We start from the raw sequence: 115,063 nt of genomic DNA, 5'->3' as shown, positions 1-115,063 counted from the left end.
CAGCGCGGCCGATCAATACCGATGTCACCACCCCCGGCACGCGCTCGGCGCTGCACTATTCCACCGCCGCCAGCACGTCGGCGGGCGCGGCCGCCGCATCCGTGACCGCAGCCGGCGGCTGGGCGCAGCGCGCGGCAGATTGGGCGGAAAAGCCGAACGGCGAGGATGTCTTCGGAGCCGGCACCCACTCGGCCAAGCACTGGGCGGGCATTGCCGGCGGCCATGCCCAGACGGTAGCGAGCGACAAGGCGATCGTCGCCGACGACAAGGCGACCGTCGCCGGCTACCGAACGCAGACCTTCGACGCTCGCGACATCGCGATCGACAAGTCTGCGCTTGCCCAGGAATGGGCCGAAAAGCCGAGGGGCCAGGCCGTGACCGGCACGGTCACGGGGCGTTCGGCCAAGCACTATGCCGCGGAGGCGTCCGATTCCGCCGCCGCTGCTGCGGCCATCGTCTTCGCCGCCGGCAACCTGATCGACTACGGCATGATCACGGATCTGCCGACCGACTATGCCGATTACGGCACCGTTCCATGAACGACGAGATGAGCGGGGTCGTCGTCGACGTCGACGGCGCGGCGGAGTCGATCGCCGCCGAGCTCTGCGTCGCGGAAGTCGATGCGAGCGTCGTCCTGCTCGTGATCCATTCCGGACGCGACCAGATCAGGATCTCGGGCCTGCAGCCGTCGCATGCGCGACTGATCCAGCTCGCCTTCAACGCCATCCACGAGGATTAAAAAATGGCCATTCAGGTCCAACTCCGGCGCGGCACGGCGCTGGCTCATTCGGGTTTTGTCGGCGCCGCGGGTGAAGTTACCTGGATTACCGATGAGAAGCGCCTAGTGGGCCACGACGCTGCGACTGTCGGTGGCATCAAGATGGCGCGCCTCGACGAGGTTTCGAGCGAAGTGCTGCGCGCCGTAGGCAATACCAGCTTCAGCTTCCAGATTACCGACCGGCTCGTCGTGTCCAACACGGCGTTCACCGCGCCGCGCACCGGCACGCTGCCGGCCGCCAACGCTGTCTCGGCCGGCCGCACCATCAGCTTCTTCGACACGCTGCCCGCCATCAACGGCGCCAACACTCTCACGATTGCTCGCGCCGGCAGTGACACGATCAACGGCGCGGCCTCGTTCGTCTGTGCGGTGCCGGGAGCTCGCTGGGATCTGGTCTCCGATGGCGTCTCGCGCTGGAGCGTGACGTCTTTCATTGTCGACGGCGACAGGGGGGATGTCATCGTCTCCGGATCGGGCGCGACGTTGACCGTCGACAGCAATGTCATCACCAACGCCAAGCTGGCGGACATGGCCACGGCGAGGATCAAGGGGCGGGCAACGGCGGGCGACGGCGACCCTGAAGACCTCCTGCCGGCGCAGGTTCGCGCCGTTGCCCAGATCGATACCTGGAACGGTGGTCGCAACCTGATCATCAATGGCGATTTCAGATTGAACCAACGCGCATTTGCGGGCGGGGCGCTTAGCGCGGGGGTGTATGGGCACGATCGGTGGAAGGCGGACACCGGCGGCGCCAACTACAGCGTGTCTGGGCGTGTTGCGACGATCGCTTCGGGCTCTCTCGTCCAGGCGATCGAGGGCGCTTCGATCACTTCCGGCACCTATGTCGTCAGCTGGGAGGGTTCAGCGACATGCACTGTGGACGGGGTCGCGAAGACCTCCGGCCAGTCCTTTGCGCTGACTGCCGGCACTAACTGCGTCGTGAAGTTTGGTGCCGGCACGCTCGGCAAGGTGCAGATTGAGCCTGGCGTGATTCCGACGGCCTTTGAGGTTCGGCCCTACGATACCGAGCTGATGCTTTGCCAGCGCTATTACGTGCGCTTCGGCGAGACGACGGCGATCACGATCGGAACCGGTTTCGCTGCCGATACCTTGAACGTCGTCGCATGCGTGGTGCCTCCGCGGCCTATGCGTGTCGCACCGGTGTCTTCGGTGTCGGCCGCGGTCAATATCTTGGCTGTCTCGGCTGGCGGAACGGCTGGCACCACGTCTGTCTCGGTCAACTCTGTTGGTTCGCCGGGAGGGCGCGCAGCGATCGATCTGCTGGTCGTGACCTCTGGTAGTTACACGGCTGGGACTCCGGTCTCTCTCCGTGTGGCAGCGAACAACTGGCTGGCTCTGGACGCGGAGATCTAAGATGGAACTGCGCTATATTTCCGACGCGTCGATCGCCGTGATCCTGGTCGAAGGTGAAAGCTTGCATGCCACCGCCGGGCCTTGCGAGGTCGCCTTCTCGGCAGAGCCAGGCGATGCCTATTTCGAGGCCGCGCTCGCGACAGGATTGGCGATCGCGCCCTATGCAGCACCGCCTGCGCCGGTTTTCACCCGCATCCCCAAGGCGGAGGTCTGGCGCCGGCTGACCGACGAAGAGGCCGAGGCGGTGGATGCCGCGCTGCAGGCCGCGCCGCTGCGCCTGCGCCGGGTCTTCGAAGCCGCGCAGTTTCTCGATACCGCCGATGCGGACTATCCCGCCCTGCGCGCCGGTGTCGAAGCCGCGCTTGGCGCGACCCGCGCCGACGAGGTGCTGGCGCCGACCTACTAGGCCGCCAAGCCTAGCCGGTTTGCCGTCAGATCGATACGGCGCCGAAGACTCGCAGGATGCCGAGAAACAAGGCGGCGGCGCCAAAGGTTTGTAGCAAAACCCACGCATATCCGACGATAGCGAGTGCGGTTGAAATAATGGCGAGGATGAGCGCCGGCCAGAATCGTCCAGTCGCCATCCAAACGCCAAGCATGGTGCAGGCGAAGTTCATTGCCCTGGCAAGCCAATGCCGCAAATCGTCGTCCATGCCGCCTCGATCTACTGCCTAGGTTAATCAGGCGCCCTTTCTACACGCAAAAGATGCGCACGCAATGCGCGACTGAAAGTCGCGCACTCGCCATCTGCGCACAATTCTCTAATCCGGAGCAATCTCATGACTGCGCAGAACTACGCGCGGGCGCTGTCGCGCGTCCTCGTCCATGAAGGCGGCTACGCCGATCACCCCAAGGACCCGGGCGGCGCCACCATGAAGGGCGTGACGCAGGGCGTCTATGACGCCTATCGCAAGCGCCGCGGCGAGGCCAAGCGCTCGGTTCGCCAGATCACCGAGGCCGAGCTGCAGGCGGTCTATCGCCGGCAGTATTGGGATGTCGTCAAGGGCGACAGCCTGCCGGAGGGTGTCGACTATGCCGTCTTTGACGGTGCCGTGAACTCCGGCCCGTCGCAGGCGGTGAAGTGGCTTCAGCGGGCGCTCGGCTCGGTCAAGGTCGACGGCGTGATCGGCGAAGCGACGCTGGCGGCGGTCGAGGCCTATCCCGATCATGACCGGCTCATCGCTCTGATGCTCGGCCGGCGGCTCGCCTTCCTGCATGCGCTGAGGACCTGGTCGACCTTCGGGCGCGGCTGGAGCGGCCGCGTGGCGCAGGTCAAGCAGATCGGACAGGCCTGGGCGACCGGCTCGGTCGGGCCCGATCCTGTCTTCGCCGCCGGCGGCAACGCCAGGGCGTCGATCGACCAGGCCAAGCCGCTCCCGGCCAAGGCGGCAGCCGATGCGACCACCGGCGCGGGCATCGGCTCCGGCGGTCTTGCCGGCCTGCTCGACCAGGCCCGCCAGCAGCTCGACCCGCTGGCGGCGAGCTCGCAGCTGATCGGCAACGTGGTTGCGGCGCTGGTCATCACCGGCGTGCTGCTCACCGCCGGCGGCTTCGCCTATCGCTGGTGGGCCGCGCGCAAGGGCAAGGCACTCGCCGATGCGCTCGACCTGCCGGAAGGCGTCGCGGCATGAGCGCCCTCTGGGCAGGCGCACGCCTGGTCGCGGGCGCGCTGCCCTGGCAGGCCTGGGCCGCCGTCGCGCTGGTCATCGGCGCCGGCGCCTATGGCTGCCAGGAGTATCGCCGCGGCGAGCGGGCGGCCTCGATCACGCAGGAACGCAAGCAACAGGAGGCAGCCGATGCGGCGCGCAAGGAAGTGGATCGCCTGCACGGTGGCGCTGACCGCAGCCGGGTGCAGCAGTTCGACCGTGACTGACGGCTGCCGGATCTTCGCGCCGATCTACGGCTCGACGCGCGACACGACCGAGACGCGGGCGCAGGTCGACCAGCACAATGCCAAGGGCGTCGGCGCCTGCGGCTGGAGGGCTGGCCGGTGATCATCGTCAGGGTCGCGCGCGGCATCACCGACCATTTCCCGGCGCGGGCCAGCGAATGGGGCTTCGCGGCGCTGCTGATCTGGCTCGGCTCGCTCTTCCTGCAATACCCGGCGCTCTTCGACGTGTCGCTGAGCTATGGCGGGCTTGCGAGCATTGCAGACGAACTCGTCTGGGGCTGGACCTGTATCGTGATCGGCTCGCTCCGGCTCATCGCTCTCGTCGTCAACGGCACGTTCGCCGGCAGCTGGTACGGGCGCTGGTCGCCGCATGTGCGCGGCGCCTGCGCCTTTCTGTCCTGTGGCATCTGGTTCCCGGTCTTCGCCGGCTTCCTCGCAACCGATCGCCCGCTGCTGATCGTCTGCTATGCCGGCGTGGTTCTCGGGCTCGATGCCTACAATATCCGGCGCGTCTGGACGGACGCCGGCCGGGCCGAGAAAGCACATGCCGATGCCGCCGGGCTTTGAATGGATCGCCGCCCTCCCGCCCGGCCTGCAGATGCTGGTCATGCTCGGCGTCGGCATCGGTTTCGTCTTCCTCGGCTGTAGCGGCTATGTCGCCGGCAAGCGCGAGCCTCCCGTCAGCGGCAAGGACGTCGTGCTGCAGGCGGCCAGCATCGCCGACCTGACTGTCGTCAAGGAGATCGCGACCGCCGTCACCCGCCTCGCGCTGGCGCAGGAAAAGGAAGCGGCGGAAACGGGCCGCTGCGCCGACGAACTGGGGACGATCCGCCAGATCCTCGCGGAGGATGCCGAGGACCGCCAGGACTATCGGCAATGGCGCAAGGGGTTCGAAGCGGGCCAGAAGCGCGACCCGCCGCCGCGTCGTCGGACCTAATCGAATTCGGCTCCGCCGATCCGCGCCGGCGGCCTCCGGTATCAATCATCAGGAGTTCTCGAATGACCACGACCGTGATCGTGAAGGCCAACCATGGCTGGCCTGTCGATGTCAGCGCCAAGGACCCGAAGAGCGGCGAAGTCGCATGGACCCAGCGCGTCGAGCCCAACACCGAGCGCAGCTTCGCCGCGCACAGTTCGGCGGACCTGCATGTCCATGAGGTTCAGCCCGACGAGAACAAGCCGGCTGGCTGATCTGCCATTGCCGTCCTTCGGCGGTTCCTCCCAAACGACTTGGCCCCGCCGGTTTGCGCCGGCGGGGCCTTTTTGCGTCGTATTCGGCGTCACATCTTACGAAGGATAGCGCTCAACATGTGCGCCGTGTCGTCGGTCTTCTTCTCATTCGAGACGAGCATGCCGCTCTCCTCGTGAGGCACCACGTAGCGCTTGGTTACAACCACCGAATGATGAACCAGACGCGTGGTCGCGGCTAACGCTTGATCAAAAGCTGCTAGCGCAGCCTCGATTGTCGGGAAGTTGCCGACCAATGTCGTGTTCGGCAACTTGAGCGGTGCGCCGGACTGCATATTCATCCAACGAGACCATCCGTGGGTTTCTGCCTGCCGCAAGAATGGAGTGTGCGGGTCCGGCAGCCGTGACTGCAAATCGTAGCAAACAAGATATCGGTTCATTTTTCGTGCTTTCTATTTTTCACCACGAAAAATGGTTGACAAAAAAACTGTGATGCCCATTTACAGAGCCTGCAGATTATACACAGCCTTCGTGGCCACCCTTCGTGGTCGCGCTTAAAGCCGGGGCTTCGCCTCGGCTTTGCTTTGCGGGATGCAAAGCCTTGTGGAAGTAGGTACCCCTTTCGGCTTACGCAAGGGGAGCGTTAACGATTTATTCACGAAATGTTCTAGTTGGCCCGGCGCTGGGTTACCCGGCCTGCCTGTATCGCTCGATCTCGCTGACGAGCTGTGCCACCGCGGCGTCGCCGCGATGCTGCTTGATGCCCCTCGCACTCTCGTCCTGGGCGCCTTGTACGCCGTAGAGCATCGCCTTTAGCTTGTCCGGCTTCAGCCCAGCGAGATAGGCGATTTCGCACTCATCCTTCCACTCCTCCGACCGGGTCGAGACCTCACGTCCGGCGAGGCGGGAATAGGCCATGGGTGGGTTGTCGGGCGGGTACTGCATCGGCTGGGCTCCTTAGATTGAGCCTCTACCGGCAGGGAGCGGTGAGTCGCCAGCCGCGGCCTTCAGTATTTTCGCCCTGCTTCAGCGCGCGCGCTGACCATCGCCATGTGCTCACAGTGGTGCTGCCAGCCTTCGGCGCCGCTATACTCTCGGCACCGTTCGAAGCCCTTGCGAAACGCTGCCATCGCCAGTTCCCGCGTTTCCGCAGACCCCTCTTGGATCGGCAATCCGTTGCCGAAGCGGCCGTCATGCAGGTGCACAACCCACTGCCAGACCGGGAGGCTGTCTGAGCGGCCTTGGTGGAGCGCAATCGAGCCGACGTAGACGCCGTCACAATCCACCGCCCAAATGCGGTCGCGCTCCTTCGCGTCGTGATGGCCTGGGCAGCTCCGCCGTAGCCGCAGCTCGATCACTGGGCGCGCGGGTTTGGCGCCGGCGTCATTGATCACTGCTGCGGCTGGCTCGGGCGCAGCGTCTCCTCGATCAGCATGGTGAACTGCTCGACGGCACGCTCGCGAATCTCCGCCTCGCCGATATCGTTGACGGCGCGTTTCTCGCGGGCCTCCTTGAGGAGCATTTCGGCGATCATCCCAGCGGCTCTCCGGGTCAGGGCTGCTCCGTCGAGATCCTCGCTTGTGATCGTCACGCTGACCAGCTGAACCGTTCGGGCGAACCCCTGCATGACGTGCTGCATCAGGTGAAGCAGGTCCACCAGCTGTGACTTGTGCATGTCCGCCAATTCCGTCGTGTCCATCTGGCCTCTCCCTCGATGGCTTGACTCCGTCGCCGTTGGTACGTTCTACTTATGTTCTCGTTCGAGGGCAAGAACGATGTCAGCGCTGCCGGCCGACCAGCGGGTCGAAGACACGTCCATTGATGCGGAAATCACGGGCATGGTCGCCATATTGTTGGAGGAGCACGGGTCGGAAGCGGCGGCGCTGCGCGCCCTGGCACATGACTTCCTCGTCCTCCTCGACGATGCCGATCGGTCGGTTTCGCGCGGCTTCCTGCGCGGGCTGTTCTCGGAGGGAGCTCGGCCGCTTCCGAGCGATGACTAGGCGTGAGCGCCGGCCGGTGACGCTGGCAACGACGATCGGGCACTATCCCTGGGTGGCGCTGCACCTGCGCTGTCACTACTGCGCGCGGGAGGCCAAGGTTCGCCTGGCGGTTCTGGCCATCGAGTACGGCTTGAGCGCGCCGCTTGGCCGTGTGCTCCGCACCTTCGTTTCGGAGTGCCCATATGACCCGCTCAATCCGAGCTGGAAGCCCCGGAAGTATGGTCGCAAATGCGGCGCCTATTGCCCCGATGTGATGAGCCCTCGACCTCCCGATCTTCCGCCCAGTCTATCCGGCTTGACCTTGATCGAAGGCGGCAAGGCGGACATGCTCCCGGCCGAGCCGAGCGAGCCAGGTCGCCGCCGGCGTGTCGGCGAGGGCGATGATGTGTAATCTCTACAGCCACACCCGGAACGTCGAGGCGATGCGCAAGCTATTCGCCCCGTTCAACGACGGCGGCCCGAACCTCGCCAACCTGCCGCCGCAGCCCGGCATTTTTCCCGACTATCAAGCGCCGATCATCCGCAATGAGGATGGCGAGGCGCGCCTGGCGCTGACGCGCTGGGGCATGCCGTCGCCGGTCTTCGCGCTCGAGGGCAAGAAAACGGACCCGGGCGTGACGAACGTCCGCAACACCAAGAGCCCGCACTGGCGCCGCTGGCTCGGCGTCGAGAGCCGGTGCCTGGTGCCGTTCACGTCGTTCAGCGAGTTCAACAAGGCCGAGGGCGGCGATATCTGGTTCGCCTTCGGCGAGGAGCGCCCGACGGCCTTCTTCGCCGGCATCTGGACGCCGCAATGGAAGAGCGTGCGCAAGGTCAAGGAAGGCGAGGTTCACGCGGACCTGTTCGCCTTCCTGACGACGGATCCGAATGCCGAGGTCAAGGCGATCCATCCAAAGGCCATGCCGGTGATCCTGACGACGCCGGAGGAATGCGCCGGCTGGATGACGGCGCCATGGGATCAGGCGGCCTCGCTGCAGCGCCCGCTGCCGGACGGATCGCTGCACATCGTGGCGCGCGGTGCGAAGAAGGATGGGCCGGCGGATATGCTCGCCGCCCTGGCCGAAAAGTCGACGCAGGCGACGCTGCTCTGATGGCCGATGACGGCCGTTGTGATAGCCGGGTATAATACCGGATATAATCGAATCTTGCGGTGAAAATTATTTCATTCTATCAATAAGATAGAACTATCTATGTGACAGACGCCCTGTCCGCCAGCTAGTCTTCAGACCCCAGCTCTCAGCGCAGCCCCTCTCGAAATATCCGGTATTTCCGCGCCTTGAAGGCGCCGCGCCGTTCTCTGTTTCGCGCTGACCGAGAAAATTTGGACACCTTGAAGGGCCGATTCTCCGCTGGGTCTCCCGCTACTGCGGTTCCGCGCGACAACCGCAGTGGCCAATTTTCTGTCGGGAGTTGGCCCCTTGCCGACATCTGGGGCGTCTGCTTCGGGACCGTTCAATCTCGCGACTAATCGGGTTTGGATTCCAGTCTCTTCGATCCAGCCAGGGACGACTGCTGTATGGCGCTTCAGGAGTTCGGCGACTTGTCATCTTGATGGCGACTGGCATCAGTTCTCGATCGCCACCATCGATACGTATCTGACCTCGGCTCACTCCGCCCCTGGTTCCTCAGAACCGCCATTCACGATATCTGTGAGCTCCCTCGCCACGACGAGGCCCGCTCCGTGCATGTCACCCAGATCCTTCAAGAACGGCTCGTACTCGCTCGAAACCATCAGTTCGATGCTTCGGAAATCGACCTGCGTGCAGGCGAACGCAGCAGGATTGCCAGTCGAGCGTTCGAATACGACGTCCGCAGTCCAGACCATCAATCCTTCCCTAAACCGCAGGTGGTCGACGTACACCCCATTCATCGACGAAGGCGTGGAAGGCGGGAGCTCGCCGTTGACCGTGAAACCGAGGGTGACGTCAGCCTCGCCGGTCATGATCGCGTACGCTGATGCGATGCGATCTTCTTGCGACGTCAACAACTCCATGCTCAAGGTCGGCTGTTCCGTCGTTCCCGCCTTCGTAACGAGCCCGTCGAGCCTACCGGCCACCGTGAGCCAATGCGTGAGACTCCGGACATCGAGTCCGGCTGCGCCCGGTAATTCCTGACGAATTCGAGGATGACGTGGATTCCGAGGTCGAATTTCCAGGATTGCTCCCTTGGTCCCGAGAGCGGTGAGAAGCAACAGATGGTTTCGCCAGCTTCCCACTGTCATCAGAGGGCTTTCGGAAATGATCACGCCTGTCTGAAACTTCATCTTTCCGCCGCGAAACTCAATTTCCAATTGATCCGCGGAGATCAGCATCCCGAATTCGACGCCGGCAACCTTGGGGGTGGTATAGACTGATGCCTTCACCGTCGCCGGCTCGGAGTATCGATCCCGTCTGACGATCACGTCGCATGTATCGATGGGAACCGGCTTGATATGGATCCGAGTACCCGGTTCGAATTCCTGGAGCGCCAGCTTCACGCCGAAACGAGTCTCGAACATCCGCAGATCGTCGGCGATGGCCGGGGTGCGGCCGAGCCAAACGTTAAAGAGGTCTCCGCGATCGCCGACCGAGAAACAGACGTTCATCTCCATTGCCAACGGCTCGTAACCGAGCGTCTTGATCTCGGTGAGTTTGGCCGCTTCGTAGGCGGCCTGGTTGCCGACCGTCGACTGGAGTGCCGATCGAAAGGCATCCCCGTTGAACGCGATCGGCACGCCGACTTTGCTCGCGTACATGTAGTGATAGGCGCGGTTCACGGCGAAGCGATTTGCCGCCTGCTCCGTCCTGAGGGCTTGCAACACCCCGGCAAGGACCTCGCCGCGGAGAGGGATGAGAAAGGCTCCGCTGGGCTCCCGCCGCTCGTCGACCTTGATGACGAAGACGAAGGAGGGGCGGGGGTCCTTGGCGAGTCGCTCCAGGGACGACAGCCTGAAACGAATGCGGTCATTGCGATGCCACATCGTCTTCTGCTGGAAAATGCAAGAGATGGGGTTCGGCCGCTTGTCTAAATCGCCGTCCCGCAACGGATCCATAGGGAACTCGACGATGAAATCCCAACCGCTCCTGTCCCGCGTCGCCTTGTTGCAAAACAAGCCGGCCTTCTCGCAGAGCGCGGCGAAGAGGCTTTCCCCATAGGCGCCAAGCTGGTCGGAATCGAGATCGATGTCCGGCTCCTCAGCCTCGGTCGTTACCTGTTCGATTTCCGCCATCCGCGCGCTCCGATCCGATTGTGCCCATACGACCGATTCGTCGCATGGGTTGTCGCCTCGCCTCCAAAATCGTGTTCGAAGCGGCGACAGCCGACGACCGGGGGGCCGGGGCCCTCATTCGCCCGCTATGCTCGTCAAGAGCGCATCCCAACCGTGCTGGAACTGAAACCCCACCGCCGGGGCCGCTTCGAGAATGAAGGCAGCCGAACCGGACAAGGATTGCCCGGTCATTCGCGCGAGCCTCGTCCGTAACGCCGGAACGGCGCCTGCCGGGTCCCGTAGTAGAAACGTCTGCTGGTTGATGACCAAACTCCAGCCATCGATCATTCGCCGATTAAGCAACGGTGCGAGAATGGCTTTGGCCGGCGATGTGGCGACCTGTCGGACAAGCAGCATGTCGCGATAGAGGCGCAGATTCGGATCCTCGAGGATGGCTCGCTCCGGCAGCGAGATGGCGTAAGCCGAGACGAAGGCGATCGGATGATGTGGTTCCGGCTTCGCCTCGCCGAACAGGATCCTCACGACAGTCGGGAAATCTCCGCCGAGCTCGAAAGCGCTTTCGCTCAATTCCGATAGGGACGTCCGGATTTCGTCGTCCGGGGATTTGCCGCTCGCCAGCGTCCGATGCAGCACCACGTCGAGAAGCCCCGAGTATGCGGCATCGTCCGCCATGGCGTCCGGGCCAAGCGGTGTCGCGCCGGATTCTTGGAAATCGAACGGCGGAACGCGTTTCGGTCCGATGCCTCCGCCGGCGTCCTGGATCGCGCGTTGAACGCCGACGAGGGCAAAGCGGCAGCGAATGGCGCTTGCGAGATCGCCGGCGATCAACGCATTTCGATATCTGGCTTCGATCAACATGATCTCCGCTCCGGCAAGAACGGGACCTGCCAGCTTGGCCCAGGACCGTCGCTCCAATCCGAGATAGATCCCCGACTGCGCCTCCAAGGCAGCTAGTAGTCTCCAGACGTCCGGCAAAGAACTGAGAACGGCTCCCACGAGTGCCTCCTCATCCGACTCGAGCACCGAGGCGTCGCCGGGGAAAAAGGACTGCCGCGGACGGAGGTCCTCGAAACGATCGCCCAGGAATAGGTTGATCAGAGCGCGTGCATACTGATGCGTGCGCTCGGCTTGCCTCGACCCAGCGGCATCGAGGGCTTCGATGGCGTCCAGAGCATCGGCTGTCTCAGCGAGAGCGTCGGCAGTCCGATCCGCCCGCCAGAGCACTAGGGCTCGCTCGATTTTGAAGGCGGCGAACCAAGCCGGTCTGCTTGACATTTGCGACTGCTGCTCCGCCGCCTTACCCCACAGGCGCAGGGCGTCCTCGTACCGTTCGGCCTTGGCGGCGCTTACCGCTCCGTCCCGAAGCGCCAAGGCTCGCCCGAACGGCGATTCGGCCCCGACCACGTCCTCGATCTCCAACAGGAGTTTTGCCGCGGCGGCGTGGTCGCCGGCATGACCCAGAACCTTGGATTTCTGGCGCAGCAAGCCGACCTGGTTTCCGTACCGTCCGATGGCGTCGTCGAGGACGGCGATGGCCCGATCCCGGTCGCCGAGACCCTCGTCGAGAATGATCGCCTGGGCGCAGACGACTTCTGCCTCGATGTCGAGGCGCTCCCAAAGCCCGACGATCTCCGCGATCTTCCAATAATCCGCCAGGGCCGCGGCCATGTCGCCGCCGTCGAGCTGCACGCGGGTCCAGCCGCTATGCACCAGCACGTCGTTACCTTCGTATATGGCGCTGGCCGCATCGAGGAAGCGATTGCGCTCCGCCGGCGGCAATGACCCCAGTGTTTCCATCAACTCGACGGCATCGGCAGAGCCTCGGATCCGCCGCATGATAGTCGAGAAGAACAAGGCGTCGGCAGCGTCGACTTTGCCGCGCAGCTTCGGCGGCAGAAGATCGTCTGCGCCGGGTTCCGTCTCCAGCTTCACGGCAAGAAGGGAGACGCGCAGCAGAATCGTCAGCCGGATACGCTCCGCGATGGTGACCCCGGCAAAGTCCGCTCTCAGGACCGCCATCGCTGCCGGCACCGTCATTGCTATCGAGAGTTCGCTAGAATCGGCCCCGAGCGCATCGATCTCTTCGAAAAGGCGCCCCGCGATACGTCCTGCGGCCTTCTCGTCCTGGATGGCATTGGCGGTCTCGAACTGAAGCAACCGCAGTTGTGCTGCCACGGCCGGATTCGACCGCAGCAGGGATTGATCCGTCTTGAAGGCCGCGAATGGCGAGAGCAGCGCGGCCGCACCCTGAAGTTTCTCCGGCGGCATCGTCGCCAAGGTCGTGCAGAGCACCATCAAGATATACGGATGGTCGCCGAGGTATGCGTTCCAGAAGCAGAGCGGCAGCGTTCGGGCATCCAGCCTTCGACCCTTCATCCATCGTTCCGCCGCTACACGACGCCATTGGTTGGCTTCGGCTGGTGGGACCTCTCCCACCATATCGGTCAGTAGCGGCGACAGCCGATAGTCGCGTCCCGGCAGGCCTTCCAGCCATGTGCCTCGCAGCACCGCCAGCGCGTCTCCTGCGTTCGGGAGGGCGGGGGCCGCTTGCGCCAGCGCTCGAACCAGATCCTCGTCGACACGATCGAAGACGCATCCGATCCTGCGGAGGAGTTGCCCAGCTTCGAGCGACCTCGTCTGATCGAGTGCCCTCAAGTCCTTCATGAGGGATCGCCGCGCGTCGTCGCGCGAGATCCGAAGCGCCTCGCTGGTGTTGCTCATGAGGTCCTCGACCAGCGCCTCCCTCGGCCAGCCTCGGGCTCGCAGGCTGGCTATCTTGGCCGCTGCCAGCAGCGGATGGCCGCCCCCGGTGGACATGCGGATCATGGTCGCCCAGGCACGAACCATCTCCGGCTCCGGTGGATCGGAGAGCCGTACGAGTTCCTCGACGTCTTCCTCGGAGAAGTACGGCGCCTGGACCATCGCGTCGGGCAAGGCACCGCACTCAGCGAGCAAGGCCGGTGATGGCTGATGGTGGGAGGTCACGATCACTCTCGCCCCCCTCGAAGCCGATATTAGGCAGAGAGCGATCAGCCGGGAACGGAGACCGCGCGCCGCTTCGTCGTCGAAGTCGTCGACGATGATACCGTCCAGAGGACCGGAGCGGGCGATCGAGCTCACGAGCTCCCGCCAGGCGGCCACCGAACCGCTTGGCTCCTTCTGGACGGGTCGGAGATCGAGCGCGAGCCAGCGCCCCTGGCGCCGCTTCGCCAGCAATCGGGCGAACGTCGACTTTCCGACGCCGTTCGTCCCGTGGATCCAGATGAGCGGCGAGGCGGCTAGGCCTCGGGCGGCGGTCTCGATGGCCGAGGTTCGCAAAGCGACGCCGGGCACGTCAAATTCCGGCTCGGTCACGAGAACGCCGGGGACGCTCTCCGATGGGGGAGGCACATGCCCGTGGCCGGCCAGAAATGCAGGTCCTGCCACGCTCTCCAGCGCTAGAGCCAAATCCATTGCCGTAAGCCGGCGATCGGAGGCCGCCGGCTTGGCCGCCGTTTCGAACGCCAGATCCACCAGGGCCTTTACTGCAGACTTCGCGGCGCTCAGCGGCCATCCGCGTTGGTGGAAATTCTCCCTAACCTGCATTTCGAGGTCTTGCGCAAGCTCCACCTCGGACCGCGAGGCAAGTTGCCATTGAACCCGTCGCAGTAACCTGCCGCGCAATTCGCCGTCGCTCGGTTCGGTTGCAAGCCACCGACCGAGTTCTGTTCCTCGCATGATGTCGCAGAGCGTGGTCCGCAATGGACCTGTATCCGCCTCCAATGAAGCTGCGCCCCAATAAACAAGACCCGGTGAGTCGCCCGGGAACAAGTGATCGCGTTCACGCGAGGCCCCGCCGCGGGCCAGGAAGATCAGATGGCGATCGAGATCGCCGCCTGCACTCGTGACCCAGTAACGATCGAGCGCCCCGCGAACTTCGCTGGATTGAAGACTGTATGGCCGGGGTCCATCCGACGCCTGGGAGTTCTTGACCTGGACGTTGGTCGCGCTCGCTCCAGCGGCAATCGAGTAGTCCTCCTCGATCTCCAATAAGAGTTCCTCGCCATCGCGAATGGCGAGCAGTGCGGCCACCGAGTGCAGAAGCTGATAGCGAAAGCCCGCCATGACATGGGCGGCGCTGGAGGTTGCCGACCTCGACCCCTGACTACGATAGGATGGCGCTTTCGAAGACATGGAATCACCCGAACGATCCGTTCTCGCATTCCATTCTATCGATCTCGGGAACTCTATTCGCTTGCCGGCCATATGAAGAATCGTGGTTGCGGGAGATTGTCAAATGTTAGCCAGCCCAGGGCCTGAGCTCGATGCGAGCTTGGAATTCGCGCGCTCATTCCTCCGCTAGCGCGGCAGCCTGCTTTCAGTGCAAAAACACTTGATGCGCGATTTCAAAGCGCTCGGCGATGTTAGATTGGGCAGCGTGAGCACTCTACTATCCTCCCACCTTCAAGCCCTACGGCAAGCCCTGCTAAGTCTGAAGCCGACGGGACGGCTCGGCTTTGAAGGGCTGATCGGTCTGGCTCTGCAGGAAATCGTGGGTACACCGTTCAGCCTTGCCGTGAGCGGTACCCAAGGTGGCATCGATGGGGCCTCGTCATTGGAACGCCTTGGGGTCGTTTTCGAAGGGAAGCTGTACGCCGACGCCATCCCCCGGGAAAAAATCGTGACCAAGGTCGCGGACTTCGCGCGCAATGTCCACGACGCGGATCTCGTCTGGGTGCTCGGTGCGACGATCGAGGTACCTTCGCAGCTCGTTGGCCAACTACGTCATGACGGGAGGAGATCAGGAATATCGATCCTGGTCCTGGACTGGATAGAGACGCCGCTTCCCAAACTTGCGCTGGCACTCGCCATGGGAGGTTCCTCCGTCGAGACCTTCCTCGCGGCGAATGTGATCGAACCGGCCTTGGTCACTCTAGCGGCCCAAGCGCTCTCAGCGATAAAGGACTTGCCGTCATTTCCGGAGCAAGCCGCCCGCCTCGAGTCTGAGCTGAACGCGACATCGATGGGCTTCGATATGGCCCGCCGATCGAACGCCGATCGCTTGAAGCTGATTCTTTCCGATGGGCGAAGGGCGCGCTCGAACCTCGGCCAAGCGCTATGCCCGCTTGACGCCTCGCAGGCCATATTGCCCCGAGTGGCCCTCCAGTTGGAACTCGCGACCGCATTCGACAGCGCTCCGGACGGATCGGTTACCGCGATCCTTGGGGACGAGGGGTGCGGCAAGTCCTGGTTCTCGGTGCAGGGCTGGCTGTGCGTGGAAGACAAGCCGATGCTGGTTTTCATACCGGCCAACGCATTGGATAGAGCCAAGCTCGCGTCGGACCTCGAACGCCTCCTGGTCGCTCAACTGCTTACGCAGGCGGGCGACGAACCAGACGAGCGCAACCGCAACCGGTGGACCCGGAGACTGGCGACTTGGCGTCGGCAGCCTCCTCCGATTAAGCCGCGCATCGTCGTGATCTTGGACGGCATTAACCAGCGGCCCGACGTCGACTGGAGGCAAATCGTCGACGCCATGAGCCTAGTACTCCAGGAGATCGGCGGCACGTTGATCGCGACCTCTCGGCCCTCATTCTTTCAGGATCGCGTAAAGGGCCGGCTTTCCGTCCCTGTCAGGGAGATCCGCGTCCCCGAGTGGACTGTAGCCGAGAGGGACGAAATCCTTCTGCATGGTGGCATACCGCCCAAGTCGTTGCGGGCTCGCGTCGCCGAGAGGCTGCGGAACCCTCGATTGCTGGGCATCGCTCTCCGGCTGCTTAACCACGATGCCATCGCGTCTGTGGCCGAGCTCGACGTCAGCCGACTCCTTTTCGAACATATTCGACTTAGCGAGCCGAGCGCGTTTGGCCCGAGCTCGCCGGCCGACTTCGCGAGGCGCCTTAGCAATGACGCGCAAACGATCCTCGACCGCGTCGTCGAACGACGAACGGAGGACCTTCGGATCTTCGACGTGGAGCTACCGTGGGTCGCCGACGGTAGGTTCTTCCACGAGGTGGAGGGCGACTCAGGAAAGTACGAGATCAGGGAAGACGGACTTACCGTTGCGCTCGGTCTGGCGGTGATCGCCCGATTGCAGAAGGCGAAGCGAAACGGCGTGGATCTGGACGCCGCACTGGCGACGCTGCTGGATCCGGTCGCGGCGCTGGACGACACGGCCGACGTCATCCTCGCGAGCCTCACAGCGACCTTATCGACAGACATTGACACAGAAGGCTCCGTCGCCCAGGCCCTCGTTCGGGGTTTCGCCGGTTTGCAGAATCCGGACCAGGCTAAGTATCCAACCTTCAGCAGGTTGGCGCGGGAAAAGCCGCGACCGTTCCTGGGCGCCGCGCGCGAGCTTTGCCTAGCGGAGGCGATATCGTCCAACTTGGATTGGCTTCAGGACGCGCTTGCGGCGGCGGCCAAGGGCGGCAGCTCGCAGAGCGTAACGGCGATCCTCGATGAAGCCGCGAGTTGGCTGTCTGTACATACCTTGTCACCTGAGATCGGCCTAAGAGTTCGCCACGACGAAACATCCGCGTCCATCCAGGAGGAACGCGAGAAGCGCCGGCGACAGATATCCGAGCGGATCGACGCACTCAGTGGACCCGAAAGGGACATATTCGGCCGCCTGAAGATCATAGAGCCCAGCCACAATGCGCTGGCGAGGTTCGCCTTGCATCTGCTGGCCGGGCATCCTTTGGCTGGATTCGCTCATCGGCTCTTCGATTGGTGTTTCGGCCAAGCGCTCAACTCTGACCTAGGCTCGCCCTATCGGGAGTTCCTCGATCTCGTCGGAATGAACCCTGTCGATTGGGCCGAAACACGCGACGCCTTACTTCGTCAGACCGCGTCCCTTCCGATCGAGGCCAGTTCGATAACCGGCAAGTGGGCATTGATCGCGGCGATGCGCGCAACCGGGCACCCGGACGATGCGAGCCTAGCGGACAGCCTGCATGACGAACTATTGAGCGAACGTGACAAATTCAGGGATTGGAGGAGAATCGAGGATTACTGCGCAACCGACCCGTGCGATCCCTCCTCCACGGAGCCGGACAATCTTCTAAAGACCGCGTCGGAGTTCAACGAGGTTGATGCTGGGAAGCTCGCTGTCAATGCAGGCTACTCGGAGGAAGACTTCTTCCTGGAAGGGGCCGGGCTGGGAATGGCCCGCTTCCGACTGTCTGAAGCTACCGAGAAGTATCGTGCATTCGCCGACGAACTGCTACGTCGGCGAGGCTTCCCCCTGCGCCAAGGCCTCATGTGGTTCCGCAGCCACGTGTCGCTCCTAACTGCGGATCAAGGTCGTCTGCTCGCGAACCAGGAGTTCGATGCCGGACCGAATGGCAATCTGAATGGCCTGTCCGACCAGGATAGCTGGCTTGTTCGCCAGTATCATCTCCTGCTGTCGTTCCCATCGTTGTCGAGTTCCGAACAGCTCGATGCGCTTCTCCGCATCCCGCCCGAAGACCTTGTGCTGCTCGACGTTTACGCTGCCCTGAAGGCGCCCGATTCCCACGAGTTTTTTCAACGCCTCCTAGACGCCCGCGTTGAAGGCGATACGCGGAAACAGGAGTTGCTGATTGCCGTGGCGAAGCAGTTCGCGTTTCCGCTGGATCGTGATGAGCTGGCCTCCGCAATCTCGTCTTCATCGCAGCGGTTGCGTTGCCAGGCGCTGGCGTACATCGCGGAGCATGGCGATCGACGATCCCTTCGTGAGATCGTGGAAACGTGGACGCTCCCCCTCGAAGAGACCGAAAGCGGCTTCGAGGAGTGGTATGGTTCGATCGCTTTGCTTCGCGCAGTGCAGCTGGGCCTCGCGCGCCCAAATGATGTCCTCGATCGAATTTCACCCCGCGTCCTTGGGCGGGCGGCGCGAATGCTCGGCGGCGACGCTGTTCGCGCGATCGCGAGGCGCATCGACGCCTCGATCCAGCGTGCAGCCCTGCTCGACTCAGATCCGATGGTCCATGCGGTGGAATTGCGTGTGCGCCAGCAAGAGGACAATGAACCCCACCTGATCAGTATACGGGAACCGGAGCGCCTCGCGATACCGTCGCTGTTGTCGCGCCGGCTCGGCAACGAGACAATGCAGGACTTCGAGGCGACACAGCGCCTCAACTACGAGGCATATCTCGCGTTCAAGAAGCGCCTGACCCAGGCCGAGGCGCGTATCGTGCTCGACTATCTTGCCCTGGACGAATTCGCGGCGATCGTGGCCGCTGACAAGGAGTTAGCGGAGAGCTGGTGGGTTCGATTGTCCGCGCAGCCGACCGAACGTCTGCGTAGCGTGCATAACTTGCTCGTGCTGTTGGCTTATGCGTTCAGCGAGACCCATCCCGATCGCAGCGAGCGCCTTTTTGAGATCGCAGATAGCGGCACGCCGATCGTGAAGAACTCCTTCGGTTACGCCGGTGTTGATCTGAAAGCGATGGCCGTTTGGAGTTCGCGCGACGGCGGCCAGCTCGACGAGCTCCGTTTCAGCAGGCTGGACCGGGCCGCAACGGATCGAGAGATTGCCGGCGAGGTCATGGCCGCACTACTGAGCGGTCGAGACGAAGCGCTGCGCCGTTACGTCGAAACCCGCGTTGGCACCGGAGAGCCCGCGAAGATGTCGCGCGCACTCATGGTCGTAGGTTTCGCGAACCCTAGCGAGGCCGGCGAAGCACTGCTGTCCCATTTCGAAGCCATGCGCGGACGCCTGGGCGATGCAGCCAAGGCGGCGCGGTACGCATACCAACGCAACTTGTGGTCGCGACATTGGTACGAGCGGATGTGCCAGCGCGACGATCCGGCGGAATACTGGCAAGCGAAACTTCTGCTGAACAAGATCGTCGATCGCCGCTTCGAAAGCTGGTGTGACGCATTCCCCCGAACGGGCACGGCCATTTCACATTTCCGGACCGCCTCGGATAACGACTTGAAGCGGCGCTACGAAAGATGGGATCAGCATCGGAGCAAGAAGCTATGTGGTAGGGACGCCCCCTCTCCAACATTGCTGAACGCATTGTTGAACCCGGCAAGATCGTAGGTTCAGCAGCAATAGGCGCTTAGACCCGATCATCGCGAGACGTGTGCGACCGTGTCGCTTGACCGCACCTCATCGCAAGCCCTCATTGTCAAAAAGCGGTTCGTCCACTCCCGAGCAGCGCTTTGATGTACTTTATGGCATAAGGCTTCAGCCGCCTGCGGTGCTGGGCCTCAGTAGAAGCTCACGATCAATGATTAGCGGGTCAAGATAACGCGGAAACTTCAATATCACCTGGAGAACACTGCGCAGGGTCTCAATGGCCAGATGACGTCCGACTTCAGGGTCTTGAGCCTTGATCGCTTTGGCGGCCTTTTTTCCTGTCACCCCGTGAACGATGGTTGATCGGAGGTCATAGAGCTTGGCAACATCAGCTCGGGTGGTGTCGATCCGCGCTTGGTCGCCGCCGATCCCTGCCAGAGCACCGGCTCGCATACGAAGCTTCCAGCCGATCGCCTGATTGTCGGCATCTCCGAGCAAAATTTCCAGCGCGATGGTCGCATCGAGGATAGCGTCGGACGGGTCATCGCGGGTGGTTGCAGCGTTGAAACGGCGCAGCGCCAAATCAAGTCGCTGCCCAGTGTGGCTATTCATCGCTTGGTAGGCGGTTGCGACCTCTTTCATCTGTGTAGAGGTCACCATAGGGATGCCGTCGCGGTTCCAGCCGAAGTTGTCAAAGGCCTCGGGGTAGCGCCGGGCTCCGACTGCGAAGACCTGCGGCCAGTCCATATGAGACCAAGTGCGCCAACCCCGCGCCAAGTATACTTCCTGAGCATAGCCAGTCTGAACGCCGGTTACCAGTCGGAGGGCCGCAAACAGTACCTCAATCGCTTCGCGCGCGGCGGGGGTGCGAAACGATAGCGTCTGGCTCAGGGCCCAAAAGTTATCATTGGGCACGCTCCAGCCGGTGAGCACGAAGGCGTGAGTCGCTGCAGCCAACACCGCATCGTGGCCGTTAGCGCCATAGGCCTTCTCAGACCAGCGGGCCTTCTGGAGCTGTGGCGACATGCGCATTATAAAGGCGTTAGAGGCCAAACGCAGGCGGTCAAAATCGAAGTGGGTAAGCGCGACTGGGGCGAGGATCGCTAGGTCGAGCGTCGCCTTGAAGAGGCCGTTCATGAAGGGACGCAACACTGCCGCTCGGGAAGCATCCGTTGTCGCTACTGGACCGAACCGGTGGAAATGGAGATCCGCCGCAGCGGCCACTTGAAGCTGAGCGTGGACCTCATTGAGGGTGCTCTGCCCGATCCCGGTCAAGCCAGGTGCGTTGCTGGTGTTTCCTGTGATCATGGCAGTAAGCGTGTGCAGCATCGGAAAGCGATCCGCGGGATAAGCGCCGCGCCGACGCGCTTCTTCGTCGCTATAAGGCGGTTCCAGAACGCTGGAGTATTTTAGTGGGCCAGTGGGCGAGAAGTACGAGCCGTCTGTCAGCCTGGGCATGCCGTTGTCGTGCCGAGACAGTTCGGGTTCGCGATCGGGCGCGGGTTTGCGGCCGTCCGACAAAGCCTGCAGAATCGCACCGACCATTTCTTTGAGCGCACTATCATAAAGCTTCGCCAGATCGGCGTGACCTGCGGGGTCTCGATCGTCATAGGCTCAGTCCCGAGAATGAAGACTCATCCTAGGCGAGGCTGGGCGGAACCGCTCCCGTCGGATGACTGCCTGTGGCCGCATAGCCTGCCGAATGGCTTGGAATGGAAGGGTTGCTGTCAGTGTGTTCTCAAGTGCAGATCTCAGGATGCGGACAGAGGAAACTGTCTTGAAGCCTCGCTAATTCGGCTAAACTCATCGAAGAAAGCCATAGCCCTCGAGTAGAAATCGAACATATTCAGGAGTTATTTCATAAATTTGCCTTGATACAAGCGCGCCGTCAGGGTGGGCTTGGATGTGTTCATCCCTTTCAACGTCGTAATGATTGAGAGCGACTTCTGCAGGCCATTGGAATTTTGTGTCAAACGGCACCTCTGCATACGGATTGAAATAAATCTGAAGCCCATCCAAATGGGTTTCGCGATAAAACGATGAATGCTGAATAAATACATCTGCACCGCCGATCTGATACTCACTCTCTCGTCGTTGCGTGAGGAGGCGATTTAGAGCAGCGAAATGAAACCGGCGCGTCCCGACTTGCCAGAGCTCCGAACCGGGCGCAATCCTGTTCTTGTCGATCACCCTGTAACGGGTCGCTCGGACGAGCCTTTCAATCTTACTTTCAACGACTGCTTTTCCAAAGGTCCCGACTGTAGAAAAGAAAACAGCACTGATCTCTTTGAACGAATCGTTCGTAAAAATACCCATCTCAACTTCGGCACCCGAAGGCTTTAGGAGAGAGCTTATCTTTTCTTGCTTTCCCAGGTTTGGCCCTTCGAGCACGGGCGGCGCCAAGCCATAAAGGACCATGTTGATGAGTTCGTTGTTTTGAGTGAGCGAGAGGTCGCTGTCGAAGGGAGCGATTGCAATGACAAATGGCCGATTGCGCACGTGGCCCATCGTGGAATACGAGTGCTTCTTTCCATTGCTTCCTCGGTAAAGTTCAAGCTTGTCTTTAATCTTCCCGGCAAGCTTCAGCGCACCACGGGTTTTGAAATCTTTCTCATTAAAGTTCTTCTTCTGTTTCGCAGGAAAAGGCTGATCAGAGACAACTGCCTCAATGTTAAATTCATAATTTCCGGGCCCTCGAACGAAGAAATCCGGCGCTGATTTTGAAAAATCGACGCTGCATCCCAAATCCGTCAGTGCTCGGTTCAGATACAGTTCCCACATCGAAGAATTGAACGTCGTCTGAAATTCGTTGATGAATTTTTGGCTCTCTCCCCTGCGATCCAGCAGGCCAGTCGCCCACCTTTGAATAATAATCTGAACCTTTGCGTAATCAGGGGACGCCGCGATGAGGCGAAAGTGATTGTGGAGCTTTTCTTTCCGGATTCGCGGAGTAAATAAGTCCAACATCCCTATATCGTCCGTGTGTTTCTCTCACGCATCGCGCTGGTAATCGGCACTATGGGAGCCGGGCTTTGACGATGCCCCTTCCGCATCTGGAAAGGCAAAAAGCACTACCTTGAAATCACTTAGCGTCTATGAAGCATGGGTACACGAATCCGCAATGGCAGACCCGAAGAACCATCATTGGTTTGCGATGGGGTACGGTAGCTTACATCGTCGATCGAAGAGACTCCCATATCTGCAAAGGGTCGAAAGCCGGCATTACCTCTCAATGCCGCGAGCGTCCGCTTCCGGGCGACAAGCCAATGTCCGATTATGGCGCGAGCCGGACGCCGACGGCTGGCGGCAGATCAATTTCGGGCCTCAGACGACTGAGCTTTGTTGACTTCGCTGATTGGATCCAGCGACATGGACACCGATTGTGTCCCGCGCCTGAATGACACGGCGCGCGCGGCGATATGCTCAACGAGCCAGCCATCTACGGACGTCCCCACTGACACCCGTTGAGCTTCTGCGTTCTGTCCCTTCCGTTCGATCAGAGCGGTCGGCGCTGCGCCTTCTACCATAATGATTCCAGTTACTCGCCATTGAAGCGGCTGCGCTTCGGGGAGGAAGGAAGCCGACGTAGCAATCGCGGTAGGCAGCGCTGACTTCGGCGCCTGCGAAGCGTGTGCAATGAAGTTCCTGGCGAACAGTGGCGATTGAGGAGCGGAGAAGTTTGACTGACTCACTTGAGCAGTAGCGGCTGCAACAGCAGCCGGGCCGAAACCGGCCGTTTCCTCTTTAAACTGTTGAAACGCGACCGCCAGCACTGCGGCTGCGAGAGCCCCGTTCAAGCCGATGAGACCGAGCACCGGGGAACCGGGCCGCTTAAGGCCTGGGATTCTGATCATCGACGATAGCTCGCCCGTTCACCGTGACCTGCAGCATCCTCGACTCGGTCGGGACAGTTTGTGGCGTTGCCAGCCGTATATCAACGCGATCGATCAACATTGCCGGCGGCAGCCGCTCCAGGTTGAACAACCAGCGTTCCAGCTCGCGCGCAGGCAATTGGATAGTCGAGCTAAAGGCGCTGATGTCAGAACGTTCGCCCTGTCTGCGTTCCAGAAGCTGCAGCTGGGTGATTTGAACAGAGCCCGTGCTGGATTGCTCCAGCCGTTGGCGCAAGGCCGCTGCCAGCGGCTTTTGCGGCGACGGCCGAATGAAGGGCACCGTTGTAGGATCGTTTTCGGACTTCAACTGGGTGCGCAGCCTTCTTGCCTGGGTCAGGCGCTGCGTAACTGAGTCGAGATCGGAGCGCTCGGACGCAATTTCCAACGCTTTGAGGCCAATTCCCAGCACGGCAACCAAGATCAGAAGACCGCCGCCGAGCCATGGACCGGCCCGGAGGATCTCTTTCGCCGATGGCAAGGAGAAGCGGTTCATTGCGGCTTCGCCGAAACGAGAACCGCCGTGATCGTTGCTTGGTCTTGCGACACGCGTTCGATGGCGACCTTCTCGATGCCAGCCTTGCCAACGAGCGCGACACGTACGGTCTCCGCTAAATCCGAGGGAACAACCAGGCGCAATGCGCCGCGCTCGACGGTCAGCGCGCGAGGGGCGACGGATGGCGGAAGCGTCTCCGCGAGCAGCAATACGACCTCCCCTACTGTTCGATCGGCCTGATCGGTGACGAAACGGCGAGCATCCTGGAATTTGCGCAGCTGAGCGATCTCGTCGCCAATCTGGCGCAGTTGGGAGATGGTCTGGAATCGGCTCTGCTGAAGGCGCTGCAGCTCGGCCTCCTGGCGCCAGTTGATGACAAGCCAGAGGCAAAAGGATAGAAGCACCGCCGTTAGCGACAGCAGCCGCACGCGCTGTCGCCGCCGGATCAGCGCATCAGTAGTTGCCTTGTCGATCACCGACAGCCAAGCGCGGTCGCCCAGCGCAATTGCCGTCAGCGGGGTGCCACGAGCAGCCAGTGAGTCGATGATCGGTTGCACCTGCGAACGCAGCACATAGCGCAGATCGAGATCGAAGGTTGGGCCGCTAGCCTGCCCCGCACGGCGTGCAACCAGTACCTCATCTGCTGAGAAGGGGCTCCACTGCGACAGGTTATGCTCGATCGCCTGATCAAGATGTCGTCGCAGCCGTTCCGGCAGGCTCAAGGTCTGTGTGAGCACATCGTGCATTGGCAGTTCGAGCACGTTGAGCGCCGGCTTGGCCGGTACAGCGCGGGAGGCGTTGGCGGCGGTCGAGGCTATATCTTGAGGGCCGATGAACGAGAGTTCTTCGCTCGAGAGTGCTGCTTCAGGGGACGGGCGCAACCAGCCTCGCAGCGAATACCAAGCCGCGGCAGCCATCTGGCGCGGCTGCCACTGCGCCGCCATCCGCAAGACCGTGCTGATGGAGCCTGCCGGCATTACTGACCCGCCATCCTGAGGCATTGTTCCGTTAGGCAGAAGGCGAGTGGTTGCGGGCTCAAACGATAAACGAGCTCTACCTCAGACGGCCGAGCTGCGAACTTGGCGACCAGCCGCAACGCGCGGGGCATGGCATCTCGTCGCTCCCAACGTTCCAACCAGCGCTCTTCCTCGTCGCGCGACGGCGCTCCAAAATACGAAAAGCGCAGCGCTGCATGAGCGGATGCAAAGCCGTCGCGACGGCTCGCGTCCGATCGTTCGAGCGACAACGTAGAGGCGCTGCCACTGCTGTCGATGCGGACGCTGATAGGTCTGATGGAGTCCGCCAAAAGTGCCTCCGGTCCCGCGGAAACGAGGGTAAATCCCGCCGCTGTGCCCGAGAAGCTCGGTTGGTATCGCTCGGTCGAAGACACCGCCAACCTATCGAGGAGTGATCGCAAGGTGCGGTCGGTGTCCAGCAGGAATGTTGTTCGAGCCGCGGTATCGCGCACGCCCTCATATGTCCGCATCGCCAGGAATATCGCAGCTGTTGCTGCCACTCCGACAAAAGCGGTCACAACGAGCGCGACCAGAGTGTCGAGCAACGAAAAGCCGGACTCTTTGCAATGATCAAGGTCGCTCATCGCGCGATGGCCGGGGCGATCGGCACCTCAAGCGTGACAAATGGCGCTGCGGATTCGCGCTCCCGTGCGACAAAGCGAGCCTGCAATCGCTGCCCGGGTGGCTGTGAGGTGCCTGCAAGCCCCACCTCGAACTCCCAGGCAAAGTTAGCCTGGATACCACGGTGCTGTTGAGCCACAGGGCGCAGGTCGAGCCCTATGCGCGCGATCAGTGCTTCGGCCGTCTTGATCGCGAGCAGCCTACGCTCGGTGTTGGCGATCCGATCGGTCCATGCCGAAAAAGCCGTCAACGCAACACCGATCACGCCAGCGCTGATCGCGAGCGCTACGGTCGCTTCGAAGCTGGTAAAGCCATCTCGCCGCGTGATTGCTTTACTGAGCATTCTGGAACCGGCCATTCTGCCAGCCGAGCGCGGCCTTTGCGGAAAGAGGACCTTTGCTCAGCCAGAATTCCGCACCGCTAGATGAGCCATCGGGAAAGAACGCGATGGCAGCTTGCGGGCCCAGCCCCACTTCCTTCGCCGTTACGACGCGCAGCGAGATACCTGCAGGCATTTCCATCCGCCGAGGAAGGGCGCCGATGCTCAAGGCGTTCTGCACCAAATCGATCGTCAGTACGGTGGCATTGCCAGAATTGATCGCTTCCGCACGAGCGAGCGCGGTCATCTGGCGAAGGGTCGAGAGCCCTTGATCCAGGGTCGAACGCTGCGCTGCTGACTGCAACGCGATACCGAGCCCTGCGCTTGTGATCGCCAACAATGCGAGCGTTACGAGGACTTCAAGAATCGTGAAGCCATCCTGCTCAAGGAGCAGCGGAGTTGGTCTCCGGTCTGCGTTGCAGATGCGATGATCGGCAGTTCTCACAGCAGGTCAGCGTTCTCGCCGCTCCCTCCAGGCGCCCCATCGGCTCCGAGCGACCGAACACGAAACTCGCCATTCTCAGCCGCTCGGCCATACTGGTAAGGGCGGCCCCAAGGATCCGTCAGCGCCTTCTCGGTCTTGAGATATGGCCCGCGCCACGCTTCGAGATTTCCCGGCCGCTCGAGCAGCGCCTTCAGCCCTTCCTCCTCGTTCGGGTAGCGGCCGAGATCCAGGCGCAATAGATCGAGCGCGGCCGTCAGCTCGCGAATCTGCAGCTTGGCGGTGTCAGACTTGGCACGGCCGAGCAGCCCGAAGAGCTGGATTGAGCCCAGCGTTGCAAGTAGCCCGACAATGACCAGAGCAACGAGGACCTCCAGAATCGTCATGCCGCGCTCATCGCCAAGCGTGCGCAAAAGCGCCCGTTTGGCCTGCGATCGATCCGACATGCAGCAAGGCCCCCATCTCAACCGCTGCTAGGATTCTGCGTTAGCTGCATCAATACAATGACGACAGCTCAAGCCGTTGTGGATATCCGCGGTTGTGAGCGCAGCATCGTTCCGCCTCGTGCTACTCGTTGGAGCTGAAGAGTCCACCGAGGCAAGCTGGATGGCCATTAATGTCATTGAGCCAGCGTTGCATGCGGTGATCCTTGGATGCCTTGCACGGGCCTCCTGGATCGACATGCACTCGTTGAAGCTGCCGGACATTCTGACGGCCACCATCGCCATCACCGCGCTTCTTCTGGCTGCTTTGTTTTCTCGGACATCTCTGGCATCTGCCGTTCTCGGCATGTTTCTCGCTGGAGGGCTGACGTTCATTTGCGCCATTGCGGCGAGCCGGCGAGTTGGGATGCAGGCCATGGGCGGCGGAGACATTAAGTTCGCCGCTGCCATCGGTGCGTGGGTTGGCGCCTTCGATGTGTCCTGGATGCTGCTCGGCGCGGCCCTGATCGGCCTCATCGTCTTTGCCCTGAGAGCGGCGGCTGGGATCGGCAGCGGGAAGCGGATCATCCCCTTCGGACCTTGCCTTGCCATCGCGGGCTCGGCCGTCGCGATCATCGCGCCAAGCCAAGTGCTGCAACGACTTGTGGCAGGGGCATTCCAACTTTGACTAGCCCGGCCACCTCCCCTGGCGTCACAAGAACAGTCGATCTCCGAAGCGAGGTCGTGTCGCGCTTCACCGAGCGTTCAAGGCTCGACCGTCAGAATCTCGACCGGGCTGCCCGCGTAGCGGAGCGCTCCGGCGAGAAGATCGACGTCGTCTTGAACAAGCTAGGGCTTGTGAGCGACGAGATTTTTGTCGAAGTCTGGTCAGAGGCCGCAGGCGTCACGCCCTTTTCAGGCGATATCTCCGGACTTCGCATCGATACGGTTGGTCTTACGCGCGCCTTCATCGAACGATCCGGCGCCATCCCACTGGGGCGCAAAGCCGATGTTCTAACGCTCGGCGTCACCGACCCGCTCGATGAATTCTCGCCGCGCGCGATCGGCACGAAGCTGAGATGCGAGGTACAGCGCGTCGTCATCAGTCCGACTGCGCTGGTAACCCTTCTTCGCGGCCTGCCCGCTGCGTCTTTCGACGATGGTGGCGAGACCGCCAACACCGACGCCATCGCGACCGACGTCGAACGATTATCCGACATTACCAGCGACGCGCCGATCATCCGCCTGGTCAATCAGATCATCGAAGCCGGCTTGGCGCTCAAAGCCTCGGACATCCATATCAGCGCGACCCGCCACGGCGCTCGACTGCGGTACCGAGTGGACGGCCTCCTGCGGGACCAGCCCGCGCCGCCGGCGAGCGCGATACCGGCCATCCTGTCGCGGCTGAAGATCATGGCAGGCCTGGATATCGCCGAGCGGCGCGTTCCTCAGGACGGCCGGATCAGGACGTCGTGGCAAGGTCGCGAGATCGACCTGCGGCTCGCCACCATGCCGCATGTCGATGCCGAGGGCGCGATCCTCAGGGTTCTCGACCGCACGACCACACTGCTCGAGCTCGACGCGCTCGATTTCACTGCAGCCACTGCGGGTGGCATCAAAAGATTTCTTGGTCAGCCACAGGGCATGCTGCTCGTCACCGGGCCAACGGGCTCGGGAAAGACCACGACCCTCTATGCCGCGCTTAATCATCTCTCTGGGCCCGGCCGCAACATCATTTCGATCGAAGACCCGGTTGAAGTCTTCCTGCGGGGCGTCAATCAGGTCCAGGTAAACCGAGCGGTCGGCCTCGATTTCTCGCGAGCCTTGCGCGCTGCGCTGCGACAGGATCCCGACATCGTCATGGTCGGCGAAATCCGCGATCGAGAGACCGCTACGATCGCGATTCAAGCTGCGCTGACGGGGCATCTCGTGCTGGCCACGCTGCACACCAACGATGCCGTCTCGGCGATAACCCGCCTGGTGGACATGGGCGTCGAACCCTTCCTCGTCGCGGCAACGGTCAGCGCCGTCCTGGCGCAACGGCTGCTGCGAAAAACCTGCCCGGTCTGCCATGGCACAACCACCGCACCGACGTCGGAATCGCCAAAGCGTTTTCAATGCCTGGGCTGCGAGGACACCGGCTTCGCAGGACGAACCACGATCGCCGAACTGCTGGAAGTGACACCGGACATCCGCAACCTCATCGGACGCGGAGCTGCCGAGCGGGACATTCTGGCTGCCGCCGTCACGTCCGGCTTCATCTCGCTGGCGCAAGATGGCTACGTGAAAGCTGAGCGAGGTATCACGACCCGCAGCGAGGTCGTTCGTGTCATCGGGCATGCCGGATGACGGTATACCGGTATGAACTGCTCACCGGCAGCCATGCGGTCGAGACCGGAACGATTGAGGCTTCGTCGCCCGACGAGGCCCGCCGTGCTCTGGCGGTCGGGGGCAAGCTGATCCTCGCTCTTCGGGAGGAATCCGGCAGGAGCAGGCTCTGGGAGCGGCTGAACCAGGACATTTCGGCACATAGGGCAATCGACCTGCCTGTGCGGGCGGCTCTAATGGAAGAATGGGGCCAGCTGTTCGATGCAGGCCTGCCGATTGCCGAGGCCGTATCGATCACTGCGGCAAGCGCGCCGCCAAAGTTGAAGCCGAAGCTGACGATGATCGTCGAAGCGCTGCGCCGCGGCTCTGGTCTTGCGGGTGCGCTCGAGCAACTGGGCCCGGCATTCCCGTCGCGCGAGATCGCGATGATCCGTGCCAGCGAAGCCTCCGGGACGCTCGCGGCGACAGTGCAGAAACTGGCCACCGAATCGAGCGAGCGCGTGCGGTCGCGTCGGGAGGTTCTCAACGCCTTCGCCTATCCCGTTTTCACCGTGCTCGCGGCCATCGTCGTCGTCGTGATCCTGCTGGTGACGATCGTGCCGGCGCTCGAACAGTTCATCGAAGGGCGAGCCACCGCGGAGCTGCCATTGGCCAGCGTCGCCGTCATTGCGCTGAGCCGTCTCCTGCGCGAGCACGGCTGGGCCATCCTGATCATTTTGGTGCTCACAGGCGTCGCCTGCTGGGCTCTCCTCGTCACTTCGCCCGGTGCAAAACGCGCAGTGGAGATGGTAAGCTTGCGCCTGCCCCTTATCGGCCGGGCGAGCCAAGCCTTCGAGTTCGCAGCCTATCTCCGCTCTCTCGGTACGCTGGCTCAGCAAGGCATGCCAACCGGGCCGGCCATGGCGCTCGCCAGCGAAGCCTTCGGACGACGCGGTCTGCGCGAGCGGGCCGAGCAGGCAAGAATGTTGGTGATGCAGGGCAAGCCGATTTCGGAAGCCTTGAAAGCCAGTGGCTGCTGTCCGCCGGAGACCTTGCGGTTCGTGACGGTCGGCGAGCGGACCGGCCGCCTGGCTGCAATGCTACTGCAGGCGGCGGCGGTCGAGGAAAGCCTCGGACGGCGCCGGATGGATGCATTCTCGCGCGCGCTCGGTCCGGCCCTGACCATTGCCGTCGGCCTACTCGTCGGCGTGATCGCCTATACGATGATGTCGACGATCCTCGCGATCAACAATCTCGTCGGAATATGACGCCGCCCGTCCAAACGCCGGGCGCGCGAGACGTGGAGGGCGGCTTCGCGATCCTGCTGGCGTTGGCGCTTCTCGTGATCCTCTCGGGCGTCATCGTCGTGATCCAGTCGATCGGCTTCGCGGCTGCAAGTGACGCAGCTGTCGAGATTCGTCAGGGCTCGGCCCGCCTGGTTCTCGATGGCGCCATGCGCAACCGGATCGAACAGGCCTTCCTGTCGGGAGCCGCCGATCTCAACACCGTCGCGGTCAGCGCCGACGCACCTGCGGGCAGGTTCGACTTCCAAGTCGGTTTCGAGGACGGGAAGGTCGATGTGAACAGCGCTCCGCCGGAGCTGGTCAAACTCGCGCTACAGGCCGCCGGCACCGACCCGGGCACGATCGAGGCCGTGCTGGCTGCCGTGACGGAGTTGCGCCGGCGACGCATGGCGGTGGCGGACCCTGTTCAACTTTTTCCGATCGAGAATCGTGTCACGGGCCGCACAGCCAAAGACCAAAGTCGTTTCCTGACAGCGTTTTCGGGATCGCGGGGCGTCAATCTGACGGTATCCGATCGGACCCTTCTTGATCACGTTGCCCCGAACAGCGCAGCTGCACTTTCACAAGGGGGAGCGGCGCTCGCCAACGTCAGCCCGGGACCGTGGCAGAGCTGGCTGAGCTCGACACGCACGACGATCGCGCTCACCGGGATCTACAGACACCGGGATGGGTGGACGATGCAGCGCAAGGCGGTCTTTCGCATCGATCGCGGGCGCCAGACCGTCCAGTTTCTGGCCTGGCGCACGATCTGACGGTCCGTCGCCAGGGGCCCTGCCCTGCTCCTCTAACGATAGAGCGCCGCCCCCGCGCCGCTCATCCGCGCCTTGATCTCGCGCGTCACGGCTTGCGCGTCGATCGTGTTGGCCATGATCGTCGGGCGGATGATGACGAGAAGTTCGGTACGGTTGCGCTCCAGCGCCGCATTCGAGGTGAAGGCGGCGCCGAGCACCGGGATATCCTTCAGGAACGGCACGCCGCTCTTGCCGGTCTCGCGCCGGCTCGAAATCAAGCCGCCAAGTGCGATCTCGGTGCCGCTCTGCACAGCGACCTGGCTGTTGATCTTGCGCTGGCGAATGGTCGGGGAATCGATCGAGGAGGTCGTGGTGCGCACGACGTCGCTGACCTCTTGCGAGATGTCGAGCACCACGGTGCCGCTGGCGTTCACCCTCGGCGTCACCGCCAGGATGATGCCGGTGTCCTTGAGCTCGATATTGTTGACCACCGGCGCGTCGGAGTTCGTTACGCCCTGCGCCGTGCGCGTCGCGATCGGCACCTGATCGCCGACCTTGAGATTGGCGGTCTGGTTGTCGAGGACAGTCACCGCCGGCGAGGAAATCACCTCGAGATCGGTGATCTGCTCGAGCGCACTGACCACCACCTTGGCGTTGGGAATCTGCCAAGTGTAGTTGAAGCCGGGGAAGGTCTCGCCGGTCGAGCCGGCATTGCTGTCGGTCAGGATCGCGCGATGGTTCCCGCTCTCGAAATACCAGCGCACGCCATGCCTGAGCGCATCGTTCAGGCGCACTTCGGCGATCGTCGCTTCAATCAGCACCTGCGTCAGCGCCACATCGAGGCGCCGGATTGCCGCTTCGACGCGCCGGAACTCGTCCGGCTTGGCCATGACGACGATCGAGTTGGTCGACGCGTCGGCTCGGATCTGGACGTCCTGACGGCCGGTATCCGCCGACGCACCCATCGGGCCCTGCGCAGCGGCAGGGATTTCGGCCTCAGGCAATTGCATCGCGGCAGACTGGGCCGTGGCTGCTGCGCCTGCTGTTGATGCGGAAGAGCCCGCGGCGCTTGTCGAGGCCGAGGTCGGGGTCAGCTTCGGCGCCACTGCAGCGCCGCCCTGTGATCCCCCCGACGAGAACATGCCGCCGAGCACCTGGGCGATCTCGGTCGCACGGCGGTGCTGTACGGGGTAGACGAACATCCGGCGCCCGTCGCTGCGGTCCGGCTGGTCGAGTCGCCGGACCCAGGCGCGGGCCCGGTTGAGGCCTTCGATATTGCGGCTGATCACCATGACCGCATTCATGCGCTGGATCGGCAGCACCCGCACTGAGGAGCCGAAGGCTTGGCTCATCTCGCTGGCGACCGCAGTCGCGCTGCCGTCCTTCAGCGGCAGCAGCACCAGCGACTGCCCTTGCATCTGGTCGACATCGAGCGAGCCCAGGACCTGCTCGACCGCGTCGACATCGGCGGGCGAGCCGGCGACGACGAGGTTGCGGCCCTGGACGCCGATGCTGGAACCGGGGCTGAGGAAGGGCTGCAGCGCGGCGCGCGCCTGCTCGCCATTGATGTGGCGCAGCGGCAAGGTACGCACGCCTTCCGCGCGCGAGCCCTGCCCTGCCCCGTCGCGCCCGCTGGCGCGGCTGACCCGGAAGATGTCGCCATCCTGCAGCAGCACGCCGCCGTTCGCCTGCAGGGCGTTCTTGACCAGGGTCAGAGCGGCGCTGCGCGAGACCGGCTTGGCGGTGCGGATTGTCACCTTGCCGGTGACCTGCGGGTCGATCACCGCCGTCACCTTCAGGATCTCGTCGAAGACGACGCGCACGAACTCCTGGACGTCGGCATTGACGAAATTGAGCGTGACGTCCGGCCCCTCCAGCGCCGCCTCGGCCGAGCGCCCGCGCGGATTGCGGACCGTGCCGGTACTCTGGGCGAGATCGGAGTAGCCGGCGCGGCGGTCGAGGCTGCGGCCGCCATCGGCGACAACGCTGAGATCGCCGCGCTGCGGCAGGCCTGCCGTGACATCGCCGCCGCGATCGCCGAGCAGGCCGAAGCCGGTGCCAGTGGAGTCGGGCTTGCGGGCGCTGTCGCCCGCACAAGCCGACATCATGCTCGCCGCCAGACAGATTGCGACGCTGTGCCTCGACCGCCTCAACTCACGCCACCATGAAAGCCAGAATTGCAACCTGAAGGGACTGTCGGCGACCCGCATGACGGGCACAAGGCGGCCCAGCAAGTTATCCGCAGGGAAGCTCAGCCCGGCGCATGATGTGGGTTTCGGGGCCCGCACCAGAGCCCCGTCCTGGTGATGCTGACGGCATTGCCATTGGCGTCGTAGGCGATCAGATGAGGTGTCAGCCGCGGTCACCGCATGTGGGCGCACCACGCCCGTCCCTTGCGCCGGATAGGTATAGCTGCCGACCCCGGCCATCGCAGTGATGCTGTGGGAGGTGTCGTAAGCGATCGTCCGGCTCAGCCCGCCGACGCCGGCATTGCTCACCTGCCTCAGACGGTCGAGCTCGTCTTAGGCGTAGCTCCAGCCTCGACGACGCTGAGATCGCCGCGCTGCGGCAGCCCGGCGGTGACACCGCCGCCGCGATCGCCCAGCAGGCCGATGCCGATGCCAGCGGAATCGAGCTTGCGGGCGCTATCGCCCGCGCAAGCCGACATCATGCTCGCCGCAAGACAGATTGCGACGCAACGCCCCGACAGCCTCAACTCACACCGCCTGCAAAGCCAGAAATGCAACCTGAGGGACTGTCGGTGACCTGACTGATCGGGACAAGGCGGCTTGGGGAGTTATCCGCAGAGCAATTTATGCTGTCTTCTGTGACGCGCCCACCAAGCATCCTGAAGCCGGCACGCGCTCATGCTTGCGCCATTGGCCGGCGACCGGCGCGCCCGTGGTCGTGCCATCCGCCAACGGCACCTCGAGATCGGCGCCGAGATAGAGCATGGTGCGCAAGGCAGCGCCCGCCCCGCTCGTCTTTTTCAAGCGCCGCCCGTCAGGACCATAGATCAATTGCGTCGTTGCGCCGTTGACCGTGATCGTGACCGGGCGGTTCTCGCCGTCATAGGTGAAGACCCGCGACAGCCCGGGGCTAGTGATGCTGGTGGCATTGCCGTTGGCGTCATAGGCGATCGCATGTGTCCCCGCCGCGGTCGCCGCGTGCGGACGAACCGCACCGACCCCTTGCGCCGGATAACAGATTGCGACGCCGTGCCTCGACCGCCAGAATCGCAACCTAAAGGGACTGTGGGCGACCTAACTAATCGGGATAATGCTGCCCGCAGCTTATTGGCAGCGGCTCACGCTGTTTGTCCAGCGGCGGGGAACGCATAGCTTATTCTTAGAAATTCTCCAACTTTTCAATCTTTATTTCATGAATATTGCAATCTCTGGGAAGATCTTCCCTGTCATCCCATTTCTCAATCTCAATAATTCTATCTGATAGAATCAATAAATTCAAAGGGAAGAACTTGTTATTTATCAGCAATTCAACTCTGAATCTTCCGTGCCTTGTCATAGGAATTCTAATACTTTTTTTAAATTCAATTTTAAGGTAAAACAAACTAAAATCTCCTGTCCTTTTGACAGATTCAATATCATCCTTTTCAATATGATATTGACCTCCAAATACTCCAGTAAGTATTACTGATACAACAAGAATTTCGCAGTTCGTAATCATTATGCCACCTTAAAATGCACGACTACTGACGTTCAGCGTTCCAAAATTAAAGGATCCGCTTTTATCGATAAATCCCTCATAGCCCATCTTACCTGTTCCAATGTCAACATACCCACTCACAACACCACGCTTATCAGCAGATACAATACCTTTATTTACTTGACCCTGAATTTCCTTCCCAATTCTTTCAGCCACTGCTCGCCTATCCCCGTGAGCAGCATCAACTGCAGCCTTTAATTCGGGATTATAACTGCTGAGTCCGCGCGGGTTCTGATTATCCTCATGATTTGGGTCCAGTTTCTTATCGGCAACTACATGGCCAACCTTTTCATCAGTCATCGGGGCCGGCTGAGGGCCCTCCAGCGCTTGATTAAAGGCTTCAGCGATAGACAATCCAGCCCTTAAGCCGTCTTCCACCTTACTCCCGATCTGCGCCCCTCTGGCTGCACCGGAAGCACTCCTTGTAGCAGCGCCACCAATCACACCACCAATAGTCGCACCAACTGGCCCCGCGAACTGGTCGCCCCGCACGCCTGCGTCTTGCTTATTGCCATCGTCTTCTCCTTTAGTGTCGCCATTCGCGTTCTGCGAAGCCTCACCGGTCGTATGCCCCGACGGGTCGCTCTTGTTGATGGGATCGTTGAGGGAATAGCTGTACCGGTTCGTGCCCACACCCGGCAGCCAGGGGTCGAGCGTATCGGGCGTCAGGAAGCGCGCCAGCAGCGGGTCGTAATGGCGCGCGTTGAGATAGAGGAAGCCGGATTCCTCGTCCCGCATCTCGCCGATATAGCCCTTGCTCTCGCCGTCGTTCGCGGCGGGGCCGGTGGGCGCGCCGATCAGGTCGCCATAGGCCTGGTAGTGCTGGCGCTTGGCCAGCGTGCCCGCGGCATCCGAGGTCACCCGCACCGAGGCGAGATGGTCGCGATGCAGCCAGGCATTGGTGGTGCCGACCCGGCGCGCATCCGCATGCACATGCTTGCGCCAGGCGCCCACAACCGGCTGACTGTCCATCGTGTACGGGAACTGGAGCGGCACCTCGACGTCGGGGCCGAGATAGAGCGAGGCCTTGGTCACGCCGCCCGGCCAATTGGTCCTTTTGTAGAGCAACCGCCCATCGGGACCATAGGTCATGGTCGTACCGGGCCCATTGGTCACGGTCGTGTTGTCCAGCCTGAATTCCCCATCAAAACTCACCGTGCGGTTCAACCCCGGCCCGGTGATCCGATAGGGAATGCCCGTCCCGTAGGCAGTGTCGTAGAAAATGGTGTAGGCGCCCGCCGTGTTGGCCGCGTGCGGCCTTTTTACGCCCGGCCCCTGAGCCGGGTAGGTGTAAGCACCGATACCCGTCATGAAGGTGAGGTTGTGCGCCGCATCGTAGGTGAAGGTCTTGCTGAGCGCGCCGGCGCCGGCGTTCGTGGCCGAAGTCAGCCGATCGAGATCGTCGTAAGTATAGGTCCAGCTCTCGGTGGGCTCTCCTGCGGTTGTCGCCGTCAGGACGCGGCCGCGCACATCATGCGTGTAGTCGACCTGCAGCAAGGTACCGGCCGAGGCGAGATGCCGAGCTTGCGCCAGCCATCCCTTGACCCCGCCATAGGCATTGGTCGTCGTGACGCCGTTGGGGTAGGTCGCTTGTTCGACCTGGCCCTTGGCGTTGTAAGTCATCGATGTGATCAGACCCGGGATCGATTTCAATCGCCCCGCCGCGTCATAGCTATAGGGCGTCCCGGAGCCCGCGACCTGTCCGACCACATCATTGTCGGGGTAGCGCTTGCCGATCATCTGACCAAGCGTGTCGCGCTCCGTCCTTGTCATATAAGGCGCACCATTCATGATCTTTTGTGCGCGCTGAACCTCCAGACCGTTCTTGTCGTAATCATACGAGAAGACTGACTTGGTCGAGATCGAGTAAGAGTGCTCGGTCAGCTTGCCGATGTTGTAGAAGCCGGCTCGAACCTGATCGTAGATCGTCGTGGTAGAACGCCCCGTAACCAAGCTAGTTCCAATATAAAAGTCCTTTTGAATCGGGCGATTGATCGCGTCATACGTGAAGCGCCAAGTCTTATTTGCAGCATCTTTACGGCTGAGCAGATTGCCCGCTTTGTCGTAGGTGAACGTCCAGATGCCCATATTCGGATCGTGGCTGACGGTCCGGCGGGAGAGCATGTCGTATTGGTAGTTGAACTGGTTGCCAGCGGGATCGCTCACTTGCGTGATACGGTCGAGCCCGTCCCACACCCGCGAGACGCGCGAGGCAACGCCGCCCAGGAAGCGCTCCTCGACGCCGATGCGCTCATAGGCATCCAGATGCAGATTGCTGGTGCGGCCGAGTTCGTCGGTCGTCGTCACCTTGGCGAAGCGCAAAGGCGAGGAATCATAGCTGCGCGTCACACTGGTCGGGGTCAGCGCCACTCCGCCCTGGGTAGAATTGTTATAGACCAGGATCTCGCGGTCGAGAAGATCGTAGAAATGGATGGTATAATAGAGGTTGCTGCCTGTCGCCTGATAGTCGCCCAAATAAGGTTGGAACGCCGCAGCGACCGATCCGCGTCGATGGTAGATAACACGCTTGCTGTGGATCGACTGCGTCGCATCCTTTCCATTGCTTTCAGCAACGTAGGCACGTCCGAAACCATCGAGATAAGTCCTGATGAAGGATTCGGTGACGCCGTCCTTTGCTGGCCCACGCTCCCAGATATGCTGGGTCGGCGGCGCGCCGAGATCAACATAGGAAAAGGCCTTCCAGCGCCCGCTCGGCTCCGTCACGCTCGCCGGGCGGCAGAGCGAGTCATAACCATAGGTCGTGACCAGGCTGTTGAGATCAGTCGTGCTCGACGGCATGCCACAGCGGTGATCCCAGGCTGTGGTGACGCTCTGGTTGAGCGGATTGGTCCGTGTCACCGGTCGCAACTTGTAGACCGTGTCGAAGACGAAGCTGGTCAGCTTGCCGTTCGGATCGATCTCGCTCGTTCGGTTGCCATAGGCATCATACGCGAAAGTGGTGTCGGCGCCGTCGCTGGCATCGAGCATCATGAGGGACTTGGTCGGCCGCGCCCGATCGGGCACCACCCCATAGCTCGGCCCGTAATAGAAGCGACGGTCCTCCAGGTCGGTCGTGCCGACCGTGACACGCCGGCGATAGGGTTGATCGACGATGTAGGCGCTGGTGTTGGGCGAATAGTCAGTGGTGATGACGCGCTCGTCGCCGCTGACATCGGCATCGCCGTGCTCGCTGAGCACGGTGAGGTTCTTGAAGCCGTCGAAGGCCCTGGTCGTCAGCTTGCGGCGCTGGCCGCTGACGAAATAATCAATCAGCTCGCTCTGCGTGTTGAGCGAGGTGTAGGGCGCAACCGTCGGATTGACGATGTATTGCTCGCGCCGCTCGCGATAGAGCCCGCCGGCGGTATCGCGATACTTCAGGGTCTCGACCAGGCCGGCGGAGGCGCGATCCTGCCTGAAGACATATTCGCGCACCGGGCAGGCGCTGTCGCCATCATTGCAAGGCAACGTCGCCGTCACGTAACGGAAGCCGAGGAAGCGCCGCTCGCGCGCATCCCAGAAGCCGCCGCCATAGCTGAATGTGGTCAGCGCCACCGACGAAGACGCCGAGCCCAACATGTCATTTGTGGCGACCCCGGACACCGCCTGCAGCACTGACGACATATTGCCGTTCGGATAGATCGAGGACGGGGCGTAAGCGATGGCGGTCTGCCCCCCGAAGCTATTGGAAATCCCGGTCAAGAGATCCGCAACACCCCCCTGGACCAGATAGATCGGTCCAATGGCGACTTGCAGTCCGCCGCTGCTCGGAAGCGTCACGGCACCAACCAGATCGGTCTTGCCGTCGCCATTGACGTCCGCCAATTGCACCGGCCCGGAAAAGGGGGATGCATGAGCGACAAAGCTGTTGTTGCCACGCGAGAGCAGGATTTGGCCGCCCACGGCACTGTTCGAACTGGAAAGCAGAAGGTCGGCCCGCCCGTCGCCGTCTATGTCGCCGACCTGGATGCTGTCGGCCATTCCCGACAAGGGGCCGGTCCAGTCCTGCTCGATGAAGCCCTGCCCGGTCGACAGCATGACCACGGCCTTGGGCGCATAGCCACCGCCGGTGAAGACCTGCTGGATATGTGCGATATCGGCCTTGCCATCGCCATTGAAGTCGCCGACGTGCACCCCCTTCTCGGCAATATACGTATAGGCCGTCGTCGACGTGACCGGCGAGGTGGTGAAACTGCTGCCGGTTGACAGGAGCAGCGTGATCGAACCATCGATAAACTGGACGATGTCGCTTTTGCCATCGCCGTTGAAGTCGCCCAGGCGGGTCAGCCGCTGAGTGGCGTTCCCGTTACCGGTATGAGGATATTGGGCGATTCCGCCGAAGCCGGTGGCCGAGGTCGACCAAGTGCCCGTGGCCAGATAAACGAGACCGTCGACGAGAAGATCAGCTTTGCCGTCGCCATCGAAGTCGCCGATCGCGATGGCCTGAGGCTGCCCGTCCTGGCGGACCGTGATCATGCTCAGGCTGGAGAAGGGCCCGCCTCCGCTGGCAGCGATGACCTGGCCCAAGCGGAAGCTGTAGATGAAGGCCCGAACATCGGGCATCCAGTAGCCACCCATATCGCCGCCCTGCTGCTGCCAGATGCTGTAGCGGGCGATGCCGAGGATATCGACTGCGCCATCGCCGTCGAAATCCCCGCTCAGCCATTGCATATCGGCATTGCAGGGCACAGTCAGTGAAGCAATGGCGGTGGTGCTATAGGCGGAGAAGCCCAAGCCATCCGAAGCGGAGAGCCTAGCCGACATCGACGTGAGCGGGAAACCGCTACCGTCCTGAACGCAAGTCCCGAAACCTGCTTCCGAACCGCCGGCGACAACGACGTCGGTGCGCCCATCGCCGTTGAAATCTCCGGTCAGCGTCGTGGTCGTAGGCGGCTGGAGACTTATTCCACCGCTTCCATTCGGCCCGGTGCCGCCCGAATCGGCGAGCGCGAACGGAGCATCGCTATAAGCGAAACTGGTCCCGGGCAGTGCCGTACCGCCAGTGATTTCGTTGTGCGCTCCGAACGTCGCATCGTGGCCGAACTCGCGTACCGACGTCAGCCGCGACAGCGCCGTCGACGCACTCTCGGCATAGATAAGCTGATAGGCGCGAACCCGTTGATCACCGCTCCAGACATCGATCGTCAACAGACGGTTGAAGGAAGTCGCGAAGCTCGCGCCCGTCGCCGAGTTCAACCATTGCTGGGCCGGCCGCTGGTCGTAGTAGAATCGAATTGCGCCACCACCGGCGCTCGAATCCTGGTTGCGGTAGTTGATCAGCGCGATCGAGCAATAGCTGACCGAGGCGCAGTTATATCGATAATCCAGCTTGTTGCCGTAGGTATCGGAGATAGCAAAGAGCAGGTAACGCGTATTGCTGCCGAGATACCCGCCGGTCGGGTCGGTGGTGTCAGCGGGCACCTGCGTGCCGGAGACCGATAGAGCTGGATCGATCGAGGGGCGATACTCGTAGCGCGTGCCGTCTCGCGCTGTTACCTCCCAGGTGTTGCTCGCGGAAACATGGGCGATCCGCTGGTAGTTCTCGATGCGGGTCGCATGCGTGCCACCGCTGATGCAGCTCGGTGCGTTGAACGAGCCATCGCAGACAAGGAGCTCCTCGCCATCCAGCGTGAAGGTGTCACTGCCGTCGAAGCGTGGTGCGCCGCGGCCTGGCGAAACCCGCAAGATCTCCGACAGGCCACCGAGTGACCAGCCAACACCGAACTCGCCTGGATTCGAACCACCAGCCCGCAGGCCACGATTCGAATCATAGGTCAGCCGCAACTTGGGCTCGAGGCCGCGGAAAGGCGGCACCTTGATCGGCAGGCTATAGGTATAGCTGCCATTATAGGCAGCATCCGGCGGGCGGACCATTTTCGGGTCGGTCGCGCCGTCGGCAGTGGCATTGCCGGTCTGAGTTCCGCTCGCTGTTTCAGTCGTCTGGAGCGCGTCGGCGCTCGCCTCCGCGCCCGACGCTTTCGCGGACTTCGCCTCCCGCGCCTGCCCCTGCGAATCGCTGGAGCGAGCCTGCGACGCTGCATTCGGCACGGCGACTGCATCGGTCTGAGACGCTGGTGGCGCCTGACCGGCGAAAGCATCCGGCTTCCACCCTTCCGGAGGCTTTGCCTCGGCCTTGTAGCCAGTCTCCGGCTCCGAGCCGGAACGCTTCTGAGTTTCGGCCGAAGGCGGCGGGAGGATGACAACCTGCGGCAGAGCAGGCGCCCCCTGAGCATAAGCTTGAGCAATCGGCGCAACACCGATCACAAGACTTAAACCGCCTACTACAATTTTACGAACAATTCTTTCAATAAAATCTCTGCCACGTATCAATTTTGCCATGACACCGCCTCGAATATTTAATTCTGTAAATGAGATCTAACGTGTGCAATGATCACCCAGACAAAATCGATGGGCGCCATTACTCGACGGCGCTTTCGTTACAGGCAGCCGACGCGCACCGACCCACGCGAGGCAGTATCGCCGCGCGTAGCATCCGGCATTCGAATGTTCGCTGTTTGAAAGCAGTCTCGACCGCTAGAGATCGGCGATCAGCAATCCATCACTCAGTCCGCATGATCTGCGGACGCGAGCGAAGGTCGGCGCGACCTGTATGGCAAGGAATACGTGATCCAGCTCATCCAGTCCCCCGAGCGCATACCATTCGCCTCAGAATCTCAACTCGCGGTTGAGACAATGCATCGAACTGGGATTGAGCGCGCGTGTCAAGCGCACGCTATGCATGTGGATCGATTTATCCGGCATCGAGTTTCGCTGCCGGATAAATATCGAGACGGCAGCGAAGCGACCGTGTGCCTATAGCCGCTGGGAAGTCAGCTGTTACGTCGCGGTTGATTGCGCACCTAGAGGCACGCCTTGTCGCCTCGTTCCTGGATGTACCGTCTGCCGAGCCGTCCCATGCTGCAGCCGACGGATACGCGCGTTTGATCGAGCGGGAGATTGAAGTCGCAGCGCTTGAGGCTTTTGATCACCAGCGCATACTGGGAGCGTGTGGCGCGAACTGGCCAGTTTCTGATGCAAAGTGGCGGTTATCGAGGCCAAGCAGGCTCTGCACCAGCAAGTTGGCTTTCTGCAGCTCCCACGCTGCGGGCAGCGAAATGCCCTTGGCAAGGTCAGCAGCCGCAATCGACAACTTAATCATACCGGCCACGCTGCCTTCGATTAACTCCGGCTTCAGGAACGTCAGCGGGAGCAGTTGCGCCACATAGCGCTCACTAACTTGTTCGCGCTCGGCGATCTCGCGCATCGACGTAGCGCGTCCGCTGACCAGATCGTCGTACCAGCTCACCGCACGCGCGATCGCCTTGACGATTGCCCCGTCCAGCCGCGCGCCTTGGTCGATGCTCTCCGCCGCTGGGATCACAAGATGCAGATTTTGCCCCTTTTTCGCAAAGCGAACCGGGATCTCGATTTTTCGACATGTCCCCTCACCTACATCGTGTGTATCGCAATTGTTCTGCTGCCCCGTGTAGCCGATCCCATCTGGCCGCAGCTCTATGTGAAGGCCCTCACGACGAACGGTGATGCGCCGAACAATGCGCTGCAACGCCTCGCGCTGCCGCCCTGGGATCGGATGCTGCAGGTCGGCCGCGAATGACGTCGCTTCATCCATCAGGCACCGGATATCATCCGGCGACGTATCTGCCTCGGCCAGCACTGCGGTCAACCAGGCGCAGTCGGCAAGCCGAGCAGCTAGCGTCTGGACGACCAGCGGCTCAATCTCACCGGCTGGTATGCGCATCGGCTCCGCCGCGCCCGCCTTGGTGACGTAGTAGCGATAGCGGCGAGTTTTCTTGACGGCGTGATCCATGCCGAAGGCGCTTCCGACGGCATCGAATAGCAAGCCTGAGAGCAGGCTGACTTCGCCGCGCAGATAGACCGAGCGCTTGTTGACTGCGAGGTCGCTTTGGACGGCATCGAAGGTCTCCCGGCGCACGATCGCCGCATGTTGCGCCTTGAAGCATTCGCCTTTGTGAGCGATCTCGCCGACATAGATTGGGTTGGTCAGGATCAGCCGCAGATGTCCGAGGCTGAAGGGGCGTCCGCCCCAGTCTCGGTTTGAAGCCGATTTGAAGGCTCTCGTGGTGATACGATCGCGGTCGAGCTCTTCCTTGAGACGGCGGATGCTGCCGAGGGCGAGGAAGCGCTCGAAGATGCGGCGGATGACGGCGGCATCCTCATCGACGACAGCGAGGCTTCGACCGTCAGCGGCATAGCCCATCGGCACGAATCCGCCCATCCAGAGGCCCTTCTTCTTTGAGGCGGCGATCTTGTCGCGGATGCGCTCGCCGGTGACCTCCCGTTCGAACTGAGCAAAGGACAGCAGCACGTTGAGCGTCAGCCGCCCCATGCTGCTCGTGGTGTTGAAGGACTGCGTGACTGAGACGAAGGAGACTGCCTTCCCATCGAAGACCTCGACCATCCTGGCGAAGTCAGTGAGCGAACGAGTGAGGCGATCGACCTTGTAGACCACGACGATGTCGATCAGCCCGGCATGGATATCGCCAAGCAACCGCTTAAGCCCTGGCCGGTCCATAGAACCGCCGGAGAAGCCGCCATCGTCATAGGCCGTCGCCAGAGCCTTCCAGCCTTCATGGCGTTGCGAGGCGACATAGGCCTCGCAGGCCTCGCGCTGGGCATGGAGCGAGTTGAAGTCCTGCTCCAGCCCCTCTTCCGAGCTCTTGCGCGTATAGATGGCGCAGCGGATCATTCGCACCTTGCCACTGACCCGATCAAGCACGGTCGTCAGCTCCAGCTTCGGATTTCGCTTTGGCAGCATTCTTGTTGCGGCCATCGCTGCGTTTCAGGCCGAAGAACAACCAGCCGTTCCAGTTCGTGCCGGTGATCGCCTTGGCGATGCTGGAGAGCGAGCGATAGGTCCGGCCGTTCCAGGCGAAGCCATCACTCATAACCATGACGCGATGGGTTTTACCCTGCCAAACCCGGAGAAGCAGTGTTCCCGGCTTGATCGCTGGCGTTCCCAAAGCGTCATCGAAGCGTCCGTCGCGCGCTGCCACCGCAAGATCGCGCAGGCGACGCTTCAGCGCAGCAGACAGGCCGCCATAGGCGGCGACTTGGATCTCGTAGGCCAGTGCCGGGATCAGCAGCTTGCGCCGAAACGCTCGTGGCGCCGGCTTCCCAGTTATCTTGAGCCAGTGCGAGCGCAGGGCGTCGAGGTCAAGGTTCTCAAGCTGTGCCAATTCGGCAGCCAAGGCGAGGGCGCTGCCCTCAGCCTCAACGCGAGCGGGGCGGCCCATTATGATCCCTGCCCGTCCGTCGCCGCCACTGCGCCAGAAGTCAGGTAGTAGGCGGTCGCGCCATCCTCACGCTTGCTCCGAACAACCGCGATGCCGCGCTTGCGCAGTCCAGTCAGCGCGGCACGAGTCGTGTGCGCCAGCCAGCCAGTGGCGCCCGTCAGTTCATCTATGCTGGCGCCTTCCGCGCGCTCTAGCAGCGAGAAGACGCTGGCGAGCTTGGTTCCGGGCCGCGGCGCCGACCGGGCTACGGGTTCGGCAGTGTCTGCGTCCGCCGCCTCGTCACCCTCTGGACCTCCGCCTGACCCAGTCTCCTGCAGCTCTCCCAAGCCCAGACTCGCAAGGCCATGCTGACTGATCCGAAACGCAGTAGCGCCCGGCTCATCAGGTTCGTGAAGCGGGCGCGGCTCCTCCACCGCAGTCATCGCCTCGATCAGCCCTTTGTCGGCGAGCGTCGCCAGAACCTTCTGAGCAGCGCCGCCGCGCAAGCGCTCGGGCAGAATGATGCGCAGATCCTCGCGCTGGGCAGCGGCCGAGAGTAGCACCAGTTGAGTATCGGTAAGGGTATGCGAACTCATGATCAGATCTCCGCTCGGTTGCAACGGAGCGCCTGCCCCGTCACCAGCCGAAGCCCCGGACCGGACAGCGCCGGCGGGGCAGATCTGATCGCGCGCCGCCTTCGCCGCGGCGACGACCATAGCAATGCTTGCCGTGGCGGCGAAGTGAAGCGAATTAGTCGCCGCTCTCCATTCGGCTGCGAGGCGCCTCGGCCTGCAGCTGATCGAAAAAGCGCTCAAGTTCAGATCGCTCGACTTCGAGCCAGACCGCCGGCCCACTCGGCCCGCGGATGCCGCCTGCCCAAGGCCCGCCCGCCTGGACGACCACCAGCACCTCAAAGAAATCTGGCGGCTCGCCGTCCCCGACCTTGCCGCGTCCCAAGATATCGCGACCGATCACCAGCCGGATCGCAGGCTCCAACAAGTCCTCGATATCGGCTGTGCGCCCGGTCGCGAGGACCTCACGCAAGTCGCGCAAGATCTGGCAGTCCTCGCTCTCGCCATAGAAATACCCGTCTCGCAGCGACTGCGCAGGAGCGTCTTCGCGCGCATAGGCGGATCGGTTGAAGAGCGGCACCTCACCCAGGAATAGGCCAATCTCAAAGGCTGAGGACAGGCCGCACGGCAGATCAGGCGTCGGCGTGATCCGGAGCCAGTTTATCAGGAGCCGCAAACGCTGACGCGGCGCGTCACCCGGTTCGCAATAGGCAAGTAGCTCGGCCATATCCGGCGCCCTAGAAGCGGAAAAGGAATGCCTGACAACGCGTGCAATCCCGTCTTTTCTGCGTCGAGCAAGGCCGCGTTCGTAGCTCAGCGCCACTCATCGATGAAAGCATGCGCTTCTTCATCGAACTCTCCACGCCTGATGGCCTCGGCATCGAGCTTACCGTCTCGAAACGCTGCGATCAGCGCGAAACGCAATTCCAGCGCGTACCGGACCTGGTCCAACGACGGGAACGACAGGCCTCGCTGACGATGGACGCCGAGAGCGCGCCAGCTTTGAAAGACATCCTTCAAGAGCTGACGTTGCGAGGCAGCCTCGTGCTGCATCATCCGCAGTGTCAGCAGACCCTCGCTGATCTGCAGTCGTTTGGGCAGCAAGCTGTTGATGACAACGGCCAATAGCAAGGCTCCACCCGGACGTTCTGCTGACCGCCAGGTACCGCTCGCCACAGATAGCTTCTGGTCAAGCGCGTCTTGCAGCAGCAGCACGTCACGCAGCCGGCAACATTCATCGAATTTGACAGCCTGCTCCTCGTTTACAGGGCCGATGAAACGCACGCGCTGGCCTGGCTCGATGACGATGTCATCCGGGTGCGGCAGCACGGGCTCGATCGCTTCCCCAGTCTCCCGGGCGGCGATCAACTGGCTACGGCGTCGATCCTGATACTCCTCCCAAAACGTGTGCTCTTCAGTGATCTCACGCGCTTCATCCCGTTCTGCCCGGTCGAGCTTCTCCAAAAGCGTGCGCTGCGCATAAGGATGCCCTTTCAGCGCAGTGGCAAACATAGCGCGGATCAGTCCCTCCCCGGCACTGATCTGCGAATGCGTCTCGCCATCACGAATCTGAACCGGCCGTTTTGCCGCGCTCAGCAGAAGGGCCATCGTCGGTTGCATGCCGATCGGCACGGCAGGCTCCTGCGAGCGCCTTGGCCGACCTTTGGGATTGCCAGATTGGCCTTTCTGGAAGCGTCCATTATTCGGCGTAGAGTGCGTACCTGCGAAGAAAAGTCCTTCCTTTAGGTCCTCGAACGCTCGTTCCCTATCGGTGCCGCGGCGGCCCTTGCTCTTCGACATACGCGTGCGCTCAAGCTGCGACGGCGGCGCGGCGCCGCTCGTCTGCGACATCCTCGAAACGCTGACCGGTGCTCACCAGGGTCGCGTGCTTTCCCGTGAACTTTTCCCAGCGTGCGATAATGGTGTCGCAATAGACAGGATCGTATTCGAGCAAGCGCGCCACGCGACCGCAGGTCTCGGCCGCGATCAACGTCGTGCCAGAGCCACCAAAGATATCCAGCACGATCTCGCCACGGCGGGTGCAGTCCTTGATCGCATCAGCGACGAGCGCAGATGGCTTGACAGTTGGGTGCATCGCAAGCTCGTCCATCCGCGCGCTGCCAACACTGCTGATCCCCGGGTAGTCCCAGACATTGGTACGGTAGCGTCCGGTTTCCCCCAGACCAAAGTTATTGGTGTGCGGGGCCGCGCCAACCTTGAACGCGAAAATCAGCTCGTGCTTCGAACGATAGAAGCTGCCCATGCCGCCATTGCTCTTATTCCAGACACAGAGGTTTTTGAGTTCACTGAAGGCAGCTTCGCCAGCATCCAGAAGCTCCCGCATATGGCGCCAGTCCATGCAGACGAAGGCAATCGCACCATCTTTGCAGACGGCCGCAGCATTCGAGAGCGTGATTGAAAGAAACTGCGCAAACTCGGCCGACGTCATCTCGCCAGCGGCCATCGCAAACTCGCGATGTCGGATGGCGCCGAGACCGCCGACATGACCGTCGATAGGGACGTTGTAGGGCGGGTCGGTGAAGACGAGATCGGCACGGCCATCGCCAAGCAAGCGATCGATGTCCTCCCGCGAGCGCGCGTCTCCGCAGAGCAGCTGGTGACGACCGAGCAACCAGAGCTCGCCACGGTGCGTCGTCGCCACGCTCGGCAGAGATGGTACCAAGTCAGCTGATTGCAGGTCGTCAGTCTTGGCGTCGCGAGCCTGATCAAGCGTCAGGTCGATCTCGGCCAAAGAGAAGCCGGTGAACGATACGTCGAACTCAAGGTCGATCAAAGCGCCCAGCTCAATGGCCAAAATTTCATGATCCCACCCCGCGTTGAGGGCAAGCTTGTTGTCGGCGAGGACGTAGGCGCGCCGCTCGTCAGCCGAAAGATGCGATAGTCGCAAGGCCGGCACCGTCTCAAGGCCAAGCTCTTTAGCCGCCAACACTCGGCCGTGCCCGGCGATGATCTCGCCATGGTCGCTGATCAGCACCGGGTTGGTGAAGCCGAACCGCTGCATGCTCGCGGCTATCTGGCGGATCTGCTTGCGGGAATGGCGCCTAGCGTTGCCGGAATACGGACGCAACGCAGACACCGCCATCATTTCGATATTCGGGCCCTCCGATTTCATACGGAGCTCCTTGCTCTGCTGCCTTGAGTACATAGGCACGCCTAAAAAGTGGCGAAGAGCAAGGCAAAAGAAGCTTACTCGGAAAACTTACATAGGGCTGGCTAAATCTCTGTTTGAAACGCGTTTGAAAGACTCTTCTAAAATTTCAAAAACCAGAAATACTTCAAAAAATCCAATCCATCCTCTTTAAAGAACCCTGCTCGCTACCGAAATTGTCGCTTGGACTGCCGCTGACCGCACGAATCACTCGCGGGCGCCCGAGATTAGAAGACAGACCTGAGCCCAATCAGTATCATCCCACCAAGCGACACCTTCGCTCGCAAATCAGCAATCCATCTTCAGCTCAGCGCAATCCGAATACGCGAAATAGCGATCCAGCGGCGCTCGCCTACAATCTCGTTCGGCTCGACGCCACAGCGGTCTCGCCAAACAACAATCGCATCCCGGATAGCGGCAATCGCATCCCACCAACGCGCAGCAGCAAGCACTGTTCTCGGTGATGAAGACGAAACTCACAGCAGGGCTAATACCTCCATGCAGCCCTAACTCACTGTCCTGACGAAGAAAACTTCATTGCACCGCGGTTGCCTGTTCGCACCGGACTTGCCTGTTCCCAACGAGAGCAAGTCGGACCGCTAGGTGAGCAGCTCCTGCTGGGCTCGGCGTGAATGATGAGAGAAGAGTTCCCGCCGACCTGCCCCCACCGCCAGCTCGTTTCTTAGCTTCAGCTCTCAGCGCAGCCTTCCTCGAAAAAGCCGGTACTCCCGCGGCTTGACGGCGCAGCGTCATTCTCTGTTTCGCGCCGACCGAGAAAATTTGGACGCTTTGAAGGCCGTTTCTCTGCTCGGCCCCGCGCGACTGCGGTTCCGCACGACAACCGCAGTGGCCAATTTTCTGTCGAGAATTGGCCCATTGCTGACATCGAGGGAGTCTGCTTTCGGGCAGTATCCTGAGGCCCGCAACCGGGCAGCCGGAGTTGGCCCATTCCTGACTTCCGGAGCGTCTGCTTTCCGGGAGTTCGCCATGACAAGGCAGATTCAGTATTCTAGGCGCTTGATCGATGTAGCGGTCCAAGATTGGCCCTTCAGCAGCCGGAAGGCCAGAGACGGATTAGCTTCGGAATCAGACCGTTTCGCAACTCGGTTATGGCCGCGTATGGCCCATAGCTGACTCTGCCAATGTCCGGTTTCGGGGAAGCCGATGGCCAGGCTGAAACTGGTGCATATCCGAATTGGCGAACGTCACGTTTCCGGCGCTCTGGTTGACCAGCAGGCCGAAGGCTCGATCATGACGGCAGCCGAATTATCCATTCAGCGCAGCGTCGGGTCGAGCCTGTCGCGCAGCCAGTCACCGACGAGGCTGACGGCGAGCGTCGTCAGCACGATCGTGCAGGCCGGCGCCAGCATGATCCAGGGCGCGCGGGTCAGATATTCGCGGCCATAGCCCACCATGTTGCCGAGGCTCGTCATCGGCGGCTGTACGCCGAGGCCGAGGAAGGAGAGCCCGCTTTCGAGCAGGATCACTTCCGGGAAGGTCAGCGTCATCGAGACGATCAGCGTCGAGGCGATGTTGGGCAGGATGTGCTTGAGATAGACGCGCGCCGGCGAGGCGCCGATCTGGCGCACCGCGCCGGCATAGCCCTGCGCGCCCGCCGATATGGCGAGCCCACGTGCGATGCGGGCATAGCGCTCCCAACCATAGAGCCCCATCAGGCCGATGAAGAGCGGCAGCGCATTGCCGAAGAAGGCGAGCACCGACAGCGCCAGGATCAGGAACGGCATCGCCGCCTGGAAGTCCGCCAGCATCAGGACGAACTGCTCGACGATCCCGCGAAAATGCGCGGCAAGGAAGCCCATCAAGGTTCCCAGCACAGCCGAGATGATGGTCGCGCCGAACGCCACCAGCAGCGAGATGCGCACCGAAATGATCAGGCGCGACAGCACGTCGCGGCCGAGCTCGTCGGTGCCGAGCCAATGCAGCGGATGGAAGGGCAAGGCCAGCCTGTTGCGCAGGTCATAGGCGGTGAAACGGTAGGGCGTGAGCCAGTCGGCGAAGAGTGCGACGATGATGATGAAGGCGATCCAGATCAATCCGCACCACACCAGCAGCGGGATGCGGTGCCTGGGCTTCGGCCTGTCGGCATCGGCGGCGGGCAAGGCGGTCACGGTGACATCGGCCATCTTCAGTGCCCTCCGGCCTTGGCGCTGCTGCGCAGACGCGGATCGAGCACGCCGTAGAGCAGGTCGACGATGAGATTGGCGCTGACCATGGTCATCGCGACCAGCAGCAGGACGCATTGCACCACGGCAAGATCCCGGTTGGCCACGGCGACGACGAGCAGCCGCCCGACGCCGGGCCAGGAGAACACGCTCTCGACCACGACCGCGCCGGCGATCAGGCTGCCGACCATGAAGCCGACGACCGTGACCGTCGGCACGGCGGCGTTGGGTAGGGCATGGCCGCGCACGACGCGAGGCCATGGCACGCCCTTGGCGCTGGCGGTGCGGATATAGGACTGGCCGAGCACCTCGAGCATGGCGCTGCGCGTGAAGCGCGCCAGCACGGCTGCGCCGCCGATGCCGAGCGTCAGCACCGGCAGGATGGCGTGGCGCCAGCTCTCCTGCCCGCCCGAGGGCAGCCAGCCGAGCTGGACCGAGAAGACCAGCACCAGGACGAGGCCGAGCACGAAGCTGGGAACCGTGAATCCTGCGACCGCCGTCACCATCACGATGCGATCCATCAGGCTGTCGCGATGAAGCGCGGCGTAGATGCCGGCGGGGATGCCGATGCCGAGCTTGAGGGCGAGCGCCGGCAAGGTCAGTGCCAGGGTGGCCGGGATGCGCTCGAGCACGAGCTGCATCGCCGGGCGCCCATCGCGCATCGATTGGCCGAGTTCGCCTTGGCCGATCGCGGAGAAATAGCGCAGATATTGCAGCCAGATCGGATCATCGAGACCCCAGGCCTTGCGGAAGGCGGCGATGGCTTCAGGCGGCGCATCGACGCTCATGATGATCAGCGCCGGATCGCCCGACATCCTGAGCACGATGAAGGCGAAGGTGACGACGAGCGCGACCGTCAGCGCTGCGCGGCACAGCCGGATGAAGAAGAAGCGCAGCATCAGCTTGCGGCTTTCAGGAAATTGGCCTGGTCATGGGCGACATGGCAGGCGGTCAGGCGCCCGTCCGGCAGCGGCATCAAGGCTGGGCTTTCGACCTTGCAGCGCTCGCGAACCGCATGGCAGCGCGGATGGAAAGCGCAGCCGGAGGGCCGCGCCGCCGGGTTGGGCGGATCGCCCTGCAGCACGATGCGCGGATGGGCGCGGCGGCCGGGCACTGGCGAAGCCGAGACCAGCGCCTCGGTATAGGGGTGTGACGGGCTGGCGAGCAGGAGATCGGCATCGCCTTCCTCGACGATGCGCCCGAGATACATCACCGCGACGCGGTGGCTTACCTGGCGGATCACCTTGAGATCATGGCTGATGAACAGCATGCCGAGGCCGAGCTCCTGCTGGATGTCGACCAGCAGATTGACGACCTGCGCCTGGATCGAGACGTCGAGCGCCGAGACCGGTTCGTCGCAGACCAGGAGGTCCGGCTTGGTCGCGAGCGCCCGCGCGATCACCGCGCGTTGGCGCTGGCCGCCCGACAGCTCATGCGGATAACGGCGGCCCTGATCGGCGCGCAGGCCGACCGCCTGGAGCAAGGCGAGCGCCATGGCGTCGCGCTCCTCGGCCTCGCCGATGCCGTGCACGTCATAGGGCTCGCGCACCTGTTCAAGGATGGACAGGCGCCGGTCGAGCGCGCCCAGCGGATCCTGATAGATCATCTGCATGCGGGCACGCATCTGGCGCCAGGCCAGCGTGCCGGTCGGCGGGATCGGCGCACCCTTGAACAGGACGTCGCCGTCGTCAGGCGGCTCCAGCCCGAGCGCGAGCCGCCCGGTCGTCGATTTGCCAGAGCCGGATTCGCCGACGAGCCCGAGCGTGCGGCCGCGTTCCACCGTCAGCGAGACACCATCGACGGCGCGGACATCGACCGACTTGCCGAACAGGCCCTGTCGCATGGCATAGCGGCGGGCAACGCCGCGCGCCTGAAGCAAGGGAGCGCTGCTCATGCGTAGACGGGCTCCGGCTGGCGCCGCGACGGCGCCAGAGGCGGTGTCATGATGCAAGCGGCCCGCCGGTCCGGGGCTTTCGGATCCAGCAGCGGCACGCGCATGTGGCAAGCGTCGATCCGGCGCGGACAGCGAGGCGCAAAGGAGCAGCCCGGCGGCAGGTTCCAGGGCTCGGGCACGTTGCCCTCGACGGGGACGAGCCGCCGGCGCACGCCTTCGAGCGGCGGCAGCGCGGCAAGCAGGCCCTGCGTATAGGGGTGCAGCGGCTGCTCGAAGAGCGCCTCGGCTGCCGCCGTCTCGATGATGCGGCCGGCATACATCACGCAGACGCGGTCGCAGGTCTCCGAGATCACGCCGAGATCGTGGCTGATCAGCACCAGCGACATGTTGGTTTCGCGCCTGATCCTGGTCAGCAATTCGAGGATCTGCGCCTGGATCGTCGCATCGAGCGCCGTCGTCGGCTCGTCGGCGACCAGGATGTCGGGCTTGCCGGCGAGCGCCATCGCGATCATCACGCGCTGGTTCTGGCCGCCGGACAGTTCGTGCGGGAACGCGTCGAGCCGGCGGGCAGCGTCGGGAATGCCGACGAGATCGAACAGCCGCTTCGCCTCGGCGCGGATCGCCTTGCCGGAGAGCCCGCCATGCAGCGCCAGCGCCTCGCCGACCTGCCGGCCGAGCTTGATCACCGGGTTCAGCGCGCTGGCCGGATCCTGGAAGATCATGGCGATCCTCCCGCCACGCACGCTGTCGAGCGTGGCCGGCGCCGCGCCGATCAGTTCGCGTCGATCGAGCATGACGCTGCCGGTGATCGTCGCCTTCTTCGGCAGAAGGCCGAGGGCCGCCAGCCAGGTCACGGATTTGCCGCAGCCGGACTCGCCGACGAGGCCGACAGCCTCGCCGCGATGAACGCTGAGGTCGATGCCGTGCAGCACCTTGACGCCGTCGAACGAGACCGCAAGGTCGCGAATGGCGACGAGCGGGCTTGTCTCACGGCTGGTGAGACCGGTCATGACGACCTCCTCGAACATCCAAAAAGAAAACGGCGCGCCCCCTGAGGTCGCGCCGTCGATGATGCCGGCTTCAGCTGCGCCCGCCCCAGTTCTCGGCGCGGAAATCCATGGCGAAGGCGGGCGACGCTTTCCAGGCGAGCGCCTTCGGCTTTGCCGTGAAGGTCGCGTTCTGGTGCAGCACCGTATAGGCCGGGTCCTCGCGCTCGGCGATTTCCAGCATGCGGCGGAAGGCTGCCTTGCGGCGGGCACGGTCCGTCGAGGTTTCCAGTTCGACGGCGAGCGTGTTCAGCTCGGCATTGGTCCATTCGCCGGCCTGCTGCTGCTGGCCGTTGGGACCGTGCTGGCTGACCATCGACGAGACCGGGTCGTTGAACGGCGCCGAGTTCGACCAGTCGCGCACGGCGCGCGTCGGGGTCCGCTCGAGGATCTGCTGCCAGTTCTCCTTGACCTGGATCTCGACGTTGAGCCCGGCTTCCTTCCACATCTCGGCCAGGATCTGCGCGGTGGCAGTCTGGTTGGTGTAGTAGTTGTTCAGCAGGCGATAGGGGATCGGGTCGCCCTTGTAGCCCGACTGCTTGACCAGATCCTTGGCGACCTTGAGGTCGAAGGCCGGCACCGACCAGTCGGAGACGAACATGTCGCCGTAATAGGGCCATTGCAGGCCCTTCGGCACCACGGTGCGCCCGGCCCAGAGCGAGTCGACGATGGCCTGCCGATCGATCGCATGGGTCATGGCCCGGCGCACGAGCGGGTTCTGCAGCTGGACGTGATTCTTGTCGAACACCGTCAGGCGATGGTTCAGGATCGTGCCGCCCTGGACCTCGAAGGCGGCATTCTTCTCGATCTGCGAGATCTGGTCCGGCGGGATGTCGCAGGCGAACTGGTACTGGCCCGAGAGCAGGCCGTTGATGCGCGAGGCGGTCTCCGGCACTTCGATGAAGCGGATCGATTTCAGCGGCGGGCGGCCGCCCCAGTATTCGTCATGGGCTTCGAGCAGCAGCGACACGTCGGGTCGGTATTCGGCGACGCGGTAGGGGCCGGTCGTGACGGGCTTCATCGCCCAGTCGCTATAGGTCTTGGCCTCCTCGAAGGCGCGGCGGTTCATGATCTCGCTGCCATAGCGCGAGATGCGGCCTTCCAGGGTGACATCCGGCGTGCCGTTGACGAAACGCACCGTGTACTTGTCGATGATCTGGATGCCGAGCAGGGCCGGCCAGGAGCGGCGCGCGACAGCCGGGACCTCGGGCGGCAGTTCCTTGCTGGCGCGGCCGCCGCCGACGACGAAATCGACGGAGATGGTCTTGCCGGCGGAGGGCTGCGTCTCGCCGAACATGCGCTCCTTGCCGAAGGTAAAGGCAACGTCCTCGGCGGTCAGCTCATCGCCATTATGGAATTTCACGCCCCGGCGCAGCTTGAGCTCGACCGTCTTGTCGTCGATGCGCTTCCACTCGGTCGCGAGGCCCGGCACGCTTTCCAGATTGCCGGTCCAGTTGCGGCCGATCAGCCCTTCCCACAGCGACGAGAAGAAGATGCGCTCGCCGACATTGGACTGCTCGCGCAGCACGTCGAGCAGGTTGGAGTTGGCGATCTTCTGGACCGCGATGGTGATCGACGGCCGGTTCTCAGCCTGCGCGATCGCAAAGCGCGAGGGCAGGATGAGGGCGGAACCGCCGAGCGCTATTGCGCTGCGGCGAGTGAGGGAGCCGACCATGACTGGTCTCCTGTTTCGGTTGCGTTGGGATTGCGCTCTTCCAGCCCCTGCGGGCTGGAGCGGAAATGGGTCAGGGTCCGGTCGGCATGGGTCAGCCGCCAGGACAGCGCCTTCTGGGCGTAATCACGCACCAGCGCCGCGTAGCCTACGTCCTCCGCCAGGTTGACGAACTGGTTGGGGTCGCTGCGCAGGTCGAAGAACAGTGGCGGCAGGGCGGCGAAATGGACGTATTTGTAGTTCTCGTCCTGCACGACGCAGAGGCTGGATTCATCCATGCCGAGCCCGAGCACCTTTTCCGGCTCGGAATAATGCACGTCGCGGAAGTCGTATTCATAGTGCAGCTCGGTGCGCCAGTCCGCCGGATGAACCCCTTGTGTGAACGGCATCACCGAGTGCCCGTCGCAGGCGCGCGGCGCCTCGCCGCCGAGCCAGTCGAGGATCGTCGGCATCACGTCGACGCTCTCGGTGAAGGCCTCCTCGATCGCGCCGCGCCGGCCCGCGGCACCTTGCGGGTCCTTGACGACGAGCGGAATGCGGAAGCTCTCGTCGTGGAAGCCGATCTTGCCGAGCAAATGATGGTCGCCGAGCTGCTCGCCATGGTCGCTGGTGAAGACGACCAGTGTATCGTCCCACTGCCCGGTCTCGTCGAGATAGGCGAAGACCTGGCCGAGGCAGTCGTCGATCTCGCTGATCAGCCCGCAATAGGTCGCGCGCATCTGGCGGATCTCCGCCTCGTCGAGCGTCGCGCCAGAACCCTCGGCGCCGTGGAAGAACGAGCCGCGCTTGATCGCGTCGACATAGTATTTGACCAGCGGATGCTGGGCGCCCTCGACCTCGGGCGATTCAGCCCGGATGGGCGCCGGCATGTCCTGCGCCCGGTACATCTCGTGATAAGGCGCCGGTGCGACGAAGGGGGGATGGGGCCGGTAATAGCCGAGATGCAGGAAGAACGGCTTGCCGGCCCGGCCCTTGAGGTAGGTCAACGCGCGCTCGGTGAAGAAGGACGAGTCGGACAGCTCCTTCGGGATGCGCGCCGGGCGCTCGGTCGCCCCGGGCACGGCATCCTCGCCCTCGGGCAACCAGATGTCCTCGCGATTGGGCGGCAGCTCGAAGCCGTTCTGGGCGACCCAGCCGAAATAGCCGTCCATGTTCGGCTCGAAGGCGCCGACCGAACGGAAGCCGTCCATCAGGTCGCCGAGCACGAGGAAACGCGGATCCTGCTTCGCGGTCGAGCGCGGATCCGGAGTCGTCGTGGTGTAGCCGATCAGCGCCGGATCATAGCCGATGGCACGCAGCGCCTTGCCGAGGTTGAAATGCCGCTGGTCGAGCGGGACGGTGTTCTGAACCGCGCGATGGTTCATCAGGTAGAGGCCGGTCAGCAGGCTGGCGCGGGCCGGGCCGCAGGGCACGCAGGCGGTGACGTGGTTGGCGAAGGTCACTCCTTCCGCGCAGAGCCTGTCGAGGTTCGGGGTCTTTAGGAAAGGCTCCTGGCCGCGAGCGCGCAGCAGATGCGGTACGAAATCGGCTCGCCACTGGTCGACGACGATCAGAAGAACGTTTTTACGAGTCATGCTTGGCCTCTCAAGGTGGCGCCCAGCTATCCGCCGTGGATGACGCCTGCATGACCTGCGAGATCGATGGTTCGATGGCTGGCCCGTAGGCACGAGCCCTCCCATGCAAGCCGGCGGGCACAAGGCCAGCTACATCGACCCAACGTCGATCATGGGAGGCGACCGCATCGGCACAGGTCACAATCCGCCGGCGCGCTCGAATTCCGATCTCAGGAATGCAACTGGATGTTGGCGCAGGGTCAGCCCGATGTGGCCATAATCCTCCACCACCTCGCTGCCCGCTGTCGTGCCCGCCATCAGGCGGCCGATCGCCAGGGCATCCTTCTAGTGGGGAGCGGACCGGTGGGATTTTCGAGGGAGGTTGCACACTATCCGCGCGATTTGCTCAGCTCTCGCTTCGACGGTAATGAATTGTCGAAGCACTGGAATATCAACAGGCATATCTGCGGCATGATGCGATGACGGCAAAGAAGGGCGAGAGCGGGCAAAAGCGTCGTCCGGCGCAGCGCGGCAAAAGCAAGAAAGAGTCACTCCCGCTGTCCGAGCAGGCCTACATCGCCATCAAGGACCGGATCATCACCCTGTTCTTCGCGCCCGGCCAATATCTCAACGAAGCGTCGATCTGCGAGCAACTGGAGATGGGCCGCACGCCCGTCCACCAGGCGCTGCAACGATTGCAGGCCGAAGGCCTCGTCGATGTCGTGCCGCGCAAGGGCGTGATCATCCAGCCCGACTCGATGGGGCAAGTGATCGAGATTCTCGACGCACGGCTCGTCGTCGAGCCTGCAATCGCGGCACGCGCTGCCGAGCACGCGCGGCCCGAGGATATCAAGGAGGCCTGGGCCATCCTCGATCATCACCGGGATGATCCTCACGGCGGCGGCCGGATCGACGCTTTCGTCGAATGCGACCGCGCTTTCCATTCCAAGATCAGCGACATGTCCCAGTCGCGCATCCTCGGTGACTTCGCCAAGGCCCTTCACGAGCGCTCGATCCGCGCCTGGTATCTGCATCTCTGGCAGACGCTCGATACCGACGCATCCGACCGCCAGCACCGCGCCGTCCTTGCCGCGATCGAAGTGCATGACCCAGGGGCGGCCGCAGCCGCGATGCGCGATCATCTCAGCGGGCTTCGCGAGCGGGTGGTTCTCCTGCAGCAGCACGCGCCAAAGCGCGTTCCCTCGCCGCACGCCCGCTAGGCATCTTTCAGCGCGTTGGGCGGTACCGCTCGCATTGCCGCGTGAGCGCTCGGACGCTTCGCTCGCCCCAGCCTCGACCCTTGGTTTCCTCGCCCAGACAAAATCTGGGCGCGGCGGCGCTTTGCGGCTTGCATTAGACATCATGTGAAATATCATGACGGACATCGTAAGCGTGACAGCTTGAAAGAAGGGTCCATCATGCAGCTCCCCGCCGGCGCTCCGAGCCTCGAGGAAATCCTGGTCCAGACGAACGACATGCCCTGGCGGGAAAAGTCGTTGAAGGGTGTGCACGAGAAGATGCTGTGGCGGGACGAGGCGACCGGCGCATCCGTCGCCCTGATCCGCTTCGAGAAAGGCGCGGGCATTCCCAAGCCGCACTCCCATGCATCGAACCAGATGATGTTCTGCCTCTCCGGCCATTTCGAATACACGGCGACCGGCGTCACGCTGAAGCCCGGCAGCTTCTACTGCAATCCCAAGGGCAATGTGCACGGCCCGAGCCTTGCGATCGAGGAGACGGTCGTGGTCGAGATCTATGACGGCCCGCACTACCCGCAGACGCCGTCCTGGTACACCGACGAGCGCGACGCTCATTGATCCTCGGTCGAGACGAGGCCCGCATCATGAACAATCCCGCTTTCCAGCCAGCCGCCGCACTGCGCGACCTGGCTCAGGCGCTACTCGTTAACGTCGGCGCTCCTGCTGACCATGCGAGCCTGGTCGCCGAGGCCCTGGTCGATGCCGACATCGAAGGCCTCGGCTCGCACGGTCTGATGCTGCTGCCGATGTATCTCGAGCGCATCGAGAAGGGCTCGGTCGATGCTGCGGCGAAGGGCGAGATCGTGGTCGATGCCGGTGCGCGCCTCACAATCGACGCTGCCAATGCGCTCGGTCAGGTCACGGCCGAGCGGGCTTCCGAGCTCGCAGTGGAGCGAGCGGCGACGCATGGCCTCGCCGCCGTTGCCGTCCGCAACGCCTTCCATTTCGGCGCCGCCGGGCGTTTCGCGCGCAAGATCGCGCTCTCCGGTCAGATCGGCATCGTGATGGCCAATACCCGCCCGCTGCTGCCGGCGCCGGGCGGGGCCGAGCGCGTCGTCGGCAACAACCCGCTCGCCATCGCCGTGCCCACCGGCGGCGAGCCGCTCGTGCTCGATCTCGCCATGAGCGCCGGCGCCATGGGCAAGATCAGGCTGGCGCAGAGCCGCGGCGAGCCGATCCCGGAAGGCTGGGCCGCGACCGCCGATGGCCTGCCGACGACCGACGCGGCCGAGGCGATCAAGGGCATGCTCTTGCCAGCCGCCGGCGCCAAGGGCTTCGGCCTCGCCGTGATGGTTGACCTGCTCGCGGGCGGGCTGTCGGGCGGCGCCATCGGCGATGCCGTGCGCCCGCTCTATGGCGATCTCTCCGAGCCCTATGCCAGCGCGAACCTCTTCATCGCCATCGACATCGCCGGCTTTCGGCCGCTGGGCGAGTTCGAGGCGGCGGCCTCCGGCTTCGCCGAGCGCATCCGCGGCTCGAAACCCGCTCCGGGCGGGGCGCCGATCCGCATGCCCGGTGACCGTGCCGCCCGTGCGCATCGCGACTTCGATGGCAATTGCCGCATCGCGCCGGCGACGCTCTCGGCCTTGCGCGCCGCCGCCGAGCGGCTCGGCGTTCCCTTTCCGTCTTCCCTGTCCTGATCCCAAGGAGTTCCGACATGGCCAAGCAACAGATCACCAGCGCCAAGCTGCGCCAGCCGAACGGCCATTTCTCGCAGGCCACCGCGATCGAGGCACGCGGCCGCCTCGTCTTCCTCTCCGGCATGACCTCGCGCCGCGCCGACGGCTCGATCGCCGGCGTCGGCGATGTCTCGGAGCAGACCCGGCAGGTCTGCGAGAATCTGAAGGCTGCGGTCGAGGAGGCCGGCGGCACGCTCGACGACATCTGCCGCGTCGACGTCTATGTCCGCAACATGGAGCATTTCGACGCGATCCATAAGGTCAGGCGCGAGTACTTCACCGGCATCGCCCCGGCCTCGACCATGGTCGAGATCTGCAAGATGACCTCGCCGGATTATCTGATCGAGATCAACGCCATCGCGGTCATTCCGGACTGAGCCGCAGATGCGCTACGTCAACCTGCGCCATGATGGCGGCGAGCGGCTCGGCCTCGTCGTCGGCGACCAGATCGTCCTGCTGGAGCCGGGCGCCGGCGACCTCGTCGCCTTCATCGGCCTGCCGCACAGCGAGCGGCAGGCGCTGATCGTCGCGAGCCTCGACGAGGGCGCGCGGCTGCCGCTGGCAGGCGCAGCACTGGCTGCGCCGGTGCGCCGTTTCCGGCGTGACGTGCTCTGCACCGGCTGGAACTACTGGGACCATTTCGAGGAGAGCAAGGGCAAGCGCGAGGGGCAGGATGTCGACCGCCCGAAAGCGCCGACCTTCTTCACGAAATCACCCGATGTGGTGATCGGCCCGCAGGACGATATCGCCTTCGACGCCCGCATCTCCTTGAAATGGGACTACGAGGCCGAGATCGCGATCATCATCGGCAAGGGCGGCCGCAGCATCCCGCGCTCGCGGGCGCATGAGCACATCTTCGGCTTCTGCCTCGCCAACGACGTCTCGCAGCGCGACCTGCAGCGGCGCCATGGCGGGCAATGGCTGAAGGGCAAGAGCATCGACAGCACCATGCCGCTCGGCCCCTTCGTGGTGTCACCGGACGAGATTGATCTGCCCAAGGTCAGGCTGCAATGCCTGCTCAACGGCGAGCTGATGCAGAATGCCATCGCCGCGCAGATGGCCTTCCCGGTCGATGAGCTCATCGCCGAGCTCTCCTTCGGCATGACGCTGCATCCGGGCGATGTCCTGCTGACGGGCACGCCGAGCGGCATCGGCAATGCGCGCGAGCCGCAGATCTTCCTCAAGGCGGGCGACGAGGTCGTGGTCCGGGCCGAGGGCCTGGGCGAACTGCGCAATCGCCTTGTCGAGCATGACCTCGCTGGAGACAGCGACGTCACGCCCTGAAGGGCGCGTCCATCAAGCGACAGGGCCGGCTCCTCGGAGCCGGCCCTTTTTCATGTCAGGCTGTCAGCTTGGCGGGGTTGTCGCAGAAGATCGCCCGGCGCCGGCTCTCGCTGAGGCCGGCGAGCTGCTCATGCGGCTTGATCACCCCCATCGGGAACGGCCAGTCGGAGCCGAAGACGATCCGCTCCGGACCGAACACCGAAGCCGCCAGATCGAGCAGCGTATCGTCATGCGCGATGCAATCCACACAGAAGCGGCGCAGTGCCTGTGCCGGCGCCTCGACCTGCGTATCCAGGCCCGGCCGCCCGGTCTCGAACCCACGCTGCCAGCGCCCTGCCACGGCCGGCACGGTCCCGCCGGCATGGGCGAGGCAGATGGTGATGCGCGGATGGCGCTCCAGCACGCCGGCGAAGACGAGATGACCGGTTGCGACCGCGGTCTCGCTCGGATTGCCCAGGAGATTGTGCAAATAGAACGGGTCGAGCCGCCCGTCGCAGCCCTCGCCGGGATGCAGGAAGACGAACGCAGAGGCGGCATCCAGCGCCTGCCAGAGCGGGGCGTAGTTGGCGTCGGACAGCATCAGCCCCGGTTCGCCCGTCGGCATCGAGAAGCGAGCTTCGGTGGCGGTCGCGCGCTCGCGAACGATGCGGGCTGCCAATTCCGGATGAGCCACCGGCAGATGGAAGAGCGGCGCCAGTCGGTCGGGGTGCGCGGCGGCAATCGCCGCGAGCCCGTCATTGAGCAATTGCGTCCACGCTTCGGCCTGCCCCGCATCGAGCCCGGGGCGGTAGGTCGGCGGTGGGGCCGAGATCCAGGCGCGCTCGACACTCTGCTCGTCCATCCAGGCGATCAGCACTTCCGGATGGAACAGCGCCTTGATGCCGATCGGATGGCTATCGATGACGAGCTTTTCGCTCGCCGCGTCCCAGCTCACCCCGGGGACGCTCGCGAGCGGCGCGCCGACCGGAATGAGATGGGCGTGGACGTCGAGGGCGATACGCTGGGCGGTCATGCTGGGGCCATCGCGAAGCGCGCGACATGCGCGGAAAAGCGGGTAAGGAAGCCGTCGAGGAACTGCCGCGTCGCGGGATCGGCGATCTCGTCGCCGGCATCGAACAGCCCGTCGCGCATCGCCATGCAGACTTCCGGCTGCGGCAGCACATGGACATCCAGATGCGAGAGGATGTTGCGCAGGTGCTGCTGGGCCGGCGCCGTGCCGAGCGCGCCGCTTGCCAGGCCCGCGATCGCCGTCGGCTTGCCGCGCCAGGAATTGGCGCCATAGGGGCGCGAGCCCCAGTCGATGGCGTTCTTGAGGGCGGACGGGACCGAGCGGTTGTATTCGGGCGAGACGATCAGCACGCCATCGGCCGCTTCGATCGCCTGCTTGAAGGCCAGCACCGCCGCCGGCAGCGCGCGGTCCAGGTCGCGGTTATAGAGCGGGAGCCCGGCGAGATCGCTCTCCCCAAAATCGAAACGGTCGGCGCCGAGCCGTGTGAGTGCCGAGGCCAATCGGCGATTGATCGAATCGCGGCTGAGCGAGCCGATGAGCAGGGCGATACGGGGTTTCGTCATGATGCGTCCATCAATGCCGGACTTCGCTGAACCACGGCTTCAGCGCGATATCGACGAAGGCCACGGCGGCGTAGAGCGCCATGCCGAGCACTGCCAGCGCCAGCAGCGCGGCAAAGGCGAGCGGCGTGTTCACTTGCGAATTGGCGACGAGCAGGAGGTTGCCGAGGCCCTCGTTCGAGCTGATGAACTCGCCGATCACCGCGCCGATGACGGCGAGCGTGATCGCGACCTTCGAGCCGGTGATGACGAAGGGTAGCGCCGCCGGGAACTTGATTTTCCAGAAGGTCTGCCAGCCGGTGGCACGGACCGAGGCGGCCAAGTCTAGCATCTCCGCCGGCGTCGAGCGCAGGCCCGTCGCGGTATCGACCACGATCGGGAAGAAGGCGACGAGCCAGGCGATGGCGAGCTTGGATTCGATGCCGGTGCCGAGCCAGACCAGGATCAGCGGTGCCAGCGCGACCTTGGGCAGGGCCTGCGTCGCGATCAGCAGCGGATAGAACATCAGGTTGAGCGTGCGCGACGAGGAAATCGCCACCGCGATCGGAATGCCGAGGAAGAAGGCGAGCAGGAAGCCGTAGACGCTTTCCAGCAGCGTCACACGCCCCTCGGAGAGCAGCAGCGGCAGGTTGTTGACCGTTGCGTTCCAGACTGCGAGCGGGCGCGGCAGTACCGCCTGCGGCACGTCGAACAGGACGATGTAGCCCTGCCAGAGGCCGAGCAGGAGAAGGAGGCCGAGCACCGGATAGGCGACCCGCGTGACGGCTTCGGAGGTGATTTTCATGGCGCTGATCGTCACGCGTGATGAAGGACGCCGAGCCCGGCGCCGGCACGGCGCTCGTACTCGCTGAAGGCCGTCGTGAAACGCTGGCTCGCGGCCCGCGGATAGGGCAGCTCGATCCGGATCCGGTCGGAGACGCGGCCAGGCCGGGCGCTGAAGACGAGGACCTCGTCGGCGAGATAGACCGCCTCGGAGATCGAGTGCGTCACGAACATCACGGTTGCGCCGGTCAGGCGCCGGATGCCGAGCAGCAATTCGTGCATCTCCATGCGGGTGAGCTCGTCGAGGGCGCCGAAGGGCTCGTCCATCAGGAGGAGGGATGGCGAGTGGATCAGCGCCCGGCAGAGCGCGACACGCTGCTTCATGCCGCCGGAGAGCTCGTGCGGACGGCTCTTCAGGAATTTGCCGAGCCCGACATGCTCCAGGAGCTCGACGGCGCGCGCCTTTGCCGCGGCGTCGAGCCGTCCCTTGATCTCCATCGGAAAGAGTACGTTCGAGAGCACGGTGCGCCAGGGCAGCAGGTTCGGGCTCTGGAAGACGAAGCCGAAATCGTCCTGCGGCTCGGTGACCTCGCGGCCGCGGATCACGACGCTGCCGCCGCTGGGCTTCGTCAGGCCAGCGACGATCCGCAGCAAGGTGGTCTTGCCGCAACCGCTGGGGCCCAGCAGGGCGACGAGCTCGCCCTTCCTGAGTTCGTAGTCGACATCCGAGAGCGCGATCATCGCGCCCTCCTGCTTGCCGAAGACCTTACGGACGCCGACGAAGCGGCCGTAGATGTCGTCCGCCTCGTTGGGCGTGCTTTGCGGTTCTGCGGTGGATGAAGTCACGGAAGAACCGGCGTCGCGGGCAGCAAGGTCGCATCGTAGACGTCGCCGGCTGCGAGCTTGGCGCCGGGCAGGGTCTGGAGGATGAGCGATACGGACGAGGCCATCGCCTCGGGGTCGATCGCGCCCAGCCCCTTCTTGGCGGTAACGTCAGTCTTGACCAGCTCGCTCACGATCTCGATCTCTTCCAGGACGACATCCTTCTCGAGCCCCTTGTTGAGCTTGACGACGATGTCGGCCGCCTCGTCCGGCTTGGCGATCGTATCCTTCCAGCCTTTCAGCGAGGCCGCGATGAAGGCCTTGATCACGTCCGGCTTCGACTTGATCAGGTCATCGCGCACGACGATGCCGTTCGAGTAGAGCACGAGCCCGTCATTGGCGAGCAGGTAGGTGCGGGCGTTCGACGAGCCGACCGCCTTGGCGACGCCCGGGCGCGTCATCACGAAGGTCTCGACCGCCGGGATCTTCTTGGCCGCAAGCATGCCGACGCGGGCGGATGGGTCGATATTGGTGAACTTGGCCGGCGTCTTGATGCCCTTCTGCGCCATGAAGGCCTCGATCACCTTCTGGGTGAAGCTGCCGGCGCCGCTGCCGATTTCGAGCCCGGCAAGCTGGTCGGCGGAGCGGACATTGGCACCGTCGCGCAGCGAGAAGATCGCATAGGGCGCCTTCTGGTAGATGACCGAGACCATTTTGGCGGTCGAGCCGCCATTGGCCCGGGCTGCGACGACGCCGGCGACGTCGGAGAAGGCGATCTGCGCGGTTCCGGCTTCGATGGCCTGGATCGCCTGCGCCGTTCCTTGTCCGGCGATGATGCTGACGTCGAGCCCGGCCTGCTTGTAATAACCCTTGTCGAGAGCGACGAACCAGGCGGCGTGACGCCCGAGCGCCCGAAAATCGAGCGAGAAGGTGATCGGGGTCTGCGCCTGGGCAGGGGCAGCGGCGAAGCCCAAGGCGGTGGCGAACGCCCCCGCAAGGCTGGCGACGGCGGTCTTCCTCATCCAGTGCATCGGCATTCCCCTCTTCCAGCGAGCATCAGCTCTTGGTCTGGAAGATGTCCGATCCACTGATATTTCTCAAGAGATATCTTTTGAAAATCACTCGACCGCGATGCCTGCCCTGGCGATGACCTCGCTCCATGCCTTGCGGTCGCGCGCGATGCGCATCCCAAGCTCCGCCGAGCCCGCGGCGGCGACGGTGACGCCCGCGGCGGCGAGCCTGGCGGAAGTCGCGGGCCGTGCCAGAACGCCCGTCACCGCCTGCTCCAGTCGAGCCAGCAGGTCAGGCGGCGTCGCCTTGGGCGCGAGCACGGCGAACCAGGCCGAGGTGTCGAAGCTAGGGATCGCCGCTTCCGCCACGGTCGGCACCTCCGGCAGCAAGGGCGAGCGGCTGGCCGAGGTCACGGCGAGAGCCCTGAGCTGGCCGCCTTTGATATGCTCCAGCACCGTGGGCAGGTTGTCGAACATCAGGTCGACCTGCCCGCCGACGAGGTCGGTCACCGCCTGGGCACTGCCCTTGTAGGGGACGTGCACGAGCGAGATGCCGGTGGCGAGCCGGAACATCTCGGCGTTCATCTGGCCGTTCGAGCCGATCCCCTGCGAGGCATAGGTGAGGCCACCGGGCTTGGTCCGGGCGAGCGCGATCAGTTCGGCAAGGTCGCGCGCCGGAAGCCCGGGATTGACGACGACGACATTGGGGACTTGCCCGGTTACGCTGACCGGAACGAGGTCACGCTCCACGTCATAGGAAAGCTTCTTGTAGAGCAGAGGATTGAGCGTCAGCGCACTCGAAGCCACGGCAAGCAAAGTGTGCCCATCGGGTGCCGACCTCGCCACAGCTGAGACGCCGATCGAGCCGTTCGCGCCCGGCCTATTCTCGATCAGCACCGGCTGCTTCCAGAGTTCGCTCAGCCCCTCGCCGAGGATCCGGGCGATGATGTCGCTGGTGCCGCCTGCCATATAGGGCGAGACGATAGTGACGGGTCTGCTCGACAGGCTCTGAGCTCGCGCGGTCGCAGTCAGGAATGGCGCGAGGAGCGGCAGGACTAGGAGGCTCCTGCGCTCGATCATGGCGCGGGAGGCGTCACAGCGGCCGGGGTCTTCATCTCGACGAGCACGTTGCGATACTGCCAGGTGCTGATGTTCTCGAGCTCATGTGGAACGCCGGGCATGCGCCAGAGACAGGCGCCCGGCTTCTCGTCGGTCGCGACCTCGCGCCCGTCATCGAACCGCATGATGTTCTTGCCGTCGGTCAGCGGCACGATCAGATACGGCAATTCGTGGATATGGCGCGACTGAATCTCTCCGGGTTCGAGCTCAACGAGCCACACCCTGACATGCTCGTTCTCTAAGACGATCCTGTCGCCGATTGTCCCGATGCCACTGGTTTTCACGTCAGAGTCCTCCACCTGAGCCGGCGCGCGCAAGAGTCCGTCGGCACAACGGAGTTATAAAATCTCTTGTGAAATATTTGCAACGTGATCGTCGGAAAACAGATTTTGTCGGATCTAAAGGGCTGCTCGTCGCGCATCGCGGCGTTATGCCGGCGTCGCGATGTGCGTCATAGAGGCGATCAGCGCCGGCAAACCGACCCCGGGAAACCGACCGAAAGACCGAATAGATGGAGCTGACCCCATGATTGAACGAATTGGCATGACGGAACGCTGGAGCGACGCAGTTATCGTTGGAGATTTGATCTTCCTCGCCGGCCATGTCGCCGAGCAGACGCGCGGACAATCCGTCAAGGTGCAGACCGAGGAAGTTCTGCTCAGCCTCGATGAGACGCTGGCCCAGGCCGGCGTCTCCAAGAACAACCTGGTCAGCGTTACCATTTACCTCGCCGACATGGCGGGGTTCGCCGCCATGAACGAAGCTTGGGACGCCTGGGTCGCAAAAGACCACGCACCGGCCCGCGCGACCGTCGAGGCGCGCCTTGCCTATCCCGACCTCCTCGTCGAGATGACGGCGGTCGCCTCCCGATAGTCCCGCGCCGGTCCCATCGGCTCCATCGTCAAATGCGAAGACGATCCGTCGGGCTTGATCGCTCGACGGAAAGATGGTGCGCGCCTCCCTAAACCAATCGCTTCTGTGGGCTGGAGGATGCCCTCTGGCTCAGCCCCGGCCGGCTCGCGAAATCGAATGCCCATCAGGTGCATGCCGCCCGGCAAAAATGGCCTCGGGCAGGAGATCGCAACGCTCGCGAGCGACTCCAGCTCAAGGGTGCCAACAAGGTCGTCTTCTGATCGATCAGCTCTTCCGAAAAATTGATTCTGCAGTTCGCCAATTACGGATCCAGAGGTCTGCTTTCGGGCCGAGAGCCAGAGTCCGCTCGTGGCGCATTCAGACCCTTGACGGTGACTCGGCGGGCCAATGAGCGTCTGAGAAAGGTCAGCGCAAAGCCGCTGCAATTTTCAATAAGTGACCGTCGCCTGAATCGTGTCGGCGTACGGCCCCGGCGACGGTGTGGCCTGGGCCGGGACCCGTCCGTAGACATGGCTCGTCTGCGCCAGACCGGAGCCAATGCCCGTCAATGTATCGAGGCCGAGCGTGCTGCCGAAGGGTTGGCTTCGCGCGACATCCCGATAGAGCCCGTAGGTGATCGTCTCCGCTCCCTTCGTCATGCGCCTCGTCGTAGGATTCGTCGCACCCGACAAGCCGCCGTTCAGGCCGATCTGATAGGCGGTGCCATTCGTGCAGGTCGGCGCCAGGGTCGTGAACGCGTCCTGCGGCGCGGCCAGCACGCCGACCGAGCCGAAATTGAGATCGCTTGTCGTCACCCGGCAGGTCGCCGGCACGTTCGCGCTGACCGTGAAGCTGGTCGACTGGATCACGGTGAGGAGCTCGCAGCCGAGCAGGAAGGACAGGAGCCCGTAGCGGATCCGGGCGTCGGTGCCGGCGAAGCTGCTGGAGTAGGTGACGGGCGCAGCGGTAGCCTGGCCGCTGTAGACACGGCCATAGACGGTGACGCTCCGGCTGCCGGTGCCAGATACGGACAAGGTCAGGTTGAAGCCGACCGCCGAAGCTCCGCCCGCAGGCCAGGCTCCCGATCCCCAGGGCACGCTGGCCGCCGCATCGGAGAACAGGCCGTAGTGCAACTGGTTGGCGCCGTTCGTCATGGTCCGGTTCGCTGCGCTGGCGCCGCCGCCGGTCCCAGGCCCGAGTTCGATGCAGACCCCGACCGGCAGGAGCGCCGACCCCGTGCACGAGACTGTCGCAGTGGCCGTTCCATTCACCTGGGCATTGGCGGTGACATCGACGTCACCGAAAACCAGGGGCGTGATGCTCAGCGAGCAGGATTGCGCGTTGGCCGGCGGACTCGCCAGCAGGCTGCCGGCTGCGATCAGCACGGCCCACAGGCAGAGCACCAGAACGCGGGAGCCTATCGGCATCGCACCGGTCCGATCGAGACTTGCGTATCGGCACGCGGGACAAAGGAGAAGCGGGCCTTGCAGCTCCCCGTCTCCAGCTTGACGAGGACCTCGTTGTCGGCCGCGAGATTCTCGATGAACGCACGGCCGTCATAGCCGACGACGAATTCCGGTCCTGCCGCGCTGGTGCCCTTGAGTCCCGGCTGAACGGCACCGGTCGCCCCGACCCGGATTGGCTGGCCAGCCGCATCCTGAAGGATGACGATCGCCGAGTTGCTGGTCGACCTGACGCCGAAGTCGACGACCACGCCGGCACGATCGGAGGGCGCTCGCACCTCGACCGTGGTTTCAGAGATGGCGTCGATCGGAAGGCCGCGCGGGTCGATCGAGATCTTGTTCGGCTGGTAGGACCGCAAGGCGGGGACGAGCGCGTTGCCGGATGCGTTGGTACGCGCGACCACCCTGTTCTCGAAGAGCACATCCACGTCAGGCGCGCCGACCTTCGCCACGGCGAAGGCGTCGTCGATCCGATTGGCGGCGAAGATGCTGCCTCCGGCCATGGCGATCGCCCCGTCGAGCTGCACGGTGCCCGAGTACCCCGACGCGCCTTGTGCGACGCCTGCCTCGAGCAGCCCGGCACTTCCGCGATAGGCGATCGAAGCCGAGCGTCGCTTCTGTCCGTCTTGACCCTCGACGTCGCGTATGCGCCAGCCCATGCTGCCGATCTCCTGATCGACGGGCTTGTAGACGTCGGCAGCCAGGGACCAGCCCGATCCGACGCGATTGGCGCCGGCGGAGGAGGTGATGTTGGTCCCGAACGGAAATGACAGCCCGGCAAAAACGCCGGCGGAGCTGCGATCCGCCAAATCGGTATAGGCGGTCGCGTAGAAGGAGCCTCCGCCCCAAAGCGGGCGCGTATAGCTCACGTTGACGATCCGGTTGGCACGGCCGAGCGCCGGCTTCACATGGGCAACGCCGAGGCTGATGGCCCCTCCCAGCGCCGGTATCGGCAGGCTGACCGAAGCCCTGTCGAGGGCGCGCGGTGGCAGCAGCGTCCGTTCCCAACTGGTCCCAGTCATGGCCGTCGAGGCTGCCGAGGCGACGTAGTTGCCATAGCCGTTGGCGAACTGAGCCCCGCTGACGGAGGCGAGGTCCCTGTAGGCTCCAAAGGTCCTTTGGGATGCGGCCATCAGGGAGACACCCCAGAGCTGGGTCTCGAAAGAGACATAGGATTGGCCGCCGAGTTGCCCGTCCCGCCAGCTCCCCGCGCCGGCCGCTGTCAGCACGCCATATCGACCGAGCCCGAAGACCCCGCCGAGGCTCCCCATGCCAAGCCCCTTTGCCCCTTCGGCATGGGCCACGACCGTCATCGTGTCGGTGATGCCGTAGCGCCCGCTCGCCGAGCCCGCGATGCCCTCGTCGTAGATGCTGGACCGCAGCCCGTATTGCAGGCGCGGCAGGCCGACTTCCGCAGAGAAGTCGAAGAGGCCGGGCCGTAGCAGATTGCTGGACACCACGAAGGGCAAGCTCGCCTCACTCTGGCGGCCCGAGGCGTCCCGAACCACGACGCTGGCATTGCCGTTGCCCGTGAGAATCGGAATATTGGTGATGCGGAACGGCCCGCTACCGACGTCCTGCGAGATCGTCTTCGTTCCGTTGACGAAGATGTCGACCGTCGAAGGAACCGCCGCCGAGCCGGTGACGCCGGGAAGCGGAAGCGTGATCAGATCCGGGCGCAGCCCGAAATTGCGCTGCACCTGCAAGCCGCCGAGGCGAACCGGCCGGGTCCAGGCGAGGCCGCTCGAGATCAGATCACCCGCGCGGTAGCTCACCAGGTTGCCGGGGTCCGAATACGTCCAGCTCGTCTCGAGGCGAAGCGCTTCCGTCCCGCCGCCGGCCAGCGACTGGTCGCTGAGGATGCCGGTCTGCGAGAAGACGCCGACCGGGCTGAAGAGCCGGGCATCGAGGGTCGCCGACAGCGTGGGATAGCGCCAGAAGCTGCGGAGCTGCTTGTCTTCCGACGTTCCGAACAGCGTGTAGTTGAGCACCGCGCCGATGCTGCTGCGTTCCGGCGCCGGTCCGGGTGCGATGCCGGGCTGCATGTCGTAGGTCTTGGGCAGGCGGCCATCGGGCGGCAGCTTGATGTCGATGCGTTGCGCGGGCTCGTCGTAATTGAAGCTCACGCCCGGGATCGCGCCGAGCGCAACCTCATCCTCGACCTTGAAGTTCGCGGGAACCCTGATCCCGAGCTCCTCGAGCTCCTTGCGGACCGCCCGGATCTCGCCGCGCTGGTTCTGCCGGAATGCGCCGATCAGCCCGATCGACTGACCATTGAGAAGAACGTCCAGATGCAAGCTGCGGTCCCGAGCGTCTTCGCCGCGGGCCGGCACAGCCGTCCACCACGCTGATCCAAGCGCCAGCGCCATCACCATGACCTTACCGGCCCGCTGACATCGGCAGCGTTGCATTGAACGGACCTGCCTCCGTCAGCCCGGAGATCGTGAAATGAGCGCCCGGCTTCGAGCCTGGCTGAGAGGGGAGAACCCACTGCATCGCGGAGCGGCCGAGCGAATAGCCGAGCAATCCCTTGTTGGCCGCGACCACTTTCCCGGCCCCGTCGCGAACCGTCACAGCGGCGAGCCTGACCCGGCGATCGCCGCTGTTCGCCGCGCCGATCGCCAGGCTTTTTCCGTGTTGGCTCGCCGACCACGTCACCGATGCCGGCGATGCGGAGCGGTCCGTGAAAAAGACAGGAATGACATGGCGCATGACCAGCGCGACGGTTCCCGGCGTTCGGTTCGGTTTGGGCAACTCATCCACGACCAGCCGAAAAGCCGCCTCGCCGCCGGCCGGGCCGCCGGTTACCCGGACGATGCGCACCATGTAGTCTTGGCGGGAGCGCAGTTGCACGACGGGCGGGCTGGCGACGACCTCGTCCGTCGGCTCGAGCCGTTCTGTTCCGCCACGCTGGGTCCAGCGAAAAACCCGGACCTGCGCCGTGATCGGTTCGACATCGGTATTGCGCAAGGTGATCGTCGTTGCGTTCCCCGGGGTCGGAAGATCCAGCAGCACGGGAGTCACCTGCAGCGACGCCGCATCTGCCATTCCGGCGACCAGGGCCGCGAGGGCCGTGCCGATTGCTGTGCTTCTCATCCTGCCCTCCTCCTGGTCCTGGCAAAGCGGAGGCGATCGGCGCCGCGCAAGCAGCGTCGTCCAGCCTATCGGTTGCCTCATGAATCGATCGTCAGCAGGCCAGCGGCTCTGGCCGTCGTCAGTAGGTGACCGTCACCGTGATGGTGTCGGTGTAGAGCGCGGGCGCGGGCGTGGTCTGTGCAGGCACCCGGCCGTAGACGGTGTAGTTCTGGATCGCCCCGTTGCCGACGCCCGCGATGGTGTCGCTGCCCGCCGTCGAGCCCCAGTTCAGCGTGCGGCCGGTGTCGCGGAAAAGCGAGTAATTGATCAGCCCGCCCGCCCCCGCCATCTGCCGGGTCGTGACCGAGCCGCCGTTCACGCCCTGGTTGAAGCCGATCGTATAGGGGGTGGACGTCGTGCATTGCACGCTGATCGTACTCGTCGAATCAATATTCGCAGACAAGACGCCGGCATTGCCGAAATTCAAATCTGAAGCGCTGGCGACAATGCAGTTCGCTTGGATATTGATCTGAACTTGGAAATTCCCGGTAGCCGTTGCTGCCCTGGCTCCGACAGAGGTAAGTGTACACATCAAAAGCGCAGACAAGAGGCCTATTCTTGCCATGGCCTAATTCCTCATGCAGGCTTGCCGAATTGAATCTCCACAAGATAAAGGTTACGCCGCCTCGGTTAACGAGATGTTAATCACATAAAACCATAGCATGCTTGGATGCAAAAGTTTTCGCTTCCTACCTCAGACTCACCCGAGCGAAAAGCAACCTGACGCCACGGTGTGGCCCCTATGAGCCTAGACGCTTCGAGCGCTCCTGGAGGCCGCTTTCAGGGAAGGGATCAACGTCCGCGGTTGGCGCCACGCGGTCGGCTAGAGGTGCCGTCCTAATGAGCGGAGTGTCACGCAGATCGAGCCTGAATTTCTTCAGTATTTCCAGGATGAAGTACAGGGTAGGTCACAATCCGAACGTCGCGTGTGAATTTGCCGTGGTTAGCGAAGACCGCCAAAAGGCGGCCGGCGGCGGCACGCCATGACAACCCCGATCCGCCGCGATAGTTTGGTTGTACGCTTCGAACGCCGCGCCGACCGGAGGCCGATCAATCGTCATGGAATGGGGGATTCTCGGCCTACTTCTCGGTCTCTTCTTTTTCGTGATCGTTCCGTGGGTGGCTCTTCGGGCCTCCGGACGCAGCAACACGGCCCTCGATCAGATCGCGCAGCTGAAGACCGAGCTGGCCGTGCTCCGGGAGGAGCTGGCGGCGCTGAGAGGCGGAGGCGTTCCAGTCCTCGCCGCCGCGCCCGCCACGGAGGTCGCGCCCTCCGAGACAGCGCCGGAAGCCGAGTCGCCGCTGTCGGCCGGGATGCAGGCGCCCAAGCCGCAGCTTGCGGCCGAAGCCGCCTCGCCCGAAGCCGAGGCGCTCGAACCGCTGGCTTCCCCGGCGGAAACGATCCCGCTGGCGGCACGGATGGCGGCCGAAGCTCACGTCGAGCCGGCGCTACCACTTGAGCGCTTCGAGGAGGAGACCCTCCAAGAGCAGTACGCGCGAGAAGCGCAAGAGGCGCCGCAGGAGCCGGAGGCGCAGATCGGGCCGCCACCGCCGCGGCGCGACATCGAAGAGACGATCGGCTCGCGCTGGGCCGTCTGGATCGGCGGCGTCGCGCTGGCGTTCGGCGGGCTGTTCCTGGTCCGCTACTCGATCGAAGCCGGCCTGTTCGGTCCCGGCGTGCGGCTGCTGATGGGCGCCGTCTTCGCCCTGCTGCTGGCTGGGGCCAGCGAATATCTGCGTCGCCGCGAGGCGCCACTGCCCTTCAACGCGCCCGGCGCGCTGGGTAACGCCAACATCCCCTCCGTGCTGGCCGGCGTCAGCGTGCTGGCCGGCTTCGGCGTCGTCTTCGCCGCCCACGCCATCTACGGCTTCATCGGCCCGATGCCCGCCTTCGCGATGATGGCACTGATCGGCCTTGCAGCCCTCGCCGCTTCGCTGCTGCACGGGCCGGCGCTCGGGCTCTTCGGACTGGCCGGCTCCTATGTCACCCCTTTCCTGATCGCGAGCACGGCCCCGGCCTTCGCCTCGCTTTCACTCTTCATCGCCTTCGTAACGGCCACCGCCTTCCTGCTGCATTCGCAGCGCCCGAGCCGTGTCGTCACGCTGGCGGCCGTCGCCGGCCACGGCGCCTGGACCGTGCTGATCGCCTTCGCCATGCGTGGGCTGCTTTGGCCCTCCTTCCTCGTCGGCGCCGGCGCCGTCCTGGCCTGGCTGCTGCTGAAGGAGCTGCCGCTGTGGCGGAGGCGCGGCGAGGTCGCACCCTGGCGTCCGGTCCCGTTCGATCTCACCGGCCTCGTCGCCATTGCTGTGCCGCTCGTCATCTCGGGGGCGCTCTGGGTCGGCATGGGCGCGCCGGGGCCGCTGCACCTCGCGATCCTCGCCACGGTCGCGGTCGGCATCGTCGCCGCGGTCCGCCATCGCGACCTCGCGCCGCTAGCACTCGTCGCGGCCGCCGGCGCCGTCGGCATGATCCTGCTCTGGCCGCGCCAGGACGGGGCGCTCGGCCTGTCGTCCGCGACCCTGCTCGACCTGGTCAGGCTGAGCATCGCCCCCGATGCCGGGCCCGGACTGGCCTGGACCGCGGCGCTCTTCGCCGTGGTGATCGGCGGGCTGCCCTTCGCGGCCCTGGTCACGCGCCGCCTGGCCGGCGCCGGGGGCTATGTCGAGCGCGGCTGCCTGGCCTTCGCCTCTGCGCTGGCACCCGTCTGCCTGCTGCTGGCGACGACGCTGCGCGTCAACGGCTTCGAGCGCGCGCCAGGCTTCGCGGCGCTGGCGGCGCTGCTGGTCGCGGTGCTGTTCCTCGCCTCCGAACTCCTGCTGCGGGTCGAGCGTGCCAGCACCCGATCGCGCAATTCGCTCGCCCTGGTCGGCTCCGCGGCCTATGCCGCCGCGGCTGCGATCGCGCTCGGCCTCGCCGTGGCGCTGGCCCTGCGCGAGACCTGGCTGGTGGTCGGCTTCGCGATCGCCGCGGCCGGCCTCGCCATCCTCGCCCGCGCCCGCCCGCTCCCATTGCTGCGGACGATGTCAGCCAGCCTCGCGACCGCCGCCTTCGCCCGCTGGGTCTGGGACCCGATCCTCACCGGAATGGGCTCCTGGCCACTGCTCAACTGGCTGATCCCGGCCTATGCCCTGCCGGCCTTGTGCTTCGGGGTCGCCGCGCTGGCGCTGCGCGGCACGCAGGACCGGCCCAGGATCGTGCATCAGGCGCTCGCCGCCCTCTTCACAGCGGCCTTCGTGCTGCTGCAGGTCCACCAGCTTTTCGTCGGCCCGGATCTGACGCCCGATCTCGCCCGGATCACCGGCCATTATGCCCAGCCGCGCAACCGGTTGTTCGAGGAGGTCGCCTGCCTCGTCATCGCGGCCGGACTACTGGGCGCCGGATTCCAGCGCCTGGGCCGGAGCGCGGGCAACGCGGTTTTCCGGATCGCCGGGCTCGCCGCCGCAGCGCTCACGATCCTGCTCGCGATCGGCGGGCTTGGCGCCCTGCTCAACCCGCTCTTCGACGGCACCACGGTCGATGGCTGGCCGGTGCTGAACCGGCTGCTCTGCTACGTCGTCGCCGGCGCTGCGCTCGGCGCGCTCGGCTTCACCACCTCGCGCGAGGGCGGCTCGCCGGTCTCGGATGCGCTGAGCGCCTGCGGGGCCTTCCTGGTCTCGCTCGGCCTCGTACTGATCACCCGCCACGCTTTCGCTGGGCCGCAGCTCTCGCCGGTGGACGGCGCCTCGGTCGGCTATGCCGAATCCGTGATGATCGCCGTCGTGCTGATCGCGCTGACGGCGGCGGCGCGGCTCTGGCACGACGCGTCGAGGGGCCGGATCGCGAGCCTCGCCGTCGTGACGCTTGGCTGCATCTCGATCGGCTGGACCGTCCTCGCCCTCGGCTTCGCGCGCAACCCCTTCCTGGACGGGCGCGCGGTGGAGGGGCCGGCCGTGTTCAACCGCATCCTGTGGGGCTACGGACTGGCGGCCCTCGCCCTGGCCGGTGCAGGGCTGTGGCTGCGCGACGGCTTCGCCAGGCTTTCGCGCGCCTTCGGCCTGACGGCGGCCATGGCAGCCATTGGCTGCGTCTTCCTGCTGCTGCGCCATGCGCTGCACGGCCCCTCTCTGTCGTCCGAGGTGCCGATCACCCTGGCCGAATCCGGGATCTACGCCGCGCTCGGCTTCATGCTGGCGATCGCCGTGATGATCGCGGGTTCAGTGCGTTGGCTGGGACGCAGCGTGCCGGTCGATCCGCTGGCCGCGACGCTCGCCGCCTGCGGCTTCTTCGCCGGCGTCGCCTTCATCGCGAGTCCGGTGGTGACCGACCAGCCTCTGGCCGGCGTGCTGATCCTCGACAACGCACTTATCGGCTACCTGCTGCCTGCGGCGCTGGCCTTCGCAGCCGCGGCCTGGGTGTGGTCCTATCTCCACCGGCCGCTGATCTCGCGGATTTATGGCATCGCGGCCATTCTTGGGGCGCTGGCCTATGTCGTCACCGAGATCCGCCGCGCCTTCGTCGGCGCAGACCTGTTCAGCACCGCTATCGGCGCCGGCGAGCTCTATGCCTATTCGGCCGGGATCCTGCTCTATGGCGTCGCCTTGCTGGCGCTCGGCTTCCGGACCCGGTCGCGCGATCTGCGCCTGGCCTCGCTCGGCATCGTCACCATCGCGATCTGCAAGGCCTTCCTCGTAGACATGTCGGGGCTGGAAGGGCTGCTGCGAGCCCTGTCCTTCATCGGCCTCGGCGCCAGCCTGGTCGCGATCGGCCTCGCCTACCAGCGACTGCTGCGCCGAGGGACGAGCACCGCGGCGTCCGCCAACGCATAGCTGTGTTGTCCATTAAGGGACGATGTGACTTACTGCGCGACGTAGGACCGCTTTCCGGCAGGGAGACGGAGTCCGCTTCTGGCCGATACCGTTGAAAAAGGCGGCCTTGAGAGGGACGAGAAGGCGTTTCGGATTTGGCCGATTGAGCCTGGCCCTCTCATGCGGGCCTGAACTGTGGTCCGTTCGGCAGGAGCTTTGCGAGCTTCCTGAGGTTCTGGGCTGCTGCGGCGAGATGGAACTCGTCTCTGGCGCCATTGGGTCCGCGTAGGCGCAGCCGATCGAGCCGCAGGATCCGCTTGAGGTGAGCGAACAGCATCTCGACCTTCTTCCGCTGGCGCCGCAAGGTGACATAGGCATCGGTCGCGGCGATGTCCCTGGCCATGTCACGGGCACCCTCATGGATCGACCTCAGGATCTTGCGAGCCGGCGTGTTGGGCGAGCACTGCCGCTCCAGCGAGCAGGCGTCGCAGTCGAACTTGCTGGCGCGGTAGCGCATGAAGCCTTCGGGGTCGACACCGTCGCGGCCAATGCTGAGGCGTCTGCGATACTGGTGAAGCTCCTTCCCGCCCGGGCAGATGTAGAGATCGTGGGCGTGATCATAGGTAAAGTCGGAGCGACTGAAGGTGCCGTCGCTGCGCTGGGATTTGTCGAACACCGGGATGTGCGGCTCGATCCCGCGCTCGTGCACCAGCCAGGCGAGGTTCTCGGCCGAGCCGTAGGCGCTGTCGGCGGCTAATCTGGCCGGCCAGAGGCCGAAGCGCTCCTGCGTCCGGCCAAGCATGGTCCGGGCCGAGCCGACCTCGGCCTGCCGGATGGCGCGGCTGGCCTCGACGTCGACGATGACGGCATGGTCGAGGTCGATCAGATAGTTGGTGGCGTAGGCGAAGAAGGCGTGACCCTTCAGGGCTCCCGCCCATTGTGCCGCCGGATCGGAGCGCGAGACGAACTTCGGCTTTGCTTCGCTGGCCGCGCCCCAGGCGGCCTCGTCGAGCGTGTCGAGATACTCGCGCACCGAGCGTCGTGTCCGGGCGAGATCGTCCCAGTCGACCGGCTCGGAGGCGTCCGCCGAACGCTGCTTGTTGGCATCCGCCTTGATCAGGCTGGCATCGACCGCGAAGCCTTCGCCGCCGACAAGCCCCTCCGCGATGCAGCGCCGGACGGTCGCCTCGAACAGTTCGCGCAGGAGATCACTGTCGCGGAAGCGACCATGCCGGTTCTTCGAGAAGGTCGAGTGATCAGGCACGTCGCCCTCGAGCCCGAGCCGACAGAACCAGCGATAGGCCAGGTTCAGATGAACCTCCTCACACAGGTGGCGCTCAGAACGGATGCCGAAGCAGTAGCCGACGAGCAGCATCCGGATCATCAGTTCAGGATCGATCGAGGGCCGACCCATCTCGCTGTAGAACGGTCGCAGATGCGCACGGATATCCGAAAGATCGACGAACCGGTCGATGGCTCGCGCCCAATGATCGGTCGGAATGTGACGCTCCAGGCTGAACTCGTAGAACAGCGCCTCCTGCGCCACCTGTCGCTCGCCCATCATCGCGACGCCCTCCACCCAAGGAAGACTGAATCAGGACTTCATACTCGCCGCAACGACGACTTTTTCAACGGTATCGGCGCGGCGCGGCCTTGAGCCAGCTGACACGGTTTCTGCCGTGATCGACACCGTGTAGGTCTGTCACTGCTCGGCTGGCGTCGTGTGCGACAATCGGAGCGCGATCGCGACCGCCGATAGCGTGACACCCCCGCTCACGATAAAGACGGCACCGATCCCCGCCCCCACATGGGCATAAAAGCCCAAACACCTATCAGCCGGCTCGCTCTAGAACCGGATAACCTGTTGAGGCTCCACACCTAGATCTTCGCCCACGCGACATCGCCGAGACCCGGAAGGCGTCGCCGCAAGCGGTCACGTAGGCCGCACGGAGCTTCGGGAAGCGGCTCCGCCCTGTCAGCGGATCGGCGGAGCGTATTGAAGGCCGCCCTTCGACCAGAGATTGTTGGCGCCGCGCGGGATGCCCAGCGGCGACGCCGGCCCGAGATACTTCTCATAGCTCTCGCCGTAGTTTCCGACCTGCTTGACGATCCGGTAGGCCCAGTCCTTGGTCAGCCCCAGGCCCTCGCCGAGATTGCCGTCGACGCCGAGGAAGCGCTTGATCTCCGGATTGGTCGATTTTGCTTGCTCGTCGACATTGCCCGCGGTGAGGCCCATCTCCTCGGCGTTGACCATCGCGTAATGTGCCCAGCGGACGATGTTCGCCCAGGCTTCATCGCCGCGACGAACAGCCGGGCCGAGCGGTTCCTTCGAGATGAGCTCGGGCAGGATCACGAAATCCTGTCCATTGGCGACCTTCAGGCGATAGGCATAGAGCGCCGACGCATCGGTGGTGAAGACGTCGCAGCGGCCGGCCTCGAAGGCCTTGATGGCCTCGTCGCCCGAGGCGAAGCTGACCGGCTCGTATTTCAGCCCGTTCTTCAGGAAGAAGTCGGCGATGTTCAGTTCGGTCGTGGTACCGCCCTGGACGCAAACCGTCGCGCCGCCGAGGTCCTTCGCCGATTTGATCCCAAGCGATTTTTTGACCATCAGCGCCTGCCCGTCGAAATAGGTGATCGCCGAGAAAGACAGGCCAAGCGTCGTATCGCGGGACAGCGACCAGGTTGTCTGGCGCGAGAGCACATCGACTTCGCCGGATTGAACGACCGCGAAGCGATCTTTCGGATTGAGCGAGATGTATTTGACCTTCTTGGCGTCGTTCAGGACCGCCGCGGCAACGGCTCGGCACAGATCGATGTCGAGCCCGCCCCATTGCCCCTGCGCATTCGGCAGCGAGAAGCCGGGAACGCCCGGACTCGTCCCGCAGATCAGCTCGCCGCGTTCCTTGACCTTATCGAGCGTGCCGGCTTGCGCTGCCGCAGCCGAAACCAGAACCGCCGCCGCCCCGAAAACAAACTGCAATGCCTTCATTGTCCCCTCCCGGTCGTTTTTAAAAGGCTATAAAACTAGCCTATTGACGCAAGACGCCACCGTCAACCGGGCCCCCGGTCCGGATTCCGCCGGAGGCCACGCCCGGCGCGCGACAAACTCAAACGGTATCGTGCCTGTATCATCAGCCTTGCTGCAAACGGTCCCGTGGATGTCCGCCACAGCCGCGCTCGACAGGCACACACTCGATTGCTATAGGTCATAAAACTGATTTATCGAGATGATGCCTGCGAAGCTGGGAGCGTGCAATGGGCGATATGACACTTCACTGGTCGCCTCGATCCCCCTTCGTGCGGAAGGTGATGGTGGCTGCGCATGAGCTGGGTCTGACCGATCGGCTGACATTGCGGCGCACCGTCGCGCAGATGACGAAGCCGAACCCGGACCTGCTGCCCGACAATCCGCTCAGCAAGATTCCGACGCTGGTTCTGGCCGACGGCTCAGCGCTGATCGATTCCGGCCTGATCTGCGAATATCTCGATTCACTGGCCGGCGGCGGCGTCATCGTTCCCGCCAAGGGACCCGAGCGTTGGGCCGAGCTCAGCCGGCACGCACTCGCGACCGGCTTCCTCGACCTGCTCATCCTCTGGCGCAACGAGCGCAACAAGCCCCCGGAGAAGCAGACGGCGGAGTGGCTGTCGAGTTTCGCCACCAAGGCATCGACTTGCCTCGCACGCTTTGAAATCGAGGCCGGCCCGATCGGGCCGGGGTACCTTCCGCTGTCTGGTATCGCGCTCGGCTGTTGCCTGTCCTACCTTGATTTCCGCTTCGCGGATCTCGATTGGCGGATAAGCCGCCCCCGGCTCGCGCGATGGCATGGCGAATTTCGCCAGCGCCCTTCCGCCATCGCGACCGAGATCAAGAACGATGGCTGATATCCCGCGCCGCGGCCCCCTCAGCCATGTCCGCGTCCTCGATCTCAGCCGCATCATGGCCGGCCCGTGGGCAACCCAGATCCTGGCCGATCTCGGCGCCGACGTCATCAAGGTCGAGCGCCCGGAGGCCGGCGACGATACGCGCGCCTGGGGCCCGCCCTTCCTCAAGGACGAGGCTGGAAATCCGACCAGCGAGGCCGGCTACTATCTTTCGGTCAACCGCGGAAAGCGCTCGATCACCGTCGATATCACCAGCGCCAAAGGGCAGGACGTCGTCCGCCGGCTGGCGGCCTCGAGCGATATCGTGGTCGAGAACTACAAGGTCGGGACGCTGAAGCGCTATGGCCTCGACTACGAGGCGCTCAAGGCGATCAATCCGCGCCTGATCTTTGCCTCGGTGACGGGCTTCGGCCAAAGCGGCCCTCGCAAATCAGCTGCGGCCTATGATTTCGCGATCCAAGCCCTGGGCGGCCTGATGAGCATCACCGGCGAGCGCGAGGGCGTGCCGGGTGCCGGTCCCCAGAAGGTCGGCGTTCCCATCGTCGACATCATGACCGGCATGTACACTGTGGTCGGCGTGCTCGCCGCACTGGTCAGGCGCAACGAAACCGGCAAGGGCGACAATATCGATCTTGCCATGCTGGACGTGCAGACCGGCTTCCTCGCCAACCAGGCGATGAACTGGCTGGTCTCCGGGCGCACCCCGGTCCGCGGCGGCAACCGTCATCCCAACATCCAGCCGCAGGACGTCTTCCCTTGCGCCGACGGTTTCATCGTCCTGGCGGTCGGCAATGACGGACAGTTCGCCAAGCTCTGCGAGGCGTTGGCAGAGCCGCAATGGGCATACGATGCACGCTTCACCACTAATCCGGCGCGCGTGACCAATCACGGCCTGCTCGACCCGCTCCTCCGGGTCGCCTTCGGTCGTTTCAACCGTGACGCGCTCATCGCCGCGCTTGAAGCCGTCGGCGTTCCCTGCGCGCCGATCAACACGGTGCCGGAGGTGTTCGACGACCCGCAGGTCAAGCACCGCGGCATGCTGCGCCACTTGTCCCACCCGCTGGCCGGCAAGGTTCCGCAGGTGGTCAGCCCGCTGAACTTCGAGAACGAGCCGCTCTCGTTCGAGCGCGCGCCGCCCCTGCTCGGGGAGCATACCGACGAGATTCTCCGTGAGATCGGCCTGGCCGAACAAGCTCGATGGAAGACAGAATGAAGCGGCTCCACCTCCCGACCGTCGACGAACTGACGTTAGATCAGCGCAAGGTCTATGACGAGGTCGTCTCCGGGCCGCGCGGGCGGCTGATCGGGCCGCTACGCGCGGTCATCCACAGCCCGGAACTCGCCACGCGCTGGTCGCGCCTCGGCGAATTCCTGCGTTTCGCAACGCTCCTGCCGCCAAGGCTCAACGAACTCGCTATCATCGTCGTCGGACGCCACTGGAACAGCCAGCTGGAATTCTACATCCATGCGGAGGCGGCGAAGGTCGCCGGTCTGGATGCCGCCTGCATCGAGGCTATCCGGTTAGGCCAAGCGCCGGTCTTCGTCGAAGCTGACGAGCACGAGGTCTACGAATACGCCCGCCTGCTCCTCCAGACCGGCACCGTTCCCGACAACGTGCATGCCGCGATCGTCGAGCGATGGGGCCCGCGCGGCGCCGTCGAGCTCACCGGCGTGATCGGGTACTACACGATGGTGTCGATGACGCTGAACGCGCATGCGATCCCGCTGCCTGACGCAGCGGTTCCGCCTCTCCCCAACTTGCAGGACGAGCCGACACCTCTGCCCGCCGCCTCGCAGGTGGCCAAGGACATCAGCCGTGACTGAAACCGTCGCTCCGAGATCGCACCGCGCGCCCGGCTGGACGCTGCCTGCAGGGGCTGCCGACTGCCACGCGCATGTCTTTGGGCCCTATGAGCGTTTCCCGGTGTCGCATCAGATGCACTACGCGGCGCCTCTGGCTCCGGCGGCAGCCCATTGCGGCATGCTGGAGCGCGTTGGCCTGACCCATGGCGTCCTCGTGCAGCCCGGGGCCTATGGCGAAGCCCCTTCGGCGATCATCGATGCGTTGGCGCAGGGCAAAGGGCGCCTGCGAGGCATCGCCGCCGCGAGCGAGCGGGTTCCGCAGTCCGAACTCGACGCCTGGCATGCTGCAGGCATCCGCGGCTTGCGATTCAACGACATGAGGGTGCCCGGTGGAACCGGCCCTTTTCCCGGCTCGGTCGGCACCGATGCTCTCGCCGCGACAGCTCCCGGCATGCGGGCGAGAGGCTGGCATGCGGAGGTCTGGGCGGGAATAGACCGGCATGTCGCGAATCTGCCGCTCTATCGCGCTAGCGGCATTCCGATCGTGCTGGACCACATGGCCGGCCTCCAACTCGCACGCGGGCCTGGCGATCCGTCGTTCAGGGCGATCCTGGAGGCGCTGCGGGAAGGTTGGCTCTGGATCAAACTCGTGCTGTGCCGCTGCTCGCAGGATTTCCCGGATTATGCCGATGCCCGGCCATTCCACGATGCATTGGTCGCGGCGAACCCCGAGCGGATGATCTGGGGTTCCGATTGGCCACATCTTCGATTGGCAGAGCGGGCCCCCGATGTGGGGCATCTGCTCGACCTGTTCGCCGAGTGGGTTCCGGATGCGGGGCTGCGCCAGTGCATCCTCGTCGACAATCGCCGCCAGCTCTACGGCTTCTGATACCGGCCCGAGACCGGGCGCAATACGGAGTTTCTGATGGCGAGCGCGTTTGAATGTCTAACAGTCGGTGTCAGCGATTTCGTCGCGACGGTGACGATCGACCGGCCGCCGGTCAACGCGCAGAGCCGCCAGTTCAGGGAAGAGATCGTCGCCGTCTTCGACAGCCTCAGCGATCGCGCCGATGTGCGGGCGATCGTGCTGACGGGCGCGGGGAAAACCTTCTCGGCAGGCGCCGACCTGAAGGAGCGACCCGGACTAGCGCAGGAGCCGGGCGCCTATCCCCGCCATAACCGGCTGGTGCGCGCATCCTTCGATACGGTGATGGAATGCTCCAAGCCCGTCATCGCCGCAGTCAATGGTGCGGCGATCGGCGCCGGCTGCGTGCTCGCTTTGTGCTGCGACATCATTCTCGTGGCGGAGGAGGCTTTCTTTGCGATGACCGAGGTCGATGTCGGGCTGGCCGGCGGCGTCAGCCATGTCAGACGGTTCTTCCGGGAATCCGATGCCAGGATGCTGATCTACACCGCGCGGCGGGTGCGCGGCTCAGAGCTCTACCGGATGGGCGTCGCCTCGGACTGCGTGCCGGCCGAGCGCCTGCTCGAACTGGCGCAGGAGATCGCGCGCGAGATCGCGTCGAAGAGCCCTTCGGCCGTCCAGGCCGCGAAGCGATCGTTCAACGTCACCGAGGGCCTCGAACTGCGCGACGGCTATCGCTTCGAACAGTCGCAGACCGTGGCGCTGGCCTTCTCCGAGGATACCAGGGAGGCGCAACGCGCTTTTGCCGAGAAGCGCAAGCCGGTCTTCGGCGGCGGCTAGATGGACTCGCCCGAACCTGTCGCCCTGCATCATGCCTCCGACGGCGTCGTGGTCATCACGCTGAACCGCCCTGAGCGCCGCAATGCTCTGAACCTCGATGTCAAGGGGCGCATCGCCGACGCCATCCTGCGGCTCGAAGCCGATACGAGCGTGCGCGTCATCGTCCTGACCGGTGCCGGCGGCTACTTCATCGCCGGCACGGATATCGCCGAGATGGAACCGATGAGCCCCGCCCGGCATCAGGCGCTCGCGACCGACCGGATGTTCACGGTGCTGCGCCGCTGCCCGAAGATCCTGATCGCGGCCGTCGAGGGCTATGCCCTGGGTGGCGGCTGCGAGACGGCGCTCTGCTGCGACATGATCGTCGCCGGCGAAGGCGCGCGCTTCGGCCAGCCGGAAATCCGTATCGGCATCATGCCCGGCGCCGGCGGCACCCAGCGCCTGCTGCGCACCATCGGCAAATACCGCACCATGAAGCTCGCTCTGACGGGAGAGCCGTTGACCGCGACCGAGGCTTTCCAAGCAGGTCTGCTCTCGGAGATCGTACCCGATGGCAGCACCCTCGACCGCGCCCTGGCGATCGCCAGGATGGTGGCTTCGATGCCGCCACTCTCCGTGCTGGCGATCAAGGAAGCCGTGCAGCTCGGGCAGGACGTGCCGCTGGAAACGGCCCTCGCGCTGGAGCGCAAGGCCTTCGTCCAGTTGTTCGACACGCAGGATCAAAAGGAGGGAATGCGGGGCTTTCTGGAGAAGCGTCCGCCTCGTTTCAAAGGAAACTGAGGCCTATCGCAGCTTGACGTCGAACTTGACGACGTCCCCGCGGTAGATGCCCTTCGCGTCGAGCACGAGCGTGCCGTCCTGATCCAGGGCCTGCCGATGGACGAAGGCGACAGGAGAATCCAGGGAGATCCCGAGCGCCTCGCTCGTCTCGATATCCGCCGTGCCGATGGTCAGGGTCTGACGCGCATCCGCGATCTCGACGCCCTCGACTTCGGAGATCAGGCGCAGGGCCGTCTTCGATTCGAGATCGCGCTGGGTGATGCGGTCGCGAAGCCGCTCGTCGATATGGAGATCCGCCAGAAGGAAGGGCTGCCCATGCCGCCAATGACGGCGCCGGACATGCCGATAGGCCGGGGCGAGCGTTCCGATCTGGTCTTCGAAGGCATGCAAGGTTCTATCGGGCTCGTCATGGAGGATCTCGATCGTCGCGTCGTAGCTGGGGCGCAGCAAGCCGGACCAATCCGTGCCGACCGCGCACCACAAATTCTCTGCCGGCCGCCGACGCACGAATGTGCCGCGCGCCCGATAGCGTTCGATCAGTTGCTCGTCCTCGAGCAGGTCGAGAGCCTGACGGATCGTCGCCCGCGCCACGCCGCATTCGGTGGCGAGTTCGTCGACAGTCGGGATTTGCGCCCCGACCTGCCATTGCCCCGCCGCGATCCGGCGCCGGAACAGCGTGGCGAGCTGATGATAGCGGGAAATGCCGGACCGTTTGAAATCCAACGGCTTCGACGAAACGCTGCGGACGATCATGCGGCTCCCAATCAGACCTGCGACAACCGGCAGGCTACCGCAATGGTCGTCGGTTGACGAGCCGCAGGCTCGCCATTAATCCAATGAACTAGGTTATTGTCCTTTTTACTGATCACGCGGGCGCCATCTGCGCGCGCTCGATCACGGATTTCCGCCAAGCCGCTGGGTCAGGTCATCATGCAGAACATCGTCGCCATCTCCGGCCGAGACCTGACCCCGGCGGGAATCGTCCAGGTCGCCCGGTCCGGAGCGAAGGTCGTGCTCACGCGCGAGGCCATCGAACGCATCGGCCATGCCCGCGAGGTCGTCGACGAGGTCGTCCGCAAGGGCGAGAAGATCTACGGCGTCACCAGCAGCGTCGGGGCCAAGACCGGCACGATGCTGGCCCCGGACCGGATTCCCGAATTCAACCGCCGCCTGCTCCTGACGCATAATATGGGGCACGGCCCCCTCGCCTCGCACGAGACGGTCCGGGCGATGATGATCGTTCTGCTCAACAGCATGGCGACCGGCTATCTCGGCGTCAGGCCGGTCATGGCCGACAGGCTGATCGAGGCCCTGAACACGGATCGCCGGATCGATGTCCACCTCTGGGGCTCCATGGGCCAAAGCGACATGTCGCCCATCGCCGACCTGGCGCTGGAATTGTACAAGGATCATGAATTCGCAGCCGGCGAGGCGCTGGCCCTCCTGAACTCCAGTGCGCTGTCGATCGGCACGGCAGCCCTCGCCTTCCACGACCTCGAGCGCATGCTCGATTTCGCCACGCTGGCCGGCGCCTTCAGCATGGAGGGGTTTGCCGCCAATCCGTCGATCGTTTCGGAAGCGGCGCTGAGCTCTCGTCCCTTCGACGGCGTGCTGCGCCATGGTCGCGCGATCCGGAACTACCTGGCCGGAAGCTATCTGACGCAACCGGGCGGACCGCGCCACCTCCAGGACCCGCTGAGCTTCCGTTCGCTGCCGCTGATCCACGGGAACGCCGCCGACAGCCTCGGCTTCGCAGGCAGGCAGCTTGCCATCGAACTGAGTGCGAGCCAGAACAACCCGGTCGTGGCGATCGAGCAGCGCCAATTGGTCTCCGTCGCCAATTTCGACATGGTCGCGCTCGCGATGGCGCTCGACATCGCCCGGCTCGCGCTGGTGCCCGTGGTGACCAGTTCGACCGAACGGCTGGCCAAGCAGGCCGATTCATTCTGGTCGGGCTTGAGCGTCGGCCTGATCGAGGAGGACGGTGTCGGCTTGCCGGGCTTCAACGGCCTGGCGCAGTTCCACAAGTCGATCACCTCGGAGGCGCGGCTTCTCGGCGCGCCGGTGGTGAATGAGCTCGCGAGTTCAAGCCATTCGAACGGCAATCTCGATCGGGCGAGCATGGCGGGGCTCGCGGCGCGCCGGACGGCGGAGATGGCTACGCTCTGCCTCTCGATCTTCGGTATGGAATTGATGGTGGCGGCCCAGGCCGTCGAGATGCGGAAAGCCAAGCCACTCGGCGCAGTAACGCAAGAGCTCTTGGCGTTCGTCAGGCGCGCCATTCCATACGCAGGCGCCGGGGAACGTGTGCCTCACGCTGGACAACTGATCGACCATCTTGTCGCGAATGATGCCGAAATCGACAGCCTGATCAGGATGGCCTAACTCCTCGCGCATCCATTTCCTGCACGTCTATGCCTCGGACCATCGGGTTGAACTGGTGCGAGCCGCACACGACCTGAACTTGCCCTGAGTGCCATGTCCGCTTTCCGGTATTCATCGGCACAGTCAGGCCCGCGCCTTCGATCCTGCGGGCACTTCGTGCTTGTTGAAGAAGCTCTCACAGGCTTCGGCGACGCGCGCGACGGAGGCGTCGTCGACATCGAGATGGGTCACCCAGCGCAGCGTCCCGTATCGGCCGCTAACGCCGATACCGCGGTGGCGCAGGAACGCGGCGAAGGCGACGGTGTCGAGCGTCTTCGGCGTCATGAACACCATGTTCGTGCGGGCCTGCCCGGCGCCGAGCTCCGGGAAGCGCGCCAGCGCCTCCGCCAGCGCTGCTGCGCGCCGGTGATCCTCGCCGAGCCGAGAGACATTGTGCTCCAGCGCATAGATCGCGGCTGCGGCGATCACGCCGGTCTGGCGCATGCCGCCGCCGAGCATCTTGCGGATCCGGCAGGTCTTTTCGATGAACTCCTTCGGGCCGACCAGGATGGAACCGATCGGCGCGCCCAAACCCTTCGACAGGCAGAGCGAGACGGTATCGAACCGCCCGGCGATCCACGCTGCATCGCGGTTGCTCGCTGCGGCCGCGTTCATCAGCCGGGCGCCATCGAGATGGGTGGCAAGGCCATGTGAGCGGGCGAGTGCGGTCGCAGCCTCCAGATAGGCATCGGGCAGGACCAGACCGTTGAACGTGTTCTCCAGCGCCAGCAGCCGCGTGATCGCGAAGTGGAAATCGTTCGGCTTGATCGCGTTGGCGATGGCGTCGAGCGCGATCGTTCCGTCCGGCTCGTTGGGCAGGGGCTGCGGCTGGATCGAGCCCAGCACGGCCGCGCCACCGCCTTCGAGCCGATAGGTATGGGCCATCTGGCCGACGAGGTATTCCTCGCCGCGGCCGCAATGGGCCATCAGCGCGGCGAGATTGGCCTGCGTGCCGGTCGGAAAGAAAAGCCCGGCCTCCTTGCCCAGTCGCTCGGCGGTCAGCGCTTCCAGCCGCTTGGTGGTCGGGCAATCGTCGTAGACGGCATCGCCGACTTCGGCGGCTGCCATGGCCGCCCGCATGCCCTCGCCAGGGCGCGTAACCGTATCCGAACGGAAGTCATCCACGATCATCGATCAAGCCCTCATTGGACGCGCCTTACCCCATCGAGGGCTCACCGGGTCCATCGGCAAAGGTCGTAGACTCAGCATTCCGGCAGGTTGACGGCAAGGCGGCCGAGGCTGGTTTCCTTGAACCTGAGCCGTCGAGACGCAGAAGGCGGCTGCACTGGAGATCCTCAAGCTGCTCCGCGGCCGCGTCGAAATCGAACTCGGCCGGCGTCCAGCCAAGCAGGCCCAGCGTCACGGCACGATCCGCGGCGCCGCGACTTCATACCCGCGGCAACGACGACTTTTTCAACGATATCGGCGCGAGACCGCCGCGAGGCAAGCAGGGAAATACGGCAGCGAATTGCCCGCAGGGTCGCCCTGCCGCCGTTACCGGGCGACCGAAGCATGCGAGGGGCCGCATTGAATTCCAGTGCAACGCGAAGCTCTAGTAGACATCCGCCTGATAGCGACCTGCCTTCTTCAGCGCCGCGACATAGGCGACGGCCTCGTCGACCGAGCGCCTGCCATGCTCGGCGACGACGTCGACCATGGCTCGCTCGACATCCTTGGCCATGCGCTTGGCATCGCCGCAGACATAGAAATGCGCACCCTGCTCGAGCCAGGCGAAGAGTTCGGCGCCGCGCTCGCGCATCCGGTCCTGGACATAGATCTTGTCCTTACCGTCGCGCGACCAGGCGAGAGTGAGGCCGGTCAGCAGCCCGTCCTCCTTCATCGCGTTGAGCTCGTCCTCGTAGAAGAAGTCACTGGCACGGCGCTGATGACCGAAGAACAACCAGTTCCTGCCTTTCGCCCTGGTCGCCTTGCGATCATGCAGGAAAGCGCGAAACGGGGCGATCCCGGTGCCGGGGCCGCACATGATCACCGGCGTCTCCGGATTCTCCGGCAGGGCGAAGCCATGGGCGCGCTGGACATAGACCGGCACCTTGTCGCCGGGCTGGACGCGCTCGCCGAGGAAGGTCGAGGCGACGCCCCAGCGCGGACGCGAACCGATCTTGTAGCGGACCGTGTCGACCGTCAGCGAAATCCGCCCGGGCGTGGCGTTGAAGGACGACGAGATCGAATAGAGCCGCGGCTGCAGCGGATCGAGTGCCTCGACGAAGGCCTCTGCCGAGAGCCGCGCTTGCGAGAACTTGTGCAGAGTTCCGAGCACGTCGAGACGGTCAAGGTCGCCATCGGGATCTTCGCCGGCGGCAAGGCGTTTCGCCTTCTGCCGGTTTTCGCCGCCAGTGACGTAGGAGATCAGTTGGAACAGTGCATCCGGCGCCGGCCCGAGCGCGCAATCGGCCAGTAGCGTGTCGCGCAGGCTCTTGCCGTCGATCTCGGCGTCGGGCCGTGCGCCGAGCAGGGCAATGACCGCATCGACGAGGCGTGGATCGTTCTGCGCGACGATGCCGAAGGCGTCGCCGACGATGTAATCGAGCCCGCTCTCGCTGAGGTCGAGCTCGACATGCCAGGTTTCCTTTTCGGAGCCCTCGCCATTGAGCTTGCGCCGCGACAGGAAGGTCGCGAGCGCGGGGTTCTCGCGGCAGCGCCCCTGCGGACCGAGGTCGGCGACGGGTGCAGCTTCGGGGGGCAAAGCCGGGCCGGTGGCGCCCGGTGCTTCCATCAAGGACTTGAGCTGGCGCAGCGTCTCCTTGCCGCCCGGCGCGCAGAGATTGAGGCGCCCCTCGGTGCCTGAGGCGATGGCGGCCGAATATGTCTCGCAGACATAACCGCATTGCCCGCAATCCTGCTGCGCCATCGCGGCGAAGAGCTTGCGGGGCAGCGGCTTGCCTTCGGCGAGCTGCATGCGGTCGGCGATCACCATGGCGGGATCGTGCCAGGGTGCGCCGTCGCCAGTCTCGCCCATCACGGCGGCATTTTCGGCCGGCGACAGCGCGGTGACGCCGGCATTGTCGAGTGAGAGCAGGCCGGCGAAGAAGCCGTTCAGCCAGGAGCGCTGCTCCTCGCTGAAGGGCGCGGTCTCAGGCAGAACCTGAACGATCGGGCTCGGGCTCTGGACAGTCATGCCGCCTCTCCGATCTGCTCGACCAGCGCCTGCAGCGCCGCGATCTCATGGCGGCGCGCGAAGGCGACGAAGCTTTCGTCCGGCGCGGCGCGGTGAACCTGCCAGGTGCGCAGGATCGCCTCGACCAAAGCCGGCGCCTCTTCGGCCTTGACCTTCTCGCGGAAGGGCCGGGCCATACCACCATCGACGCCGTAGCCGCCGCCGACCAGAAGGTCGTAGCCCGGCACGGTGTCGCCCTCCTCGTTGACCGGTACCTTGGCACCGATCAGGCCGATATCGCCGATATAGTGCTGGGCGCAGGAATGATGGCAGCCGGTGAGATGGATGTTGACCGGCTGGTCCAGCGTGATGCGCGGCTCGCAATGGGCGGCGATGGCGAGCGCGTCCTCCTTGGTGTGGGCGGCGGCGAATTTGCAGCCGGTCGCGCCGGTGCAGGCGATCAGCCCGGCGCGCAGCACCGAGGTCTCGGCGGAGAGACCGATGGCCTGCAGATTGGCCAGCGCGTCGTCGATCTTGCCGTCCGGCACGCCCGAGAGCAGCAGATTCTGCCAGACGGTCAGGCGGATGTCGCCGTCGCCGCATTGCTGCGCGATCGCGGCGATCGTCCGCATCTGCTGGGCGGTGAGCTTGCCGACCGGCAGGGCGACGCCGACCCAGTTGAGGCCGGGCTGAAGCTGCTTGTGCACGCCGATATGGGCGAGGCGATCATAGACCGGGCGCGGCTTGACGAAGGCGGCGTCGACGCGGACCAGCCGACGGCCAAGCTTCTCCTCGACGGCGCCGAGGAACTTGTCGAAGCCCCAGGCATCAAGGACGTATTTGAGCCGTGACTTGTTGCGGTCGGTGCGGTCGCCATTGGCGATGAAGACGCGGACGATCGCATCGGCGACTGCGATCGCGTCGGATGGAGCGACGATCACTCCAGTGTCGCGGGCGAGATCCTTGTGGCCGGTGATGCCGCCGAGCGCGAGGCGATACCAGATACCGGGCTCGACAGCTGCGCCCTCGAAGGTTGCGCCCTCCGCGACCTCGATCGCCTGAAGGCCGATATCGTTGGTGTCCTCCAGCGTCGCGATCGAGCCGGCGCCGTCGAAGGCGACGTTGAACTTGCGCGGCAGCCCGTAGAGCGAGCGATCATTCAGGATGTGATGATGCCAGGCGCGGGCATGCGGGCGGGTGTCGAGGAGCTCGAGCGGGTCGATACCGGCTGTCGCCGATCCCGTGACGTTGCGGATGTTGTCGGCGCCGGAGCCTTTCGCGGTCAGGCCAAGATCAGCCAGGCCTTCCAGCAGCAGCGGGGCGTTCTCGGCGGTGATCTCGCGGATCTGGAGATTGGCGCGGGTGGTGACGTGGCTGTAGCCGCCGCCGAGGCTCTCGGCGATGTCGGCGACCCCGGCAAACTGCCAAGCCTTGAGGATGCCGTTGGGAATGCGCAGCCGGCACATATAGCTGTTCTGTGCCGGCGCCACGTAGAACAGGCCGTGATAGCGCCAGCGGAAATTGTCCTCCGGCTTGGGATAGCTGCCGGCTCTAGCCTGCTCCTTGAAGCGGGCATAGGCGTCGAAAGGATGCTCGGCGGCCTTCCACTTCTCCTGGTCGACGAGCTTGCCACCAGCGGCGACCGTCCTGGCCTGCGCCTCGGCATGCTCCCTGTCGGGGCCATCAGGCTTGTCCGGAGCGCTGCCCGACGCGCCGCCGAGCGGGCCGAGGCCGCGCGCCGCGCGGGCCGACTGCAGGCCGCTCATGAAGCCTTCGAGGTAGCGCTTCTGATCGGGGGAGAAGTCGTTGCTCATGGACGTTTCCGTCACGCCGCCTCGACAAAGCGATGGCGCTCGTAGAGGAACTTCAGCACCGCCTCGCGCGCGGCGATGTAGGTGCGGTCGGTGACCAGCTCCAGCCGCTTGCGCGGGCGGACGAGGCGCACGTCGAGCACCTCGCCGATGCGGGCCGAGGGGCCGTTGGTCAGCATCACGATCCGATCCGAGAGCAGCACGGCCTCGTCGACGTCGTGGGTGATCATGATCATGGTGTTGCCGAGCGCCGCATGGATCTGCATCACCGAGTCCTGCAGATGGGCGCGGGTCAAAGCGTCGAGTGCCCCGAAAGGCTCGTCGAGCAGCAGGATCTTGGGTTCCATCGCAAGGCCGCGCGCAATGCCGACGCGCTGCTTCATGCCGCCCGAGATCTCGCCCGGCCGCTTGTCCCTGGCATGGCCCATCTGGACGAGCTCGAGATTGTGCATGATCCAGTCATGCCGCTGCGCCCGGCTCTTCATCCGGCCGAAGACCTTGTTCACGGCGAGCGCGACGTTGTCGTAGACGGTGAGCCAGGGCAGCAGCGAGTGGTTCTGGAAGACCACGGCACGATCCGGCCCCGGCGCGTTGACCTCCTTGCCTTCGAGAAGGATGCCACCGGTCGTCGCGGGGGTGAGCCCGGCGATGATGTTGAGCAGGGTCGACTTGCCGCAGCCGGAATGGCCGATGATCGAGACGAACTCGCCCTTGTCGATGACGAGGCTGATGTCCTTGAGCACTTCCGTGGTGGCGGCGCCGCGCTGGAAGCGTTTGTCGACGTGGTCGATCTTCAGATAGCTCATCGCTTCGTCCCCTCAGTTGGTCGCGGTGCCGCGGGTGACGACATGGCCGATGAGAGCGACGAGGCGGTCGAGCAGAAAGCCGACCACGCCGATATAGACCAGCGCCACGATGATGTCGGAGAGGCGTGACGAGTTCCACGCATCCCAGATGAAGAAGCCGATGCCGACGCCGCCGGTCAGCATCTCGGCGGCGACGATGGCGAGCCAGGACAGGCCGACACCGATCCGCAGGCCGGTGAAGATGTAGGGCGCCGCAGAGGGCACCATCACCTTGAAGAAGAACTCGATCTGGTTCAGCCGCAGCACCTTGGCGACGTTGCGATAATCCTGCGGGATGTTGCGGATGCCGACGGCCGTATTGATGATCACCGGCCAGATCGCGGTGATGAAGATCACGAAGATCGCCGAGGGCTGGCTGTCGCGGAAGGCGGCGAGCGAGAGCGGCAGCCAGGCGAGCGGCGGCACAGTGCGCAGCACCTGGAAGACCGGATCGAGCCCACGCGTCGCCCAGATCGACTGGCCGACCAGGGCCCCGAGCAGCACGCCGACGATCGCCGCCAGGCTGAAGCCGATCGCGACACGCTGCAGGGAGACCAGGATGCGCCAGCCCAGCCCGATATCCTGCGAGCCCGCCCAGTAGAACGGCTCGGTGATCAGGTCCTTGGCCTCTTCCCAGATCTTGGTCGGCGGCGGCAGCGAGGATTGCGGACCGGACGCGGCGATCTGCCAGAACAGCAGGATCAGCGCGATGGTGATCAGCGGCGGCACCATGTTGACGACCGCGCCCTTCGCCAGGGGCGCGAGCTTGGCCGCAATGGACTTCGAGGGGCCGGCCGGCAAGGGCAGGACTTCCGACGGCTTTCCCGAGAGGGAAACGACCGTCGCGCCGGCGATCGCGTCTTTCAAGACAGGCTGACCCATGTTCCAGTCTCTCCTCTGACCGAGCTCTTCCGTCGTGTCAGTCATGCCGCTTCGATCGCGCGTGCCTGCGCGCCAATGCGGCGGATTTCGGGAAGGCAGGAGCCGCAATTGGTTCCCGCCTTGAGTTGAACGCCGATCTCCTCGGCCGTCGCGGCACCGGCCACGAAGGCGGCTCGGATCGCGTTCAGGCCGACGCCGAAGCAGGCGCAGACAGTCGGTCCGGGATCGGAGCCGCCGGGATTGCGCCCCGCCAGCAGGGCAAGCCGGCTCTCCACGGTCCCTGCCGGATCGGCGAAGACGGCCTTGACCGTGTCCCAGAGCGGCGCACGGCCCGCAGGAGCAAGGAAGAGGGCGGCAAGGAGGCGACCTTCCCGCAATACGGCACAGCGATAGCTGCCGCCGTCGCGATCGATCAGCTCGGTCAACTCGTCCGCGCCGAAGCGCTCGCGCATCAGGCTTGCGATCGCATCGACCGAAGCGTCGGTGGCGAAGAGCCGGCCGTCGCCACCCTGCACCGCAAGCCGCGACCACCAGCTTCCGGCTGGCAGGGCAAAAGGCTCCCGCGAGAGGACGAAGCCTTCGAAGCGATAGGCGACGGGCGCGATGACGACAGGTGTCGCCTTCATTTCGGGCTGCCCGGAGAAGGGATCGCAGAGCGGCTGCGTCAGGGCTCCGATCCGCGCCGCCGAGGCCGTCTCGTCCGACCAGTGGATCGGCGCGAACAGGTCCCCGCGGGAAACGCCGTCATCGGCGATGACCTTGAGCACCGCGCTGCCATGGGCGCTGGCGAGGCGAGCGAAACCGCCCTCGACCAGCCCGAAGCGCGTGATCTCGGATGAATGCAGATAGACCGAAGGCTCGGGGATATGCGCGCTGAGCCGGGGGCTGAGGCCGGTCCGGGTCATGGTATGCCAGTGGTCGCGCACGCGGCCGGTGTTGAGCAGCAGCGGGAAGGCCTCGTCGGTCTCGGCCGCGAGCTTCGGTGCGGCGAGCGGGCGCACCTGCGCACGCCGCCCGGGACCGAAGAAGTCTCCGTCGCCGAAGAGCCGTGCGGTGCCCCGCGGCTGGTAGACGGGTATGGGCCATTGCACCGGCGAGAGCCCGTCATAGGCGGCCTTGTCGAGGCCGGCATGGGCGCCGATGTCGAAATCGCGCGTGCCGCCGTTCTCGAAGGCGGAAAGCGCCGCGTGCTCGGCATAGATCTCGTGCGGGCCGGCATAGGCGAAGGCCTCGCCGAAGCCGAGGCGCCTGGCGACTTCGCAGATGATCCACCAATCGGGCTTCACCTCGCCCGGCAGCGACAGAAAGGCGCGCTGGCGCGAGATGCGGCGCTCGGAATTGGTGACGGTACCGTCCTTCTCGCCCCAGGCGGCGGCCGGCAGGATGTAATGCGGCTTGGCCGCGAGCGTGTCATTGGAAAGCACGTTCTCAGAGACGACGAAGAGATCGAGGCTGGAGAACGCGGCGCGGACCTTGTCGGCATCCGGCAGTGAGACAGCAGGGTTGGTCGCCATCACCCACATCGCGCGGATGCGGTGCTCCGCCACCGCCTCGAGCATCTGGACGGCCTTCAGGCCCTCGTGGCGGACGATATTGGGCGCCTGCCAGAAGCGGCTGATACGATCGATCTCGTCTGCGCCGTAGCCCATATGGGCGGCGAGCATGTTGGCGAGGCCGCCGACCTCGCGCCCGCCCATGGCGTTGGGCTGGCCGGTCAAGGAGAAGGGGCCGCAGCCGGGCCGCCCAATCCGGCCCGTGGCGAGGTGGCAATTCAGGATCGCAGCGACCTTGTCGGTCCCTTGCGCCGACTGGTTGACGCCCTGGCTCCAGGCGGTGACGACGTGCGGCGTGCTCGCCCAGAGCTCGTAGAAGGCCGCGACCTCCTCAGGCTTCAGGCCGGTGGCGAAGGAAACCGCGGCGATATCGGGCGCAATCTCCTGCGCATTGGCGAGCGCCGCGTCGAAGCCGGCGACATGGCGCATGACATAGCTGCGGTCGACGAGACCGCGATCGGCAAGATGGACGAGCAGCCCTGCGAAGAGCGCGGCGTCGGAGCCGGGTCTCAGCGTCAGAACCGTATCGGCGTCTTCCGCGGTCGCGGTGACCCGCGGATCGAGGACCACGACGCGCGCGCCGCGTTCGCGCCGGTTGTCCTGCATCCGCCGGAACAGGATCGGATGGCACCAGGCCGTATTCGAGCCGACGAGCACGATCAGGTCGGCGCTGTCGAAATCCTCATAGGCGCCGGGCACGGTGTCCGAACCGAAGACCCGGCGCTGGGCCGCGACGGTCGACGACATGCAGAGCCGCGAATTGGTGTCGACATGGGGCGTGCCGATGAAGCCCTTCGCCAGCTTGTTGGCGGCATAGTAGTCCTCGGTCAGGAGCTGGCCGGAGAGGTAGAAGGCGATCGCCTCGGGGCCGTGCTCGGCGGCGATCGCCCGAAAACCGGCCGCGACGGCATCGAGCGCCTCGTCCCAGCTGACCCTGTCATAGCTGCCGACCAGGTTACGTTTTAGTGGATGCAGCACCCGGCTGCCGAGCCCCAGCGTCTCGCCGAGCGCGGAGCCCTTGGAGCAGAGCCGCCCGCGATTGGCCGGGTGGTCGGCATCTCCGGCGATGGCGGCGCCGCCCAGCCCGTCCGGCGTCGCCTTTACGCCGCAGCCGACCCCGCAATAGGGGCAAGTCGTGCAGGTCGCAGCCGGAGCGAGGGGAGCGTCGTGGCGCATCACGCAGCCACCCCGATGCAATAGCCCTCGCCGAAGGGCAGGTCGGCACGGATCGCGCTGATGTCCTGGCCCGAGCGGATCAGCCCGAGATAGAACAACGCGCCGCTGGTGTCGCCGACGAGGACGCAGCCGGCGAGCCTGCCCGCGCGCAGCAGGAACTTGCGGTAGACCCCCATGGCCGGGGCGCGCAGCAGCAGGACTTCGTCGTCCTCTCCCGGCTCGACCGAGCCTGCCGAGAAGACGCTGACGCCACTGACCTTGAGATTGGTCGCCAGCAGCGAGCCGGTATAGCGCTCCCGCACGCCGGCAAGTCGCGCGGCCAGCACGCGGGCCTGTTCGTAGGCCGGCTCGACCAGGCCGTAGACCAGGCCACGATGCTCGGCGCATTCGCCGATAGCGAAGATGCAGGGATCGCTGCTGGCAAGTCCGTCGTCGACATCGATGCCGCGATTGACGTCGAGCCCTGCCGCGACGGCAAGATCGACGCGCGGGCGCACGCCTATGGCGACGACGACGAGATCGGCCGGGATCACGCTGCCATCGGTCAGCTCGATCGCCTCGACACAGCTCTTGCCGACGAAGCGCTCGGCCGTGCAGTTCAGCCTTATGTCGATGCCACGAGCCGCGATCTCGCCCGCAAGCAGGCCGGCGCCCTCGCGATCGAGCTGGCGTTCCATCAGCCGGTCGGCGAGATGCAGGACCGTGACCTTGCCGCCGATCCTGGCGAGCCCGTAGGCCGCTTCCAGCCCGAGCAGGCCGCCGCCGATCACCACGACGCGCGCACCGGTCGCGGCAATGGTGCGGAACTGCGCGACGTCGGCGACGTCGCGGAAGCTGGCCACGCCGGGCAGCTCCAGCCCAGGCACCGGCGGCATCAGCGGGCGCGAGCCGGTCGCGAGCACGAGCTTGCCGTACGACAGGGCGAGGCCGTCGGCCAAGGTCACGCTCTTCGCCGCCCGGTCGATGCCGGTGACCGGCTTGCCGTAGAACATCGAGACGCCGCGCGCCTGCCACCAGGCGGCGGGCTTCAGCTCGATCTCGGGCTCGCCGATCTCGCCCGCCAGCAGCGGCGAGAGCAGCACCCGATTATAGGCCAGCCGCGGCTCGTCCCCGATCACGGCGACCGCATAGCGCCCGAGCGCGTGCCGGCTGAGCTCGTCAGCCAGCCGCGTCGCGGCCATGCCATTGCCGACGATGATCAGCGGCTCGGCCATGCGTCAGGCCACCCGCTTGATCTTCAGCGCCTTGAGATAGTCCATCGGCGCCGCAGGATCGAACTTCATGCCGTCGAAGAAGGTCTCGACGCCGCGGGAGTCGGCGGTCGGGGCGCCGGCGACGCCGAGCGTCTTCGCCGCCTCACGCCAGAGATCGGCGCGGTTGGTCTTGTCGACGAGGGCCTTGATGTCGACGGTCGGTTCGAACTTGCCCCAGCGGATGTTCTCGGTGACGAACCAGGTGTCGAGGCTTTTCCAGGGATAGGAGCTGGCGCCGCCTTCACCCCAGAATTTCATGTAGAGATTGGTGCCCTTCGCCTCACGGCCGTTGCCGTAGTTGATGTCGCCCTTGAGCCGGCCGAGGATGTCGGCGACCGGCACGTTGAACCATTGCCGCTTGCCGACGATCTCGGCGAGTTCCTGCTTGTTCTCCATCTTGTCGGCCCATTGCTGGGCCTCCATCACCGCCATCAGGATCGCCTGCGTCGCCTTTGGGTTGGCGTCGACGAAATCAGCACGCATGCCGAGGATCTTCTCAGGGTGCTTGAACCAGAGCTCGCCGGTGGTCACGGCCGTGTAGCCGATGTTCTGGTTGACGAGCTGCTCATGCCAGGGATCGCCGACGCAGAAGCAGTCCATGGTGCCGACCTTCATGTTCGCCACCATCTGCGGAGGCGGAACGGTGATCAGCTTGATCTCGTTGTCGGGATCGATGCCGCCGGCGGCGAGCCAGTAGCGGATCCAGAGATCGTGCGTGCCGCCCGGGAAAGTCATGGCGGCGGTCAGTTCTTTGCCCGCCGCCTTCTTGCGCTCGAACGCCGCCTTCAGGGCGGAGGCATCTTTCTGGACGTTGAGGTCCTTGTATTCATTGGCGACGGAGATCGCCTGACTGTCCTCGTTCAGGTTGAGCAGCGTGTACATCGGCAGCGGCTGGCCGTTCTGCATGACCTTGCCGGTCGAGTAGAGATGCGTCTTCGGCCGCAGGATGTGGCCGCCGTCGATGCCGTTGTTCTTGAAGCCGAGCGCCATGTTGTCGCGCGTCGCGCCCCAGGAGGCCTGCTTGGCGATGTCCATGTCGGGCAGGCCGTGCTTGGCGAAGAGACCCTTCTCCTTGGCGATGACGAGCGGCGCCGCATCGGTCAAGGCGATATAGCCGAGGCGCGTGCCCTTGACCTCGGGGCCGGTCCCCTGTGCGAAGGCGCCGGACGGCAGGGCGGTCTTCGCTGCCGCAAGCAAGGCGGCCGTGCCGGACAGATTCAGGAAGTCGCGGCGGCTTGGGCCCGTCTGCAGGGCTGCTGCCGTCCTGGCCCGGGTCTTGGAGCTGTGCGTCATCGATCGCCTCTCGGTTGCTGAGCTGTCGCCCGCCTGAAACTGCTGAGCTGTCGCCCGCCTGAAACCAGCCCCGAAACGCGAAAAACGCCGCGCGAAAGACGCCTGGACGGGCGCATTCCGACAGCGACGTTGCTGTGTCTTCCGGATCGGGGCTGGCGCGGGCAGCGTTGGCCGCGTCGCATCCCTCCTTACAAGGATCGTGCCAACCGCCTCGCGGCGGAGCCAGCCTCGAATTGCTATAGATTGCTGGTGGCGAGCCCCAGGAGGTGCGCGAAGATTGCTTTGTTGCAGCGCACAATCGCGACGCATTTGCCTAGATAATAGGCTATTCTTTGACTGCCGCTAATATGCTGTCAAAATAGGCAGGAAGAAGGACATGGCATGCGGCATCGCGCATCTGCGGGGTCGCCATGATCTGCCCGGCACGCTCCATCCCGGCAAGAACCCAGTCGGCATCGCTCGGGTCGGGACGCAGGGCTTCCCGGTCGAAACGGATGAACTGCTCGATCCGGCGCGTCGGCCGGTCGGCGCCCTGGATCAGCTCGCCCTGCAGAATGCGCTCGATGAGCTCTGCCGGCAGCGCGAGCCGGTCCGGCGCGGACAGGTGATGCGCCATGCGCGAGAAATTCTCCGGGCGGCAGGCCCAGGCGCTGGCCCTCAGGATCGCGGCGCCGAGCTTCGAGACGGCGGCCGGGCGCTTCTGCACATCGTCGGCGCGCCAGGCCAGGACCTTGTCGTGGCAGTTGCGCCTGAGATCGACGCTGGCATGGACCATCGCTCCGACGCCGGCCGCAACTGCTGCCGAATTCCAGGGCGCCCCCGCGCAGAAGCCGTCGATCCGCCCGCTGGCGAGTGCCTCGACGGTTTGCGGCGGGGGCACGATCTCCAACCGGATATCCTCGCCGAGCCTGAGGTCACCCTTCTCGAGCCATTCCCCGAGCAGGTAGACATGCGTCGAGAAGCCGAAGACCGCAGCCAGGGTGAGCGGCGGCAGGCCGGCCGCCTTGCGGCGCGCGACCATGGCGGCGAGCGCATGGCCTGAGACGGTCGTGTCGGCCAGATCGCCATCGGCCAGGCGTGCCAGCTCCTCGAAGCGCCGCAGCGAGAGGGTGATCGCGGCGCCATCGCGATTGAGCGCCAGCGGCGCTGCCATCGGGGCCTTGACGCCGCCGATGCCGAGGGTGGCGGCGATGGCGGCCGGGCCGAGCATATGGGCGGCATCGAACAGGCGCACGTTCAGCTTGTCGCGCAGATTCGACCACGAGACCTCGCGGACCAGTTCGAGATGGAGGCCTTCCGCTTCGGCGAAGCCCTCGTCCCTGGCGAGGACGACGAGCGCGCAATCGACCAGCGGCATGAAGCCGACCCGCAGGTGCAGCGTCGTCATTTCAGCATCTCCGCGGCAGTGATGAGGGAGCGGGCGATGTCGACGAGCTTGCGCTTCTCGTTCATCGCGGTACGGCGCATCAGCGCGTAGGCCTCGTCCTCGGAAAGGCCCTTCAACCGCATGACGATGCCCTTGGCACGGTCGATCGTCTTGCGGTCCTCCAGCTGCGAGCGGGCTTCGTCGAGCTCTTCACGCAGCTTGCGGAACGCATTGAAGCGGCTGATGCAGGTCTGCAGGATGGGTTGCATCCGCTCTTTCTTCAGCCCGTCGACGATATAGGCGGAGACGCCGGCCTCGACCGCCGCCTCGATCGAGGCGGAGTCCGACTGGTCGACGAACATGGTGATCGGCCGGCGGACGTGCCGGCTGACGAGGAACATGTCGGCCAGGGCATCGCGGCTCGGGTCCTCGAGGTCGATCACCACGACATCGGGATCGTGCGTCTCGATGGCGGCGACGAGGCCGGTCGTCGCGGAGAGGCGGATGAGCTGCTGGTAGCCCGCCTCGCGCAGGCCTTCCTCGATGATCGCAGCCCTGACCTGGTTCGCGTCGACGATAAGGATCCGCAGATTGGGCACCATGCCTTGCAGACGTTCCCTGTGTAATGACCAGACGTCGTCAATCAGGATTCGTGCCAGCGCGGCTGACGGGTTCCAATCGAGCGGAAGAGGCCGAGCAAGCCGAGTCCTCACTTTCGCTATATGGTCGCCTCGGCCCGGTGATTGAAGCCCGAACGGCGAGTGCCGCCACGAAGCTGCCGACCTATTCGGACATGCGGAGCCGACTGCGCTCCGGAGCATCCGGATTCATGAACAGAAATTCACTTTCTCTCCTCCACCGGTCGCTCTAGAAGCGGGTCTGTCGCGTCGTGTTCCGCGGTCTTTCGAATCGAGGCTGGAGAAGAGCGGCATGATGCCGGGCTACAGGCGTGATCTTGCGGGACACGCGGTCGCACATTCGCTCTTCCGTCTCTCATCCGCGGCGGCCGTCACCCTTGGCCTCGCCGGCTGCCTGCCGGCCGACCAGCGCCCCGAGCTCGGCGTCGCAGTGACACGCAGCTATGCCGCCGGCGACCGCAGCAGCGCGTCTGCCGTCTCGCCCGATTGGCCGCGGCTGTTCCGCTCAACCGAACTCAATCGCCTGGTCGAACGGGCATCCGGCGCGAATTTCGACATCGCCATCGCCATGACACGCATCCGGCAGGCCGATGCGCAGTCGCGCATCGGGGCGGCGACGCTCTATCCGACGCTAAGCGGCTCGGCTGACGCCTCGCGCAGCCTGAGGCCCGGCACGCTCGGCTCCAAGCGCGGGCCGTTCAGCGAGAGCATCGGCAACCAGTTCAGCCTCGGCCTGTCGGCGAGCTACGAGCTCGATTTCTGGGGCAAGAACCGCGCAACCGCCGATGCCGGACGCTTCGCGGCCGAGGCGACGCGCTTCGACCGCGATGTGGTGGCGCTCACCGCCGTCGCCAGCGTGACCAGCACCTATTTCCAGGTGCTGGCGGCGCAGGACCGCCTGCGCATCGCCCGCGAGAACATCGCGGTGGCCGAGCGAACCCTCAAGGTGATCCAGGCCCGACTCTCCGTCGGCACCGCGACCCAGCTCGACATCGCGCAGCAGGAAAGCGTGGTGGCGCAGCAGAAGGCCTCCGTACCCGGCCTCGAGCTCTCGCTGCGCCAGGCCAAAATCACGCTCGCCGTACTCGTCGGCGAGACGCCAGCTGCCATCGCAATCAAGGGTGGCAGCCTGAACGCGCTCGCCGTGCCAACGGTGCGCGCCGGCCTGCCCTCGCAATTGCTGCAGCGCCGGCCCGACATCGCCGAGGCCGAGGCGCGCCTGACCGCGCAGGAAGCGACGCTCCATGCCGCCCGCGCGGCGCTTTATCCGAGCATCAAGCTGACCGGCCAGGGCGGGCTCGAAAGCGCGCTGCTGAAGAACCTGCTGCGGCCCGATGCGGCCTTCGCCTCTGCCGCAGCGGGCCTGGTCCAGCCCATTCTCGACGGCGGCAACCTGCGCGCCCGGGTCGAGCTCGAACGCGGCACGGCCGATGAGCTGATCGCGACCTATCGCAAGACCATCGTCAGCGCCTTCGCAGATGTCGAGAACGCGCTGATCGCGATCCAGGAAAACACCCGGCACGAGCGGCTGCAGGGGGAAGTCGTGGCGTCCGCAAGGCGGGCCTACGCCATCACCGAACAGCGGCTGCGCGAGGGTACGATCGACATCGTGACACTGCTGAACACCCAGCAGACCCTGTTCCAGGCACAGGACCAGCTCTCGCAGATCAAGCTCCAGAAGCTGAGCGCCTATGTCGAGCTGTTCAAGGCGCTGGGCGGCGGCTGGACCGAGGCCGACCGCCGCACTGCCATCATCGCGACCGAGGCGGCGGAATGAAGCGTCTTCTGATCCTTCTCGTGCTGCTCGGCGCCGCCGCCTGGGGCTGGCACAGCTATAATGGCGGCTGGATGCCCGGCGGCGAGGACAGCGTCTCGGCCGGCCAGCAGGGGGGCGGGCGCGGCGGCCGGCGCGCCCGCTTCGGCAACAATGAAGGGCCGATCCCGGTGATCGCGACCCCGGCACGCTATGGCGACGTGCCGGTCACGGCCGATGCGGTCGGCACGATCCAGGCGCTGAACACCGTGACCGTGCGCACGCAGGTCGACGGGAGGCTGATCGAGATCGCCTTCAAGGACGGGGAGGACGTCCGCAAGGGCGATCTCCTGGCCAAGATCGATCCCACGACCTATCAGGCGCAATACGACCAGGCCATGGCCAAGAAGGCCCAGGACGAGGCGCAGCTTGCCAATGCCCGCGCCGATCTCGAGCGCTACGCCAAGCTCGCCCAGACCGATTACGGTTCACGCCAGCAGGCCGACACCCAGCGCGCCACGGTGGCGCAGCTCGAGGCACTGGTCCGCTCCGATCAGGGAGCGATCGACAACGCCAGGGCCTATCTCGACTACACCACGATCCGCGCGCCCATCGACGGCCGGCTCGGCATCCGGCAGGTCGACCAGGGCAACATCGTCCGCGCCTCCGACTCGAATGGCCTCGTGGTCATCACCCAGCTCAAGCCGATCGCCATGATCTTCAACCTGCCGCAGCAGCAATTGCGCGCGGTCAGCGCCGCGGTGGCGCGCGGCCCGGTCGAAGTCGACGCGCTGGACTCGGATGGCACGACGATCATCGACAAGGGCACCGTCGAGGTCATCGACAACGTCGTCGACCAGACCACCGGCACGATCAAGGTCAAGGCGCGCTTCCCGAACGAGCGGCTCCAGCTCTGGCCGGGCCAGTTCGTCAATGTCCGCGTCTTCGTCGACGTGCTCAGGCATGTCGTGGTCGCGCCGACGGCCGCGATCCAGCGCGGGCCGAACGGCGCCTATGTCTTCGCTGTCAATGACGACGAGACGGTGCGGCAGGTGGCCGTCACCGTCGGCCAGCAGGACGAGACGACGGCAGTGATCACCGCGGGTATCGAGCCGCCGGTCAAGCTCGTCACCACCGGCTTCGCGCGTCTGACCGACAAGGCGAGGGTGCGCGTCTCGACGCCGGAGGAAGCGGCCCAGCCGCCAGCCGCCATGCCGGGCCGCCGCGGCACGCGCGAGCCGGGTCAGGGGCAGGGACAGGGACAACGCCGGCAGCGCGACCGGGCCGGAGGCGATGCAGCTGGTCCGGGCTCGGCGGCGCCGGCGGCGGAAGCCCCGTCCGCACCACCGGCCGGGAGCGACGGCGCGGGCCAGAACCGGCCGCGGCGCAATGGCGGGGCGCGCGAGGGCGCGGCACCCGGCGGGCAGGGTTCCCCGACCGGCGGATCGGGTGCACAAAGGCCGCAAGCGCAGCCATGACGGGGCAGTCGCGATGAGCGTGTCCGCGCCTTTCATCAGCCGGCCCATCGCGACCTCCCTGCTCGGCGTCGCGGTGCTGCTCTGCGGCATCCTCGGCTATCTGCGCCTGCCGGTTTCGGCCCTGCCGCAGGTCGATTTCCCAACCATCCAGATCACCACCCAGCTTCCCGGCGCGAATCCCGAGACGATCGCTTCCCTTGTGACGGCGCCGCTCGAGCGGCAGTTCGGCCAGATCCCCGCGCTCTCGACGATGTATTCGCAGAGCTCCTTCGGGCTCAGCCAGATCACGCTGCAGTTCGATCTCGATCGCGACATCGATGCCGCCGCCCAGGACGTGCAATCGGCGATCAATGCGGCGGGCTCAACCCTGCCGCGCACCCTGCCTTATCCGCCGACCTATTCGAAGATCAACCCGGCCGATGCGCCGATCATGGTGCTGGCACTGACCTCCGACACGGTCTCGCTGCGCCAGCTCAGCGATCTCGCCGACACGCTGCTCTCGCCGCGGCTCTCGGAAGTCTCCGGCGTTGGCCACGTCTCGATCGAGGGTGGTGTCAGGCCGGCGATCCGCATCCAGGCCGACCTGGCGCGCCTCGCCGCCTACGGCCTCGGCATGGAGGATCTGCGCACCGCCATCGTCAACGCCAATGTCGCGGGCTCCAAGGGCGCGCTCGACGGCAACCATCAGGCCTACACGATCAGCGCCAACGACCAGATCGGCAGCGCCTCGGCCTATCGCGACATCGTCGTCGCCTATCGCAGCGGCGCGCCGGTCTTCCTGCGCGATGTGGCCGTGGTGCTGGAGGACCTCGAGAACAGCCGCGTCGGCGCCTGGTTCCGCGGCAAGACGGCGGTGGTGCTCGACGTGATGCGCCAGCCCGGCGCCAACATCGTCACCACGGTCGCGCAGGTGAAGCAGGAGATTCCGCGCCTGCGCAACGGCATGCCGGCCGGCGTCGAGCTGCAGGTGGTCAGCGACCGCACCGAGACGATCCGAGCCTCGATCGCCGACGTCCAGTTCACGCTGGTGCTCGCCTGCGCGCTGGTGGTGCTGGTGGTGCTGCTGTTCCTGCGCACGGTGCGCGCCACGATCATTGCGGGCGTGGCACTGCCGCTCTCGCTGATCGCGACCTTCGCGGTGATGTGGCTCGCCGGCTTCAGCCTCGACAATCTCTCGCTGATGGCGCTGACCATCGGCACCGGCTTTGTCGTCGACGATGCGATCGTGATGATCGAGAACATCGTGCGCAACATGGAGCAGGGCAAGAAGCCGCTCCGCGCCGCCTATGACGGCGCCAAGGAGATCGGCTTCACCGTGATCTCGCTGACGGTCTCGCTGGTCGCGGTCTTCATCCCGCTGCTGTTCATGACCGGGCTGGTCGGCCGCATGTTCCGCGAATTCGCGCTGACGCTGACCATCGCGGTCGTGGTCTCGGCGGTGGTCTCGCTGACCCTGACACCGATGATGTGCGCCCGCATGCTGCGCCAGGACGGCCATCGTGCCGGTCAGGAGCGCGAGAACTGGCTGATGCGGCTGGCGGAGTGGCCGGTCACAGCGATGGCGCGGCTCTACGAGGTCACGCTCGGCTGGGCGCTGAAGGCGCGCGGGCTCGTGCTCTTCGCCACCGTCGCCACGGCAGTGCTGACGGTGTGGATGTACATCGTCATTCCCAAGGGCTTCCTGCCGAGCCAGGACACTGGCCTGCTCAATGTCGTGCTCGAATCCTCGCCCGACGTCTCCTTCAACGAGATGAAGCGGCTGCAGGAGAAGGCGACGCAGGCCTTCGAGAAAGACGGCGACGTCACCGGCGTCGTCTCGGTGCTCGGCATCGGCCAGGCCAACGCCACCTTGAACACCGCCCGCATGACGGTGACCCTGCGACCCAAGGACGAGCGGCGCGACGACGCGGTCGTGATCGCCGAGCGGCTGCGCCTCGCCGCCGCGGCGATCCCGGGCGTCGTGGCCTATGTCCAGCCGGTGCAGGATATCCAGATCACGACCCGCGCCAGCCGCTCGCAATACCAGTACACCCTGACCGGAGCCGAGCAGGCCCAGGTCATGGAATGGGCGCGCAAGCTCTCGGAGGCGCTGCGGCGCGAGCCGATCGTGCGCAACGTCGCCAACGAGACGCAGGATGGCGGATTACGCGCCCATGTCGAGATCGACCGGGCCAAGGCGGGCCGGCTCGGCATCTCGATCCAGGCCATCGACGACACGCTCTACGACGCCTTCGGCCAGCGCCAGATCGCGACGATCTACGAGCAGTCGAACCAGTATCGCGTGATCCTGGAAGCGGCGCCGCAATATCTCCGAGATCCAGCCGCCCTTTCGAAGCTCTACGTCACCGGCAACACCAACACGCAAGGGCAGACCAACACCGCCGGCACCACCACGGTGACGCAGAACAGCGTGCAGGTGCCGCTCTCGTCGTTCACCAGGCTGATCCGCGAGACCGCGCCGCTCTCCATCGCCCATCAGGAGCAGTTCCCGGCCGCGACCATCAGCTTCGACCTCGCGCCCGGCGAAGCGCTCGGCGACGCCGTCAAGATGATCGCCGCGGTCGAGCGCGAGATCGGCATGCCGAGCGCGATCTCCGGCGCCTTCAGCGCCGATGCGGCCGAGTTCAACCGCTCGCTCGCCAACCAGCCCTGGCTGATCCTCGCGGCGATCGTGACGATCTATCTCGTCCTCGGCATCCTCTACGAGAGCTATGTCCACCCGTTCACGATCCTGACGACGCTGCCCTCGGCCGGCGTCGGCGCGCTGCTGGCGCTGGTCCTGACCGGCCGCGAGCTCTCGATCGTGGCGCTGATCGGCATCATCCTGCTGATGGGCATCGTCAAGAAGAACGCGATCATGATGATCGACTTCGCGCTCGACGCCGAACGACAGGAGGGGCTGTCGCCGGAGGAGGCCATCGTCAAGGCCTGCCTGCTGCGCTTCCGGCCGATCATGATGACAACCCTCGCGGCATTGCTCGGCGCCCTGCCGCTGGCACTGGCGACGGGCACCGGCAGCGAATTGCGCCAGCCGCTCGGCATCACCATCGTCGGCGGATTGCTGCTCAGCCAGCTCCTGACCCTGTACACCACGCCGGTGATCTATCTGGCGCTCGAGAAGCTGCGCCGGCGCCTTGGCGGCGGCCGCGACGGCGTCGTGCCCCATCCTGATCCGGAGGCGGCCGAATGAGCGACGCCTCCGACGAGGACAAGGGCTGGAAGTCGGTCAGGGGGCTTTCCGACGCCTTCATCCTGCGTCCCGTCGGCACCACGCTGATGGCGATCGGCCTCTTCCTGATCGGTATGGTCGCCTATGCCTTCCTGCCGGTGGCGAGCCTGCCGAGCGTCGATTTCCCGACGATCCGCGTCTTCGCCAGCCGACCGGGTGCCGATCCGGCGACGATGGCCGGCAGCGTCGCCGCGCCGCTGGAGCGACGCCTGGGCTCGATCCCCGGGGTCACCGAGATCACTTCGACGAGCTCGCTCGGCTCGACCTCGATCGTGCTGCAGTTCGACCTGACGCGGAACACCGACAGCGCCGCCCGCGACGTCCAGGCGGCGCTGAACGCAGCCGCGACCGACCTGCCCGGCGACCTGCCGACCCTGCCGCAATTTCGCAAGGCCAACCCCAACGCCGCGCCGATCCTGATCCTGGCCCTGACCTCGGACACGATGACGCCGAGCGCGATGTACGATGCGGCCGACACCGTCATCGCGCAGCGTATCTCGCAGGTCGAGGGGGTCGGCGAGGTCACGGTCAACGGCGCCGAGCAGCCGGCGATCCGCGTGCGCGTCGATCCCGCCCAGCTCGCTGCCATGGGACTGAGCCTCGACACGATCCGCACCGCCATCGTCAGTGCCAACACCGTCTCGGCGGTCGGCTCCTTCGACGGCGAGCGGCGCAGCGAGACCCTCTCGGCCAACAACCAGATCCGCGAGCCGGAGGATTACGGCAACATCGTCGTGCGCTCGGCCAGGGGCACGGTGGTCCGGCTCGCCGATGTCGCGACCGTCGAGCGCGGCGTGCGCAACAGCCGCGCCGCCGGCTGGTACAACGGCAAGCCGGCGATCCTCATCACCATCACCAAGCAGGCCGACGCCAACGTCATCGACACCGTCGACCGGGTGAAGGCGCTCCTGCCCGAGGTCCAGCGCTGGGTGCCGGCCGGGATCCAGTTCTCGATCATGTCGGACCGCACGGTCACGATTCGCGCCTCGATCGCCGACATCCAGCACACGCTGCTGATCTCCATCGCGCTGGTGATGCTGGTCGTCTTCCTGTTCCTGCGCCGCACCACGCTGACCGTCGCGGCCGGCGTCACCGTGCCGCTCTCCATCGCCGGCACCTTCGCTGCGATGTGGCTCGCCGGCTTCACGCTCGACAATCTCTCGCTGATGGCGGTGACGATCTCGGTCGGCTTCGTCGTCGACGACGCCATCGTCATGATCGAGAACATCGAGCGCAACGTCGCCCGCGGGATCTCGCCGCTGCGCGCCGCACTGCTCGGCGCCGGCCAGATCGGCTTCACGGTGGTCTCGATCAGCCTCTCGCTGATCGCAGCCTTCATCCCGCTCTTCTTCATGGACGGGGTGGCCGGCCGCTTCTTCCGCGAATTCACGCTGACGCTGACCTTCGCGATCCTCGTCTCGACAGCGGTCTCGCTCAGCGTCACGCCGATGGTCTGCGCGCATTTCCTGAAGAGCGGCCCACATGCCCCCAACCGCTTCGACCGGGTGGTCGAGCGCGTACTGGCGGCGATGATCGGCTTCTATGCTCGCACGCTCACGAGCGTGCTGCGGCATAGCTGGCTGATGCTGGTCGTGATGATCGCGACGGTGGCGCTGACCGTGCAGATGTTCCGCAGTGCGCCGAAGGGCTATTTCCCGCAGGACGACACCGGACTGATCATCGGTTTCACCCAGGCTTCGACCGATATCTCCTTCCCGGCGATGGCGCAGCTCCAGCAGCAGGGAGCGGCGATCGTCGCGAGCGATCCTGCGATCATCGGCGTCGCCTCCTTCATCGGTGGCGGCGGCTCGGTGAATACCGGGCGCTTCTTCGTCAGCCTGAAACCCCTGCAGGAACGCAGCCTGAGCTCGGCTCAGGTGGTCAACCGCCTGCGCGGACGCCTCGGCTCGATTCCGGGCCTGCGTATCTTCCTGACCCCGGTGCAGGACGTGCGCGCCGGCGGGCGCCAGGGCCGTTCGCAATACCAGTTCACGCTCTGGGACCCCGACCTGCCGGAGTTGCAGGAATGGGTGCCCAAGGTGCTGGAGCGCCTGCGTACCATGCCCGAGCTCGTCGACGTCTCGACCGATCGCGAGCAGGGCGGCCTGCAGGCCAATGTCGTGATCGACCGCAACAAGGCCTCGCAATTCGGCGTCGCGATCCAGGCCATCGACAACGTGCTGGCGAATGCCTTCAGCCAGCGCCAGATCTCGACGATCTACGGCGCGCGCAACCAGTATCGCGTCGTGCTGGAGGTCGCGCCCTCGCGCAGCCGCGATCCCAATGACATCCTCGATCTCTATGTGCCCGGCCGCAACGGCGTCCAGGTGCCGCTGCGCAGTCTGGTCAAGGTCGAGCGCGGCACCGCCCCGCTCGTCATCAACCATCAGGGCCAGTTCCCTGCCGTGACGATTACCTACGACCTTGCCCCCGGCGTCGGCCTGCAGGAGGCGAGCGACGCGGTCGTCGCCGCCGTCGAGGGCCTGCACATGCCGGCCTCGCTGCGGGCGGAATTCGCCGGCGACGCCAAGGCGTTCACGCAAGGGGCCGGCAGTCAGGGCATGATGATCCTGGTCGCGATCCTGGCCGTCTACATCATCCTCGGCGTGCTCTATGAGAGTCTGATCCACCCGGTGACGATCCTCTCGACCCTGCCATCGGCGGGTCTGGGCGCGCTTATCGCGCTGCGGATCGCCGGTGCCGACCTCACCATCATCGCCTTCATCGGCATCATCCTGCTGATCGGCATCGTCAAGAAGAACGGCATCATGCTGGTCGATTTCGCCATCAGCGCCGAGCGCCAGCGCGCGATGCCAGCGCGCGAGGCGATCTTCGAGGCCTGCCTGGAGCGTTTCCGGCCGATCCTGATGACGACGCTCTCGGCCATGCTGGGCGCGGTACCGCTGATGATCGCGACCGGCCCCGGCGCGGAGCTGCGCCGCCCGCTCGGCATCACCATCGTCGGCGGCCTGATCCTCAGCCAGATCCTGACGCTCTACACTACGCCGATCATCTATCTCTGGATGAGCAAGCTGAGCGCCCGCCGGAAAGGTGAAGCCGCTGCCCCGGAGGCTGCTTCGGCCAGCACGACGCCGAGCTGAGCCTTCCGGCCGGGCGGCGATCACACCGCTCGCTCTCTCGCCCGGACTGTGTAGGATCGCGCGCTCGGCTGGAGGCGTTTGATGTTTCTGAGTGTGTTCGACGTCTTCAAGATCGGGATCGGCCCGTCATCCTCGCACACGATGGGGCCGATGACGGCGGCGGCGCATTTCCTCGACCTTCTGCGCAGGCATCCGTCCCGCGCTGATGCGGCGGCGGTCGGCGTCACGCTCTACGGCTCGCTCGCCTTCACCGGGAAGGGCCACGCCACGGATCGTGCCGTGACGCTGGGCCTGCTCGGCTGGACGCCGGCCGAGTTCGATTTCGACGCGGCCGCGCAGCAGCTCGAGGATCTCCAGCGCAGCCACCTTCTGCGCCTCGACGGCCTGCCGCCACTCGCCTTCGATCCCGCCGCCGATATCGTCTTCGACTATGGGCCGCCCTTGCCGGGCCACGCCAACGGCCTCGTTTTCCGCGCGCGCGATTCCGCCGGGGCCGAGCTCTTGTCCGAGACCTATTATTCGATCGGCGGCGGTTTCGTGGTGACGGCGCAGGAGCGCGAGGCATCGAAAGCTGCCGCTACCACATCCTCCTGGCCCTATCCGTTCGCGAATGCGGCGACGATGCTGCGCATGGCGCGCGAGAGCGGGCTGTCGATCGCCCAGATGAAGCGCGCCAACGAGGGCCATCTCCAGGCGCCTGAAGAGGTCGAGCGCGGTCTGGCCCGTCTCTGGTCGGTGATGAACGGCTGCATCGAAAGAGGCCTGGTTCAGGATGGCGAGTTGCCGGGCGGGCTGCACGTGCGCCGCCGGGCCGCGAACATCCATCGGCAGCTGACGGCCGAGCGCCAGAGCAATCGGGCCCAGCCCCATGCGGCCTCGGACTGGCTCGGCGTCTATGCCATGGCCGTGAACGAGGAGAACGCGGCCGGCGGGCGGGTCGTGACCTCGCCGACCAATGGAGCGGCCGGCGTCGTGCCTGCGGTGCTGCGCTATTATCTCGACCACTGCGTCGGGGCCGAGCCCGACAGGATCCCCGACTTCCTGCTGACGGCCGCGGCGATCGGCGGGCTGATCAAGCACAACGCCTCGATCTCGGGCGCCGAGGCCGGCTGCCAGGGCGAAGTCGGCTCTGCCGCGGCGATGGCCGCAGCCGGCTTCTGCGCGGTGCTGGGCGGATCACCCGAGCAGGTCGAGAATGCCGCCGAGATCGCGCTCGAACACCATCTCGGCATGACCTGCGATCCGGTCGCGGGCCTGGTGCAGGTCCCCTGCATCGAGCGCAACGGCATCGGCGCGATCAAGGCGGTCGCGGCCGCTTCGCTCGCCCTGCGCGGCGACGGCTCGCATTTCATGCCGCTCGACAACTGCATCGAGGCCATGCGCCAGACCGGCGAAGCCATGAACGCCAGGTTCAAGGAAACCAGCCTCGGCGGTCTCGCAGTCAATCTGCCGGAGTGCTGAGCCTTGAAGGCGAACCGGCTTTCGCCGGAGCGCCCTAGGTCCCGCAGAACGTCGCGAGCACGCGCTCATGTGCTGCCGGCGGCCGGGCATGGTCCTCACGGCCGGGCTGCGCGTCGAAGGGCCTGGAGAGAACGTCAACCAGGGTCTCGAACGGCGCGAGGTCATCGCGCTCGACGGCAGCCTGGATCGCCGCCTCGACCAGGTGGTTTCGCGGGATGAACAACGGGTTCGTGCCCAGCATGGCATCCTGCCGCTCCTTCGCCGATGCAGGCTCCCGCAGCAGGCGCTGGCGCCAGCGCTCCTCCCAGGCATCGAACGCGGCCGGGTCGGCGAAGAGGCTGCGGCAGGCGTCGGCGCCATCAGCTTGCCCGGCCGCCTCGCTCAGGCGCCGGAAGACCAGGGTGAAGTCGGCCTCGCCGCGTTGCATCGCCTCGAGCAACGCCTTGATCAGTTCGACGTCGTCCGCCTCCTCGGTGGCGAGGCCGAGCTTCCGGCGGAACCCTGCGATCAGGTTCTGCTGGAATTGCGGGTCGAACCGGCCAAGCGCGTCCTGCGCGATCGACACGGCCTTGTCGGGGTCGTCGCCCAGCAGCGGCAGCAGCGCCTCGGCCAGGCGCGCCAGATTCCAGCGGGCGATCGGTGGCTGGTTGCCGAAGGCATAGCGCCCGTGCTCATCGATCGAGCTGAACACCGTCGAGGGATGGTAGACGTCCATGAAGGCGCAGGGGCCGTAGTCGATGGTCTCGCCAGCGATCGACATGTTGTCGGTGTTCATCACGCCGTGGATGAAGCCGATCGTCATCCATTGCGCGACGAGCGCGGCCTGCGCGGCGACCACGGCCTCGAACAGAGCAAGATAGCGGCCATCGCCGGTGCAGTCCGGATAGTGCCGCTCAATCACGTGGTCGGCGAGCAGGCGCAGCGCCTCGACATCGCCGCGCGCGGCGAAATACTGGAAGGTGCCGATCCGGATGTGGCTTGAGGCGACACGGGTCAGGACCGCGCCGGGCAGTGCTGTCTCGCGCCTGACGGCCTCGCCCGTCAGGACCGCCGCAAGCGCGCGCGTCGTCGGGACGCCGAGAGCGGCCATCGCTTCGCTGACGACATATTCGCGCAGCACCGGCCCCAGCGCCGCCCGGCCGTCGCCACGACGCGAGAAGGGGGTTGGGCCGGCCCCCTTGAGCTGGAGATCCCGGCGCCTGCCGCGCCGGTCGACCAACTCGCCGAGCAGGATGGCCCGCCCGTCGCCGAGCTGAGGGCTGAAGCCGCCGAACTGATGGCCGGCATAGGCTGTTGCGATCGACGCTGCGCCGGCCGGCACGCTGTTGCCGGACAGCATGGCCACGCCCTCCGGGCCTTCCAGCCAGTCCGGGGACAGCCCGAGCTCCAATGCGAGCGGCCTGTTCAGCCGGATCAGCCGGGGCGCAGCCACAGGCGTCGGGGCCACGGTCGCGTAGAAGCGCTGCGGCAGGCGCGCATAGGAGTTGTCGAAGGCGATCAGGGTCATTGATCGTAGATATACGCGGAAAGCGCCATAGCAATATGAGGCCGAACTCCGGCAGGCCGCTCCGGTCGGCTATCCCCTGCCGTGCCTCGCTCACTCCGTCGAGTCGAAATCGTCCTCCCGGGCGTGCAGGAGCGTGGCCAGCGTATGCAGGCCGAGATCGAGCTGCTCCATGCTCGGCGTTGCCAGTGCCAGCCTGACCGCGTTCGGCGCATGACCGGGCGTCGCTGCGAAGGTACTCGACGGGGTCAGCGCGATATCGCGCCGGGCCGCGGCCGCGACGAAGCTCTGCGAGCGCCAATGCGCCGGCAGCGTCAGCCATAGATGGTAGCAGTTCCTGTTGGCCTGGACCTCGAAGCCGGAAAGGCGCTTTGCCGCGAGTGCCTGGCGTGCGCGGGCATCGAGGCGCTTCGATTTGGCGAGCTCGGCGATGGTGCCGTCGCTCATCATTCGCTGGGCGGCGGCGAAGGCGAACCCCGTCGCCGTCCAGCCGCCCGAGCGCACCGAGGCCTTGACGCTTTCGCGCAGGCGCAGCGGCACCACGACGAAGCCCAGCGTCAGCCCCGGCGCGACCTTCTTGGAAAGGCTGTCGATGACGATGCAGGATTCCGGCGCGAGCGCAGCCAGCGGCGGCCCATCCTCGAGGAAACCATAGACATTGTCTTCGATAACCGGCAGGCCGAGCGCTTCGACGACCCCCAGCAGATCGGCCCGGCGGGCCTGCGGCATCGTCGTTCCCAGCGGATTCTGGACCACCGGCTGGATGTAGAGCGCCGAAAGATGGGCCTCGCGATGCGCCTTTTGCACCGCGTCGGGCCGCATGCCGTCCTCATCCATCGCCAGCGGCACCAGCGTGATGCCCAGCCGGGCTGCGATCCCCTTGATGAAGGGGTAGGTCAAGGCCTCGACGCCGCAGCGGCCGCCGGTCGGAACGAGAGCGGCAAGCGCCGCGGCGACGGATTGGCGGCCATTGCCGGTGAAGACCAGCTGCTCGGGCGCCGGAGTCCAGCCGCCTTGCGAGAGGAAGGCGGCGCCAATGCTGCGGATCGCCGGCGTGCCGACACTGGTCGCCTGCCGCAAGGCCGCATCCAGCGCCGCGATCTCCTCCAGGCCGGCCAGACTCCTGGCGATCAGAGCGGCCTGCCGGGGCAGGATCGGATAGTTGAATTCAAGATCGATCCGGGTGCTGCTCGGTTCACCGGGTGCCGCGACGCCGCGTTTGGCCTCCCCCGAGACGAATGTGCCGCGGCCGACCTCGCCGACGACGAGGCCGCGACGCAGCAGCTCGGCATAGACCCGGCTCGCCGTCGAGACGGCGATCTTGCGCTCATAGGCGAAGTTACGCTGCGGCGGCAGGCGCTCGCCCGGCTTGAGCGTCCCGGCGGCGATTTCGGCCGCGATCATGTCGGCCAGCCTCAGATAGTCGGATTTCGACATTTATTGCACCGAGATCAATGTTTTCATTGATCCGATATCTGTATCGGATCATTTTGCCTTCATCAACCCAGCCACATCCGAACGGCGGCGATTGCAGGGATGAAAGGCGTCTCGCCGATGCGCGAGGCGGCTTTCGCCAATGCGCTCGCGCAGCTCGATGTCTTCGAAGAGGCCATTATGTCCGCCGCCTTACCGGTCATCGTTCAGCCTGCCTACGCAAAGCGCTCCGAGGCATTGCTCCGCCTGCCGGGTGAGCTACTCCGGGCGATCGCGCGCTACTTCGCGCGCCGCGCCGCCATTGACCACCTGCGCGAGCTCGACGAGCCCATCCTTCAGGATATCGGCCTTGCGAGAAGCGAGATCGAAGCGGCGGTGCAGGGACGCATCCCACGCAGCAACCGGGGGAGGATGTGACGGGCAGGCGCGACTGATCTGGCTACGGATCGCTGGGCGGCTCGCCGGCTCCCCCCGTTCAGAACTTCATCTCGACCCTGCCCTTGAGGGCGTGGTCGCGGGAGCGTTCGCCGATCGCCGCCGAGTAGGTCAGGCCGAGGGCGGTGGCCTTGGAGATGCGCCAGTCGAGCCCTGCCTCGGCGGTGAGGGCGTCGCGATCGATCCTGGCTGCGAAGACCGTGGCCGGCGTGGTGCCGGCGACGAAGGCGGTGCGGGCCTGCGGGGTGAGCTCGCCAAAGCCGTGGCGCCAGCCGAGCATGGCCCGGGCGAACAGCGG

The 115,063-nt window shown here is 64.9% G+C and carries 97 protein-coding genes and 1 pseudogene (1 of these 98 cut by a window edge); 38 read left to right on the top strand and 60 right to left on the bottom strand.

The annotated features are described in order from the left end of the window. The 4 genes in view from AC1DS0_RS11815 to AC1DS0_RS11800 are tightly spaced (at most 3 nt apart) and all read left to right on the top strand, a layout consistent with a single transcriptional unit that may run on beyond the window. Positions 1–539: the 3' portion of a hypothetical protein gene (locus AC1DS0_RS11815; RefSeq protein WP_476814541.1), read on the top strand. It extends 406 nt beyond the left edge of the window; 539 of the gene's 945 nt are visible here — the last part of the coding sequence; its start codon lies beyond the left edge, outside the window; the stop codon is at positions 537–539. Then, positions 536–739, top strand: coding sequence for a hypothetical protein (locus AC1DS0_RS11810; protein ID WP_476814540.1), 204 nt, complete (start codon positions 536–538; stop codon positions 737–739). Before AC1DS0_RS11815 ends, AC1DS0_RS11810 begins: the two co-directional genes overlap by 4 nt. A gap of 3 nt (positions 740–742) precedes the next feature. Next, a complete protein-coding gene (locus AC1DS0_RS11805; protein ID WP_476814539.1) occupies positions 743–2,152 on the top strand; it encodes a hyaluronate lyase N-terminal domain-containing protein in 1,410 nt (469 codons plus the stop codon). Position 2,153: 1 nt separating this feature from the next. Next, positions 2,154–2,558, top strand: coding sequence for a hypothetical protein (locus AC1DS0_RS11800; RefSeq protein WP_476814538.1), 405 nt, complete (start codon positions 2,154–2,156; stop codon positions 2,556–2,558). A 25-nt stretch (positions 2,559–2,583) separates the two neighbouring features. Here the strand turns inward: AC1DS0_RS11800 and AC1DS0_RS11795 are convergent, their stop codons facing one another. Continuing rightward, complete coding sequence (locus AC1DS0_RS11795) at positions 2,584–2,805, bottom strand: hypothetical protein (RefSeq protein ID WP_476814537.1); 222 nt, start codon at positions 2,803–2,805, stop codon at positions 2,584–2,586. A 126-nt stretch (positions 2,806–2,931) separates the two neighbouring features. Here AC1DS0_RS11795 and AC1DS0_RS11790 point away from each other — a divergent pair, with 126 nt between their 5' ends. From AC1DS0_RS11790 to AC1DS0_RS11765, 6 genes are all read left to right on the top strand, one after another. After that, positions 2,932–3,783, top strand: a complete 852-nt coding sequence (locus tag AC1DS0_RS11790) for a glycoside hydrolase family 108 protein (protein WP_476814536.1) — start codon at positions 2,932–2,934, stop codon at positions 3,781–3,783. Beyond that, complete coding sequence (locus AC1DS0_RS11785) at positions 3,780–4,025, top strand: hypothetical protein (protein WP_476814535.1); 246 nt, start codon at positions 3,780–3,782, stop codon at positions 4,023–4,025. Before AC1DS0_RS11790 ends, AC1DS0_RS11785 begins: the two co-directional genes overlap by 4 nt. Beyond that, positions 4,018–4,146, top strand: coding sequence for a hypothetical protein (locus tag AC1DS0_RS11780; protein WP_476814534.1), 129 nt, complete (start codon positions 4,018–4,020; stop codon positions 4,144–4,146). Before AC1DS0_RS11785 ends, AC1DS0_RS11780 begins: the two co-directional genes overlap by 8 nt. Next, a complete protein-coding gene (locus AC1DS0_RS11775; protein ID WP_476814533.1) occupies positions 4,143–4,610 on the top strand; it encodes a hypothetical protein in 468 nt (155 codons plus the stop codon). The genes AC1DS0_RS11780 and AC1DS0_RS11775 overlap by 4 nt, the downstream gene beginning before the upstream one ends. Further along, on the top strand, positions 4,588–4,980 hold the full coding sequence (locus AC1DS0_RS11770; RefSeq protein WP_476814532.1) for a hypothetical protein: 393 nt from the start codon (positions 4,588–4,590) through the stop codon (positions 4,978–4,980). Before AC1DS0_RS11775 ends, AC1DS0_RS11770 begins: the two co-directional genes overlap by 23 nt. A gap of 62 nt (positions 4,981–5,042) precedes the next feature. After that, on the top strand, positions 5,043–5,234 hold the full coding sequence (locus tag AC1DS0_RS11765) for a hypothetical protein (RefSeq protein WP_476814531.1): 192 nt from the start codon (positions 5,043–5,045) through the stop codon (positions 5,232–5,234). Between the two features lie 89 nt (positions 5,235–5,323). Here AC1DS0_RS11765 and AC1DS0_RS11760 read toward each other — a convergent pair whose 3' ends face one another. The 4 genes from AC1DS0_RS11760 to AC1DS0_RS11745 form a co-directional block, all read right to left on the bottom strand. Continuing rightward, the gene (locus tag AC1DS0_RS11760) at positions 5,324–5,671 is read right to left on the bottom strand and encodes a hypothetical protein (RefSeq protein WP_476814530.1); all 348 of its coding nucleotides are present in this window, start codon (positions 5,669–5,671) and stop codon (positions 5,324–5,326) included. A gap of 247 nt (positions 5,672–5,918) precedes the next feature. After that, positions 5,919–6,176: a DUF7696 family protein gene (locus AC1DS0_RS11755; RefSeq protein ID WP_476814529.1), complete on the bottom strand. Its 258-nt coding sequence runs from the start codon at positions 6,174–6,176 to the stop codon at positions 5,919–5,921. A gap of 62 nt (positions 6,177–6,238) precedes the next feature. Further along, positions 6,239–6,625: a hypothetical protein gene (locus AC1DS0_RS11750; RefSeq protein WP_476814528.1), complete on the bottom strand. Its 387-nt coding sequence runs from the start codon at positions 6,623–6,625 to the stop codon at positions 6,239–6,241. Beyond that, the gene (locus AC1DS0_RS11745) at positions 6,622–6,930 is read right to left on the bottom strand and encodes a hypothetical protein (protein WP_476814527.1); all 309 of its coding nucleotides are present in this window, start codon (positions 6,928–6,930) and stop codon (positions 6,622–6,624) included. The genes AC1DS0_RS11750 and AC1DS0_RS11745 overlap by 4 nt, the downstream gene beginning before the upstream one ends. Positions 6,931–7,006: 76 nt before the next feature. On the opposite strand from AC1DS0_RS11745, the gene AC1DS0_RS11740 reads away from it, so the two are divergent. The 3 genes from AC1DS0_RS11740 to AC1DS0_RS11730 are packed head-to-tail and all read left to right on the top strand — an operon-like array spanning position 7,007 to position 8,325. Continuing rightward, positions 7,007–7,234, top strand: coding sequence for a hypothetical protein (locus tag AC1DS0_RS11740; protein ID WP_476814526.1), 228 nt, complete (start codon positions 7,007–7,009; stop codon positions 7,232–7,234). 16 nt (positions 7,235–7,250) lie between these two features. Beyond that, positions 7,251–7,625 carry a hypothetical protein gene (locus tag AC1DS0_RS11735; protein WP_476814525.1) on the top strand — a complete coding sequence of 125 codons (375 nt, stop codon included), beginning with the start codon at positions 7,251–7,253 and terminating at the stop codon, positions 7,623–7,625. Beyond that, the gene (locus tag AC1DS0_RS11730; RefSeq protein ID WP_476814524.1) at positions 7,618–8,325 is read left to right on the top strand and encodes an SOS response-associated peptidase; all 708 of its coding nucleotides are present in this window, start codon (positions 7,618–7,620) and stop codon (positions 8,323–8,325) included. The genes AC1DS0_RS11735 and AC1DS0_RS11730 overlap by 8 nt, the downstream gene beginning before the upstream one ends. Positions 8,326–8,840: 515 nt before the next feature. On the opposite strand, the gene AC1DS0_RS11725 is transcribed toward AC1DS0_RS11730, so the two are convergent. Then, a complete protein-coding gene (locus AC1DS0_RS11725; protein WP_476814523.1) occupies positions 8,841–10,442 on the bottom strand; it encodes a hypothetical protein in 1,602 nt (533 codons plus the stop codon). A gap of 114 nt (positions 10,443–10,556) precedes the next feature. Further along, positions 10,557–14,546 carry a hypothetical protein gene (locus tag AC1DS0_RS11720; protein ID WP_476814522.1) on the bottom strand — a complete coding sequence of 1,330 codons (3,990 nt, stop codon included), beginning with the start codon at positions 14,544–14,546 and terminating at the stop codon, positions 10,557–10,559. 271 nt (positions 14,547–14,817) lie between these two features. Here AC1DS0_RS11720 and AC1DS0_RS11715 point away from each other — a divergent pair, with 271 nt between their 5' ends. After that, a complete protein-coding gene (locus tag AC1DS0_RS11715) occupies positions 14,818–19,452 on the top strand; it encodes a hypothetical protein (protein ID WP_476814521.1) in 4,635 nt (1,544 codons plus the stop codon). A 147-nt stretch (positions 19,453–19,599) separates the two neighbouring features. Here AC1DS0_RS11715 and AC1DS0_RS11710 read toward each other — a convergent pair whose 3' ends face one another. The 9 genes from AC1DS0_RS11710 to gspG form a co-directional block, all read right to left on the bottom strand. Next, a complete protein-coding gene (locus tag AC1DS0_RS11710; protein ID WP_476814520.1) occupies positions 19,600–20,976 on the bottom strand; it encodes a hypothetical protein in 1,377 nt (458 codons plus the stop codon). Positions 20,977–21,234: 258 nt separating this feature from the next. After that, positions 21,235–22,398, bottom strand: a complete 1,164-nt coding sequence (locus AC1DS0_RS11705) for a hypothetical protein (protein WP_476814519.1) — start codon at positions 22,396–22,398, stop codon at positions 21,235–21,237. A 344-nt stretch (positions 22,399–22,742) separates the two neighbouring features. Then, positions 22,743–23,246 (bottom strand): hypothetical protein, encoded by a 504-nt coding sequence (locus AC1DS0_RS11700; protein ID WP_476814518.1) that lies wholly within the window; start codon positions 23,244–23,246, stop codon positions 22,743–22,745. Positions 23,247–23,262: 16 nt separating this feature from the next. Then, the gene (locus tag AC1DS0_RS11695; RefSeq protein ID WP_476814517.1) at positions 23,263–23,817 is read right to left on the bottom strand and encodes a GspMb/PilO family protein; all 555 of its coding nucleotides are present in this window, start codon (positions 23,815–23,817) and stop codon (positions 23,263–23,265) included. Continuing rightward, positions 23,814–24,794 (bottom strand): hypothetical protein, encoded by a 981-nt coding sequence (locus AC1DS0_RS11690; RefSeq protein WP_476814516.1) that lies wholly within the window; start codon positions 24,792–24,794, stop codon positions 23,814–23,816. Before AC1DS0_RS11690 ends, AC1DS0_RS11695 begins: the two co-directional genes overlap by 4 nt. After that, positions 24,794–25,417: a PulJ/GspJ family protein gene (locus AC1DS0_RS11685; protein ID WP_476814515.1), complete on the bottom strand. Its 624-nt coding sequence runs from the start codon at positions 25,415–25,417 to the stop codon at positions 24,794–24,796. Before AC1DS0_RS11685 ends, AC1DS0_RS11690 begins: the two co-directional genes overlap by 1 nt. Further along, entirely contained in the window at positions 25,414–25,812 is a 399-nt protein-coding gene (locus AC1DS0_RS11680; protein ID WP_476814514.1) for a hypothetical protein, read from the bottom strand. The genes AC1DS0_RS11685 and AC1DS0_RS11680 overlap by 4 nt, the downstream gene beginning before the upstream one ends. After that, positions 25,787–26,278 carry a prepilin-type N-terminal cleavage/methylation domain-containing protein gene (locus AC1DS0_RS11675; protein WP_476814513.1) on the bottom strand — a complete coding sequence of 164 codons (492 nt, stop codon included), beginning with the start codon at positions 26,276–26,278 and terminating at the stop codon, positions 25,787–25,789. Before AC1DS0_RS11675 ends, AC1DS0_RS11680 begins: the two co-directional genes overlap by 26 nt. Next, positions 26,275–26,721 (bottom strand): type II secretion system major pseudopilin GspG, encoded by a 447-nt coding sequence (gene gspG, locus AC1DS0_RS11670; protein WP_476814512.1) that lies wholly within the window; start codon positions 26,719–26,721, stop codon positions 26,275–26,277. The genes AC1DS0_RS11675 and gspG overlap by 4 nt, the downstream gene beginning before the upstream one ends. Before the next feature lie 94 nt (positions 26,722–26,815). Here gspG and AC1DS0_RS11665 point away from each other — a divergent pair, with 94 nt between their 5' ends. The 4 genes from AC1DS0_RS11665 to AC1DS0_RS11650 are packed head-to-tail and all read left to right on the top strand — an operon-like array spanning position 26,816 to position 31,060. Then, entirely contained in the window at positions 26,816–27,385 is a 570-nt protein-coding gene (locus AC1DS0_RS11665) for a prepilin peptidase (RefSeq protein WP_476814511.1), read from the top strand. A gap of 56 nt (positions 27,386–27,441) precedes the next feature. Further along, positions 27,442–29,046, top strand: a complete 1,605-nt coding sequence (locus AC1DS0_RS11660; RefSeq protein ID WP_476814510.1) for a GspE/PulE family protein — start codon at positions 27,442–27,444, stop codon at positions 29,044–29,046. Next, positions 29,043–30,272 (top strand): type II secretion system F family protein, encoded by a 1,230-nt coding sequence (locus tag AC1DS0_RS11655; RefSeq protein WP_476814509.1) that lies wholly within the window; start codon positions 29,043–29,045, stop codon positions 30,270–30,272. The genes AC1DS0_RS11660 and AC1DS0_RS11655 overlap by 4 nt, the downstream gene beginning before the upstream one ends. Then, on the top strand, positions 30,269–31,060 hold the full coding sequence (locus tag AC1DS0_RS11650; RefSeq protein ID WP_476814508.1) for a hypothetical protein: 792 nt from the start codon (positions 30,269–30,271) through the stop codon (positions 31,058–31,060). Before AC1DS0_RS11655 ends, AC1DS0_RS11650 begins: the two co-directional genes overlap by 4 nt. Positions 31,061–31,092: 32 nt before the next feature. On the opposite strand, the gene gspD is transcribed toward AC1DS0_RS11650, so the two are convergent. The 17 genes and pseudogenes from gspD to AC1DS0_RS11565 all read right to left on the bottom strand — a co-directional run. Then, entirely contained in the window at positions 31,093–33,144 is a 2,052-nt protein-coding gene (gene gspD / locus AC1DS0_RS11645; RefSeq protein ID WP_476814507.1) for a type II secretion system secretin GspD, read from the bottom strand. A 398-nt stretch (positions 33,145–33,542) separates the two neighbouring features. After that, entirely contained in the window at positions 33,543–33,707 is a 165-nt protein-coding gene (locus tag AC1DS0_RS11640; RefSeq protein WP_476814506.1) for a hypothetical protein, read from the bottom strand. A 145-nt stretch (positions 33,708–33,852) separates the two neighbouring features. Beyond that, positions 33,853–34,281, bottom strand: a complete 429-nt coding sequence (locus AC1DS0_RS11635) for an RHS repeat domain-containing protein (protein ID WP_476814505.1) — start codon at positions 34,279–34,281, stop codon at positions 33,853–33,855. A 454-nt stretch (positions 34,282–34,735) separates the two neighbouring features. Beyond that, positions 34,736–41,101 carry an FG-GAP-like repeat-containing protein gene (locus AC1DS0_RS11630; RefSeq protein ID WP_476814504.1) on the bottom strand — a complete coding sequence of 2,122 codons (6,366 nt, stop codon included), beginning with the start codon at positions 41,099–41,101 and terminating at the stop codon, positions 34,736–34,738. Positions 41,102–41,747: 646 nt separating this feature from the next. After that, positions 41,748–43,574: a recombinase family protein gene (locus AC1DS0_RS11625; protein WP_476814503.1), complete on the bottom strand. Its 1,827-nt coding sequence runs from the start codon at positions 43,572–43,574 to the stop codon at positions 41,748–41,750. Beyond that, positions 43,513–43,992: a DUF2924 domain-containing protein gene (locus AC1DS0_RS11620; protein WP_476814502.1), complete on the bottom strand. Its 480-nt coding sequence runs from the start codon at positions 43,990–43,992 to the stop codon at positions 43,513–43,515. The genes AC1DS0_RS11625 and AC1DS0_RS11620 overlap by 62 nt, the downstream gene beginning before the upstream one ends. A gap of 44 nt (positions 43,993–44,036) precedes the next feature. Further along, complete coding sequence (locus tag AC1DS0_RS11615; protein WP_476814501.1) at positions 44,037–44,612, bottom strand: DUF3489 domain-containing protein; 576 nt, start codon at positions 44,610–44,612, stop codon at positions 44,037–44,039. A 154-nt stretch (positions 44,613–44,766) separates the two neighbouring features. After that, complete coding sequence (locus AC1DS0_RS11610) at positions 44,767–45,315, bottom strand: hypothetical protein (RefSeq protein WP_476814500.1); 549 nt, start codon at positions 45,313–45,315, stop codon at positions 44,767–44,769. 86 nt (positions 45,316–45,401) lie between these two features. Continuing rightward, a complete protein-coding gene (locus tag AC1DS0_RS11605; protein ID WP_476814499.1) occupies positions 45,402–46,439 on the bottom strand; it encodes a DUF5681 domain-containing protein in 1,038 nt (345 codons plus the stop codon). Further along, on the bottom strand, positions 46,399–47,721 hold the full coding sequence (locus AC1DS0_RS11600; RefSeq protein WP_476814498.1) for a site-specific DNA-methyltransferase: 1,323 nt from the start codon (positions 47,719–47,721) through the stop codon (positions 46,399–46,401). The genes AC1DS0_RS11605 and AC1DS0_RS11600 overlap by 41 nt, the downstream gene beginning before the upstream one ends. Positions 47,722–49,031: 1,310 nt before the next feature. After that, positions 49,032–49,901, bottom strand: a complete 870-nt coding sequence (locus AC1DS0_RS11595) for an ABC transporter permease (RefSeq protein ID WP_476814497.1) — start codon at positions 49,899–49,901, stop codon at positions 49,032–49,034. A gap of 2 nt (positions 49,902–49,903) precedes the next feature. Further along, a complete protein-coding gene (locus AC1DS0_RS11590) occupies positions 49,904–50,839 on the bottom strand; it encodes an ABC transporter permease (RefSeq protein WP_476814496.1) in 936 nt (311 codons plus the stop codon). After that, the gene (locus AC1DS0_RS11585) at positions 50,839–51,834 is read right to left on the bottom strand and encodes an ABC transporter ATP-binding protein (RefSeq protein WP_476814495.1); all 996 of its coding nucleotides are present in this window, start codon (positions 51,832–51,834) and stop codon (positions 50,839–50,841) included. Before AC1DS0_RS11585 ends, AC1DS0_RS11590 begins: the two co-directional genes overlap by 1 nt. Next, positions 51,831–52,844 (bottom strand): ABC transporter ATP-binding protein, encoded by a 1,014-nt coding sequence (locus tag AC1DS0_RS11580; RefSeq protein WP_476814494.1) that lies wholly within the window; start codon positions 52,842–52,844, stop codon positions 51,831–51,833. The genes AC1DS0_RS11585 and AC1DS0_RS11580 overlap by 4 nt, the downstream gene beginning before the upstream one ends. Positions 52,845–52,914: 70 nt before the next feature. Beyond that, complete coding sequence (locus AC1DS0_RS11575; protein ID WP_476814493.1) at positions 52,915–54,555, bottom strand: ABC transporter substrate-binding protein; 1,641 nt, start codon at positions 54,553–54,555, stop codon at positions 52,915–52,917. After that, entirely contained in the window at positions 54,522–56,126 is a 1,605-nt protein-coding gene (gene pehA / locus AC1DS0_RS11570; RefSeq protein WP_476814492.1) for a phosphoric/sulfuric ester hydrolase PehA, read from the bottom strand. The genes AC1DS0_RS11575 and pehA overlap by 34 nt, the downstream gene beginning before the upstream one ends. A gap of 118 nt (positions 56,127–56,244) precedes the next feature. Continuing rightward, positions 56,245–56,411, bottom strand: a pseudogene (locus tag AC1DS0_RS11565) (OB-fold nucleic acid binding domain-containing protein); the annotation flags it as partial. A 173-nt stretch (positions 56,412–56,584) separates the two neighbouring features. Here AC1DS0_RS11565 and AC1DS0_RS11560 point away from each other — a divergent pair. From AC1DS0_RS11560 to AC1DS0_RS11540, 5 genes are all read left to right on the top strand, one after another. Continuing rightward, positions 56,585–57,325 (top strand): GntR family transcriptional regulator, encoded by a 741-nt coding sequence (locus AC1DS0_RS11560; protein ID WP_476814491.1) that lies wholly within the window; start codon positions 56,585–56,587, stop codon positions 57,323–57,325. Between the two features lie 198 nt (positions 57,326–57,523). Beyond that, complete coding sequence (locus AC1DS0_RS11555; RefSeq protein ID WP_476814490.1) at positions 57,524–57,922, top strand: cupin domain-containing protein; 399 nt, start codon at positions 57,524–57,526, stop codon at positions 57,920–57,922. A gap of 26 nt (positions 57,923–57,948) precedes the next feature. Next, positions 57,949–59,004 carry an Ldh family oxidoreductase gene (locus AC1DS0_RS11550; RefSeq protein ID WP_476814489.1) on the top strand — a complete coding sequence of 352 codons (1,056 nt, stop codon included), beginning with the start codon at positions 57,949–57,951 and terminating at the stop codon, positions 59,002–59,004. A 17-nt stretch (positions 59,005–59,021) separates the two neighbouring features. Next, positions 59,022–59,420, top strand: coding sequence for a RidA family protein (locus tag AC1DS0_RS11545; protein ID WP_152014999.1), 399 nt, complete (start codon positions 59,022–59,024; stop codon positions 59,418–59,420). Positions 59,421–59,427: 7 nt separating this feature from the next. Continuing rightward, positions 59,428–60,327, top strand: coding sequence for a fumarylacetoacetate hydrolase family protein (locus AC1DS0_RS11540; protein WP_476814488.1), 900 nt, complete (start codon positions 59,428–59,430; stop codon positions 60,325–60,327). A gap of 55 nt (positions 60,328–60,382) precedes the next feature. Here AC1DS0_RS11540 and AC1DS0_RS11535 read toward each other — a convergent pair whose 3' ends face one another. The 7 genes from AC1DS0_RS11535 to AC1DS0_RS11505 all read right to left on the bottom strand — a co-directional run bounded on the left by AC1DS0_RS11535 (position 60,383) and on the right by AC1DS0_RS11505 (position 65,926). Further along, positions 60,383–61,339 carry an amidohydrolase family protein gene (locus AC1DS0_RS11535; protein WP_476814487.1) on the bottom strand — a complete coding sequence of 319 codons (957 nt, stop codon included), beginning with the start codon at positions 61,337–61,339 and terminating at the stop codon, positions 60,383–60,385. Beyond that, positions 61,336–61,899, bottom strand: coding sequence for an NADPH-dependent FMN reductase (locus tag AC1DS0_RS11530; protein WP_476814486.1), 564 nt, complete (start codon positions 61,897–61,899; stop codon positions 61,336–61,338). Before AC1DS0_RS11530 ends, AC1DS0_RS11535 begins: the two co-directional genes overlap by 4 nt. A 10-nt stretch (positions 61,900–61,909) precedes the next feature. Further along, positions 61,910–62,680 carry an ABC transporter permease gene (locus AC1DS0_RS11525; protein WP_476814485.1) on the bottom strand — a complete coding sequence of 257 codons (771 nt, stop codon included), beginning with the start codon at positions 62,678–62,680 and terminating at the stop codon, positions 61,910–61,912. Between the two features lie 11 nt (positions 62,681–62,691). Next, a complete protein-coding gene (locus tag AC1DS0_RS11520; RefSeq protein WP_476814484.1) occupies positions 62,692–63,504 on the bottom strand; it encodes an ABC transporter ATP-binding protein in 813 nt (270 codons plus the stop codon). Then, positions 63,501–64,502, bottom strand: a complete 1,002-nt coding sequence (locus AC1DS0_RS11515; RefSeq protein WP_476814483.1) for an ABC transporter substrate-binding protein — start codon at positions 64,500–64,502, stop codon at positions 63,501–63,503. Before AC1DS0_RS11515 ends, AC1DS0_RS11520 begins: the two co-directional genes overlap by 4 nt. A gap of 96 nt (positions 64,503–64,598) precedes the next feature. Then, positions 64,599–65,570, bottom strand: coding sequence for a Bug family tripartite tricarboxylate transporter substrate binding protein (locus tag AC1DS0_RS11510; protein WP_476814482.1), 972 nt, complete (start codon positions 65,568–65,570; stop codon positions 64,599–64,601). Beyond that, complete coding sequence (locus tag AC1DS0_RS11505; RefSeq protein WP_476814481.1) at positions 65,567–65,926, bottom strand: AraC family ligand binding domain-containing protein; 360 nt, start codon at positions 65,924–65,926, stop codon at positions 65,567–65,569. The genes AC1DS0_RS11510 and AC1DS0_RS11505 overlap by 4 nt, the downstream gene beginning before the upstream one ends. Positions 65,927–66,134: 208 nt before the next feature. On the opposite strand from AC1DS0_RS11505, the gene AC1DS0_RS11500 reads away from it, so the two are divergent. Then, positions 66,135–66,482: a RidA family protein gene (locus AC1DS0_RS11500; protein ID WP_476814480.1), complete on the top strand. Its 348-nt coding sequence runs from the start codon at positions 66,135–66,137 to the stop codon at positions 66,480–66,482. Between the two features lie 428 nt (positions 66,483–66,910). Here AC1DS0_RS11500 and AC1DS0_RS11495 read toward each other — a convergent pair whose 3' ends face one another. From AC1DS0_RS11495 to AC1DS0_RS11480, 4 genes are all read right to left on the bottom strand, one after another. Beyond that, entirely contained in the window at positions 66,911–67,888 is a 978-nt protein-coding gene (locus tag AC1DS0_RS11495) for a Csu type fimbrial protein (protein WP_476814479.1), read from the bottom strand. Continuing rightward, positions 67,879–70,221 carry a fimbria/pilus outer membrane usher protein gene (locus AC1DS0_RS11490; RefSeq protein WP_476814478.1) on the bottom strand — a complete coding sequence of 781 codons (2,343 nt, stop codon included), beginning with the start codon at positions 70,219–70,221 and terminating at the stop codon, positions 67,879–67,881. The genes AC1DS0_RS11495 and AC1DS0_RS11490 overlap by 10 nt, the downstream gene beginning before the upstream one ends. 82 nt (positions 70,222–70,303) lie before the next feature. Beyond that, positions 70,304–71,020 (bottom strand): fimbrial biogenesis chaperone, encoded by a 717-nt coding sequence (locus AC1DS0_RS11485; RefSeq protein WP_476814477.1) that lies wholly within the window; start codon positions 71,018–71,020, stop codon positions 70,304–70,306. Positions 71,021–71,138: 118 nt separating this feature from the next. Further along, the gene (locus AC1DS0_RS11480) at positions 71,139–71,624 is read right to left on the bottom strand and encodes a Csu type fimbrial protein (protein ID WP_476814476.1); all 486 of its coding nucleotides are present in this window, start codon (positions 71,622–71,624) and stop codon (positions 71,139–71,141) included. A 554-nt stretch (positions 71,625–72,178) separates the two neighbouring features. Here AC1DS0_RS11480 and AC1DS0_RS11475 point away from each other — a divergent pair. Beyond that, positions 72,179–75,865, top strand: coding sequence for a DUF2339 domain-containing protein (locus tag AC1DS0_RS11475; RefSeq protein ID WP_476814475.1), 3,687 nt, complete (start codon positions 72,179–72,181; stop codon positions 75,863–75,865). Positions 75,866–76,022: 157 nt separating this feature from the next. Here AC1DS0_RS11475 and AC1DS0_RS11470 read toward each other — a convergent pair whose 3' ends face one another. Continuing rightward, positions 76,023–77,408, bottom strand: a complete 1,386-nt coding sequence (locus AC1DS0_RS11470) for an IS1182 family transposase (RefSeq protein ID WP_476814474.1) — start codon at positions 77,406–77,408, stop codon at positions 76,023–76,025. A 411-nt stretch (positions 77,409–77,819) separates the two neighbouring features. Beyond that, the gene (locus AC1DS0_RS11465) at positions 77,820–78,833 is read right to left on the bottom strand and encodes an amino acid ABC transporter substrate-binding protein (RefSeq protein WP_476814473.1); all 1,014 of its coding nucleotides are present in this window, start codon (positions 78,831–78,833) and stop codon (positions 77,820–77,822) included. 266 nt (positions 78,834–79,099) lie between these two features. Here AC1DS0_RS11465 and AC1DS0_RS11460 point away from each other — a divergent pair, with 266 nt between their 5' ends. The 6 genes from AC1DS0_RS11460 to AC1DS0_RS11435 are packed head-to-tail and all read left to right on the top strand — an operon-like array spanning position 79,100 to position 84,014. Continuing rightward, complete coding sequence (locus tag AC1DS0_RS11460) at positions 79,100–79,726, top strand: glutathione S-transferase family protein (RefSeq protein ID WP_476814472.1); 627 nt, start codon at positions 79,100–79,102, stop codon at positions 79,724–79,726. Next, entirely contained in the window at positions 79,719–80,939 is a 1,221-nt protein-coding gene (locus AC1DS0_RS11455; protein ID WP_476814471.1) for a CaiB/BaiF CoA transferase family protein, read from the top strand. The genes AC1DS0_RS11460 and AC1DS0_RS11455 overlap by 8 nt, the downstream gene beginning before the upstream one ends. Then, a complete protein-coding gene (locus tag AC1DS0_RS11450; protein WP_476814470.1) occupies positions 80,936–81,550 on the top strand; it encodes a carboxymuconolactone decarboxylase family protein in 615 nt (204 codons plus the stop codon). The genes AC1DS0_RS11455 and AC1DS0_RS11450 overlap by 4 nt, the downstream gene beginning before the upstream one ends. Next, positions 81,543–82,418: an amidohydrolase family protein gene (locus AC1DS0_RS11445; protein ID WP_476814469.1), complete on the top strand. Its 876-nt coding sequence runs from the start codon at positions 81,543–81,545 to the stop codon at positions 82,416–82,418. The genes AC1DS0_RS11450 and AC1DS0_RS11445 overlap by 8 nt, the downstream gene beginning before the upstream one ends. A gap of 36 nt (positions 82,419–82,454) precedes the next feature. Then, on the top strand, positions 82,455–83,234 hold the full coding sequence (locus AC1DS0_RS11440; protein WP_476814468.1) for an enoyl-CoA hydratase/isomerase family protein: 780 nt from the start codon (positions 82,455–82,457) through the stop codon (positions 83,232–83,234). Next, the gene (locus tag AC1DS0_RS11435; protein ID WP_476814467.1) at positions 83,235–84,014 is read left to right on the top strand and encodes an enoyl-CoA hydratase-related protein; all 780 of its coding nucleotides are present in this window, start codon (positions 83,235–83,237) and stop codon (positions 84,012–84,014) included. Positions 84,015–84,017: 3 nt separating this feature from the next. On the opposite strand, the gene AC1DS0_RS11430 is transcribed toward AC1DS0_RS11435, so the two are convergent. Beyond that, positions 84,018–84,767 carry a GntR family transcriptional regulator gene (locus AC1DS0_RS11430; protein WP_476814466.1) on the bottom strand — a complete coding sequence of 250 codons (750 nt, stop codon included), beginning with the start codon at positions 84,765–84,767 and terminating at the stop codon, positions 84,018–84,020. Positions 84,768–84,944: 177 nt separating this feature from the next. Between AC1DS0_RS11430 and AC1DS0_RS11425 the strand changes: the two genes are divergently transcribed. Beyond that, positions 84,945–86,399, top strand: a complete 1,455-nt coding sequence (locus AC1DS0_RS11425; protein ID WP_476814465.1) for an aromatic amino acid lyase — start codon at positions 84,945–84,947, stop codon at positions 86,397–86,399. Between the two features lie 123 nt (positions 86,400–86,522). Here the strand turns inward: AC1DS0_RS11425 and ltaE are convergent, their stop codons facing one another. From ltaE to AC1DS0_RS11375, 10 genes are all read right to left on the bottom strand, one after another. Continuing rightward, a complete protein-coding gene (gene ltaE, locus AC1DS0_RS11420; RefSeq protein WP_476814464.1) occupies positions 86,523–87,569 on the bottom strand; it encodes a low-specificity L-threonine aldolase in 1,047 nt (348 codons plus the stop codon). A 421-nt stretch (positions 87,570–87,990) separates the two neighbouring features. Beyond that, positions 87,991–89,574, bottom strand: coding sequence for a sulfite reductase subunit alpha (locus AC1DS0_RS11415; RefSeq protein ID WP_476814463.1), 1,584 nt, complete (start codon positions 89,572–89,574; stop codon positions 87,991–87,993). Then, the gene (locus AC1DS0_RS11410) at positions 89,571–91,367 is read right to left on the bottom strand and encodes a NirA family protein (protein ID WP_476814462.1); all 1,797 of its coding nucleotides are present in this window, start codon (positions 91,365–91,367) and stop codon (positions 89,571–89,573) included. Before AC1DS0_RS11410 ends, AC1DS0_RS11415 begins: the two co-directional genes overlap by 4 nt. Before the next feature lie 11 nt (positions 91,368–91,378). Continuing rightward, positions 91,379–92,170, bottom strand: coding sequence for an ABC transporter ATP-binding protein (locus AC1DS0_RS11405; protein WP_476814461.1), 792 nt, complete (start codon positions 92,168–92,170; stop codon positions 91,379–91,381). A gap of 12 nt (positions 92,171–92,182) precedes the next feature. After that, complete coding sequence (ntrB, locus tag AC1DS0_RS11400) at positions 92,183–93,091, bottom strand: nitrate ABC transporter permease (RefSeq protein ID WP_476814460.1); 909 nt, start codon at positions 93,089–93,091, stop codon at positions 92,183–92,185. A gap of 41 nt (positions 93,092–93,132) precedes the next feature. After that, positions 93,133–95,820: a molybdopterin-dependent oxidoreductase gene (locus AC1DS0_RS11395; RefSeq protein ID WP_476814459.1), complete on the bottom strand. Its 2,688-nt coding sequence runs from the start codon at positions 95,818–95,820 to the stop codon at positions 93,133–93,135. Next, the gene (locus AC1DS0_RS11390; protein ID WP_476814458.1) at positions 95,820–97,034 is read right to left on the bottom strand and encodes an NAD(P)/FAD-dependent oxidoreductase; all 1,215 of its coding nucleotides are present in this window, start codon (positions 97,032–97,034) and stop codon (positions 95,820–95,822) included. Before AC1DS0_RS11390 ends, AC1DS0_RS11395 begins: the two co-directional genes overlap by 1 nt. A gap of 3 nt (positions 97,035–97,037) precedes the next feature. Next, positions 97,038–98,366, bottom strand: a complete 1,329-nt coding sequence (locus AC1DS0_RS11385) for a CmpA/NrtA family ABC transporter substrate-binding protein (RefSeq protein WP_476814457.1) — start codon at positions 98,364–98,366, stop codon at positions 97,038–97,040. Positions 98,367–98,691: 325 nt separating this feature from the next. After that, entirely contained in the window at positions 98,692–99,753 is a 1,062-nt protein-coding gene (locus AC1DS0_RS11380; protein ID WP_476814456.1) for a CmpA/NrtA family ABC transporter substrate-binding protein, read from the bottom strand. Further along, positions 99,750–100,334, bottom strand: a complete 585-nt coding sequence (locus tag AC1DS0_RS11375; RefSeq protein WP_476814455.1) for an ANTAR domain-containing response regulator — start codon at positions 100,332–100,334, stop codon at positions 99,750–99,752. The genes AC1DS0_RS11380 and AC1DS0_RS11375 overlap by 4 nt, the downstream gene beginning before the upstream one ends. 331 nt (positions 100,335–100,665) lie before the next feature. Between AC1DS0_RS11375 and AC1DS0_RS11370 the strand changes: the two genes are divergently transcribed. The 5 genes from AC1DS0_RS11370 (at position 100,666) to AC1DS0_RS11350 (ending at position 111,392) form a co-directional block, all read left to right on the top strand. Beyond that, positions 100,666–102,147, top strand: a complete 1,482-nt coding sequence (locus tag AC1DS0_RS11370) for an efflux transporter outer membrane subunit (RefSeq protein WP_476814454.1) — start codon at positions 100,666–100,668, stop codon at positions 102,145–102,147. Then, entirely contained in the window at positions 102,144–103,601 is a 1,458-nt protein-coding gene (locus AC1DS0_RS11365; RefSeq protein WP_476814453.1) for an efflux RND transporter periplasmic adaptor subunit, read from the top strand. Before AC1DS0_RS11370 ends, AC1DS0_RS11365 begins: the two co-directional genes overlap by 4 nt. Before the next feature lie 13 nt (positions 103,602–103,614). Further along, positions 103,615–106,791 (top strand): efflux RND transporter permease subunit, encoded by a 3,177-nt coding sequence (locus AC1DS0_RS11360; RefSeq protein WP_476814452.1) that lies wholly within the window; start codon positions 103,615–103,617, stop codon positions 106,789–106,791. After that, a complete protein-coding gene (locus AC1DS0_RS11355; RefSeq protein ID WP_476814451.1) occupies positions 106,788–109,931 on the top strand; it encodes an efflux RND transporter permease subunit in 3,144 nt (1,047 codons plus the stop codon). Before AC1DS0_RS11360 ends, AC1DS0_RS11355 begins: the two co-directional genes overlap by 4 nt. Positions 109,932–110,012: 81 nt before the next feature. Then, positions 110,013–111,392, top strand: a complete 1,380-nt coding sequence (locus AC1DS0_RS11350; protein ID WP_476814450.1) for an L-serine ammonia-lyase — start codon at positions 110,013–110,015, stop codon at positions 111,390–111,392. Positions 111,393–111,426: 34 nt separating this feature from the next. Here the strand turns inward: AC1DS0_RS11350 and AC1DS0_RS11345 are convergent, their stop codons facing one another. Together AC1DS0_RS11345 and AC1DS0_RS11340 are read right to left on the bottom strand one after the other, a co-directional pair. Further along, positions 111,427–112,899, bottom strand: coding sequence for a protein adenylyltransferase SelO (locus AC1DS0_RS11345; RefSeq protein ID WP_476814449.1), 1,473 nt, complete (start codon positions 112,897–112,899; stop codon positions 111,427–111,429). Between the two features lie 90 nt (positions 112,900–112,989). Then, positions 112,990–114,333, bottom strand: coding sequence for an aminotransferase-like domain-containing protein (locus tag AC1DS0_RS11340; RefSeq protein WP_476814448.1), 1,344 nt, complete (start codon positions 114,331–114,333; stop codon positions 112,990–112,992). Between the two features lie 99 nt (positions 114,334–114,432). Between AC1DS0_RS11340 and AC1DS0_RS11335 the strand changes: the two genes are divergently transcribed. Next, positions 114,433–114,747 (top strand): DUF1127 domain-containing protein, encoded by a 315-nt coding sequence (locus tag AC1DS0_RS11335; protein WP_476814447.1) that lies wholly within the window; start codon positions 114,433–114,435, stop codon positions 114,745–114,747. Between the two features lie 58 nt (positions 114,748–114,805). Here the strand turns inward: AC1DS0_RS11335 and AC1DS0_RS11330 are convergent. Next, positions 114,806–115,063, bottom strand: a 258-nt coding sequence (locus AC1DS0_RS11330; RefSeq protein WP_476814446.1) for an autotransporter domain-containing protein, incomplete at its 5' end; no start/stop codon positions are given.

The sequence above is a fragment of the Allobosea sp. P4_H5 genome (assembly GCF_056400825.1).
The sequence above is the reverse complement of the archived record's forward strand: the minus strand, read 5'-3'. Positions and strand labels throughout refer to the sequence as shown.

Bases quoted from the DNA above. Each gene is read 5' to 3' on its own strand.
- AC1DS0_RS11810 (WP_476814540.1), top strand. From the start codon at position 536: ATGAACGACGAGATGAGCGGGGTCGTCGTCGACGTCGACGGCGCGGCG.
- AC1DS0_RS11805 (WP_476814539.1), top strand. From the start codon at position 743: ATGGCCATTCAGGTCCAACTCCGGCGCGGCACGGCGCTGGCTCATTCG.
- AC1DS0_RS11800 (WP_476814538.1), top strand. From the start codon at position 2,154: ATGGAACTGCGCTATATTTCCGACGCGTCGATCGCCGTGATCCTGGTC.
- AC1DS0_RS11795 (WP_476814537.1), bottom strand. From the start codon at position 2,805: ATGGACGACGATTTGCGGCATTGGCTTGCCAGGGCAATGAACTTCGCC.
- AC1DS0_RS11790 (WP_476814536.1), top strand. From the start codon at position 2,932: ATGACTGCGCAGAACTACGCGCGGGCGCTGTCGCGCGTCCTCGTCCAT.
- AC1DS0_RS11785 (WP_476814535.1), top strand. From the start codon at position 3,780: ATGAGCGCCCTCTGGGCAGGCGCACGCCTGGTCGCGGGCGCGCTGCCC.
- AC1DS0_RS11770 (WP_476814532.1), top strand. From the start codon at position 4,588: ATGCCGATGCCGCCGGGCTTTGAATGGATCGCCGCCCTCCCGCCCGGC.
- AC1DS0_RS11765 (WP_476814531.1), top strand. From the start codon at position 5,043: ATGACCACGACCGTGATCGTGAAGGCCAACCATGGCTGGCCTGTCGAT.
- AC1DS0_RS11760 (WP_476814530.1), bottom strand. From the start codon at position 5,671: ATGAACCGATATCTTGTTTGCTACGATTTGCAGTCACGGCTGCCGGAC.
- AC1DS0_RS11755 (WP_476814529.1), bottom strand. From the start codon at position 6,176: ATGCAGTACCCGCCCGACAACCCACCCATGGCCTATTCCCGCCTCGCC.
- AC1DS0_RS11745 (WP_476814527.1), bottom strand. From the start codon at position 6,930: ATGGACACGACGGAATTGGCGGACATGCACAAGTCACAGCTGGTGGAC.
- AC1DS0_RS11740 (WP_476814526.1), top strand. From the start codon at position 7,007: ATGTCAGCGCTGCCGGCCGACCAGCGGGTCGAAGACACGTCCATTGAT.
- AC1DS0_RS11730 (WP_476814524.1), top strand. From the start codon at position 7,618: ATGTGTAATCTCTACAGCCACACCCGGAACGTCGAGGCGATGCGCAAG.
- AC1DS0_RS11725 (WP_476814523.1), bottom strand. From the start codon at position 10,442: ATGGCGGAAATCGAACAGGTAACGACCGAGGCTGAGGAGCCGGACATC.
- AC1DS0_RS11720 (WP_476814522.1), bottom strand. From the start codon at position 14,546: ATGGCGGGCTTTCGCTATCAGCTTCTGCACTCGGTGGCCGCACTGCTC.
- AC1DS0_RS11715 (WP_476814521.1), top strand. From the start codon at position 14,818: ATGCGCGATTTCAAAGCGCTCGGCGATGTTAGATTGGGCAGCGTGAGC.
- AC1DS0_RS11710 (WP_476814520.1), bottom strand. From the start codon at position 20,976: ATGGTCGGTGCGATTCTGCAGGCTTTGTCGGACGGCCGCAAACCCGCG.
- AC1DS0_RS11705 (WP_476814519.1), bottom strand. From the start codon at position 22,398: ATGTTGGACTTATTTACTCCGCGAATCCGGAAAGAAAAGCTCCACAAT.
- AC1DS0_RS11695 (WP_476814517.1), bottom strand. From the start codon at position 23,817: ATGAACCGCTTCTCCTTGCCATCGGCGAAAGAGATCCTCCGGGCCGGT.
- AC1DS0_RS11690 (WP_476814516.1), bottom strand. From the start codon at position 24,794: ATGCCGGCAGGCTCCATCAGCACGGTCTTGCGGATGGCGGCGCAGTGG.
- AC1DS0_RS11685 (WP_476814515.1), bottom strand. From the start codon at position 25,417: ATGAGCGACCTTGATCATTGCAAAGAGTCCGGCTTTTCGTTGCTCGAC.
- AC1DS0_RS11680 (WP_476814514.1), bottom strand. From the start codon at position 25,812: ATGGCCGGTTCCAGAATGCTCAGTAAAGCAATCACGCGGCGAGATGGC.
- gspG (WP_476814512.1), bottom strand. From the start codon at position 26,721: ATGTCGGATCGATCGCAGGCCAAACGGGCGCTTTTGCGCACGCTTGGC.
- AC1DS0_RS11655 (WP_476814509.1), top strand. From the start codon at position 29,043: ATGACGGTATACCGGTATGAACTGCTCACCGGCAGCCATGCGGTCGAG.
- AC1DS0_RS11650 (WP_476814508.1), top strand. From the start codon at position 30,269: ATGACGCCGCCCGTCCAAACGCCGGGCGCGCGAGACGTGGAGGGCGGC.
- gspD (WP_476814507.1), bottom strand. From the start codon at position 33,144: ATGTCGGCTTGTGCGGGCGACAGCGCCCGCAAGCCCGACTCCACTGGC.
- AC1DS0_RS11640 (WP_476814506.1), bottom strand. From the start codon at position 33,707: ATGTCGGCTTGCGCGGGCGATAGCGCCCGCAAGCTCGATTCCGCTGGC.
- AC1DS0_RS11630 (WP_476814504.1), bottom strand. From the start codon at position 41,101: ATGGCAAAATTGATACGTGGCAGAGATTTTATTGAAAGAATTGTTCGT.
- AC1DS0_RS11625 (WP_476814503.1), bottom strand. From the start codon at position 43,574: ATGGCCGCAACAAGAATGCTGCCAAAGCGAAATCCGAAGCTGGAGCTG.
- AC1DS0_RS11615 (WP_476814501.1), bottom strand. From the start codon at position 44,612: ATGAGTTCGCATACCCTTACCGATACTCAACTGGTGCTACTCTCGGCC.
- AC1DS0_RS11610 (WP_476814500.1), bottom strand. From the start codon at position 45,315: ATGGCCGAGCTACTTGCCTATTGCGAACCGGGTGACGCGCCGCGTCAG.
- AC1DS0_RS11605 (WP_476814499.1), bottom strand. From the start codon at position 46,439: ATGTCGCAGACGAGCGGCGCCGCGCCGCCGTCGCAGCTTGAGCGCACG.
- AC1DS0_RS11600 (WP_476814498.1), bottom strand. From the start codon at position 47,721: ATGAAATCGGAGGGCCCGAATATCGAAATGATGGCGGTGTCTGCGTTG.
- AC1DS0_RS11595 (WP_476814497.1), bottom strand. From the start codon at position 49,901: ATGGCCGATGTCACCGTGACCGCCTTGCCCGCCGCCGATGCCGACAGG.
- AC1DS0_RS11590 (WP_476814496.1), bottom strand. From the start codon at position 50,839: ATGCTGCGCTTCTTCTTCATCCGGCTGTGCCGCGCAGCGCTGACGGTC.
- AC1DS0_RS11585 (WP_476814495.1), bottom strand. From the start codon at position 51,834: ATGAGCAGCGCTCCCTTGCTTCAGGCGCGCGGCGTTGCCCGCCGCTAT.
- AC1DS0_RS11580 (WP_476814494.1), bottom strand. From the start codon at position 52,844: ATGACCGGTCTCACCAGCCGTGAGACAAGCCCGCTCGTCGCCATTCGC.
- AC1DS0_RS11575 (WP_476814493.1), bottom strand. From the start codon at position 54,555: ATGGTCGGCTCCCTCACTCGCCGCAGCGCAATAGCGCTCGGCGGTTCC.
- pehA (WP_476814492.1), bottom strand. From the start codon at position 56,126: ATGACTCGTAAAAACGTTCTTCTGATCGTCGTCGACCAGTGGCGAGCC.
- AC1DS0_RS11560 (WP_476814491.1), top strand. From the start codon at position 56,585: ATGACGGCAAAGAAGGGCGAGAGCGGGCAAAAGCGTCGTCCGGCGCAG.
- AC1DS0_RS11555 (WP_476814490.1), top strand. From the start codon at position 57,524: ATGCAGCTCCCCGCCGGCGCTCCGAGCCTCGAGGAAATCCTGGTCCAG.
- AC1DS0_RS11550 (WP_476814489.1), top strand. From the start codon at position 57,949: ATGAACAATCCCGCTTTCCAGCCAGCCGCCGCACTGCGCGACCTGGCT.
- AC1DS0_RS11545 (WP_152014999.1), top strand. From the start codon at position 59,022: ATGGCCAAGCAACAGATCACCAGCGCCAAGCTGCGCCAGCCGAACGGC.
- AC1DS0_RS11540 (WP_476814488.1), top strand. From the start codon at position 59,428: ATGCGCTACGTCAACCTGCGCCATGATGGCGGCGAGCGGCTCGGCCTC.
- AC1DS0_RS11535 (WP_476814487.1), bottom strand. From the start codon at position 61,339: ATGACCGCCCAGCGTATCGCCCTCGACGTCCACGCCCATCTCATTCCG.
- AC1DS0_RS11530 (WP_476814486.1), bottom strand. From the start codon at position 61,899: ATGACGAAACCCCGTATCGCCCTGCTCATCGGCTCGCTCAGCCGCGAT.
- AC1DS0_RS11525 (WP_476814485.1), bottom strand. From the start codon at position 62,680: ATGAAAATCACCTCCGAAGCCGTCACGCGGGTCGCCTATCCGGTGCTC.
- AC1DS0_RS11515 (WP_476814483.1), bottom strand. From the start codon at position 64,502: ATGAGGAAGACCGCCGTCGCCAGCCTTGCGGGGGCGTTCGCCACCGCC.
- AC1DS0_RS11510 (WP_476814482.1), bottom strand. From the start codon at position 65,570: ATGATCGAGCGCAGGAGCCTCCTAGTCCTGCCGCTCCTCGCGCCATTC.
- AC1DS0_RS11500 (WP_476814480.1), top strand. From the start codon at position 66,135: ATGATTGAACGAATTGGCATGACGGAACGCTGGAGCGACGCAGTTATC.
- AC1DS0_RS11495 (WP_476814479.1), bottom strand. From the start codon at position 67,888: ATGCCGATAGGCTCCCGCGTTCTGGTGCTCTGCCTGTGGGCCGTGCTG.
- AC1DS0_RS11485 (WP_476814477.1), bottom strand. From the start codon at position 71,020: ATGAGAAGCACAGCAATCGGCACGGCCCTCGCGGCCCTGGTCGCCGGA.
- AC1DS0_RS11480 (WP_476814476.1), bottom strand. From the start codon at position 71,624: ATGGCAAGAATAGGCCTCTTGTCTGCGCTTTTGATGTGTACACTTACC.
- AC1DS0_RS11470 (WP_476814474.1), bottom strand. From the start codon at position 77,408: ATGATGGGCGAGCGACAGGTGGCGCAGGAGGCGCTGTTCTACGAGTTC.
- AC1DS0_RS11465 (WP_476814473.1), bottom strand. From the start codon at position 78,833: ATGAAGGCATTGCAGTTTGTTTTCGGGGCGGCGGCGGTTCTGGTTTCG.
- AC1DS0_RS11460 (WP_476814472.1), top strand. From the start codon at position 79,100: ATGGGCGATATGACACTTCACTGGTCGCCTCGATCCCCCTTCGTGCGG.
- AC1DS0_RS11455 (WP_476814471.1), top strand. From the start codon at position 79,719: ATGGCTGATATCCCGCGCCGCGGCCCCCTCAGCCATGTCCGCGTCCTC.
- AC1DS0_RS11450 (WP_476814470.1), top strand. From the start codon at position 80,936: ATGAAGCGGCTCCACCTCCCGACCGTCGACGAACTGACGTTAGATCAG.
- AC1DS0_RS11440 (WP_476814468.1), top strand. From the start codon at position 82,455: ATGGCGAGCGCGTTTGAATGTCTAACAGTCGGTGTCAGCGATTTCGTC.
- AC1DS0_RS11435 (WP_476814467.1), top strand. From the start codon at position 83,235: ATGGACTCGCCCGAACCTGTCGCCCTGCATCATGCCTCCGACGGCGTC.
- AC1DS0_RS11430 (WP_476814466.1), bottom strand. From the start codon at position 84,767: ATGATCGTCCGCAGCGTTTCGTCGAAGCCGTTGGATTTCAAACGGTCC.
- AC1DS0_RS11425 (WP_476814465.1), top strand. From the start codon at position 84,945: ATGCAGAACATCGTCGCCATCTCCGGCCGAGACCTGACCCCGGCGGGA.
- ltaE (WP_476814464.1), bottom strand. From the start codon at position 87,569: ATGATCGTGGATGACTTCCGTTCGGATACGGTTACGCGCCCTGGCGAG.
- AC1DS0_RS11415 (WP_476814463.1), bottom strand. From the start codon at position 89,574: ATGACTGTCCAGAGCCCGAGCCCGATCGTTCAGGTTCTGCCTGAGACC.
- AC1DS0_RS11410 (WP_476814462.1), bottom strand. From the start codon at position 91,367: ATGAGCAACGACTTCTCCCCCGATCAGAAGCGCTACCTCGAAGGCTTC.
- AC1DS0_RS11405 (WP_476814461.1), bottom strand. From the start codon at position 92,170: ATGAGCTATCTGAAGATCGACCACGTCGACAAACGCTTCCAGCGCGGC.
- ntrB (WP_476814460.1), bottom strand. From the start codon at position 93,091: ATGGGTCAGCCTGTCTTGAAAGACGCGATCGCCGGCGCGACGGTCGTT.
- AC1DS0_RS11395 (WP_476814459.1), bottom strand. From the start codon at position 95,820: ATGCGCCACGACGCTCCCCTCGCTCCGGCTGCGACCTGCACGACTTGC.
- AC1DS0_RS11390 (WP_476814458.1), bottom strand. From the start codon at position 97,034: ATGGCCGAGCCGCTGATCATCGTCGGCAATGGCATGGCCGCGACGCGG.
- AC1DS0_RS11385 (WP_476814457.1), bottom strand. From the start codon at position 98,366: ATGACGCACAGCTCCAAGACCCGGGCCAGGACGGCAGCAGCCCTGCAG.
- AC1DS0_RS11380 (WP_476814456.1), bottom strand. From the start codon at position 99,753: ATGACGACGCTGCACCTGCGGGTCGGCTTCATGCCGCTGGTCGATTGC.
- AC1DS0_RS11375 (WP_476814455.1), bottom strand. From the start codon at position 100,334: ATGGTGCCCAATCTGCGGATCCTTATCGTCGACGCGAACCAGGTCAGG.
- AC1DS0_RS11370 (WP_476814454.1), top strand. From the start codon at position 100,666: ATGCCGGGCTACAGGCGTGATCTTGCGGGACACGCGGTCGCACATTCG.
- AC1DS0_RS11365 (WP_476814453.1), top strand. From the start codon at position 102,144: ATGAAGCGTCTTCTGATCCTTCTCGTGCTGCTCGGCGCCGCCGCCTGG.
- AC1DS0_RS11360 (WP_476814452.1), top strand. From the start codon at position 103,615: ATGAGCGTGTCCGCGCCTTTCATCAGCCGGCCCATCGCGACCTCCCTG.
- AC1DS0_RS11355 (WP_476814451.1), top strand. From the start codon at position 106,788: ATGAGCGACGCCTCCGACGAGGACAAGGGCTGGAAGTCGGTCAGGGGG.
- AC1DS0_RS11350 (WP_476814450.1), top strand. From the start codon at position 110,013: ATGTTTCTGAGTGTGTTCGACGTCTTCAAGATCGGGATCGGCCCGTCA.
- AC1DS0_RS11345 (WP_476814449.1), bottom strand. From the start codon at position 112,899: ATGACCCTGATCGCCTTCGACAACTCCTATGCGCGCCTGCCGCAGCGC.
- AC1DS0_RS11340 (WP_476814448.1), bottom strand. From the start codon at position 114,333: ATGTCGAAATCCGACTATCTGAGGCTGGCCGACATGATCGCGGCCGAA.
- AC1DS0_RS11335 (WP_476814447.1), top strand. From the start codon at position 114,433: ATGAAAGGCGTCTCGCCGATGCGCGAGGCGGCTTTCGCCAATGCGCTC.